Genomic DNA, 115,343 nt, shown 5'->3' with positions numbered 1-115,343 from the left:
CAGATTGAGCAAATGCCCTAGCTTCTCGGATTTAGTCCGTAAATAGGAGATATTCTCCCGATTGGGGACGGGTTCTAGCGGTACACGCCCGACAATTTTTAACCGGTATCCGGCCAACTCGGTGAACTTAGCCGGGTTGTTGCTCATCAATCGTAGAGTCGTCACGCCCAGATCGGTTAGTATTTGGGCGCCGACATCATAGCTGCGGGAATCGATAGGCAAACCCAAGTCCAAATTGGCTTGTACGGTGTCCCGGCCCTGATCCTGCAATTCATAGGCGCGCAGCTTGTGCGCCAAACCGATGCCGCGGCCTTCATGCCCGCGCAAGTAAACCAAAACCCCGCTGCCCGCCTGTTCGATTTTTGCCAACGCCATTTTGAGTTGGTTGCCGCAATCGCAACGCAGAGAATCAAGCACATCACCTGTTAAACATTCGGAGTGCACCCGCACCAAAACATTTTGTTGTCCCGCCACTTGGCCTTTGACCAATGCCAAATGCTCTGAACCGTCTAGCACGGAACGGTAAACATGGGCGGTGAAAACCCCAATAGCTGTGGGTATCCGTGCTTCTGAGACGTGCTCAACCAATAATTCATTACGGCGGCGGTAAGCAATAAGATCGGCAATACTGATAAACGGTAAGTTATGTTTTCTGGCAAATGCCTGCAATGCCCCGCCACGGGTCATGCTGCCATCGTCATTCACGATTTCGCACAGCACGCCGGCCGGATACAGTCCGGCCAAGCTCGCCAAATCGCTGGCCGCTTCAGTGTGGCCCGGCCGCGCCAACACCCCGTGCTGTCTGGCGCGTAAGGGGAACACATGGCCTGGGCGGGCAAAATTGTCGGCGGTGCAGGCAGGGTTCGCCAGGGCACGGAGGGTGGCGCTGCGGTCTGCTGCAGAAATGCCGGTGCTGGTGCCTTTGTTCAAGTCCACCGAAACCGTAAATGCCGTGCCATGGGCATCGGTGTTGTTCGCGACCATCGGCTCCAGATGCAACGCATCGACGCGCTCGCCCGGCAGGGCGACGCAAACGACGCCGCTGCTGTGCCGTACCAGAAAGGCCATGCGTTCGGGCGTGATTTTTTCGGCCGCGATGATTAAATCGCCTTCGTTTTCCCGGCCGGCATCGTCGGCCACCACCACGAAGCCGCCATTGCGGATGGCTTCCAGCGCCGTTTCTATTGTGTCGTAATTCATCATAGAGTCCTTAGGAGTAAAAACTCGGCGCGGGTAATTTGGCATTCAACACCCATTCGCCAAGATCAAGCAGCTTATAATCCACCGGATCATGCAGCGAATGGGTTCTCAGATTGCGCCAATAGCGGTCAAAACCTCCTTTGGCGCTGGTGGCCCGTGCGCCGGTGACTTCAAACAAGCGTTGTGTCACGTCTAACCCGGCCCGGGTGGCCAAGACTTTGGCCGTCGCGCTCGCAACAGCGACACTGCCGCGCTCCGCCTCGGTGAGTGCATTTTCCTGACGCCAAGCGGCGTCCAGTAAACTGGCGGCATGATCGGTCGACAGTGCGGCCGCATTAAGGTCAACCCAAAATTCACCGTACTTTTTGAGCACATAAGGGTCGCGGGTCGCACTTTCCACGCCGGACAAAAACCAAGCCCGCGACTGGCTGCGGGTATAACCTATCGCTTCCGCCAAAGCGCCTTCGCCTATGCCTAAGTAAATATTGGTTAGGATCAGCTGTGCAAGCAGCGGACGCAAGGTGGCAAACACACTACCTAGAGGGCCAGGCTCACGTAAAATTTCATGGTCATAAATCCGCACCCCATGAAAATCCACAGTACCGCTGTCGGTCTGGCGTTGCCCCATATTGTCCCAATCCGAATGGATCTGGATGCCTGTGCGATTACTTGGAATGGCTGCTATGACTAATTTGCCGTCAGTCTCCGACAAGGCCGATACGATCAAGTGATCGGAATCCGTGGCGCCGGAACAAAAGCTTTTGGTGCCATGCACCAACCAGTCTTTGCCGTCAGCACTGATTCTGGCGCGAGTATCGAGAGGATTGAGGGTGTTTCCCCAAAACCAGTTATTTTTAACCGTTTCACGGTAATAATGCGGCCATTGGCCCCCGAACAGCCGGATAGTCGCCAACAACAAATGCTGGAAACCAAACAAATGTCCTACCGAACTATCGGTCCTGGAAATAATACGCACAATCTGTAGCGTATCGTGCCAATCTAGGCCGTGCCCACCATATTCAACCGGAATGATGAGGTTTAATAGGCCGCTTTTACGCAGGCTGTCGCGTTCATTTTTGGCCGTGCCGCCACGTTTATCCCGTTCCACTGCGGTGGCCGCAAACTCCGCCGCTAATTGTTCGGCCTTGCCGAACAACGATTGGGCCTTTAATTGGGCCTGTTTGATAGGATTAACCACGCCCATTATGCAGCCACTTTGTCAGTTTGCCGTGATTCCAGTTCGCGTACTAAGGGCAAAACATGCTTCCCGAAATATTCGACTTCTTCCTGGAAATGTAAAAAGCCCGTCAGGACCAAGTCCACACCCACCGCTTTTAACGCCACAATACGCTCGGCAATTTGTCTGGGTGTCCCGATCAGATTGGTTTTAAAGCCGTCGTTATATTGCACCAAATCTTCGAATGTTGACTTGGCCCAATTACCGTCACCTTCCGGGGATGCTTTTCCTGCTTGCTTGGCCTCATGTCCAAAAGCGTTGACCGCTTTCGTGTCTGCTTTGTCAATAATTTCATTCAACACCGCTTGGGCTTCAGCTTCGGTATTTCGGGCTATAACGAAAGCATTGATGCCAATCTTGACCGAATGGCCGCCTTTGGCAGCCTTAGCGCGGATATCGTCAACTTGCGCTTTAATGCCTTCCAGCGTATTGCCGTTAGTGAAGTACCAATCCGAGACCCGGGCCGCCATATCGCGCGCCGCCCGGGAGCTACCGCCCTGAAATATTTCCGGATGCGGTTGTTGTAAAGGCTTAGGCTTTAATGTGAAATTGTGGAAACGGTAGAAATCGCCGGAAAAGCTGAAATCGTCCTGCGTCCAAATGCCTTTCAGTGCGCGGATGAATTCTTCTGAACGACGATAACGTTCGTCATGCTCCAGCCACGGCTCGCCGATCGCGGTAAATTCAGTTTTAAACCAACCACTGACGATGTTGACGGCGATGCGGCCTCCCGTCAGGTGGTCAATGGTAGCAATTTGCTTGGCGACGACAGCCGGGTGCCAAGGCCCCGGCAAAATAGCCGCAATAACCCGTAGTTTCTGGGTCGCCGCCAACAAGGCATGGGAGAAAGACACCGATTCGTGCTGGTATTCCGCCCCGTAACCCGCGGTGAAACGGATCTGGCTGAGGGCGTAGTCAAAGCCGCTTTGCTCGGCTATTTGCGCAAGCTTGCGGTTATAGTCAATATCCCAACTGGTGCGTTGCTCGATTTTACTGATAAGCAGGCCGCCACTGACGTTGGGCACCCAATAGGCAAACTTGATTGGGTTGTTGCTTTGATGTGATTGGCTCATTTGATTTTTCCTTATGCGGCATGGCGTGCGGGGAAGTTAAGCGGTGTTCCATTGAGCGTGACCGTACCGGCCACCTCGACTGGCCGGGTCAAGGTATCGAGCACGGGGCAGTGCGCTTCCACGGCCGCAACCAGTTGGCTGATCGTTTCCGGCGCCGCAGGGCTCTTCAATGTGGTTTCAAAACTGATTTTCTGGAAACCGGAGTGCACCTCTTTCAAGCCGAACAGGCCATGCAGATCCAGATAGCCCTTGGCGCTCACCTCGACCGCCTCCAAAGGGATGCCCAGCACGGCGGCGTACGCTGCGTAGACGATTTCCTGGCAGGTGCCGAGCGCGGCCAGGATCAGCTCGACGGGGTTTGCACCCGCGTCACCCCCACCCAATTCCGGGGGTTCGTCAATGATCAGCGGCGGAAAATCCCGCACTTGGGCGGCGCAACGCACGCCATCGAGCCAGCGGGTCTTTGCCTTAAAAACCAGACGGGCGCTCGCCGGATTTTCTTGCAAGGCGGCAATGGTGTTTTCTAATGCGGCTTTCAAATCTTTCTGTGACATGTGGATTTCCATAGCATTGATGTTGAAGCTACCCAATCTAAATAAGGATGGCTTTGCGATCGGTTCGTCAAATTGAATTGTTCCAAATATTTACAAAACGGGACGGCCTTTTCGGAGCCTATTCTCCGCCGGCCTCGAACAGCTCCAGCGGCAATCCCACCAGTGCCTTACCAATCCATTCGCGGGCGATATTGTTCGATGGCCCCATACCGATGCCGGCACGGGCATCACGGAAGATGCGTTCGATCGGGCCTTTCTTGTAACCGTAACCGCCGCTGACATCCAGGGCGTTGCGCGCCGAGATATTGGCGACTTCCGCCGCATGCACCTTGAATTCGGTCAATGGCAGCAGGATTTGCCCTTGCGGCTGGCTGGCGGCCTGCAATTGGTCCAATTGCCGCGCCAGCTCGTGCTGCCAGGGGCGCAGGCTTTCGACCAACACCTTGGACTCGCCCAATTGCTGGCGCAGCACTTGGTAGTCGGACAGTTTGCGGTTGAAATCGCGGTGGATGGTGCCAGTCAGGTGGTCGGCGGCTTTTTCCAGTGCCGCCCTGGCCACACCGTGCCAAACAGAGCCCAGACCAACCAGATACACGGGGGACACACCGTGGTAAACAATGTCTTTACCCTGGCCTTCGTCGCCCAGGCGGTCGATGCTTTTCACATTCACCTCTTTGTAGGTGATCGGCCCGCTGTGGTTGCCGCGCACCCCGAGCGCTTCCCAGGTGCCATGCGTGATGCCCTCCAGTTTGGAATCGACGATGAAAAAGCTAATATCGGTAGGGCCTTTGGCGCCCGGCGAACGGGTTTGAAAAATGTAGTAATCCGCTTGCCCGGCGCTGGTGGTAAAGGATTTTTCCGCATTGAGCAGATAGTTATTGTCGCTGCCACGGGAAGCTTCGCTGAAGTTGAACCACCAGTGCCCGCCCGAGGCTTTTTCGCTGGTCGAATAGGTGCCGATCAAACCGTCGCGGGCAGGCTTCAGCCAACGTTCTTTTTGGTCGTGGTTGCCGAATAAGTTGATGGTCTGCGCCGCACCGGTGTGCATCACATAAACCAGGCCGGTGGAGGCGCAGGCGCGGCCGATTTCTTCGGCCACGATCGAAAAGGCGACATGGTCCAGACCCAGGCCGCCGTATTCCTTCGGAATCAGCACGCCATTCCAGCCCGCCCGGCCCAAGGCTTCAAGGTTCTCCCGCGGGAAAACGCCCTGGTCGGTTTGTTCGGCATTAGGCCGGATGACCTCGTCAACCAGGGCGCGAATTTCGGAACGGATTTTTTCGTAATCGTGTACAGACATGATGCTCTCCTTAAGCTACTTCAGATAATTGGGTTTGATCCGCCCGGATAAGCGCCGCCGCAACGGCTTGGCGCGCTGCCGCATGGATACGTTCATTGACGATGGCATCGCTAAAGCGTGAGCCGTCATAGTTCTGTTCGGTGGCGTAGATGCCGGAAGGGACGGTTTGCGCACCGAAGAAGCCAAACAGCGGCCGCAGTTGATGTTCGATAATCAGGGCATGCTTTTCCCCGCCGCCAGTGGCGCCAAGAATCACCGGCAGTTCGTTCAGCGCCTTCACATCCAGAAAATCAAACACATGCTTGAATAGGCCGGTGTAGGAACCCTTGTAAACTGGTGTGACCGCTACCAGGATGTCGGCCGAGCCGATAGAATCCAGCACGGCTTTGCCAATATCGCCCAGCTCCCCAGGATGACGGGCAAGTCCGAAAACCGGGCTCAGATCAGCCAAGCTGTGGGTTATTACTTCAATACAAGCTTGTTGGTAAGCTTGCTGCTTGATTGCATCGACGATTTGCCCGGCCAATACGAGCGTCTTAGACGGTAGCCCTAGATTGCCTGAAACAACCACGACTTTTAATGTACTCATGTTGATTGCCTTTGTACGGTTGAAAAATCCCAATGCCTGCAAAGCATGGGTACTGTGCTTAAGCTTTAGCACCGACCATGCCAACTTTCAACTCATTGTTTTTAAAATGATTAATGATGGCCTTATCGGTTTGGATGCCGTTGTTGCAGCAGCGGATTACAACGATTGCCGCTGTAGCGGCAATCGTGGTTGGACAAGCATCTGGCAACCCCAGGATTCAGGCCGCTCCTGGCCATTTGGCACAATATCTGCTGCTTCTGTGGCTAGCACACCAGCCGAAGCGAAGATCGCTTCAATACATTAGCCAAAGCCGAGAATTGACAAGATGTCCAGACCGATAATCGATATGCGCAGCCGACCTGCGTTTCTACATGATTTTTATGGCGCAACGCCGGCAACCCCCGGATATGAAACCGCCAAATGGCTTAACCGCCGCTTGGGCTCCAAACAGGACGATCACTTTGTCCGTTCGCATACCCTGGATGGGTTTATCGAGGAAATCCGCGAGGTGGGTATCCGCCATGCGGTCGTCGTGGGCCGCGATACGCCCGACATCACAATCCCTAACGAAACCTCCGGGACATTACCGCGCCGCACCCGGAGCTGATCGGCATCGCCTCGGTCAACCCGCAAGCGCTGGATAGCCGTGGCATCGCCAAAGAAATTGAAAAGGCCGTGAACACGCTGGGATTGAGGGGAATTAACATAGAACCCGGATTCGGCGCGCCGCCCATTCAGGCCGATGATCCGTCGCTCTACCCGATTTATGACGCCTGCAAACAACTGGATGTGCCGGTGTTTTTAATGTCAGGGCCGACCACGCCGAATTTGGAATATGCCAATCCGGTCGCCGTCGGCAAGGTGGCCAGGGCTTTTTCAGGTTTGCCTATCGTCTGCTACCACGGTTTTTATCCGTATGTGAACGAAATGATCGGCGTCGCGTTTCGCTATGAAAACGTTTACGTCGTCCCGGACATGTATATTTTTCTGCCGGGCGGAAGCTTGTATGTGGAAGCGGCCAACGGTTTTATGAAGGGGCAACTGCTGTTTGGCAGCTCGTACCCGTTCCGGGCGATGGGGCAAACGCTAGAGGACTTTCTACGGCTCGGTTTGCACGAGGAGGTGTTGGATCGGGTGTTATATCAAAATGCGAAACACTTATTGCGGGTTTAACTGGTAGACCGGATTTGCCGAATAATCCTAGCGCGGATTATTCGGCATCCCTCCGTTAAAATTTGAAATTCGCGCCCGCACCCAAGGCCCATTCGCTACTGGTGACATGATAATCTCCCAAAGCCAGTGTGCTGCGGCTTGCTGTGCCTTCAAAAGCATAGGCGGCAAACGCATCCAGCCTAAACTGGGGTGTAAAGGCATATCCTAGACCTGCCGTGGCGGTATGCTCCCAGACGACCGGGCCTAAAGTCGTTTGTACGACCTTAATCAAATCATTGCTGTTAAGAACCCCGGGGACATTGGTATCAAGCGGCAGCGTCCCCAGTCCTGAAAAGCCGCCAACAGTGCCGTTCGGATTATTGCGAAGTATCTCCGAGGCATAACTGTAACCCGAGCGGAGCTGCCATTTTCCAAGGCTATATTGGCCACCCAGCATAGCCAGGAACTGGTCATCATAGACGTCCTTATACAGTGAAGATTGCGACCAGTTTTTCCAGGCGACATCCGCCTCCAATAGCAAGTTAGGCGTTGCATTGGCTGCTATGCCCCAGGTGACCTCCAAGGGTTGATCGAGCTTTACGCTTTGGTATTCCTGACCGCCGCCTACTGTAGTCGACAATACGTTATGGTAGTGGTATTGCAAAGGGGACTTGACCGAAACACCTAGCTTCACATCATCGGTGAGCTGGTAAGTTGCACCCAATGAACCACGGAGCGAAATATTATGTACGCTGGACGTAGTCCCCCCAAAATCACCCGACAACCCGCCGAGCCCGCTCGTATTCCCGGTAGTTCCGAATTGGCCCAAACCAAACCCTACCGTCAAAGCCGCCCCTAATGACAAATCTGGCGTCACTTCATAAGCCGCCCCCACGTTGGCACTAAATGACAGCAATTCCACAACCAAAGGTAATGTCGCCGCGCCACCGGCACCGGCGCCACCCAGTCCAAGCCCGGCCCCGCCATTGATGGGATGGGTGCGGTAATCCGCGCCTAAGCCCGAATCAAGCGCGACACCGCCGCCCACCACAAAGCCGGGCAAGACTTCTCCGCTGAGTGCGACATCCGGCGCAATGTAATTCTGCGCCAAGCTGGGGGAATGGTTAGTAAATCCGTTGTTGCTTTGATAATTGTCGACTACAGGTTCAAGAAGCGCCGCGCCCAAGCCAAAATTAAAGCCTTTAAACTGGGTCAAGGTGGCCGGGTTGCCAAACAATGCGGCGGAAACTTCTTGCGGTCGGGTATAAGCCGCGCCGGCCATACCGCCGGCAATAGGTTTTAAAGACAGGTTCAGATCCGTTCCGGTATTCAGGGCCAATACACCAGGCGACACCGTACTCGCTAGCGCCAATAACGACACCTTCTGCAATCGCCATAAATTTATACGCCGGTAATTTTTGGGAGGAAACAATTCTCTATACATTTGAAGCTCCAATTAAAATATTTTCAGATATCGGCGACGTCCGTTGGGTTTGCCCTAAGGGGATTCTAGGAAAGACAAACGCGTTGCGCCTGAACCCTTTCAGAGCAAAGCTTATGCCATTTATAACTAATTGTTTATTAATGACAATTTATCTGTTTTTATTATTGATGCCGCACTAGCGGCAATGCGGAGGAAAAATCGCCGCTTTTGAAGCAATGAACCAAAAGAATTGCTGCGCTTGGAGCAATGCGATGTGGATTTGCAAAACTGATGGGGAAGATAAAGGCCCAATACGTGTTTTGAGGCCTTTTGGTAAAACGGGCGGATGGAAACCTCAGTCACCATCAAACAGTTAGTCAGTGCAGCCCGCTGTTATGCCACCCATCCGGCAGTTGCGTTGGGCTGACGGTGCGCCTGCCCGCATTTATATCCCAGATGGTATTGCGACGGCGGCGGCACGATCCGGTACGGTTTTGGCAGTCCGCAACGCACGCTGCCAGCGTTACCAGTGCGATGCGTGGCAATAGGTTTCGCGAATTTAGACAGAGGGCCCTCATGCTGATGGAGGCTTGGGCTAACGTTCCGCCCAGTTTTGCAGATTCCGTTACGATGCTGGAATGCAAAATAGTCAAAGTAGCCTTTGGACATTAGCAAACGTGGTATAGCCGAAGGTTTCAGAGCGGCTCAAACCAGACACTGAGACGGTGCCCTTGTATCTCTCCAAGCAATGATATATTGCTTAGCTAGCACTATATCAAAGCGCATGATCAGAGTTTGTATGCGGGCTGAGACGAAAAGTCTGAGGAGTAGATAAAACCCATGCGCCCCTTTTCTTAAAACTGAATGGTATCCAAGTCCTTCCCCGATGGGAAAGAGGCTGTATGAACAAGCTGAACGCCTGACCGGAAAGGGCAAAAGCAAGATGTCAGCTCTGGGAGCCGCCATGCGGAAGCTGGCACAGATTTGTTATGGTGTCATCAAACACCAGCAACCCTATCAACCACAAGTGGCTGTGTACCCTCTTGTGATTGGTGTGGAGAGATGGTATCTACAGCACTTATGGCTTTAAACTTTCTGTCCGGGCTCCGGCAAGGCATGCCTTGCCGGTCATAATAGGTGTTGGAGGAGTTTTTTTAGAAAAGGCAGGGTGAGCTTGCGTTGTGCCGCTAAAGATGCGCGGTCTAAGGTGTCCAGCAAATTCCACAACGAAGCCAAGTCCCGGTTGTAATGGGTCAATAAAAAGCGTCCGGCTTGTGGGGAGATTTCAAACCCCATGTGTTTAGCCTTGAACATGAGGGCCTTGATGCTGTCGTTTTCGGTCAAAGGTTTCAGTTTGAGCGTCAAGCCCCAGTTCAGGCGGGTTTTCAAATCCGGCAAATCAATGGCGATGGTTTGCGGCGGGCAACTGGCGGATAAAATCAGTTTATGCTCGTGGCTGCGGTGCAGGTTGAAGAAGTTGAAAAATGCCTGTTCCCAAACCGGATCGCCGCCAATATGTTCGATATTGTCCACGCAAACCACATCAAATTTGTCCAGTCCGGCCAGGATCGCCGGGTCGGGCAATCCCGCCGCCGATGACAAGGAAAAATAAAAGGCATCGAGTTTGTGCAAGTGGGCATGATGGCAGCAGGCTTGCAGCAAATGGCTCTTGCCTAGGCCGCTTTCGCCCCAGATAAAAATTTGTTGTTCGCCAGTGCCTTCCAGGGTGTTTTTTAGGTGACCGATGATTTCTTGGTTGCCGCCAGGAAAAAAATCGTTGAACGTCTGATTGGCCCTAAATTCAAAATTAACCGGTAGTTGTTCAGCCATAATCAGTCAGGTTTTGGTGCGAAGCGCAAATAAAGGGTGGTGCCGAGGAACAACATCAGGCTGAAGACGGTTTCCAAGGAGGCGTAAACCCGTTCGTCGGCATTGCTGTATGCTTCGGTGGAGCCGTGGATGAAATAGAACAGGCTGATGTAGGCCATCCAGGTGCAGCTTTTGCGATGGCGGCTTAGCAACCCGCGCATCGGTAGCAGCAGAGGGGTGACAGTTGCCAGCAACACCAGGGCGACGGGAAACTGGTTGGCAGGCACTAGCACGGTATGCCAAAGCATCAATAAGGCGAACAGCCCAAAAAAGCCGATGAGGGCGGCGGCATAATAAGTGTCGGCGTTGGGTTTCATGTATCGGTTTGTAAACGGTTAGGAGATTTTTAAAACCTGCGCGGTTTTTGCCAGACGAGCGCCTAGGGCTTTGCACAAGGTTTTTTCGTGCTCAGTCAAAACCGCGTCTTCCGATGCCAGATGGCTGGGGCCGTAAGGAGTCCCGCCTGATGCGGTTTCGCGTAACGCCGCTTCGGTGTAGGGCAAGCCCATCAGCACCATGCCATGATGCAGCAAGGGCAGCATCATGCTTAACAAGGTGCTTTCCTGGCCGCCGTGCATGCTGCTGGTGGAGGTGAACACGCCAGCCGGTTTGCCGACCAAGGCGCCGGAAAACCATAAGGCTGTCGTGCCATCCAGGAAATATTTCAAGGGCGCCGCCATGTTGCCGAAATGCGTGGGGCTGCCCATGGCCAGGCCGTCACAGTTGCGCAAATCGTCCAGTGTTGCATAAACCGCACCGTGAGCAGGGATGCTGTCCGCGGTTTTTTCGCAAACTGCGGACACGTCAGGAACAGTCCTTAAAATGGCTTCCGTACCGCTGACCGATTCCACGCCGCGTGCGATATGGTTAGCCATCGCCGCAGTCGTGCCGTGGCGGGAAAAATAGAGGATCAGGATTTTGCTCGTCATAGTGGCGGCCTGTTTGCGGTGATTAAGGGTTTGGGTGCATCAGCGGGAGTTATTGCCGCTGATGCTTGGTAATAGGTTGGTAGGCGCGCGCTCATCAAAACAAGGGCTATAATAGCATTTTACTCACATTCATACGCTGAAAAACGATCGGCAGGTTACCGCAATGATTATCGAAAGGCTCAGACAATACGCATTACTGGCACGCTTGGACCGCCCCATCGGCATCCTGATTTTATTATGGCCTACCTTGTGGGCGTTATGGCTTGCCAGCCATGGCAAACCGGATATGCAGGTGTTTGCGGTGTTCGTATTGGGTGTGGTGCTGATGCGTTCGGCGGGTTGTGTCATTAATGATTATGCTGACCGCGATTTTGACCCGCATGTGGAGCGCACCAAACAGCGGCCCATTGCGGCGGGCAAGGTTTCGCCCAAAGAGGCCTTGGCCGTGTTTGCGGTGTTATGCCTGGCCGCGTTTGCCTTAGTCTTGCTGATGAATGCCTACACCATTTGGCTGTCGTTTGCGGGCGCGTTCCTGGCCGCCAGTTATCCGTTCATGAAGCGTTATACGCAGTTGCCGCAAGCGTATTTGGGTATGGCCTTTGGTTGGGCGGTGCCGATGGCGTTTGCCGCCCAAACCGACACGATCCCGGTGGTCGCTTGGGTGTTGTATCTGGCGGTGATGTTATGGGCGTTGGTGTATGACACCATGTACGCGATGGTTGATAAGGACGATGACCTCAAGATCGGGGTCAAATCCACAGCGATTTTGTTTGGTGATTATGACCGCCATATCATTGCTGCACTACAAGCTGTCATAATTGCCTTATTGCTTGCCGTTGGCCAACTGGAGCATTTGCAGTGGCCGTATTACCTAGGCTTGGTGGTTGCCGCCGGGCTGTCGGTGTATCAGCAAAAGCTGATTTTTTATCGGGAAAAAGCCTTGTGTTTTCAGGCATTTTTGAATAACAACTGGTTTGGTATGGCGGTTTTTGTAGGTTTGGTAGGGGCTTATCTGGTTTGATGGCAAACATAATGGGCGTGTTGAAATGAGTGCATTAGAAAAACTGGCGAGAATAAGCGAGCAAGATTATCTGGCGTTTGAACTGACGGCGGAGTGCCGCCATGAGTATGTTGACGGCTATATTTATGCGATGGCTGGTGCAAATGAACGCCATAACCGTATTAGCCTGAACATTGGCTTTCATTTACGGGCGGCGGCACGAGGAAGCCGTTGCGGTGTATTTTTAAATGATATGAAGCTGAGCATAGACAAAGGTAGAACCTATTACTATCCTGATGTCATGCTGGCCTGTGATCCCAATGATAAGGAACCCTTATTTAAAGAACAGCCCTGCTTGCTCGCCGAAGTGCTGTCATCCGGTACCGCCGCGATTGATAGGCGCGAAAAATTAATGGCTTATCAAAAGATCCCCAGTTTGCGTTATTACTTGATCGTCGCCAGTGACTGTGAGCGGGTTGATTATTTTGTCCGTGACAGCAACGGTGATTGGCAAACGGCGGCCTTGGATGCCGGAGAAAAATTGACGGTAAGCTATGATGCTTATCAAGCCGTATTCCAGCTTGCCGACATTTATGAAGATGTGGTGTTTGATTAAAGTAAAGTGCTTATGCCGAAAAGTTCAAAAGCAAATTGAAACAACGGGTTATTGCCGTTATAATTATCGGATTTTGTGACGGCATTCTCAAAAAGTAGAACCGCCCGTTTTGCGTTCCTGCAAAATCTATACAGGGATTACCACATTGAAGATATTGATTCTGGGTGCTGGCGTTACCGGTTCCTCGGTTGCCGAAGCACTGGCAAGTGAAGAAAACGATATTGTTGTCGTTGATTTTAAGCCGGAACTGCTGGAGGCCTTAAAAGAGCGGGTCGACATAGCCACCGTGACCGGCAATGCGGCGCATCCTAGCGTGCTCGAACAGGCGGGCATCCATAACACCGATATAGTCATCGCCGTCACCGACCGGGACGAAACCAATATGCTGGCGTGCCTGATCATCAACACCCTGTATAACCGCCCCAAAACCATTGCCCGGGTCAGGGCCATTGATTATCTGACCCATCCGCATCTGTTCAGCGCCAAAGGCATCCCGGTGGATTTTGTCATCAGCCCCGAACAGATCGTCATGGAAGCCATACGCAATTTGATTGAATTTCCGGGTGTGTTGCATATTTCCGACTTTGCCGGTGGTTTGGTGCGGCTATTTTCGGTGAAGGTGGTGGCGGGCGGTTTTTTGACAGGCCAAAAAGTCAAGGCGTTAAAAGACCGTTTCGTCAATGGCAAAATCCGTGTCGCCGCTATTTTCAGGAACGGCACGCCTGTTGTTGTTAATGGCCAGGCGGTCATAGAAACCGATGACGAAGTGTTTTTTGTGGCGCCACGTAAAGATGTCCTGAGGGTCTTAAAAGAACTCAACAAGCTTGAACAGCCATTAAAGCGCATCATTATTGCGGGCGGCGGCCATATCGGCAAACGTCTGGCGTTGGCCCTGGAAAATGACCACCAAGTCAAGATCATTGAAAAGGACAGCCGCCGCGCCAAAAAAATTGCCAATGACCTAAGCAAGACCACTGTGTTGTTGGGTGATTGCGCGGACGAGGCATTGTTGCTTGATGAGTCCGTTGAATCGACTGACTTGTTTTGTGCCATCACCAATAATGACGGCGTCAATATCATTTCCGCTTCATTGGCAAAAAGTTTGGGTGCCCGTAAAGCCATCTGTTTGCTAAACCATATCTCTTACAGCAAATTGCTCCCGGGGACTGGCATTGATGTCGCGGTGTTGCCTAACCAAGAGACATTGGGCAGTATCCTCAAACATGTGCGCCGGGGTGACGTGGCGCAAGTCAGCTCACTTTGTGGCGGCACCGCCGAGGCTATCGAAGCGATCGCCCATCATGGCAACGGTGAAAATTCGGTGGTTGGCCGTAAAGTCAACAGCATCAACTTGCCCGAAGGGATAGTCATGGGCGCCTTAATCCGTAGCCAGCAAGTCATTTCTATCCATCATGATACGGTGTTCGAAGAAAACGACCACGTCGTGATGTTTGCGATTGATAAGAAACTGGTCTGTAAGATCGAAAAAGTCTTCCAACCGATTTGACCCAAACGTGACCAAAGGCAGGGTAATGAAGCAAAACCAATCTCCAGACATCGTCCGCATTTCTTTGTGAAAACACCGCCATGAATGTCCTTTTTACCATTATCCATATCTTCGGCTTAGTGACCATGGGCTTTAGCGGAGTGATGCTGACTTGCCTGATCACCTCGGCGATTGCGGGGGACGGGGCTTTGGATGCTTTTCTGATGGCTGTCCCGATCACCTTGGCGGCAGGTATGCTGCTGTTCTTCCCGACCATGAAGACCCCCAAAAAAGTCTCGCGGCAGGCAGGGTTTTTGCTGGTGTCGATGACCTGGTCATTGATCCCGGTGTTCTGCACCTTGCCTTTGCTGTTTTTTATGCCGCAGCTAAGCTTTATCGATGCCTATTTTGAAGTGGTGTCAGACTTGACCACCACGGGGGCGACCCTCTTGAGCGGGATTGACAAGCTGCCCATGTCCATCAATCTTTGGCGGCACGAGCTGAACTGGATTGCGGGCATGGGCATCATTATTTTTGCGGTCGCCATTTTGCCGATTTTGGGCATAGGCGGGATGCAGCTGTATATCGCCGAGACCCCGGGTTCGGTGAAAGAATCGGATTTGCCGCCGCGTATCGCCCAGACCGCAAAGGCCTTGTGGATGGTTTACGCCGGGATCACCGTAGTGTGCATCATTGCCTTGAAGCTGGCGGGTATGGGCTGGTTTGACGCCATTTGCCATGCTTTTTCAGCGATGAGTTTGGGGGGGGGCTTCCACACATGACGACAGTGTCGGTTATTTTAAATCCCTGCCGATTGAAATTGTCTTGACCGTGTTCCAATTGGTCGCCGCCATCAATTTTGCTTCCCACTTTATCGCCCTTAAGAAAAGGTCATTGCGGCCCTATTGGTATGACATGGAAGCCAAGGCGTTTTTGTTGTTGGTCTTAAGCAGTTGCGTGCTGGCCGCATCCGTGCTTTTCCATTCAGGCACTTATCCTGATTTTTGGACAGCCCTGCGCCATGCTTCGTTTAACTTGGTCACCATCGCCACCGATTGTGGTTTTTCGACCCAAAATTTTGACCAATGGCCTATTTTTGTGCCCATGTGGATGTTGTTTTTAAGCTGTTTGTCGGCGTCTTCCGGTTCCACGGGCGGTGGTATCCGTATGATACGGACGATTATCCTGATGAAGCAGGCGCGGATGGAGTTGTTCAAATTCATCCATCCGGCGGCGATCAGGTCCATGCGTATCGGTGACAACGCCATCAGCCATAATATCGTCACTTCCGTGATGGGTTTTATCTTTTTATATTTCATCAGCGTTGTCATTTTGGTGTTTGCCTTGCTGTTTAGCGGCCTGGATTTTATCAGTGCGTTAAGCGCAATCATTGCTTGTTTTAACAATGCCGGCCCTGGCCTCAATCAAGTCGGCCCGGCCACCAATTACGCTGGCCTAAGCGATTTCCAAACGGGTGTGTGCACGTTCGCTATGCTGTTGGGTCGTGTGCAAATTTTCTCCATCGTCATTTTGTTTGTGCCGGAATTTTGGCGGAAGTAAGGGCTTTGCAGTGCCAAGCCTGTTACGCAAGGCATCCGTGCCAACTTGGCAACCCAGCCCGCCCATTCCCGGCGAAATGCCCAAGAATATAAGGGCATGCTATGCGAGCCATTTTACATGTTGATTAATAAGCCTATTTTTAAAAGGGTGCCCGCAGCCTAGCCTAGGCATTGGTGCGATTGCTTGTAAAACCCCGAAAGCCCATGACGAAACGCTTATTGTCGATTAAAATGGGCGGCATATCCCTATACGTCATCCGTCCCCATCTGAAGTCCATATAATCTACATGACCAAATACATATTCATCACCGGCGGTGTTGTGTCATCGCTAGGCAAAGGCATTGCCGCCTCCTCGCTCGCGGCCATCCTTGAGGCGCGTGGCCTGAAAGTCACCATGACCAAACTCGACCCTTACATCAATGTCGATCCTGGCACGATGAGCCCGTTCCAGCATGGCGAGGTGTTCGTCACCGAAGACGGTGCGGAAACTGATTTGGACTTGGGGCATTACGAGCGTTTTTTGAAAACGACGATGACCAAGAAGAACAATTTCACCACTGGCCAGGTTTACGACAGCGTGCTGCGCCGTGAGCGTAAAGGCGAGTATCTGGGCGCGACGGTGCAGGTGATCCCGCACATCACCGACGAGATCAAGCACCGTATCTATCAAAGTGCCGAAGGTAAGGACATCGCCCTGATTGAAGTTGGCGGGACCGTTGGCGACATCGAGTCTTTGCCGTTTTTGGAGGCCATCCGGCAAATGCGTTTTGATTTGGGTGCGGACCGGTCTTTGTTTATCCATTTGACGCTAGTCCCGTACATCCGCTCGGCGGGCGAAATCAAAACCAAGCCCACCCAACATTCAGTTAAGGAATTGCGCAGCATCGGTATCCAGCCGGATATCTTGATTTGCCGTTCCGAGCAACCGATACCTGTCAGTGAGCGGCGCAAAATCGCCCTGTTCACCAACGTCGAAGAAAAAGCCGTGATTGGCGCGGTTGATGCCGATTCGATTTACCGTATCCCGCTTTTGCTGCATGACCAGGGTTTGGATGACATTGTTGTCAATAAATTACGTTTGGACGTGCCGCCTGCGGATTTGACGGAATGGAAAAACGTCTTGGAAGGCTTGGCGAATTCTGTTAATACCGTCGATATTGCGATTGTCGGCAAATATGTCGACCATTCCGATGCCTATAAATCCTTGAATGAGGCTCTGATCCATGCGGGCATCCGCACCCGCACCAAGGTCAACATCGTTTATATTGACTCCGAAGTCATTGAAGACGAAGGCGTTGCCAGGCTGAAAGAAGTCGATGCGATTTTGGTTCCGGGCGGTTTTGGTGAGCGCGGTGTGGAAGGCAAAATCGCCACCGTCCGCTATGCCCGTGAGAACAATATCCCTTATTTGGGCATTTGCCTGGGGATGCAGGCGGCGGTTATCGAATTTGCCCGTGACGTGGCGGGTCTGGAAGGGGCGCACAGTTCCGAGTTTTTGCCCACGTCGCCACATCCTGTGATTGGCCTGATCACTGAATGGATGGAAGATGGGCAGCTGGTCAAACGCGACGAAAATTCCGATTTGGGGGGGTCGATGCGCTTAGGGGGGCAACAATGCCGTTTGCAGCATGACACTTTGGCGTTTGAACTGTACCAAAAAGACGTCATTACCGAGCGTCACCGCCATCGTTATGAATTTAACAACCATTATTTTGAAAAACTGGAAAAAGCCGGAATGCGTTTTTCGGGCAAGTCTATAGACGGGCGCTTGGTTGAAGTCATAGAGATACCGACCCATCCCTGGTTTTTGGCTTGCCAGTTCCATCCTGAATTTACGTCCACACCACGGAAAGGGCATCCGTTGTTTTCGGGGTTTGTGGCGGCGGCGGTTAAGCATAAGCAAGCGTAAGGATTTAAGAAATTGGCTTTTGTTCGTTCCTAGGCTGATTGGGCAAGTTGATTTTCTAAAGCAAAAAAGGTGCGACCATGAACTGGCAAGAAGTCTGCGAACATCCTAGCTTACAAGATTTGCCTTTTAAAATTGAGCTGGATGAAAACGGTAAAATTATTATGAGTCCGGTAAAGCTTTATCACGCTCTACTGCAGGGCGAAATTGAATTTCTTCTGCGTTGTTTGTTAAAAGATGGTAAAGCATTGCCCGAATGTGCCATTAAAACCAGCAAAGGCACAAAGGTAGCGGATGTGGCTTGGGCTTCTTCTGAACTGTTACAGATCATCAAAGCCCAAACCGAAGCCTCCATCGCACCGGAAATTTGCGTAGAAATCATTTCTGACAGCAACACCCAAAAAGAAATGGCGGAAAAACGCCAACTGTATTTTGCCGTAGGGGCGAAAGAAGTTTGGATGTGCAATGAACAAGGGGATATGGTTTTTTTTAATGTCCAGCATCAATTGATCCATTCTGAATTGGTGCCTGGGTTTCCGGTCAAAGTGGATGCGTAATCCATTGTCAGAAAAGCTACCCAATATGCCTGTCATCACCGAATTGTCGCAATTGGATTTGAACCAAACTTACAGCTACGCCGATTATCTGACTTGGCGGCTTAAAGAAGCGGTCGAGTTGGTTAAAGGCAAAGTCATGTTGATGTCGCCTGCGCCGAATGTCAGCCATCAGCGGATTTCTGCTGATATTAATGGCATGTTGTACAACTACTTTAAGCATAAGCCTTGCCAATTTTTTGCCGCACCTTTCGATGTGCGTTTATATGACCGCAAAAAGTCCATCCTAAAAAGCCAAGAGATTTACACGGTAGTCCAGCCCGATTTATGCGTGATTTGTAACCCTGAGTTGCTGGACAAACAAGGTTGCAACGGTGCGCCGGATTGGATTATTGAAATCTTGTCGAAAGGCAACTCCAAACGCGAGATGCAGATCAAATACCAGCTTTATCAAGAAAGCGGCGTGCAGGAATATTGGCTAGTTTATCCGGAAGCCGAAGCCGTCCACCAATTTGTGCTGGATGATGGCGGACTCTATCAACTGAAAAACATGTACGCCGAAGACGATAAGGCCATTCCGGCCTTGTTTTCTGATTTGGCGATTGATCTGGCAGAACTTTTTGCAGACTGCGTGGATGACTGACATCCGCAAAAACTTTTTTTATATTAGATAACAGGAATACCCATGCAATTATGTGGCTTTGAAGTCGGCCTGAACCAACCCTTATTTCTGATCGCCGGCCCTTGCGTCATCGAAAGCGAGCAACTGGCTTTGGATACGGCGGGCTATTTGAAAGAACTCACCAGCGAACTGGGCATCCCGTTCATTTACAAATCCTCATTCGATAAAGCCAACCGTTCCTCGCACGAAAGTTTCCGTGGTTTGGGCGTGGAAAAAGGCCTGGAAATCCTGGCGAAAGTGAAAGCCCAAATCGGCGTGCCCGTGTTGACCGATGTCCACGAAGACACACCGTTGGCGGAAGTCGCCGGCGTCGTTGATGTCATGCAAACGCCCGCGTTTTTATGCCGCCAAACCAATTTTATCCAAGCCGTTGCCGCGCAAGGCATTCCGGTCAACATCAAAAAAGGCCAATTCCTCGCGCCTTGGGATATGGCGAATGTCGCCAAAAAAGCCAAGGCCACAGGCAACGACAAGATTATGGTCTGTGAACGCGGCGTCTCGTTTGGCTACAATAACTTGGTGTCTGACATGCGCTCGCTTGCCGTGATGCGCGACACCGATTGCCCGGTGGTGTTTGATGCCACCCATTCCGTGCAATTGCCGGGTGGTCAAGGCAACTGCTCCGGCGGCCAGCGCGAGCATGTGCCGGTGTTGGCACGGGCGGCGGTCGCGGTCGGTATTGCCGGATTGTTTATGGAAACCCACCCGAACCCTGCCGAAGCCAAAAGCGACGGCCCTAACTCCTGGCCGTTGCACCGCATGAAAGAATTGTTGGAAACTTTGTTGATTTTAGACAGGGCCGTTAAAGCCCAGCCGTTTATTGAAAACACCTTGTAAATCGTCAGAGGTATCGCCATGCCCGCCATCACTGATATTAGCCAGCTTGATCCTAACGGCAACTATAGTTATGCCGATTATTTGACCTGGCAGTTCGAAGAAAGGCTGGAATTGTTTAAGGGCAAGATTTCGTTGATGTGTCCGGGGCCGAATGTGAAGCATCAACGCTTATCAATGCAACTTAGTGGACGGTTGTTTAATTATTTTCTAAGCAAACCTTGCCAAGTTTTCGCTGCCCCATTCGATGTGCGTTTATATAACCGTAAAAAGTCGTTACTAGCCAATAGAGACATTACCACCGTTGTCCAACCCGATATTTGCGTGATTTGCGACCCGGAAAAACTCGATGAACAAGGCTGCAATGGCGCACCCGATTGGATTATCGAAATATTATCCAAAGGCAACTCCAAGAAAGAAGTCAAAACTAAGCAGGCCTTATATGCCGAAAGCGGTGTAAAAGAATATTGGCTAGTATTTCCTTACGAGGAAGTCATCAACCAATTTGTCTTGAATGATGAAACAGGCGAATATCAGTTGACCAACAACTATGCGGGCGATGATCTCGCCATACCGTTTTTGTTTCCGGATTTGGCGATTGATTTGGCGGGGTTGTTTAAAGAAGGGTGACTTGCCTCCACCCGTTAACCTATTTTTTACCTATTCAAAAGAATTACACAAATGGGCAAAGCTAGCCGCAAAAAACATCAGCAACGCTTACAACAAGCTACTGTACAAAAATATGACAAGGTCAAATTATCCGAGGCCATCTTGCATTTATGCGAACCGTTTGATACCGACGCGCTAGACTTTGATAGCCAGCATAATCTGATAACCATGGCGGTCACCGCTTGGAATATTGCCTTGTCGACTGATCTTGAAGGGCGCCAGTCAAAGTTACTGTCGGCTTTGGATGCATTACCTGGCTTTAACCAGCGGTTCGAACACGATATTGCGGCTTTTTCCAATGCGCCAACTTTGCATCAAGACCCGCCCGATTCGATAGTCATGCTGCGTGTTCTGGCGGAGCTGATGAGGCGCAAAGACGAGTTGTACCCTAATGATGAACGACATATAGTGGACTTTAGTTTTAAGCCAACCCCTAAAGGCCATCATTTACAAATCAAATCCTTAATCCCGAAACGTTCGGACGATTAAACCCGCAAACAGCATTGAAAAATTTTTAAACCCCGAATGCGGTTAAGCCGCATCCGATCACCAACCTTGGAGCCATTCAAAACATGAGCAAAATCGTAGACATAAAAGCCAGAGAAATTTTAGATTCCCGTGGCAACCCCACTTTAGAAGCCGATGTCATTTTAGAATCCGGCATTATCGGCAGCGCGATGGTGCCATCCGGCGCGTCCACTGGCGAGCGTGAAGCGATTGAATTGCGTGATGGCGACAAAAGCCGTTTCTTGGGCAAAGGCGTATTGAACGCGGTCAACAATGTCCGCACTGAAATCCGTGACGCGATTGTCGGCATGGATGTTGCTGACCAAGCCGGCATCGACAACAAAATGATCGCCCTGGACGGCACTGAAACCAAAGCCCGTTTGGGTGCCAACGCCATGTTGGCGGTTTCTATGGCTGCCGCCCACGCCGCTGCCAAAGAAGCGGGTGTGCCTTTGTACCGCCACTTGAACAAAACCGGTAAATTCATCTTGCCAGTACCGATGATGAACATCATCAACGGCGGTTCACACGCTGACAACAGCGTGGATTTGCAAGAATTCATGATCTTGCCCGTCGGTGCGCCATCGTTCCGTGAAGCCATCCGTTACGGCGCGGAAGTGTTCCATAACTTGGCGAAAGTCTTGAAATCAAAAGGCTTGGCAACGACGGTTGGTGACGAAGGCGGTTTCGCGCCAAACTTGTCTTCTAATGAAGAAGCCATCAGCGTTATCCTGCAAGCGATTGAACAAGCCGGTTACAAACCCGGTGTCGATATTTTCTTAGGTTTGGATGCCGCCGCGTCCGAATACTACACCGACAACATCTACGACTTGGCCTCAGAAAGCAAAACCTATACCTCTGAGCAAATGGCTGACTTCTTCGTCGATTGGGTCAGCAAATACCCGATCATCAGCATCGAAGACGGTTTCGACGAAAACGATTGGGACGGCTGGAAATTGCTGACCGAAAAATTGGGTGGCAAAATCCAATTGGTCGGTGACGATTTGTTTGTGACCAACCCAAAAATTTTGAAACAAGGTATCGATAAGAACATCGCCAACTCCATCTTAATCAAAGTCAACCAAATCGGTACCTTGACTGAAACTTTGGCGGCTATCGACATGGCACATGCTGCGGGCTACACCGCTGTGATGTCACACCGTTCCGGCGAAACAGAAGACACCACCATCGCCGACTTGGCGGTCGCCACTGGCACAGGCCAAATCAAAACCGGTTCTTTGAGCCGTTCTGACCGTGTCGCCAAATACAACCGTCTGATGAAAATCGAAGAGGAATTAGGCGAGTTGGCCGTTTATGCAGGCCGTAGCGCGTTCAAAATGCTGTAATTAGCTAATTCGGGGCAATTGGCATAGCCCGGTTGCCCCGGATTTTTATTTTAAGGCACGCCATGAAAATCCTGCTCGTCATCATTGTGTTATTGATTGCGCATTTTCAATACCGTTTATGGGATCCTGAAAATGGCAGCATTGCCGAGCTTAAAGGCCGTGAACAGCAATTGGCCGAATTAAAGCAACTGGTTGAAGAAAAAAAACAGCGCAATGAAGCGCTTTACGCCGAAGTGGAAGATTTACGCAAAGGCCAAGAAGCTTTAGAAGAACGGGCCAGAGACGAACTGGGCATGATCCGGGCGGACGAAACGTTCTTTCAAGTGCTCGAATAGGCAAGGTTCCGGGCTTTTGGCAACCCATTTTGGGATTATTAATCCAAGTGGCCACTTTGCGGCAAACCCAATTTAATGAGCTATCCCTTAACGTTGCCATGGGCAAACTGGCTTAAACAGGCGGCAACATTGGTCGGCTTAGGCCTATCGGCAAGTTTGCTTTGCACCCTGTTTATCATCACGTTGCCATGGGCAAACTGGCTTAAACAGGCGGTAACATTGGTCGGCTTAGGCCTATCGGCAAGTTTGCTTTGCACCCTGTTTATCATCGCCGATGGTTTGCAAGACCGGTTAGGTTATGCCGATGCCGGTTTGGTCTTGGGCAATACCGTCAACCAGGACGGCACGCTTTCCCCGCGTTTGCAAGCGCGCTTGGATAAGGCCTTGGCCTTATACCGCTCCGGTTATTTCCGCACCATCATCACCAGCGGTGCAGTGGGTAAAGAAGGCCATGATGAAGCGGCGGTGATGAAAGCTTACCTCGTGGCGCAGGGTGTGTCCGCCACGGACATCCTGGTTGATAGCCATGGCAATACTACCTTTGCCAGTGCGCGGAACACCTCGGTGCTTGCCAGGCGGCACCATTTCAACAGTGTCTTGGTGGTTTCCCAGTATTACCACTTGCCCCGTTCCCGTTTCATTCTCCAACGTTGCCATCTCCCTAATGTGTATTCGGCGCACGCCGATTTTTTTGAACTCCGGGATGTCTATTCGTCATTGCGCGAGACTGCCGCCTTTATTCATTATCTTGTGCGCTATGGCTCGTGTGGGGCTTAAGCGATGGCCATCATGGATAAAAGGGTATGGACAAGCCTCGTTGGGTAATCCTAGGGCTTGGCCTTTAAAAAGGTATGGATAATGGCTTCCATTAATGATGATTTCTACGAAAACCTTGCCGGATTCACCGACTTCCATGCCTTTTCGCAGATCGGCCGCTACACGCCGCTGCCATCGGATTGGCTGGTGGTCATTACTGATGTGGTGGATTCGACCCGCGCCATCCAAGATGGCCGTTACAAAGACATTAATGCGCTAGGGGTAGCCTCTATCGTCGCCGTGCTGAACGCCGCAAAACCCCTGAATATCCCCTACATATTTGGTGGTGACGGTGCGACGTTTTGCATTCCGCCGTCCCAACAAGAGCCTGTCGCATCCGCGCTAAAGGCCGCTCGGGATATGGCGGCGGGGCAATTTGGCCTGGCTTTGCGGGTTGGTATGGTGCCGATGCAGGTCATTGAGGCAAGCGGGCATACGGTGCGGGTAAGCAAATACCGGCCTTACGCCACTTACCAGCAAGCTATGTTTGCCGGCAGTGGCATTGCTTATGCGGAAGCTTTGGTCAAAGGCCAAAGCCCCAACAACCCCTTCTTAGTGCCGGAATCAGAATTGCACACGGAAGGCGATTTTAGCGGCTTTGAATGCCGCTGGAATGAAATTGCCAGTCCCCATGAAGAGATCATCACCCTGCTGGTGCAATGCCTGGAAACCGAGGAAGCCTCGGAACAGGCGGTTTATCAGGCGATTTCAGGACATATCACCCAAATCTATGGCAATGAGGGGTGCCACCACCCGCTTAGGGAAAACCGGCTTGCGCTTAGCCTTTCCCCGAAAAACTTGTCTGCTGAGATCAAAATCAGGACGGCGGGGCAATCGGGCTGGCAACGCTGGTTATACGCGTTCAAACTGCCGTTCCGGGTGCTGTTGGGGAGGCTGTTCATGGGCTTGCGGCTAAAAACAAGGGCCGGAAATTGGGGCCGGTACAAACAAATGCTGGTCGCCAACACCGACTACCGGAAATTTGATGATGTGTTGCGTATGGTCATTTCTGGGACGGCGGCCCAACGCCAGCAATTACGGGAAGTGTTGGGACAATTGCATCAGGATGGCAAAATTGCGTTTGGCCTCCACGCGGCGCCGACCGCATTGATAACCTGCATCATCTCCGATTACGGCAACCACCATGTGCATTTTTTGGATGGCGCAAATGGCGGCTATGCGCTGGCGGCGCAAGAGATGAAAAACCAGAAGCGGCACCTGGCCGGCAAGCAAACCGTAGCATAGGCCGGGAGCCTTTGCTTATCCCTAGCCGCAAATTAATGTCAGCCGCCAGAAACTCGCGCCACCTCTTCCTTAAACGCCCGGATCCCCGCCGCCGTACCTAACACCACCAGCACATCCCCTTCAGCCAGCCAATGTTCTTGCTCGCCAACGGCAAGGTGCAGCCCATTCCCCAGTTCCTTATCCACCACGCCCAACAAAATCAAGTTATGATTGGCATTCAATTTCAAGCCGCTGACGGCTTGGTTTTGCAAAAAAGAACCCGGCGGAATTTCGATTTGCGCCATGTTCAGGTCATGCTGGCCGAACACCGTGTTGTCGAGTATCGTGGAGATGTCCGCACGGGCCAGCATTTCATGGGCTTTGCGGCCGCAAATCTCATGCGGGTCGATGATTTTATCCGCTCCTGCGGCGAGCAATTTGTCGGCAGATTCGGGATCGTCCACTACGGCGATGATGGTCAAACTGGCATCCAAGGCACGGGCGGAAATCGTCAGGAACACGTTATCGGAATCGGCGGGGAAGAAGCAGAAAATGACGTCAATGTCCCTACCTATGCCAATGGCTTTCAATTCGTCGTCGTTTCGGAAATCAATAGCTTGCGAGGTGAAACCTTGGTCCGCCATCAGCATCGCTTCCTGTTCGTCTTGGCCCACGAACAGCAGTTGGTATTTATCGTCGCGTAGCCGCGTCATCACCGCCACTGACATAATGCTGTAGCCAAATATCGCTATACGTTTCATGGCCGATGTTTTTTACCCGGAAATTGGCTGCGGAAATGCCCGATGCTGACGTTGCGGCCTAACAGCACCAACAAATCGCCGGCTTGCAATACAAAATGCGGGGCAGGATTAAAATAAAAATGCTGTTGGTTCACACGGTAGCGGTTTTTATGGCGCTGATGGGCTAAATGGGAACTGATGACACCGATGAGTATCAGTTTGCGTTGGGCAAAATCCAGCTCGCCAGTGCTTTTGTCAACCAATGCCGAACCCGGGAGCACGGCAACCGCTTCCATACCCGACTGGTTTTCTTGCCGCAGTATGCCTTGGATCGCTTCAAAAGCCACGGGCTGGCCGATGTATTCCGCCGCCACCATCGCCGCAATCGCAAACGGCTGGATGACATCATTGGCGCCTGCCTGATAGAGTTTGTTGACGTTGTGTTCCTGATTGGCACGGGAGATGATGCGGATGTCCGGGTTCAGGTAGCGGCTGCTCAAGGTGATGTAGACATTCACCACATCATTGCCCGTAGTGCAGAAAACCGCCGTCGCGCCATTGTTGATCCCCGCATTGCGCAGCACATCATTTTTGCTGGCGTCCGCTTGGATCGCCAGATAACCGCGTTGCTTGGCCTCCTGGACGTTTTTCTCATCGGTATCAATGATCACAAAATGTAGCCGGTCTTTTGCCAATTGCGTGGCGATATGCTCTCCGACCCGCCCAAAACCGCAGATGATCACATAATGGGCATGGCGTTTAAGTTCGGAGTAGGTGCGGTTTTCGCGCATGACGTGCATTTTTTCATTAAAGCCCGACACCAGGATCGAAGTCAGGAACGAGAACACGCCCAAGCCGCTTAAAATCAGGCTCATCGCCACCAGCCGCCCGCCCGTGGAATGCGGGGTAATATCGCCATAGCCGACCGTGGACACGGTGACTATCGTAAAATAGGCGGCATCAAACAGTTCCTTCACTTGCGGATTGCCTGAGGGCTTTTCAAACAGGTAAATGGCGGTGCTGCCGATCATGACGACAAAGCTTAAAAAGATCAACAGGGTGAATAATTCAAAACGCTTGCTGGCCAGCACTTCGGTGAACAATTTGATGCTATCGAAATAGCGCAGCAGCTTGAACAGGCGAAAGATAAGGAAGACACGTAGTATCCGCAACGGGCGGTAACTCGGCAGGATCGCCAGTAAGTCGATGATGGCTAAAGGCGTGAACAGGTAGTCGATTTTTTTGCTTACGACCATGCCCAGGGCTTTAGTGGAGCGGAACGGGATTTTCAGGTATTGGGTGTGTTCGTGATACCCGATGATGACCTTATGGCAGTCATTGTAAAGCCAGGCCCTAAGGAGATATTCCAAGATGAAAATAGCCACGATAGCTTGTTCAAACAGCATATCCATGCGCGTCAGCGGCGTGTCCACCTCATAAATCAGCAAAAACACGCTAGCCATCACCAAGCAAATCATAAACACATCAAAATAGGCTTTCATACGGCTGTTGGGGTTTTCCAACAAGTCGTAAAAAAACTGTTTGGTGTGTTGGTAATGCGTGGATGATGCTAGAAAATAGGCGAGATAAACGAGCAGTCGTGCTGGCATAGTCTGTTGACGTGCAGGTTATTGGAAAAGTTAAGGTAAACTGGTATGGAGCGACTTCATGTAGGGTACGCTGTGCGTACCTTTCAGCTGTTTTATAACAGATTGTTCTTTATAACGTATTCAAAGGCTTAATAGCAATTACTTAACACACAAATGTCCAAACTCAACCCCCAACAACAAGCCGCTGTCAAAACCATAGACCATCCTTTATTAGTGTTGGCAGGTGCGGGTAGCGGCAAGACGCGCGTCATCACCGAAAAAATCGCTTACCTCGTCAAACAAGGTACGCCCGCCCGCCATATCGCCGCCGTGACGTTCACCAACAAAGCCGCGCGGGAGATGCAAAGCCGTGTCTCGAAATTGTTGGACAGCCAAGCCAGCCGTGGCTTGCGCGTGTCCACCTTCCATTCCTTAGGTTTGGACATCCTGCGCCGGGAACATCTTACGCTAGGTTACAAAGCCGCTATCACGCTGTTCGACGAGCAAGACAAACAAACGTTGTTGAAGACGCTGGTCAACCACAGCAACAATCACGACATTGACCACATCGACCGCTATTCCCTGCACATCGGGCAATGGAAAAACGCCTTCGTCACGCCGGAACAGGCCGTGGCGATTGCCAACGCCGAACAACTGCCGTCCGCGATGCTCTACGCCGACTACATCCGTAGCCTGAAAGCCTACAACGCCGTGGATTTTGACGACCTGATCCTGATGCCCGTGTTGCTGTTCCAAGCCCATCCCGCCGTGTTGGAAAAATGGCAAAACCTTATCCGCTATTTATTGGTGGACGAATACCAAGACACCAACGTCACCCAATACCAATTAGTGAAATTGCTGGCGGGCAGGTTAGGGCGGTTTACTGTCGTGGGCGATGATGACCAATCCATCTACGCCTGGCGCGGCGCACAACCGGAAAACCTCGCGCAACTGCAAAAAGACTTTGCCCGCCTGCAAGTCATTAAGTTGGAACAAAATTACCGATCGACCGGACGCATATTAAAAGTCGCCAACCACCTGATCGCCAACAACCCGCACGCCTTCGAGAAAAAGCTTTGGAGTGAGTTAGGCTACGGCGACCCCTTGCGCGTCCTCAGCCACAAAGACGAAGCCACCGAAGCCCAACAAATTGTTTCGGAAATCATCCACCACAAATTCCGCACGGGTAGCCGTTACCAAGACTACGCCATCTTGTACCGGGGCAACCACCAATCGCGGCTGTTTGAAAAAGCCTTTCGCGAAAACAACATTCCCTATTTCATCAGCGGCAGCACCTCGTTTTTTGCTTACGCTGAAATCAAAGACGTGTTGAGCTATCTGCGCCTGTTCGTCAACCCCGACGACGACGCGGCATTTTTGCGCATCATCAACACCCCGCGCCGCGAAATCGGCCCGACCACTTTGGAAAAACTCGGTGCCTACGCCAACGAACGCCACATCAGCCTGTTCGCCGCCAGCAGCGAATTTGGCCTGATGCAATCGCTATCGGAAAAATCGCGGTTAAGACTGGGTAAATTTAAAGATTGGGTGCTGGAAACCGCCGGGGACATCGAGCGTGGTGACACGTTTGTTGTGATTGAAAAAATGATAGCCCAACTCGGCTATGAACAATGGCTGCGCGAAAACAGCAAAACCAAAGAATCCGCCGAACGCAAAATGAAAAACGTTTCTGAATTGGTGGACTGGCTAAAACGCATCGAAGCCAAAGACAACAAAGACAGCGGAGCAAAACCGTTAGCGGAAATCGTCTCCAAAATCATGCTGATGGACATTATGGAACGCAACCAAGAGGAAGAAGCCAGCGACCAAGTCAGCCTCATGACCTTACATGCCGCCAAAGGCTTGGAGTTCCCGCATGTGTTTTTGATCGGCATGGAAGAAAACATCCTACCCCACCAAAACAGCGTCGAAAGCGGCGCGATAGAAGAAGAGCGCCGCCTGGCCTACGTCGGCATCACCCGCGCCCAACGCACGCTCACCTTCAGCTACTGCACCCACCGTAAGCGTTACGGCGAAATCAGCGAATGCGAACCCAGCCGTTTTTTGAATGAGTTACCGGAAGCGGATTTGGAATGGGTCAACAAAAAACAACTGTCGCCAGAAGTGATAAAAGAACGCGGCAAGGCGAGTTTGGCGAGTTTAAAGACAATGTTGTCGTAATTTTGGCGCGTAGCGGGTATAATGCCCGGCTACGCGCCCGTAGCTCAGCTGGATAGAGTACAGCCCTCCGAAGGCTGTGGTCGGTGGTTCGAATCCACTCGGGCGCGCCATTTCCCTTCTAATAAAAAATTAGATCAGTTTCTCCCCGCCTTTTGTCCAACGGGCTTTAACGTAATCCTTAAACTCTTCTTCATCCGCATGTTCCATCACAGCTCATATGATTAGCGAAAAGGCCATATCATCGCTGATTTTGGGAGTTGTGGGTAATCGTGTGGGTTAAGCCCCACTATAATGAGCCAGCAAAACGCCACAGCCGAGTTGGTTGATCGCCATCCATTAACGCAGGAAGCGTTTAAGGCGATAAGTGCAATGACATCCCCTTCGGTCTCGCTAAAATCAAAGTGCTGATCTTTTCGCCCTTTATGAACACTATTTAAGGAAAACTTGAGTCATTTCAATCAGATCAATTGAATCACTTTAGTTTCTTATGCTTTATCTTTTCGCGTTCGGCTTTGATTTTTGCCAGCAAGGCTGCCGCGCTGTTTTCGCCGCTGATGAGATCGGGATTATGTTCGCGCCAGTCGGCGGTGAGTTCGCCGCGAAAAGCTTTGGCTAGGATGGCTTGGGTCAGTTGGTTGACGCGGGCTTGGGCATCTTTGACCCGTTGCTCGATTTGGTCGGCGTAGGTGAAAAGTTGTTCCACTCGGTTGACTATTTCGGTTTGTTCTTCGATTGCTGGTAGCGAAAACTCCAAATTTTCGAGCAATGTAGTTTCCACACTTGATACTGTTGTTCCCATCTTTGAACATTCATGCAAAACTCTTGTAGTAAGCCCCCGCATCAATATCGAAGCAAACATAGGGAGTATTTTTTTTGTGTCTGGAATAAACGCTTTTATATCTTGATTGATAGTTACTTCAACTTTTGTAATCGCAACAGGGAACGAATGAGCAAGAATTCCGCTTCGTGTCACCATTAAAATACTGTTTTTTGGAATAACGTTCATTCCACCTTTTGACAGTGCAAGCTCAGTAATCGTATCTTCGGAAGAGTCAATCTCTAAGACTTTCATATCTTTTGGTGAAACCCACGGAATACTTCCGTTTGTCCAAAACATAGGGTTCGATTTGCTGGGCGTTTTCCCACCAGTAATTTTTCCTAACTTTTTTAAGCATGAAGTTGCTTTAATGGCATCGTTATCGTCATACCTATTTTCTAATAACCTTCCGCTCACCGCAGCGGCAAGGACAGATTGACGGTAGCGTTTGAGGATTTTGGGGAGGGTGTCAAGGCGGGTTTTGAGGGTGTCCACCTGCGCCAGCAGTTCGTCCAGTTTGGCGGCGATTTGTTGTTGTTCGGCGAGTGGAGCTAAGACAAATGGCGCGGCAATACCGTCTTTCGTGCCAAGTCTCGGCATGTTTACACCATAACCAACCTCACTGACGTAAGCTAAAAATTCTGGATGCTTTAGCCAGTAAAATAAATAGAGGTTGTTTAGGTTTTCGTCACCGGATAACGGGATGATTTCGGTTGTACATACGCCGTCTAAATCAGCGACAACCACTTTGTTTAAGTAAGGCCGGAGTTTTCCATATAAAACATCGCCTTTTTTGAATTTGTTCTTTGTGCTTTTTGATTGACGATCACGGAAATATAACCGTTGTAATATTTTTGAGCTGTCTCTTTCAATATCTTCTAGCTCCAGTACCCAAGTATCGTCAGTGATGCTATTGGGTTCAGCTTTCCCTACTTTTCCATAATCAACGACACTTCCAAGATTAGTATGCAACCAGCCTTGTGGAAGTTCCGTAGGTCGGGTTAGCGGAGCGTAACCCGACATTACCCCAACAACACGATATTCCGCACCCTGGTCTTGGATTTGTTGGGTTACGCTATCGCTAACCCAACCTACATTATTCTCAGCTTGGCTCATTGCCCACTCTCCATTTTCGCCAATTCATAGAACTCATCCAATTTGGCTTGCAACAAGGCTTTATCCGGCAAACGGGTTTGGTATTGGGCGATGACGGTGGGCGACAAGCTGCGCGATAGGGCGTATTCCACCACGTCATGATCGCGGTTTTTGCACAGCAACACGCCTATGCTGGCGGCTTCATGGGCTTTGCGGTGGTCACGGTCTAGGGCTTCCAAATAGAATTCCAGTTGACAGAGGTAGGCGGGTTTAAAGTCGTCGATTTTTAGTTCAAACGCCACCAAAGCTTGTAATTCACGATGGAAAAACAGCAAGTCTATCGAGAAATCTTTTTGTCCGACTTGTACGGTGAATTCCTGACCGATAAAACAAAAGTCACGGCCTAATTCCAATAGAAATGCTTTTAAATGCCTGACCAAGCCTTGCTGTAAATCCCGCTCAAGATGGGGTTCCGGTAAGTGCAGGAAATCGAAGAGGTAGCTGTCTTTAAAGACTTGGTGGGCGGCGGGGTGTATTTCTCTCAACACTGCTGAGACTTTTAATGGCGAGGCCAGGGTGCGTTCAAACAAGGCGTTGTTGATTTGTTGTTCCAGTTCGCGCTTTGACCAGCGCTGTTCAAGCGTTAGTTTGAGGTAAAAACCTCGCTCCTCTTCGGTTTTGCATTTGGACAGTATCAATAAATTATGTGTCCATGACAAAACTCTCACCAGTGGTGAGAGTTTTTCATTACCTTGATAGGTCTCAAAAAACTGCTTCATGCGCCATAAGTTTTGGGCGGAAAAACCGCGCAGATTGGGTTCGCGTTCCGCTAACCAGTTTGCCAGTTCTGTTATGGTACTTTTGCCCCAACCTTGTTCGCTGACTTGGTTGCTCAAATACTCACCAATCTGCCAATACAGCTCCAGCAATTGTTGGTTGACGGTGCTTAATGCCCGTGATTTGGCGTGTTGGATTAATTGTAAGACGGGCGGAAAGTGGGCGTTATCTGGGTTGCTTGGCAGGTTCATTGTTCTTCCTGCAAGGCCAAGGCTTCGCTTAACAAATCCCGTTGTACTTTGGCCTGATCGCCCGCGCCTAAGGCTTGCATCAGGCCGTTGAGTTCGCGCAGGGCTTCGGTCAGTTCGCTCATGGCTTCGGCGGCTAGCACATCCGGTTCGGGCAGGCTGGCGGCATCGACGCTGTCTTGGTCTTTCAGCCAGGCAATATCTAAGGAATCGGTTTTTTGGGTTTTGATCCAGTCGCGGGAGAAGCAACGCCAGCGGGTTTCGGTTTCATCGTCAAGGGCGATTTGCCCGTGTTTTTGTTCGCGGGGTGTGGCGTGGTAGCAATTTTCAAATGGTTGCAAATGCTGGTCGGTAAACGGGGTGCGTTTGCCGAAACTGGGCATGTTGGTGCGCAAATCATATACCCAGACGTTTTGGGTGCAGTTTTCGTCCTGATGGGGGTTTTCTGTCGTGCCTTTGGTGAAAAACAGCACGTTGGTTTTTACGCCTTGGGCGTAGAAAATGCCTGTGGGTAAGCGTAGCAGGGTGTGTAGGTTGCATTTGTGCATTAAATCGCGGCGGATGTCAGTGCCGACTCCGGCCTCGAACAGCACGTTATCGGGCAGCACCACGGCGGCGCGGCCTCCGGATTTCAAACTGCCGTAAATGTGTTGCAAGAAGGCCAGTTGTTTGTTGCTGGTGGAATGGGTGAAATCGCGGGTCGGACGACCGCCGCCTTTGGCTGTGCCGAACGGCGGATTGGTCAGTATCACATCGGCTCTGGGCAATTGCGTGCCGGGCAGACCGAGCGTATTACCCAAATGCACTACGCCTTCGTCGTCGCCTTCCATGCCGTGCAACAGGCAATTCATCAAGGCCAAACGGCGAGTGCCTGGTACGAGTTCCATGCCGACAAAGGCTTTGGTGTGTTGGAAGCTGCGGTCTTTATCGGGCAGCGTGTAGTAATCGTCGGTATTGCCTTTGATGTAGGCATCGGCGGCGATTAAAAATCCTGCTGTTCCGGCGGCGGGGTCTTGGATCACTTCGCCTGCTTGCGGCTTAATGCAGCGGATGATGCTGTCGATCAAGGGGCGTGGGGTGAAATATTGGCCTGCGCCGGATTTGGTTTCGCTGGCGTTTTTTTCCAGCAAGCCTTCGTATAAATCGCCGAGGCCGTCGCGTTGGGCGCTGAACCAGTCGATGGTGTCCAGGCTTTTTATCAGTTGTTCTAAATGCCGCGGCTCACGCAGGCGGGTTTGGGCATCGGCGTAAATCGCCAAAATCAGCGGGTCGGTGATGACGGTTTTTTCGATGGTTTTGCTGTCATCATTAGGGTCTTTGGCTATCTCTTTACCCGTGGAGAGGATGAAGAGGATGCGTTTGTATTCGTTCAACAGATTCAGGCCGCTTTTGGCGTTTAGGTCAGGCCAGCGGCAACCTTCGGGCAGTTTGTGCTTGTCCAGCAATCCGGCTTCGGTGTTTTCGTATTCCATTTTAATGAACAGCAATAACACCAGTTCGGTGACGTAATCGCTGTAGTTAATGCCATCGTCACGCAGTACGTCGCAGAGATTCCAGAGTTTTTGAACGATGTCGTTGTTGGTCATAATCCATTATTGATAAAGGTAGGGGTTAATTAGACTGACTTGGGTGGGTTCAAAATGGCGAGTATTGCGGGTGGCAACGGTCAGGTTATGTTCCAGTGCCGTGGCGGCAATCATTAAATCGGCGCTGTTATGCCCCAGTTCTCCGCTCAACTGTCCCCAACGGCGGGCAATACTAACGGATAACGGCAATAGGCGCTGTTCGTACCGTTGTAAAATGGTGTCTAGCCAGCGTTGCAAATCCTCAGCGAATTCTGGATTAATGCGCCGTTGCTGGATGATACCGCGTTCCACTTCGCCTATCGTAACCACGCTCAGATAAAAATCTGCCGGATTAATGCTACGCAGCCATTTTTCCAGATTCTGATCACGTTGTTTACGACGAATGGCTGACAGAATATCGGTATCCAGTAGATAAGGCATTATTCAAAATCCCTGAGTTGGACATCTATGCGCTCAAACTCGCCGTCATCGCTAGGCATAGTGAGCAGATGGTCGATAAAAGAAGGCGCTTCGGCGGCTTCAAATCGTTGGAATTTTTCAAATTCTTCAATGGATAGCACGACCGCCGAAGGCACGCCACGGCGGGTAATAACCTGAGCCTTACCTTGCCGTGCGGCATCGACTACTGCACTGAATTTATTTTTTGCGTCTTGCAACGACCATTGCTTGGTTTGCATACATACCTCTTGAGCGGGCTAGTTGATCTGGCTAGATTATAACAGGGTTTGGTTTAAGCGGTGGCTTGCCAAAGGTTTTCACTGAGCGTGTCCAAAACCTTATCCAAATCACCATCAAGCAAGGAATTTAGGCGTTTAGCCCCGCCATCCAGGGCAAAGGCACGGTTGACGAAGTGTTGGTCGATAACCACTTCATGGCTGAGTTGTTTGGCGAGGCGCTCCAGCCATTTGCGTTGTACGGGTGTCCAATCGTGCAACATGTAGATTCTCTGCATCGCTAGATTCACACGTTGCTCAAACGGCAATAAGGCTTCACCCAAGGCGGCTTGGCGGATGTAACCGACAATGCTGGCGGCGACTTCCTGATGGGTTTGGTTGCGCCAGGCACTTTGCAGTTTGGCTTCGCTGTAGCCGTGTTCGTCCAATAGCAGGCGCACTTCGCGCAGTTGTTCGCGGGTCAGGTCTTTGGGTTGGTTGACGATGACGCCCAAGGCGACGGATTGGTTGAGCTGGTTGCGGATAAAGTGGTTAAAGCTGTCCAAATAATCGGCGGGTTTTTCGTTGACACCGTAAGTTTGGCTACGGCTTTTAAATTCGTCCGTGCCTTCGTAAATGATCGGCAAACGATCCGAACCCAGCAAGGTGTTGACTTCACCCAATTGCTTGAGCAGGCCGCTGTGGTTCAGCACAAAGTCCGCCGCTTGCTCTGGGCTGAGTTGGTGAAGGTGCTTGTGCAGTTTGCTGGGTTCCACGCCCCACAGCGTTTCCAGTTCCGCGAGCTTTTGTTTGAGTGGCGGTTTCTTTTCGGCGGATTTGACGGCTTTGCGCAATATCCGCATGACTTTTTGGCTGATGGCATCGCGCACGTCGTGGGCGTGGCTGGTGTCGGCCTTGCTGCCGGGTGCGGTCAAGCTGTTGGGGTCGTTCAGCTCTTGCAGCAATTGCTCCAGGGTGACGTTGGGGTCTTTGACCAAGGGTTTCATGGTGCTGACCTCTTGCAATGCCGCGTAAATATCAACGGGGTCGTAGATTTTGAAGACGGTTTTGCCGATGTCATCGCAACGGCGGGTGGCGCGTCCGAGCATTTGTTCGAAGAGGATACGGGAGCGGATGCGGCGCAAAAATACCAGATTGCCAATTTTGGGTACGTCAATGCCTGTGGTCAGCAAATCGACGGTGATGGCGATATTGGGATAGCGTTCGTTTTTGTATTGGCGGATCAGTTGTTTGACTTTATCGCTTTGTCCGGTGATTTTACGCACGGCCTTTTCGTTGTAAGCGTCTTCATATATAGCTTGAAAGGCTTTATCCAATAACCGTTTGACCATGTCGGCGTGTAAGTCGGTGGCGCAGAAAATGAGGGTTTTTTCTTCGCCGAAGGGGTCGAGTTCTTTTGCCAGTTGGGTGCAGATGACTTGGTTGAAACTTTCGGTAATGACTTGGCGGTTAAAGGCTTCAACAGCAAAATTCAGTTCGTCTTCCAGTTCCGCCAGTTCGACTTCACCCGTTTGGGTGTTGATAAAACTGGCGGCTGTTCCTTTTGCAAATTTGATGCCGTTTTGGGTCAGTAAGGTTTCGTAGCGGATGGGCGTATCATGGTCGATCAGCCAATCATCCGCCACGGCTTCACGGTAGCTGTAGGTGAACACGGGTTTGCCGAATATTTCCGTGGTGTGTTTGGCGGGTGTTGCGGTCAGGCCAATTTTGACGGCATCAAAATACTCCAGTACCCGGCGATAGCTGGACAAATATTGCGCGGCATCGCGGATTGCCAATTCGCCGTCGGTCATTTCTTGGTCTAGCGTGTAACCGCGATGGGCTTCGTCAATGATGATGCAATCGTAGGCGTCAATGGTCGGGGGATTATCGGATTGGAAAATCCGTTTGACCATCGCCTGCACGGTGGCGACTTGGATACGGGTTTCGGCTTCGGCTGCCATATCACCGAGTTCGGCAATATTATAGATTTTAGATAAGGGCTGGTTTTGCTCTAAAGCGGCATCGTTGAAAAAATCGATGGCTTGTTCGCCTAAGGCGGTGCGATCCACCAGAAACAAAATGCGTTTGAAATGTTCGGCTTTTAAAAACCGATACATCAGGCCGATGATGGTGCGGGTTTTGCCCGTCCCTGTCGCCATTGCCAGCAGGCAGTTGCTTTGCTCGTTTGCCAAAGCGGTTTCTACGGCTTGAATCGCGTTTTGTTGATAATCGCGCAGTTTCAGATAAGCGAAACTTTCGTTTTTAAGCCTTTGTTGCGCGGTGGTTTTGCTACGCTTTAACCTGTCCAACAAACCTTCGGGGCTATGAAACTCGGATAAAGGCCGCGCTAAATGCGATTGCTCACGCACATCGCGGAACCAAGTGCCAGATTGCTCGGCGAGTTGTTTGATAAAGGGACGACCATTGCAGGAATAAACAAACGGAATTTGGTAGTGACCGTCTTCGTTGTCCGCCCAAGCGATTGTGCGCCCTTCCAATTGCCATGCGGTTTGCATGGTTGCGTTAGGCTTAAAGCCACGGGAATAGCGTTCAGCCTGATGGATTTTACCCGCAACATTAGTGTTTTCCCGCTTGGCTTCGACAACGGCAAGCGGGGTCAGTCCGGCAAATAACACATAATCCGCCGCTTGATTGCCTTGGGTAGGCCATTCGGCAATGGCTTTGTTTTTGCCCCGTTCTGGACGTGTGCCTTTTTGGTAGGTCAGTTGCTCAGTATCGGTTTCCCAGCCTGCCGCAATCAATTGCTGGTCTATTAGAATGCGGGTCAACTCTTCGTTCAGCGAGAGCTGTGCGGAGGCTTTTTGGAGTTTGCCGCTCAGTTGCTGGGTTTGTTGCGGTTTATTTTCAATTTCCGTTTGTAGCTTTTTGAGGCGGGCTTCAAACGCTTGGCGTTCTTCTTTGAGGTGTTGTTCTGTCTCTAAGGCTAATTGCTCATAAGCCTTGGCTTCCCTGTCCATGTGTTCCGCCAACGCCGCGTATTCATTTTTCTCACGGGCGACTAAGGCGACCAATTGCTGGTTGTTTTCGACTTGCCCGTTGGCATCTTGCAGTTGGGCTTTCAATTGTTCAATTTGCGTGGACAGGTCGCGCAGTTGTAGGCTGGGATCGGTGGGCGTGACAAAAGCCCCTGCTTTAAATACCGCACCTTGCTTGCCAAAAGCCTGATGAAACCAAATCGCCAATGTCCGTGCTAATTGCAAGCCCGCCAAAGCTTCTTTGTGTTGTGTCCGAAATTGATGTGTCGCCCGATTGCCTTCGGTGCGTAAGGTGTGGAACAGGCTAAGGATGTTGGCGTCGAGGCGGATTTCACGGTTCAGTTTGAACAGCAAATCGGCTTGGGAGGTTTTGTCGTCAAATTCGATACCGCAACGGGCAGCCATATCCTGCGCAAAGGCTTCGCCCAATTGCCGCAGTTTGATTAAGGTGGTGTTGGGGTCGGCGGAAAAGGCTTGCTCAGCCGCGCAGGCCAATTGGATAAATACGGGATCGTGTTCTTTCAGGAAATCGAAGTTGCTGGATTTTGCCATAGATCATAGTCCGGTATGGAAACGGCTGTCCTGACCGAATAGTTTGATTAGGCTCAGATACATCACTTAGACTTAATCATATAACAGGGTTTAGTTTTCGTCATTATTGTCTGTACATTTGCGCGTGTCCCTCCCACTTTGCTTGTTTAGGCAAAGGCTGGACTAGCACACTCGGTTGAATGCAACCATCCACCGTACTTTTGGCGGATTGTCGAAACCAACACGCGAATTACCAAAAAGCTAAAGACTGGTTAAAACAGCATAGTGAATTGTTGGAGTTGGAGTTTTCGGGGGGCATGAAATATCACAAAATCAATGCAGAAGGTGCACATTTATGTTCCAGGTACAGCCCTATTCCACAGGGGATTGCCAAATCCAGAAAATCTGTCCATACAAAGTATAATGACGCCCAACCCTATCTTGTCTTAAAACACCTTATTGATTTATGCCAGCCATAACCACCCAACTCTACCAAATCCTGCAAACTGTCGATTGCCCCGGTGATTTTTATGCCACGGGCAAACTTGAAGCCTTCCCGCCATTGCTCGAAGTCGAAGGGGTAGGGCGGATTGCTTTGCCCTTGTTGCCGCTGCAAATCGAACCTTTAATTGCCGCTGCCGAACGCGCACCGTATGGGCGCGGTCAGGAAACGTTGGTTGACACCGATGTGCGCCGTACCTGGCAAATTGATGCCGGCCGGATCAGTTTGGGCGGCAAACATTGGCAAAGGACGCTGGACTGTATCGTCAGCCGCGCCGCGTTGGGTTTGGGGGTCAATGATCAGATTGACGCGGAACTGTATAAAATGCTGGTCTACGATACGGGCAGTTTTTTCGTCAGCCACCGTGACACCGAAAAAGCTCCCGGCATGTTCGCCACCTTGGTGATTGTCCTGCCGTCCGAATACAGTGGCGGCGAGCTGGTGGTGCGCCACCAGCAACAGGAAGCGAATCTGGATTTACGTTGCATCGACCCTAGCGAAATAGCCTACGCCGCGTTTTACGCCGATTGCCTGCATGAAATTTTGCCCATCACTGCGGGTTGCCGCTTGACCTTGATTTACAACCTCGTGCGCAGCAACAAAAAATTGCCGCTACCCACCCCGCCGGATTACCGTCAGGAGCAACAAACCGTTGCGGCCTTGTTGCGTGATTGGTCGGCACAACTCGATAAAGAAAACGCCGCAGCGGAAATCCCCGAAAAATTGCTTTATCTGCTAGACCACGCCTACACCCAAGCCGAGCTCAGTTTTGCCGCGCTAAAAAACACCGACGCCGCCATCGCCGACGTGCTGGTCGCCGCCGCCGGGTTAGCCGATTGCGACATCCATCTGGCTTTGGTATCAATAGAAGAAAGCGGCAATGCCGAGTACACAGGCAGTGGCAACTATTGGGATGACAGTGATTTGGAAGTGGGCGAAGTGTTTGACCGCACGGAAACCGTCGCCGACTGGCGGCGGCCTGATGGCAGTGCAGCGGATTTGCCCAGGCTGCCTTTTGCCGAAATTGAATGCTGCCCGCCTGAGGCCTTAGAAAATATGGAATTTGACGATGTGCAATTCCAAGAAGCCACAGGCAATGCGGGAGCGTCGTTTGAACGCGCTTACCACGGTGCGGCTTTGGTGGTTTGGCCCCGCAACCGCTATTTGGCGATTATCAACCAAGCGGGTTTCAATGCCGCTTTGCCCGTGTTGCTGGGGTTTTGCGAAGGTTACGAAACCACTGGCGATAACACGCAAAGTTCCAGCGATTGGCAAAATGCCCATCGCTTAGCAGGTTATATGCTGCGTGACGGCTTGCCGCACGTCATGAACAATACTGCCAGTGATAGCCGTCTGCGTGACTATTTGGCTGGCTTATATCGCCTGCAAGACAGCCAGCTCGTCGCCCAATTTTGGTCGGTGTTGGCAGAAAAAGGCATTCACAACAAAAACGATTGCGCCATGATCGTCCAAATTGCCGGATTGTTGCCGTGGCCGTTAGTGGTGAAAGGCTTGGAGAACGCCGTCAGCATCAGTGTTGCCAATAAAGCCCAAACCGCTTGCGCCGCCTTGCTGGCAAATTTTAACTTGGCCTATCCCGATACCGCCCAAGACCTAGCCGCTGCCGCCCGCCTGTTGTTCGGGGCTTTGCCCGGCGATGCGGCGCGTTTCGCCCATCTCAAACCTTGGGAACATGCCCGCATGAGCATCGATGACGGCTTGGTGGCGGATGTGTTGGCAGGGTTCAGCGGCATAGATGCCAGCTTGGCGGACACCGCCTTAGATTATTTCTTGGCGTGGCCTGGCACTTATAAAATGGATGCCATCTTAACGCCTGCCGCCTTAAGCCTGACCGAGGCCGAAGTTAGCGGCAACCTGCCCGTAGCCATCCGTTTACGCCAAGCCGTGGTTGCGCATATCCAACAACGCGTCGCCGAAGACTTGTCCCCGCCCGCCGACAGCCGCAGGGACAGCCAGCTCAACTGCCGTTGCCAAGACTGCACCGAACTGCGCCTGTTTCTCGATAACCCCACGCAAGCGCGTTGGCAGTTTAAAGCGGCTGAAAACAGGCGCGGGCATGTCGAACAGACCATCAAAAGCAACCAGTGCGATGTGGATTGCCGGACGGAAAAGCTCAACCGACCTTATAGCTTGGTCTGCACCAAAAACCAAGCCAGTTACCAACGGCGGGTGGTGCAACGGGAGAAGGATTTAGCTGTTTTGGCGCGGTTGGGGATTTGGGCTGGTGGCTGATATTTTCGCGTTGGATAGCTACCCGAGCCTTTTCCTGGCCCGCAAGACGGCGATACTGAAAAGGGTTGGCTAAAGCAACTGACGGGCCCTAATCCCTTTGATGAAACTTAATATATCTTAAGCGCCATCCAGAACCATATCTTGCCAAACCCTATGCGTGTTTACCTCTCATCCACCTATTATGATTTAGGCGCAATATGGGGTTATGGGCTTTTTCGGCCATCAATATACTTTGGGCAGTCAAGTTTTCGGTTTTTTGATCCAAGAGAGCTACACGCTGACAAGGGCGGTGCTTAACCTACAAAACCGAAGGCTTGACCGTTTAGGGCATGCGTTTTAGTGGGCGTTGTAAGCCCAAAACCCACCCGCAAGCCTCAACCCACTTCCACTAGGCTCGTGGCATAATCTTCCGGTGGCTCAAAGCCCAGCAGCGTGATGCACGTCGCCGCCAGATTGGCAATGCCAGCCCCCGGCACATCAGCCAAACGGGCTTTGGCCGCCCCTGACGGATCGTACACAATCCCGGGCACCGGATTCAATGAATGCGCTGTCTTTGGCTTATATTTGCCGTCCGCATCCAGCACTAGCGCACCGGTTTTTTTATCCAGCTCGCACATGTCGTCCGCGTTGCCATGATCGGCCGAGCAAACCAGGATTCCGCCAGCCTTCTCCAGCGCGCCCATAATCCTGCCCACGCCTTCATCCACGGCTTCAACGGCCAATTTTACCGCGTTCACATCACCCGTATGGCCGACCATGTCGCCATTCGGGAAATTCAGGCGGATAAATTTATACTCCCCGCCTTCAATCGCCTGCACCACCGCATCGGTGATTTCGTCCGCTTTCATCCGCGGCGCATCCTCAAACGGGCAGACATCCGATGGGATTTCTTTCCAGGTTTCGGTCGGAAACTTGCCCGAATTATTGCCGTTGAAAAAATAGGTCATATGGCCAAATTTCTGCGTTTCCGAAATGGCAAATTGTTTTACGCCTGCATTCGAGAGATATTCGCTCATGGTGCGGTCAATCGCCGGTGGCGTCACCAAATACCGCGCAGGAACACCCAGGTCGCCGTCATATTGCATCATGCCCGCATATAGCACGTCAGGTTTCGGGCCGCGGTCAAATTCCTTTAACTCGTCCGCTTCAAAGGCTTTGGTAATTTCCAAGGAGCGGTCGCCGCGGAAGTTAAAGAAAATCACGCTGTCGCCATCCACAATCGGGCCCACGGGCGCCCCGTCGCGTTCAATGACAAACGCGGGCAGGTCCTGATCCAAAACGCCAGGGTTTTCACTGCGGAAGGTTTCCACCGCTTCTTTCATCGAAGCAAACATCCGGCCTTCCGCTTTCACATGCGTCGCCCAACCGCGTTTCACCATATCCCAATTGGCGTCATAGCGGTCCATGGTGATGTTCATGCGCCCGCCACCTGAGGCCACGCAATAATCGACCGTGCCATCCGCATTGATTTCTTCCAAGAAGGCGTCGAAGCGCCCGACATATTCCAGTGCCGATGTCGGGGGGACGTCGCGGCCGTCAATCAGCGCATGGATACGCGCCTTTTTCACGCCTTGTCCTTTCGCTGTCCGTAACATGGATTCCAGATGGTTCAGGTTGGAGTGCACGTTTCCATCCGAGAACAGCCCGATAAAGTGCAGCGTCGAGGATTTGCCATTCACATTAGAGATAAGCTCTTGCCAAACCGAACCGGGCGCATACATGGCGCCCGAAGCTATCGCCTTGCCAACTAACGCCGCTCCCTGTTCAAAAATACGCCCACACCCGATGGCATTATGCCCTACCTCTGAGTTGCCCATATCCCCGTCATCCGGCAACCCAACCGCGACGCCGTGCGCCCGTAACTCCGTATACAAAGCGTTCTCACGCAACCAGTTCAGGTTTGGCGTATTGGCCTGCTTCACATAGTCGCTCTCCGGATTTTTACCAATCCCGACCCCATCCATAATCACCAACACCACTGGGCCTTCCGGACCGGTAAAAGTAACGCTTTTTTTCAGTTCAATCATTTCAATCTCCATCTTAATGTGTATTCTTGTCGAATGTGGCCGCCTATAATCATACAATGCCGTTAAGGAAAATTGTATGCAAGACGCCGCTGCAATTATAAAGGGTAAGGGGGCTGTAAGCCGCTTATCGGCGTTCAATGCTTATGTTGGCGTAGCAAGGGATCCTGCCGATAATAAAGTTGTAGCTGTTGATAAACTTCAGGGAAGTCAGTGTGTAGCGTTTCCGGCGCACAGAAAAAATATTCGCTGGTGACGGCGAAAAATTCGGCGGGGCTGCTTGCGGCATAAGGGTCAATACCGGTGTGGTGGTGATGTTCAATGCGTGTGACCAAGTGTTGGTAGGCGTTGTTTAATGCCTCCGTCCACTTGGGGATGGACATGCCGGCATGTAATGGCGGATAGCCGTTCATGCGCCCATTTAAAAAGTCCAATTTGTGGGCGATTTCATGGATCACTACATTGTGCCCGGGATGGTGGGCTGAGGCATCTTGCCCGACTTCCGCCCATGACACGATCAAAGGGCCACGCGACCAGGACTCACCGACCAATACTTGCTCCTCATGATGGACAACCCCCGCCGCATCCGTTAAGTCCCGGTTAACGCGAAACGCCGAGGGGTAAACGATCACATCAGTCCATCCTGACAAATACTGGAACCCAAGCCCCAGCACGGGCAGGCAGGCTTGCGCTGCGATGGCCACACGCATGGCCGGGCTAAGTTCAAGCCCTTGTGCGCCTACGAAGTGCTTGCCATGCAAAAACAGGGTGCTGAGTTCCCGCAAACGGGTTTTTTCAACGGCGGTCAGGCCTTGTAAAAAAGCCAAGTTTTTGGCCGTCTCCAACCACAGGCCATGGGGGATGGCATGGCGATGGAGGACGTACCGGATCCATGCCCGTTTAAAAATATTCATCGTTGGGTGTCAAGCGATGTTGGTGTTTTTCCTGGTGAAAGGGGCATCCATAAGCCGGGGTTTTTAAGCACGAAGTATTTGGAACAGTTCGTCTTTAAGCGCCAGGCGTTGTTTTTTCAGCGTTTCCAGGTAGTCGTCCGCATGCACTTCCACTTCAATTTCAGAACGGTAAATGGTTTGGCTCAGTTCGTCGTGCTCGTTTAACAATTTGGCAAAATGCGCGTCGTGCATTTTAAGGTCGTGGATGCGGTCATGGAATTCAGGGAACTCGTGGGTCAAATCGTGCTTTTCAGTCAACATATAGGCTCTGGTTAGTGGTAAATGTATAGATATTGGGACGTTTGGTATTTTAACAATATGGACGCTTAATTGCCGTGAAAAATAGGGCTTAGGTTAGGCAAGCGTTTGCAATATGTGCTGGTTTTTTAATCACCCGGCAGCGCTTGGGGTGAATTTACACCGCCTAGCAACTTTAGTTTTGGCATGCTCTGCCCGCCGCCTTTTTATTGTTAAAATAAGCCTGTGGCCCACTGCCTTGCTTATATCCATTGATGGGGCAATTTTGTCAGCGGGCAAGCGGTAAAAAGGCAATAATGCCCGCCTATCATTATCAATGTTAATCAATCCCCCAACGGGGAGGCTACAAACCCAACGGATCGTGATGAAAATATCAAGCTGTGCCGCTTTCCTGCTCGCCGTGCTATTGGCAGCTTGCCAACCTTCACAACTGAACAACCCGTATAGCGATGCCGATACCCAGCAAAGCATCTTATACCAATCTTTTTCCGAACGCCCGAAACATCTCGACCCGGCGGTCGCTTACAGCTCCAATGAATATGCGTTTATCGCGCAGATTTATGAACCGCCGCTGCAATACCATTATTTAAAAAGGCCGTATGAACTTACGCCGCTGACCGCCAGCAAAATGCCGCAAGTGCAATACCTAAACGCCAAGGGCGAAGCCTTGCCCGCCACCGCCGCCGAGCAGGACATCGCCTTCACCGATTATCTGCTTGATTTGCAAGACGGTGTCCGTTACCAGCCCCATCCTGCCTTAGCAAAAAACGCCCACGGCGATTATCTCTACCATCATTTGACCGCCGCCGACATCGCGCCCTTAAATACCTTGAACGACTTGCCTGAAACGGGTTCGCGCGCTCTGTTGGCTGAGGATTATGTTTATCAGATCAAACGTTTGGCGCACCCCAAAAACCAGTCGCCGATCGCCGAAATCATGAAAAACTATATTGTCGGTTTTGCCGAATTTGCCCGGCAAGTCGCCGACAAACCGAAAACCGCGGTCAAAGATCTGTCTATGAGCGGCGTGACCGCCCTTAGCCCCACGCAATACCGTATCCGTATCAAAGGCAAGTACCCGCAATTCAGTTATTGGCTGGCGATGCTGTTCTTCGCCCCCATGCCTTGGGAAGCCGATGTGTTTTATGGGCAAGCGGGCTTGCAGGACAAGAACATCACCCTGGATTGGTTCCCTATCGGTACGGGCGCGTATTATTTGGCGGAAAACAACCCTAACCGGCGGATGATTTTGCAAAAGAACCCGCATTTCCACCCGGAGGCCTACCCAAGTGAAGGCGAGCCTTCTGATCAAGCGAAAGGCTTGTTAATGGATGCCGGAAAGCCATTGCCCTTTATCGGCCAGGCCGTGTTCATGCTGGAAAAAGAAACGATCCCTTACTGGAGCAAATTCCTGCAAGGCTATTTTGATGCGTCCGGCATCGCTTCCGATAATTTCGACCAAGCCGTGCAATTTACGGGCGGCGGCGAGGCTAGGTTGACCGATGCCATGCGCGAAAAAGGGATGCAGTTGGAAACCAGCGTGGAAACGTCCAGTTTTTACATGGGCTTTAACATGCTCGATGCCACGGTTGGCGGCAACACCGACAAAGCCCGCAAACTGCGGCAAGCACTTGCCATCGCCGTGGATTTTGAAGAATTCATCTCGATTTTCCGCAACGGGCGCGGCGTGCCCGCACAAGGCGTGGTGCCGCCAGGGATTTATGGCTTTGCCGACGGGCCAACCGGCATCAACACCGAAGTTTATGAATGGCAAGATAAAAAACCACACCGGAAAAGCCTCGAAGCCGCCAAACAATTGATGTCGGAAGCGGGTTACGCCAACGGCATCGACCCCAAAACCGGACAAGCCCTGATCCTGTATTTTGACACGATGGCGGCAGGTGCCGATGACCGCCCGATGCTGAACTGGTACCGCAAGCAATTCGCCAAACTGGGCATAGAGCTGGTCATCCGCGCCACCGACTACAACCGTTTCCAAGAAAAAATGCGCAACGGCAACGCGCAAATTTTCACTTGGGGCTGGAACGCCGATTATCCAGACCCTGAAAATTTCCTGTTTTTGCTGTACGGGCCGAACTCCAAAGTCAAATTCGGCGGCGAAAATGCCAGCAATTACCAAAACCCCGAATTTGACCGCCTGTTTGAAAAAATGCGCAATATGGACAACAGCGAGGAACGTTACCGGCTGATCCAGCAGCTGCAAGCGCAAGTGCGCCATGATGCGCCGTGGCTGTTTGGTTTCCATCCCAAAAGTTTCGCGCTCTACCATAGCTGGTATAAAAACCTGAAGCCCAACTTGATGGCGAACAACCAGTTGAAATACACGCGGATCAATGCCCAAGAGCGGGCACAAAAACGGGAAGCCTGGAACCGGCCTGTGTTTTGGCCGCTGGGCTTGGCGATGGCGGGGCTGGTGGTGTTGGCGTTGCCTGCCGTTAGGGCTTATCGGCGAAAGTTACAGGGTTAAATTAAAGGCCCAAAAAACTGTTTTTTGGGGTCTTGTGATCCGTTATATAAAAGCTTAAAAATCAATCGCCTAACCAGAAATTATTGAACTGAACACCGCCATGACCCAATACATTATCCGCCGTATCCTTTACGCTTTCCCTATTTTGCTGGGTGTGAACATCCTCACCTTCGTGCTGTTCTTCGTCGTCAACAGTCCTGACGATATGGCGCGCTTACAACTTGGGCAAAAGCATGTCACCCAACAGGCCATAGATAACTGGAAACACCAGCATGGTTACGATTTGCCGCTGTTGTGGGACGGCCACGCTAGCGCCGAAGAAAAGCTGACCCACACGATATTCTTCCAAAAATCCGCCGGACTGTTTGTGTTCAATTTTGGCGTGTCGGACAGCGGCAGGAATATCGGCGCGGACATCCAAGAACGCGCTTTGCCTAGTTTGGCCTTGGCCTTGCCGACCTTGGCCATTGGTTTGGTGGTCAATATCTGTTTGGCATTGATGATGGTGCTGTTCCGTAGCAGTTATTTGGAACAGGCGGGCATGGTGTTGTGCGTGCTGCTGATGTCGGTGTCGTCGTTGTTTTATATTATCGGCGGGCAGTTTTTTGCCGGGAAATTATTGAAACTGGTGCCGATTTCCGGTTATGACGATGGCTTTGCCGCCTTTAAGTTTTTGGTTTTGCCGATAGCCATCGGCGTTTTTTCCGGCATCGGTTCGGGTGTGCGTTGGTACCGCACCCTGTTTTTGGAAGAAGTCGGTAAAGATTACGTCCGCACCGCCCGTGCGAAAGGCTTGACCGAAACGGCGGCGCTGTTCCGGCATGTGCTCCCCAATGCGATGATCCCGATTTTGACGGGGGTTGTGGTGGTGTTGCCCTCGTTGTTTATGGGCAGCCTGATTATGGAATCGTTCTTCAGCATCCCGGGCCTGGGCAGCTACACGATTGATGCGATCAATAGCCAAGATTTTGCGATTGTCCGCGCGATGGTGTTTCTGGGGTCGGTGTTGTATGTGCTGGGGCTGTTGTTGACGGATATTTCTTATACGCTGGTTGACCCTAGGGTCCGCTTGTCGTGAGGTAAGGCAATCACTCGGCTGGGTAGGGTCAGGGCTCTGTCCTTAATGTTTTGGCATGCTAGTGATCACATTAAACTTTGGGATATGTCGCCCAGTGCCTATTGGTTTGGGCAAACTGTTCCGGCCGCCTGAGCTTGCGTCACTCCGGCCTTTCAATGTTGGCCGGCTGTTGGTGAAGTGGAACCGTTTTATAAAGAGAGGCCTATGATGGCGCAACGTATTCTAGTAATCGAGGACGAACCTGCCATCGCAGAAACAACGCTCTATGCGCTTGGCACGGAAGGTTTTGAAGCCGTTTGGGCGGCGACCGGGCAGGCCGCGTTGGCTATGCTGCAAAGCCAGCGTTTTGATTTGGCGGTGTTGGATGTGGGCTTGCCGGACGTCAATGGTTTTGATCTGTTCCGGCAAATTGGGCCGCAGTTGCCGGTGATTTTTCTTACCGCCCGTTCGGGCGAGATAGACCGTATTGTGGGCTTGGAGTTAGGCGCGGACGATTATGTCGCCAAGCCGTTCAGCCCGCGCGAATTGTGCGCTAGGGTACGCACGGTCCTGCGCCGCGTGAACAAGCCGCAAGCCGTTTCGCTGACGCCAACGGCCAGCCCGCTTTCCCGTGTTTTTCAAGTGGACGAGGAACGTAAACGTATTTGCTTCCTGGGTGTCGCCCTTGAATTGTCACGGACTGAATACCGCTTGCTCAAAGTGCTGGTGGGCAAGCCTGGCCGGGTGTTTACCCGTGAAGAGTTGATGGATAAGGCATGGGAACATCCTGAGGTAAGCTTGGAGCGCACCGTGGATGCCCATATCAAAATGCTCCGGGCCAAACTGCGTGCGGTACAGGCGGAGCCAGACCCTATTATCACGCATCGCGGCCTTGGCTACTCGCTACGCGAATGAGTAAGCGCAACCGGATTTTTTTGGGCATCCTGCTGCTCTTCACGTCGGGGGTGGGCGTTTTGCTTTATACGGTGGCGGAAGGGTTGGACACCCGTTACCGCGAATCCGCAGAAGAAACCTTGGTTGATACGGCTTACCTGCTGTCCGCATGGTTGGAAACCGACAGTTCCGGGGCATTTATTGATGCAAGCCGGATGGATTTGGCGTTCGGGAAGGTTTACAAACGGACGTTTACAGCCCAGATTTATGCCATCACCAAGCATCGTGTCGATCTGCGGGTTTATGTCACCGATGCTAACGGCATTGTGGTGTTTGACTCCCTCCATCAAGACACAGGGCGGGACTTCCGTTCTTGGCGCGATGTCAGTAAGGCGTTGGCGGGCCAATATGGCGCCAGGACGACCCCCGCTGATCCGGAAAACCCACAAAGCGCCGTCATGTATGTCTCCGTCCCTGTCACCATCAACAATAAGATTGCCGGTGTAGTCAGTGTCGGCAAGGCCGTCGCCTCGCAGCAGGAACTGGTGGCGACGGCCAGGCAGAAGCTGGTTTTAGTCGGAGTGATAACGGTCATCGCCTTTTTGTTCATGCTGGTCATTGTTTCTATTTGGTTGACTAGCCCCACCCGGCTTATGCGCGACCTGATCCAGGTATTTAAGCAGGAGAGGCTTTCCCGGCCCGGACGGATGCTGCGCCGTTTCCGGGCTGTGTTAAAAGGCGCTTTTTTTGACATGCGTGACGCAATGGCCGGGCGCAGTTACACTGAAGAATATATCCAAGCGTTGACGCATGAACTGAAAAGCCCGTTGACCGCCATACGCGGGGCCGCCGAATTGCTGCGCGAGCCCATGCCGGACGCACAGCGGGCGCGGTTTGCCGAAACTATTGGTACGCAGGTGCAGCGCCTGCAGGATCTTGCTGACCGTTTGTTGGAGCTTGCCAGCCTTGAAAAACGCCATAGCCTTGATGACCCGCAGGCCGTCCGTCTCAATGGGCTTGCCAAAGAGGTGTTGCAGGGGCTGGAGTTGCGGGCAAGACCCAAAAAAATCACTTTTGCCCTTGACACGGAGAGTGAAGTGTCCGTGCTTGGGGACAGTTTCCTGCTGCAACGCGCCCTTACCAATCTCATTGAAAATGCCATTGATTTTTCACCAACCGGGGGGGAAATTAGGCTGGCCTTGATGTGTGCGGGTAAGTTGTGCCAACTCCAAGTGCTGGATAGGGGGCCGGGTATCCCTGAGTATGCGCTGGACCGGATTTTTGAGAAGTTTTATTCCTTGCGGCGTCCTGATTCTGGCCAAAAAAGCACGGGGCTAGGTTTGCCGTTTGTGCGTGAGATAGCCCATCTGCACGGCGGCGAGGTTGTGCTGGCAAACCATGCGGAGGGGGGAGCCATCGCAACCTTGACCCTTCCTTTCACCCGCTGTGCACACCTGCCGTAATGGCTTAAGCAGAAACTTCACACCAATTTCACATAAATTTCTTCTCCGCTTCCCAAGAAACCCCCATCACATCTGTATCCTCCTTTCCGTGCAAACCCTGCACCCATTGACAAAGGAGCGGAACATGAACACCCTTAAAATTCGCCGGCTATTGCTGGCATCAACTGTCATCTTGAATTTTCTTTTGGCGCCATTAACGGCTGGTGCGGAAGTGGATGTTGAAGACGGCAAAACCCTATCCCCTTATTTTTTTGTGCAAAGCGATGACCCGGATACGGATCGCTTGCCGCTTAAATCCACCGACGTAAACGTGAAAATCACTGGCGTGATTGCCGATGTGACAGTGGCGCAACATTACCGCAATGAAGGGAAGCGGCCTTTGGAAGCCCGCTATGTGTTTCCGGCATCCAGTCATGCGGCGGTTTATGCGATGCAGATGCATGTTGGCAAGCGCGTGCTCGAAGCTAAAATCCGCGGGAAGCAACAGGCGCGTGCCGAGTACGAAGCGGCAAAATCCGCAGGCAAAAGCGCGTCTTTGCTGGAGCAGGAACGCCCTAATGTATTCCAAATGAATGTGGCGAATGTGTTGCCAGGTGATGATATTGCCGTCGTGTTGCATTACACAGAAACCATTGTGCCCACTGAGGGGACATACCAGTTTGTCTATCCGGCGGTGGTGGGGCCGCGTTACAACGGCCCGGCGGGCAGCGGCAGCGGCGTCAAAGGGCAATGGGTGCAAACGCCTTATTTGCCAAGCGCTGTTGCGCCAACCTCCACCTTCGCCATCAAAGTTGATTTGGTGTCACCGATTCCGCTGCAAACCATTGCCAGCAGCACGCACGATGTTGACATTAAAAAACCGGGCCGCAGGCATGCGGTATTAGATTTGCCGGCCAGCACCCGTAACGGCAACCGTGATTTTATGCTCGATTACCGCCTGGCTGGCAAAACCATCCAAACTGGCACCTTGCTGTATCGGGGCGAAGACGAAAGTTTTTTCATGACCATGATAGAACCGCCAGCACGCGTGACGGCTGACGCGGTTGTTCCGCGTGAATATGTTTTTATCGTTGACGTGTCCGGTTCTATGAACGGTTTTCCGTTGGCAACCGCCAAGACTTTGTTACGTAATTTAGTGGGCAATTTGCGCCCAATCGACACGTTTAACGTGATGCTGTTTTCCGGCAATAACAGAGTGCTTGCTCCGCAATCATTACCCGCCAACCAAGCCAACATCGACCAAGCCATGGCCGTTATCAACCAACAGTCCGGTGGTGGCGGTACCGAGCTGTTGCCTGCGTTGCGGACAGCTTTGGCAATGGATAAGGCCGATCAGCGTTCGCGTAATTTTGTGGTGATCACCGATGGTTATGTCACGGTGGAGAAGGAAGCCTTCGACCTGATCCGCAACAACCTAAACAAGGCCAATGTGTTTGCGTTTGGCATAGGCTCGTCAGTCAACCGCTTTTTGATGGAGGGCCTTGCCCATGCCGGGCAAGGCGAGGCGTTTATTGTCACCAATGGGGAAGAAGCCAAAACGGCGGCGGCGACGTTTAAAAGCTATATCGAAAGCCCGGTTTGGACGCATTTGGGCTTGGATATCCAAGGCTTGGATGCTTACGATGTGTTGCCCGCCAGATTGCCGGATTTGTTTGCCGGGCGCCCGCTGGTGATTATCGGCAAATGGCGTGGCAGCGAAGAGGGCGAAATTAGCGTATCGGGCATTACTAGCATGGGCAAAATCCGCCAGACCGTAACGGTAGGCGACGGCATCATTTCCGAAAATGCCGTGGCTTTACGCTACTTATGGGCACGCGGCCGGATTGCCGAGTTAGGGGATTACAGCAAGCTGATGGGTGGCGTGGATGATGATGCAATCCGCCAAATCACCAGTTTGGGCTTGAAATATAACTTGCTGACCGATTACACCTCGTTTATTGCCATAGACACTACCGTCAGGACTCGTAGGGAGGGCGGCACCGTCGACCAGCCTAGCCCCTTGCCGCAAGGTGTCAGCGAATTGGCGGTTGGCGCAGAAGTGCCCAGTACCCCGGAACCTGAGTTCTACGCCATGATGGCAATGGCGGTAGGTGTGGGCGCTTGGTTGCGGCACAGGGGAAAAGCCCATGGTTGCTAAACGCTATTGGATGGTTGCCCTGCTGTTGGCTATCAGTCTGTCGGCCTCATGGACGCATTGGCTGTGGATGGTGCGCCGTGCCAATGATGGTTCTGATGACCCTTGGGGGATAGTGGCTTTAATGACGATAGTTGCGCTGGTTTGGATGGACAGGCGGACGTTACGTTTGCCAAGCCAACGGACGTTACTGGCCACCGCGATGTTGACGGGGGGTGCAAACGTCAGTTGGGGGATGTCGCCTCCCATCCTTTCGGCCGCGTTGGCTTTGCTAGGGGTCGCCGGGCTGGTCAGTGGCCTATTGCCGGGGCGGCGGCCAGTGCTGCCGTTGCTGATGTTGTCAATGTTGGCATTGCCTGTGGTTGCCTCGCTTAATTTTTATCTGGGCTACCCGCTACGTTGGTTCTGCGCCCAAGCCGCCACCCAAGCGTTATCCCTGCTTGGGTTGGACGTGACACCGCAAGGAGCCAGTTTGCTGTGGAACGGCCAGCCGATATTGATAGACGCCCCCTGTGCAGGTATCGCCATGCTTTGGATAGGCTTTTATTTGGCCGCCCTGTTTTCGTACATCAATTCAGCCAGCGCTGCCAGGAGTGGGGCAACGCTGGCCATGGCGACCGTGATCGTGGTCATGGCTAATGTGTTGCGTAACACGCTGTTGTTTTATAAGGAAGCCGGGATCGTGCAATTGCCGCATTGGACGCATGAAGCCATAGGCTTGTTGATATTCGGGCTGATCGTGCCGGTGATTTATAAATCTGCCGCCCTGGGTAAATCAGGTGGATCCCATGAAAACCGTTAACCTGGCGCCGTGGTTGTTTTGTGTATTTATGCTGGGTTGTGCGGTGCGCCTTTGGTTATTCCCCTATCCAGATACCTTGACCCAGTACGGGGTTGCCGTTGAACAGGACTGGGCCTTTGAACGCTGGAGCGGGGGCAAAAAAACGGTGTACCCATTGCCGCTAACAACGGTCGAGCAACGCTTTGCCAACGGGTTTCCTGGTGAAATCGGGCGCTTTAGCGACGGTGAAACCGTTTGGGTGGTGCGCCATATTGCCCGTCCGACCCGGCTATTGCATCCGGCGGCAGATTGTTATCGTGGTTTGGGTTACCAAATCAGTGCCCCACGGGTGGTGAGGCAGGCAAGTAACATCCGCTGGCAGTGCTTTATCGCCGAACGCGGACGTAAGCTTAAGCTGCAAGTGTGCGAACGGATTTTTGATGATAAACACTCCCAATGGACGGATGTTTCCGCGTGGTATTGGGAAAGTTTGTTCCAGCCAGGGTCACGCCAGTGGTGGGCTGTCACCCAGGTGACACCAGCGGCCTAGTGCACATGGCCTGGCGGTCAGCCACGAGGGGCCGGGCTTTCCGCTTTATTGAGGCAAACCGGACGCTGGTAACGCAAGGTAATGAATTAAGGCGGCGGGTGTTTGCCATGCTAAAATTGCCCGGCAAGTGGCCGGTATGCAGGACATGATGCATTAGTTCAAGTTTCATACCGGAAATCCGAAATTTTCGCGCGCACAGACACGCGATTAAGCCTAAGGGGCTTCCTAATGAAAAATATCGCTGCCATACTTCTTTCCCTATTTGTTGGCTTAGGGGTGGTGCGCACTGATGCCGCGGTTATCCCGGCAGTGGAAACCGCAAACGGGACGGCAGTCGATTGGCGTAATTTCGTAGGCGCCAACCAAAGTGCGAGTGTCGGCTGGTCGTTCGTGGTCGGCCCGCAAAATCTGGAACTTGATGCCCTGGGTTTATATGATCAAGGCGGGATTGGCTTGCAAGATTCCCATGCTGTCGGCATCTGGGCCAGCTCGGGTTCGCTGCTCGCGCAGACCACTATCCCGTCAGGGTCGGCAGGCCCCTTGATAGGAAGCTACCGTTACGTATCAGTCGCCCCCCTCATGCTTCTGGCAGGCCATACCTATATTGTCGGAGCCTACTTTGGCCCGGTTGCAGATATTTGCGGTGGCGCTTGTGGTGATTCCCTCTTGGTTTTCGGCGAAGAAACCTACGCGCCTGGCATCACGTTCAGCCAATCGCTCCTGAGAGAATCCATAGTGGGGGGAGGAGTTCTTGCCTTTCCGAACTTGAACGCCGGCATCCCCGAAGGCGTGTTCGGGCCGAACTTCCTGCTGGCGGCTGGCCAGACAGCCCTGCCGGAACCTTCCTCCCTAGGGTTGATGGGTATAGGCATCGGTGTTTTGCTTACCGGTGGTTTACGCCGAAGCCGTCCCTGCTTTTAGCAAGTGGTAAGACGGGCTTAATCAAGGATAGGAGGAAAACGCTGGGCGACGGAAATCAGTGGAGGATAAGGCGCTTGCTGTTAAAAATTTCCAAGGCCACTTCATACAAACGCAAGTCTAGGCTATTCCTTTCTTTTGCCAACAGGAGTTCGGCATCGGAGAATTGGCTTTCGTCAAACTCGTATCTGAGCGGCTCAGTGCCAGTGAATAATGCCCGGTCGTAATCCATCGCCGCACACAGAAGGTCGTAAGATTCGGCAGGTTGTTCATTGATGCCAATATAGACAAAACGGCTTTTTAAGTTACTGATTGCGGTCAACAGCATCTGTTCGGTACATTTCCCAAACGGGGTGGCAAAGCTTCCCGACAGCATGCGGGTGAAATAATTATCCAACACCCTATGCCCGGCTTTAAAAACGTCCCTGATGGTGAGGGACTGCCCTTTGTGGGCGGCGGCCAGCCTCAATTCCGAGGCGTGGAAACAAACACGCGGTATTGGATGCCGCAACCAAATCAAATAGTCCGCCTGCATCCCCGCTTTTTTATCGCTACCAAACGGGAAGGTGCCATAAATTAGCTGCCTTTTGAGATAGCTTTCCGGGTAAGCCTTCAAGGCGACAATTTTGTCTTCACCGGGGCCGGCATGCAATATGTTGCCGTGTGCCGCCATTTTTAAATATATCCGCAAATCATAAGTGACGCTGTAGGACGGCTCGACAAATAGCCGTATCGACGGATGGGTGGCGTGGCCCAATAGGGATGCCAGGCGTTTTTTAATAAATTGGTAAAACAACTCCTTGTCAATTGAATAATTTAAAAAATCATGGCGGGTGGCGTCTTGGTCTTGTTGGTCGCTGATATGCTCTTTGGGGAACAGATAAACATGAGGGTTAGGATGTATGTGCATCCCATGGCGTAGGGCGACATTGGAAAATGATTGGCTCAAATGGCAAAAACCGGGTTTGCGTAAAAACCGGGAAATATGTTGCGAACCCGTAGAGAAATTGCTGATAAAAAAATCCGCGAGGTTACCGACCACCAGTTTGGTGTTGCTGGTTTCGCCAACCACTGAAACATGATGGATAGGGGTATCCAGCAAGTCCAGGATGTTGCGGACAACCTGGTGGTCTTTCGCCGCTTCTTTTAAGGATGCGGCCGAGGCGGTATGCGGCATCGTCCAACCGTCAAAGATCACCCCTAACTTAGGGTAGTGTTGCGCCAGCCCGTTGATGATATGGGCGTAGCCTTCGGTTTGCTCCAGCCAGCAACGTTTCTGGCCTTCCACGCCGATCCAGACGACAGGGTAACAATCCGCTATTTGCGAGGCTTTTGCCAACGCGGTGGGGGAGGGCGATTGCAGGGCTTTCTCGACCAAATAGTTATCGGCAACTTCATAAGCAAAGCTGTCGCTAAGATGCCGTTGCCTCCCGACAAGGGTAAACCATTTGTTGTCATTGACGGCGAGCTTGTCGATGGCATCGGGGTCAAGCACCTGGCCTTTGCGGTAACCGAACAATAGGCCGACATCGTTAAAATCATGGTTATTGCGCATGATAATCGTGGGGAGCTTATCAAGCAGCGATGGCTGGCTGGCGAGCTCATAAAGTGACGGCCAGACATCATAGTAAAAATGGTAAGGCCTGCTGTGGGACGCGATGGCACCGGCAAACGTATTGGCGGATGTTGCGTAAATCACCGTTTGCGCGAAGTGTTTGAGCAGCTTTTCTTGCAGGCGTTGGGCATGGGTTTCGTTGATATGGGAAAAATTTAATAGCAGGTTGTTGGCCGGAAAATATAAGGCGTCTGCCGAAGACAACAGTTGCACCAGGAAAAACGTGTGCCCGCCGTCGGTGAAACGTAAACAATTAAGGTCGGGTGGGGCTTCATAACTTTCCTGGCAAAACGCCCGGTTTCCAGAAAATGGGCTGGGCAAGCTAAGCAAGCCGCTTAATGCGTTTTCCACTAAATTGATGGCAAAATCCTTATGCCGGCACTCCGAAACCAACAACTGCAAATCACCGCTGATGTCAGGCCCCAATACCGTGGGCAAGGCTGAAATGTGCACGTTATGGGCTTTGTTTAAAAGGTTAAGCCCGTGTTCTTGCGCCAAGCCAAAAAGTGTTGCAGGCGCCTCCAAATGCTTTTCAGAAATCTTGCCATACTGGTTGGTAAAAAAATAAAACAAGGCTTCAACCGCCGTGTCCACGGCATCTTTTATACTGCCAAAAGTATTTTCAATGCCCGGGACGTCAAGGTCTAACCCGGCTAAAGAATCTAAACTGGAGTTCAGGAAAAAGGCGGCTTTGAACATGGGTAAGCGGGTTGCATAGGCGGGATTGTGGCTAATTTCCACGCCTGTCAGTAATTGTTCGTTGATTATTTGCCAATTGGGTTTCAATGCACACTCCCTATGAAACGGAATCTTTTGGGTATTGTCAGCAGCGCTGAAAATTAACGGTTAGCGAAAAAGCCGCTTCGGGCTATGGCAGGGAAACGGCTTCTTGCCGCGCGTCACCGGCCAAAATGACGGGCTTGGCGGGGTGGGCCACGTCAAGCCCGATGCCTGCCGCCGCAAACACATCCCTAATGAAATAGTTGTAAGAAAAATTGACAAACTCCGCAGAGGTTTGCCCTAAAGAAGCGGACATCAATAACAGGAAATAGCCTTTAAAATTAGGCAAGCGCCCGCTCAATTCAAACACCGAATGTAAAAAGCCATCATTGTCCAAAGGATAGTGGATGGCGTTCACATGGGAGCTTTGCAGGGTTTCCAGGGAATATTCGTCGCTTGGGTCGGGTAAGCTGACCGGCTGGTTTATTTGTTTATTCCTCAATTCAAAAACATAGTCACAAAGGTAATCGAAAAACACGATAGTGAACCGGGACGGGGGCAACTTGATTTTGTCCAAGGCATTAATGGCCAGCTGGTATTTCGCCGCATTGTCATGGCCTTCAACCCGTCTGAAACTGCTTAGGTATAGGACTTTTGCGCTTTCGTCTAATGACCGCTGTTTCTGCGTGGCAAACTCCTGGATTGTCAAGAGGTTCAGTTTGCTATGGTTGGGTAACGCGCCTTTGGATAAAGCCTCGTTAAACCGATGGTAGATAGGCGGGTCACAGACCAGGTAAGTGTTTTCAAAGGGCAATTGCTGGAATTTCTGGTCCAGCACCCGGAACTTGAATTCAATCTCTTCTCGTGTAAAACCTCTTTTGTTGCCATACTGTTGGATGGCATCGGTGATCATCAGGTACGCATACATGCTGAAATGGTTGGCGCTGTCGACCGTCAACCTGTCCATGCAGACCTCTTTAAGGAAGCCCACATCAATGATATGGTTTGGGTAACGGCTGGAAACATCGTCATAATTCCAGGTCGGGTGCCGGTATCGCCCGTCTGCCGTGTATTTATTGTCCCGCCTGTTGGCGAACTCCCTACCCAACAAATCCCAAAATAGAAAACTGATTTTGTCACCGAAAACCCCAATCAATTGGTTTATTGTCGCCAAGCTTTTTTCATACAATTTGGCATCATTGTCGACATTTATCAGATCCTTTTCGACACCATTGGCATTCTTCGCTTCGGTTTTTGCAAAGGTTTTATTGCCAAAACGAAAATCACCGACGATGACAAAAATATGATCGTAATTGACGGAGCTTAACTGCTTGAGGAAGAGCGGATGCCATACCGCCATGCCATCCCGCCCCCAAAAATCAACTTTTAACGACAGTTCAGGCAATATGTTGGCATTGACCGCATGCTCCAGCCGCTTGACGTGGCTGGGCCCGATCACCAGCATTTTTTTAGGCATGGGCGTACCTCAAAGGCTGTTCCAATGGCTTTTGGCGATCTTGCAGAAGCGCTTGCGCTTCTTTCACGGCAACTTGGCTCAAGCATTGGCCGATTATCGTTTCCAAGCGTTGTTCATCGTGTAACGTCAGGTTTTTGTTTTTCCTTTTTAGGTGTAGCCAATCCGTCAATAAAGCGAATTCTTTTTCAAAGTCATGCTGTTTGGAATCAAATGGCCGTTTCACCACTCCTGAGGCCATCAAGGTTTGTGAAATGGCCTCGAAATCCACTAGGGACACTCTGGCGTTACTCTTGATGACGCCATCGAAATAATGGCCATCAATGTCCAATACTTTATCGATCAGCGGGTATTGTGGATTGACCTCGGCTTTTCTACGGTTCAGATAAAACACTTTTTCCGGCACATCAGGGCATAACAGCAAGGTGTGCAAGCCGCTGCCGACAAAGCCGATGGCATTGCGTGCGCCGCAGAAGAGCTGGATTTGTTCCTTGACGCTGAGGGTTTCTGGGTAAACCACCGTCACGCCCTCCGCTTTAAGGTAATTTTCAAACTCCGCTTCGCCGCAGATGATGTTGCCTTCGTGGTTGGTGCTTAACCTGGAGCGGGAAAGGTAAATGCTCCCGTTTTGCTTAAGCGGATAATTTTCGCCAAGAGACTGTTTCACCTGCAATGCCATTTCCAGGTAATGGTCGACGCTTAGGTAATCAAACCAACGCATGCCGATTTTGGGGACTACCAGTTTTTTGAACGAGGTTGTTTCCTGGACCAAAATAATCCGTCCCAATGGGATGCCCAACAGTTCAAAAATCGACCGCATGTAAGCGGGCAGCCCGTCGGCTTTGGATATTTGCGGGTTGGGCAGTGTAAAGACAATAGGCAATGTGGGAAACCGCTGGAAAGCTTGGAAGCGTGCCAAGCTTTCGATAATAAAATGGCCGTAATGTTCGGTTAACATGCCGCCGTATAAACACTCCGTATCAATATGGCGGGTGGGTTTTGTGGTCAGGGTCGGGTCAGCCAGTTGGTACACGCCAAACGCGCTGCTGCTTAAGGCCGAGGCTTCCAGTTTGCCGTCCTGGTGATAAACGCCGCCAATCACCCGTGCCCGCATGACGGCTTTGAAGAAAGGGGGGAGCCGTTTGATGTTTTCGACAACGGCATTGTCCAGCACGGTTTCTGTCTGCGGAAAAATCGCCGGGTCACTTTCGGGGGGCAGTTTCTTGGCGATAAACAGGCTCCTGCCATCGGCGGGGATACGGTAATCATCGCCACGTTGATGCCTAGGCGCATTAAATTCGTTTTTCCTGGCGATGATTGCCGCCAGCGCCAATTTTGACAGCGATTCTTGGCTTAGTTTTAGGGGGCTGCCAGGCAATTCAAATTGGCCTTCCGGATCAAAACTCGCGCGTAATTCGCTGCCGACCCTCAGGTTCCTGAGCAAGGACAAGGGCAGCGCCCCTGAAGAGAACCCGTAAAAACCGCCGTCACCGCCGTCACCGAACTGGAAGTCCGCCCATAATTGGTTGGCGGTGGCCGAGGCGATCAGCTGTTTGCCGGAAAACAGATAAACCGGGACCTTATGGTCCAGGTCGTTAGGGTTGAGCGCCCAGCCGCAAAGCCTGCCGGACAGGCTGACACCGTCAAAATTGCCCTGTAATTGTCCCGTCCGGAGGGGCGCCAAGCCAGGGTTGGGGGAAGCGTCTTGTAGTGTGGCCAGGCTAGGGGTTTGGTTCAGGCAATAATTCGCCATTTCTTCATACCGGGAGAATGCCGTTGTTATTAAGTCGTCAGACAGGATCAAATGAAAAAGCACGGCGAAACCTTTGCCGCTAGGGGTGAATGAGCCGCCAAATTCGACCATGCCATTGGCTTTGTCGAAAACAATGGGGCTTAACGGTTTGACTTGGAAAGGCGCGAACGCTTGTTCTATTGATCCTGCATAACCTTCAGCCGATTTGGGCAGGAATTTATTCCTATATTCAGGGCGTTTGGAAATGGTCTCGCGGGCCCACTGGTCCCAAAAAATGACGTAGGCTTGATCGCCAAGATTTAGCTTTTGGATGGCGGCTTTTTCTTCGGCGATTTTGGCCTTGATGTGTTCCGGGCCTTCGTCCTCAAAATGCAGGCCGGAAAAATAGGCTATGCGGTCATAATCGCCTTTTGTCGCTTGGCTGGTTTTTAAATCAACAATTTCCCAACTTGGAGGCATCGAAAAATAACCTGTCCGCACCGCTTTCGCCAAAGCATCAAAAGCAATTGAATCGCCAGTGATTTTGACCCGGTACTGTCCGGCGTCCGGTGGGAATAACAAATGGCCCCAAGATTTAAAATCGGCACAAACCGACCCGTAGGCTTCCAATGCCGTTTGCCCGTTCAGCACATGGCTTAAAAATGCGTGGCCTTTGAAAGTCGGGTGGCCGCTGGCGTCCAAGAAAAAGCTGTGGATAGGGAGGGGCATCAACGGCAAGGTGTCTATGGCCACATCGCTAAAGGTTTCAACCAAATCCGCCAAATTCCAGACCGGATGCCGGTAGTTCCCACGGCCGCCATAACGCCCTTGTTCAAGGCTTTGAAATTCCCGGTACGTCAAAGACCAAAACAGGATGCGCAGTTTTGGGCCCAACCGGGTACGCAAATCCCCCAGGGATTTTATGATCAGCCCTAAGAGGATTTTGTCGTTTTCATCAGAAATCAATTCCTTGGCGATATTTAGAAACTTACCCGAAGTGTCACCGGTTTGTAGGAATTTTTCGTCCAGTAAAATGCGGTTGCCATGCCGGAAATCCCCCAACAGCAGAAAAATTTCATCGACCTGGTCTTCGGCTTCCGCGATGCCAGTGCGGATGAAATCGCCCCAAATTGGCATTGCGCCCAGGCCGATAAAGGTGATGTCATGGTAAGGTTTGGGTATTTGCCCCGTTTTAATGGCGTGTTCCCACCACGAAACGTGGGATGAACCGACGATGGCTATTTTTTTAGGCTGTTGCATAAGCGGTGTTCACCTGATGTTCGATGGGGTTAAGGCCGATGGCTTGATGATTGCCCGCCAGCTCGCGGCTAAGCAACGCTCCGTACAATTTTTCACCCAAGGCAAAGTCCTCTTCCCAATCAATATCGAAGCCTTGTAGGGAAGGCGTTTCAAAAAGTAGCGGCTGGTGGCCGACGCGGTCTTGCAATTGGGTCATCAAAGGTTTTTCAATGACAAACAAGGCGCTGTTGACGAGGAATATTTTTTCCAAATCCTGGGTGCGCGGCCACCGCTTGACCTTACTGTCATGGCTGATCCACGCCCTGGAACGCAAGGCGAAGGTTTGGGCGACGTCTACGGCCATTAAACTATCGGCGGTTTGGTTTTGCAGGGCTAGTGCGTATGCGCCTAGGGCCTCATCATAGAGCGCGGCGCCGAACAACGGGGAGGTGACGTGGGTCCATGCGATGATGTCCGTATCAACGGTGTTGCACAAATAGCCGATCAGCCCCTGTAGCGAATCATCCGAGGCATATTGGTCGGGGCGGCGGTCAAGGAGGACGGGTTTGCCGATGCTGCCCTGGATGGACTCCACAAACGCAACCACTACCGGATCGTTCGTGGTCACGAGAATTTCGTCGATCCTGGACGTGGCCGCCAGTTGTTGCAGTTTCAGCTCCAGTAAACCGTTGGCAAAATTGGCAAAAGGCCGGGTGTTTTTGTTGGTAACGCGTTGGCTACCCTTGCGGCAAGGGATAATTGCCGTTACTTTTTTGGTGCTCATTGCTTTCACCTCAGGAAATGTCAGTCATGAATTTGATAGGGTGGCAGTTTGCCGGCCAGCGCCGGGGCTGCTTTTTAGTGGCTTAGGGTAGGGCGCGCCGCCACATCAATAACCGGCCTGCTTGGCCTAACCAAGCCGTCCATTAACTCGCCTGCACCATGGCATACACAGACCGCACCGGAATCCGGTACAAGGTCGGGGCCAAGCTGACTAAATGCGGGACATTGGCGACCGACAGATATTCGATAATGGTGGTGGCGTTTTCGTCATTTTTGGCGTGGGATGATTCGCCGCCGCCGCTATAGCCATCGAAGCCTATCAACATGACTTCTTCAGCGCCGCATTCCACCGCCGCCGTCAGGCCCAGTTGGAGCGGGCTGGGTACGGATACGCCGGCAATTTCTGAAATCGAAAACAAGGACGCAGGGCTCACTTGGCAGACCGTGCCGACGCTAGGCACGCTGCCGGAAAAACGCGGCGGCGGCGGCACTATCCAGCAAGCGATGTCCACAGCCAACGATTCCAGCCGTGCGCCAGTGATTTTTTGGATTTCATGGCCGGACAAGGCGACGCAGTGCCCGGTCAGGTCAGAGAAATATTCCGTCGATTTGAGGCTGGTGTGGAAGATGACCGTGTCGTCAGGATCGAAATGTTCCATGACCGATGCCGCCCGTCGGGCGCTGTTGCCACCACCGATCAGGATAAAACGGCTGCGCCCTGACGTGGCGGTAAAATCGGAGAACTTGGCGAATGAGCCGTTATCGGAACTGTCATGCTCCACCAGCTTGTTTTGCAAGGCGCCCATAACCACGGCCGGATCGAAACGGTCTTTGATCAGCCAGTCCATGACCTTGCCTTGTTCCTGGCCGGACAGGCTGGAGTACATATATGGCAACGATGTCCCCCATTGGTACAGGCTATGGAGCTGCGCCATCCTGTCCATGAACTTGCTCAATTCAAAATAAGGGATCTCGGTTTCCGTGGCGATGCCGATATAAGTCAGCATCAATTCGGTTTTCAGGTTGCCTGCGCCACGCCCCATACCCATGAACGTGGCATCGACTGAAATGGCGCCCGCTTGTAACGCGCTTAAGGCATTGGCAAAGGCCAGCCCGGCGTTGTCATGGCCATGGAACCCCACATTACCGGAAAAAATGGCGCACGTACGGCTTACCGAAGCGGCGACCTCGTCGGGGAAGCAGCCGCCATAGCTGTCCACCAATGCTAAACAATCGAGATCCTTGACGTCGGCAAAAGGGCTGAGCACCTCGTCCAACCTATCGCTCCATTTGCTTAAGTGCATGATGTTCAAGCCACATGAAAAACCGTGGGCAATAACTTTTTGGTGCAGGCGTAAGGCCCGTAAAATTTCGTTCGGTGCCACGGCAAACCGGATAAGGTCAACAACGCCTGTAATGTCGGTGAGGAACAGGTCAATGGTGTCTTCACTCACGTCCTTAAGGTTAAACATCAAAGCGAGCCGTTGGTCGGGACGCAGCAGTTGTTTGGCTTCGAACAGTTCCTGTTTGGAAAGATAGAAGAAACGTCCGAAATAGCTGTCTTTTTCAGGGCTGCGGTAACCAATTTCAATGTCATGTATCGGGCTACGGGCGACCAGTTTCAGGTACTCGTTGACGAATTCCGCATCGAATTCCCATTGGGTGTAGTAACCGCCATCCCGCAGGGTGCAGTCGAGGAGCCGGGTTTGGTTCGATAATGTTTTCATGGCGGCATACCCATTTAGTGGTGGTCTTGGTGAGCCTGCATTTTTTGCAAAGCTTGCATAAAAAAAGGCGGTGTGGATTTTTTACAAAATTCAAACCGTTCAAATATTGTCTGAAAATTAATCTGAAGTTTCGATGACGCTTTCACCGGGGCAAAACGTGATTCCGGAGGTAATTTATTGCGGGTGCAGGCCAACGCGGCGTTGTACGAAGCTTCGATGATATGCAGGAATTTGCGGCAATCGCTCATTTGGCCTAAAACCCAGCTATTTTGCGGATGCAGCAAATCAATCATGCCGTAACGGCCGGCATTGACCGCGCCAATGAACAGGCTGGCGGCTTCGTCAAAATGCCCATACCATGCTTTGATGAGCCCGCCTTGGAATAACAGCAAGGTATAATTCTGATGCACCATAGGGTTAAAACTAGGGTGCACAATCGTTTTCAGTGCGGTGTCGACAACATTGCTGGCCTGGGTGATTGATCCTATGGACAGTAAAATGGTGGCCAAGACACTGGAGCTGGAGACAAACCAGCGGAAAGCCGCCGCGTTATGGATGCTGACTTTCTCCACATAGTAACGGTAGGTGACATTGACGATTTCGATGATATTGGCCCTCTCGTCGAGCTTATCGCCAATACGGTAGCAAAGTATGGTGATCAGCCCGCCGAAATTCTGGTTTTCAAGCGGCAACACATTCAAATAGGCATAAGCCACGACAAACAAGTCATCATGCGAATAATTGCGGGCGGCGGCGTTGAACAGGTTATTGGTCAAATAAACATTGTCCTTAAGTTTTTCCCTGTCGAGCTGGTAGCGCAGGAACAGGTCGCTTATGTCAAAAGTGTCCTCATCAAGCGCCAAGTGCACTTTGGTCAGCCAAGGGATACGCACGCTTTGTATGGGGAACGCCACCGCCAACCGGCCATTGGTGTCCGGTTGGGCGATGCATTCGATAACAAAATCGTTATGGTCATGGCAAGTGACCCGAAGCCCGCAGCTACTGGGGACTATCCCGTTAGGGGGATCAATCTCAAGGATGAATTCGCCTCCGCGTAACTTTATAGTCGGTTTAAGGGCAATACTGGAAATGTCGGTCATCTTCAAAGGCGCGGGGTAGGGGTTAGATTTCTGCCAAGGCAAACTGCGTTGTTTTTACCACCGCCACGGCTTCCTGACCGACCATTAATCCTAGTGATTTCAATGAACTTGTCGTGATGACGGAGGTGATGATCCCGGCGGCAGTATCCAGCTCAACTTCAGAAAGGACATCACGAGTATGGATATTCCGAATTTTGCCTCTGATTTGGTTGTTGCTGTTCGTTTCAGACGTATTCATAAGTTTTCCCTCAGGTGGTTAATATTTGAAGCTCCAAGTGATAGACAGCAATAATAGTGCCAGTGATTTTTTCAATATAAATCAGTTTGTTAATTGTTTTTGGGGTTTATGGGATTGCTGGTATATCAGCAGAGTGTGTTGAATTGGTGTTGAAAAAACAGCAGTTTGGCGGGGGGTTGAAAAATGCCCGTAGCTGGCCATGGCGGCCATAGGGGGGCTAAATTTGCTATATGAAGGGTGGAGTTGTTGGCGGATGCCGCGCCTTGAAAGCATGCTTAGGCAGGGTGGATAGGAAGGGCGGTGGCCGTCCCTAGGGCATAAAGGCGATGGCACCAACAGTAAGCGCATTAAGCACCCCGATATAATTCCATAACAAATTGATTTTATTTGTTATCTTAACGGCATTGGGTTTTGGGCCTGCGCCATGGCGGTTATATGGCCTATCCGTTGAGGTCTAGTGCGCCATCCCCAAGGGGCTTTGCCGGCCTGGTCATCAGTGGTCTTGACCCGCCAACATCAATTCTTCAATGAAATGCTGGCTGTATAAAGGCAGGTAGTTTTGCTTTATATAAGCGATCTTCGTGGTCGATAACGGGATCAGGTGCGACAAGTCGCGGGCCATTAAATCCTGGTCAATTTCGGGGTCATAAGCCATGCCCGCAATCAGGCCAATCCCCATGCCTAAGCGGACATAGGTTTTGATCACGTCGGTATCCGCGGCGGCGAGGATAATATCCAATTTGCAGCCCGCTTGTTTAAAGGCGGTTTCAATATTGGAACGTCCGGTAAAGCCAAAGCTGTAAGTCAATATCGGATAAGCCGCCAGCCGTTCACAGCTGAGCTCGCCGTCGCATAAAGGGTGGCCTTTGGGCATGACCACGCTATGGTGCCATTGGTAACATTGCATGGTGACCAAATCAAAATCGGCATCCACTTTTTCGGTGCAGATGGCGATGTCGGCTTTATGCACATGCAGTTGGTGGATCAGTTGTTCAGGCGAGGCCTGCACCATGTAAATCCGCACCCCGGGATATTTGAGGCGGAAGCGTTGGATGGGTTTGGGCAGGAAATACTTTGCTTGGGTGTGCGTGGTGGCGATGTGGATGGTGCCTTGGTTGCTGTCGAGGAAATCAGCGGCAAGGGTTTGGATGTTCAGCTTGGCCTGGCAGATCGACGCCACTTCCGTCATCACCCGTTTGCCCAGGGGCGTCAACGCCACCAGCTTTTTGCCGCTGCGCTCGAACAGCGGCGAGCCCAATTCTTCCTCGAACAGTTGCAATTGGCGGCTGACCGCCGATTGCACGACATGCATTTTCTCGGCGGCTTTGGACAGGTTCAGTTGGGTTTCCTGCAAAACCCGCAGCAGTTCAATTTGGCTTAGGTTCATAATGTGCTTGTGTATCTTATTTTTTGTGCAATGGCCAGGGCCGGGTATTTATATCAATTATTCAGATATTAAAATCTAATCATATCGTTTTGATTAAGATAACTATGCCTTTACTATGTTTCCCGACAACAAGACCTGCGCAATATGGCCATAAGCATTCCGTGTTGCCGGGTGGAATTAATTTAAAACAAAAAAATCAGGTTAAACATCATGCCATTACAACAGCTCGTAAACCATTTCAATGACCGGTTCGAAAACGAACATCATTCCAGCCTGCACCCGTTTATTTTGGAAAATAACCGCGTCAGCGGGCTTTTTGGCCCTATCCGTATCAGCAGCACCTTCACGCCAGTCCGTTCTGCTGAAAATCTTGACCTCCTTACCGGCCATATCGCGCAGTTATCGGTGGCGCCTTATGATGATTTTTTGCATGCGCCGAATGCGTCCCAACAATCGTTGGTGGACTTCCAATCCATCATTAATCTCGACCGCTTGTCCAGAACGGTACATATGTTGAATTACCTGCCCTTTTCGCATTTGGGCGGCGTGCTGTTCCTGGATGTTGACCCGCGCCATGTGGTAGGCGTGAGCAGCAACCACGGGGCCTATTTTGAGGAAGTGATCGGAAAATGCGGGCTGGCCACGAAAAATGTGGTGATCTCGGTGGCCTTGAACAATTTTTACGCCTTGCATCATGATGAGATCTTGGAAGGCTTACAAAATTATCGGCAACGCGGTTATCAGGTGGCGGTCAACATCGGCCATTTATACACGGCGAATGGATTGGTGGATTTGATCACCAAGTTGTCCCCCGATTTTCTGCGTGTCAACGCGCCTGGTTCGGGGCAGGGCGATCTGGATGTCCAAATCACCTGGCCGTCCGCACTAAGTTCATTGAAAGAATTGGCGGATTTGGTGGGCGCACAGACCGTCCTGCAACAAGTCGATGAAAAGGAACAGGCCTTCATCGTTTCATCCATGGGCTTTAGTTTAGTCCAAGGCCGCTATTACGATTTGCTTTCAGTTGACCATTTACGGTGCTTGTAACCGGCAACCCGAGTTATCCCTCTCTCCGTCCCTCCTCTTGGCCCTCCTGAAAAGAGGGCTTTTTTTTGCCGCCAACCACAGGATCCAAAGCCAGCTTTGAACCCCTGGTCTTATCCTTTAATGGAACCAATGCGCATTGCGGATGCGCAAGCTCACTTTGTCGCCCCGGTGCAAATGTAAGCGTTTGAATTGTTCGTTGGGCATTTCGGCATAGACGGTGGCGCTTTCGCCATGGGCGGCATTTTTGACCAATTCGATACGGATCAACGCCCCCAAGTGTTGCCAGTCTTTTAAAACCGCGTGTGCGGAGGCTTCGTCGCTGGCTTTTTCCACCTCTATATCATGCGGGCGGACATGGGCGATCTTGCCGTTTTGGTCGTTGACGGGCAAACCTGAGGTTTGCAGCCAGATGGCGTCGTGGTCGTCAGGGGCAAAAATATTGGTCTGCCCGATAAAACGCGAAACGAAGGCATTGGCGGGGTGGTCGTAAATGTCGCTGGGTGCGCCTTGTTGCTCGATGCGGCCATGGTTGAGCACAACGACTTGGCTGGCGACTTCCATCGCCTCTTCCTGGTCGTGGGTCACGAAAATGCTGGTCACGTTCAGTTCGTGGTGCAGGTTACGCAACCATTGGCGCAAATCTTTGCGGACACTGGCATCCAAGGCACCAAAAGGTTCGTCCAGCAACAGCACGTCCGGTTCCACCGCCAATGCCCGCGCCAACGCAATGCGTTGGCGTTGCCCGCCCGACAGCTGGTCGGGGAAGCGGTCATGCAGCCAATCCAATTGCACCAGCTCCAACAAGGCATGGACTTTTTTGGCGATGTCAGCCTCGCTAGGGCGATGCTTTTTAGGTTTGACACGCAGGCCGAAGGCGATGTTGTCGAATACGGTCATGTGCCGGAACAGCGCGTAATGCTGGAACACAAACCCAATGCCGCGATGGCTGACGTGCTGTTCGGTCTTGTCTTCGCCGTTCAGCACCACACGCCCTGAATCGGCTTGTTCAAGCCCGGCGATAATGCGCAGCAAAGTGGTTTTCCCGCAGCCTGAGGGGCCGAGCAGGGCGACCAGTTCGCCTTCGGGGATTTCCAGGTCGATGTTATTCAATGCGGCGAATTTGCCGAAATTTTTGGTGATGTTAGTCAGTACGATGCTCATGGTGTGTCCTCGCAATGTAAATCTTATCGGTTTTTCAAGACCTGGAAGGTTTTTTGGGTAGTTTAAAAATTAGGTGATCGTCCACGAAAGGCATGAAAAGTTTTGGCTTTTTCTGTGAGCGGAACAGGGTATCCAGACCCTTAATATTTCAACATCCCTATACGTGCCCAAAACGTTACGGAACGGGTTAAAAAACCGTTCCGGCCCAATCCCATAAATCATGCAACACCGCAACATAGGGCTATAAATTGGCTTTTTTCGTGGTTTTTGTGTTTTTCGTGGACAAGCCGTCAGTATCAGCCATCAATGCTTGCCTTGCCGCCATTCCAAAACCGATTTCAAAACCAGCGTGACAATCGCCAAGCCCGCCAAAATCGAGGCGCTGGCGAACGCGCCGACAAAATCGTATTCGTTGTAACTGACCTCAACATGCAAGGGCAGGGTGTTGGTCATACCACGGATGTGGCCGGACACCACCGACACCGCGCCAAATTCACCCATGGCCCGCGCATTACAAAGCAACACGCCATACAGCAAGGCCCATTTGATGTTCGGCAAGGTGATTTGGAAAAACATTTGCCAACCGTTCGCGCCTAAGGACAAGGCGGCTTCCTCTTCTTCGCTGCCCATCTCCTGCATGAGCGGGATCAGCTCGCGGGCGACAAACGGGAAGGTGATGAATAGGGTCGCTAGGACAATGCCGGGGACGGCGAAAATGATCTTTAGGTCATGGTCAGACAGCCAAGGGCCAAACCAACCTTGGGCGCCAAACAGCAGCACGAAAATCAAGCCGGAAATGACGGGCGACACCGAAAACGGCAAGTCAATCAAGGTCGTCAACAGGCTTTTGCCGGTAAATTCAAAACGCGTGATGGCCCACGCAGCACAAAGGCCCAACAAAGTGTTAAGCGGTACCGTGATCAGCGCGGTGAGCAAGGTGAGGCGTAGCGCGGCTTGCGCGTCCGGTTGCCCCAATGCTGACCAGTAAGCGCTCCAGCCTTTGGCAAAAGCTTCCGTGATGACTATCCATAACGGCAGGCATAAAAATAACAGGATGAAACCTAGGGCAATGGCGATGATAGTCCATTTAAGCCAAGCCGGGTCGTGTAAGGCGCGTTTCGTGATGGTTTGGGTGTGGGTGACGGCATTCATAGTCTTATTCCCTTAATTTAAGGTTGAAAATTGTCCACGAAAGACACGAAAAGCACGAAAATTTTGTTTGTAAAATAATTGGTTGCTTAGAAAATACAAAAAAATTAACTGTTGTTGGTAATGGTTAAACCGAAAATTGCTTTTCGTGCTTTTCGTGGACATCATTTTTTCAAAGTTGTCCGGAACGTTTGCGTACCCAAAGCTGCAATAAATTGATGACCAGCAGCATGAGGAAAGAAATCACCAGCATGGTCAGCGCAATCGCGGTGGCTCCAGGAATATCGTATTGCTCCAGTTTGGTGACGATCATCAACGGGACAATTTCAGAAACGTAAGGCAGGTTGCCGGCAATGAAAATGACCGAACCGTATTCGCCGATACCCCGTGCAAACGCCAGTGCGAAGCCCGTCAGCAGGGCGGGTAGGAGGTTCGGGAAAATGATTTTGATAAACACCTGCAAGCGTGTCGCCCCCAAACTGGCCGCCGCTTCTTCCATAGAGGAGTCAAATTCCTGCAACACCGGTTCCACGGTGCGCACGACAAACGGCAAACTGATAAAAATCAACGCCACGACGATACCTAAAGGCTTGTAGGCGACCTGCACGCCGAAGCCCTGCATCAGCCATTGCCCGATCAGGCCATTGGGTTGGTAAATCGTCGCCAACACGATACCGGCCACCGCCGTTGGCAAGGCGAACGGCAAATCTATCAGTGCATCAAACAGACGTTTGCCTGGGAAGGAGTAACGCACAAACGCCCAGGCAATGATAAAGCCAAAAAAACTGGCGACGCTCGCGGCGATCAGCGAGGTGGTGAAACTGACCCGGAAAGAGGCCACCACCCGCTTTTGGGTGATGATATTAAAAAAATCCTCGACACCGAGTTCCAGGCTTTTGAAAAATAGGGTGCTTAAGGGGATCAGCACAATTAGGCCTAAATACGCCAGCGTAAATCCTAATGTGGGCTTAAAGCCCGGCATGATGTAACTTTTTCTCATGGTTTAACCTTCGGTTTTGTGGTCAGGTTAGGGGAGGCTTGACGCTGTTTCAGGATGCCGGAACGGGGTTAAAAATCCACTAGCTCAAGATAAAAAATTCGTCCACGAAATGCACGAAATGCACGAAAAAAATGTAGGCTGAAATTTCGTGATTTTTCGTGCCGTTCGTGGACAAATTGCTTTTATTTAAGGCACATAAATCTGGTCAAAAATACCGTTGTCATCAAAATGCTCTTTTTGCACCGCATCCCAGCTGCCGAAGCGCTCTTTGATGGTGAACAGTTCCAGTTTTGGGAATAAGGCAATATCCGCCGCATCGGCGTATTTGGGTTCAATCGGGCGGTAGTAATGTTTGGCCGCCAATTTTTGGCCGGCCGGTGTGTACAGATAATTCAAATAGGCTTCCGCCAAATCTTTTGTGCCGCGTTTGTTGACGACAGTATCGACCACCGCCACAGGGGTTTCGGCAAGGATGCTGGCAGGCGGCGCGACAATTTCAACTTGGTCGCCGCCCATTTCTTTAATCGCCAATAACGCTTCGTTTTCCCAAGCCAGCAACACATCGCCGATGCCGCGTTGCAAGAAGGTCGTGGTTGCGCCCCGTGCGCCGGAGTCCAGCACGGGTACGTTTTGGTAGAGTTTTTTGATGAATTCCTTGGCCGCGTCTTTGCCGCCGTATTGTTTTTCCGCAAACGCCCACGCCGCCAGATAGTTGTACCGCGCCCCGCCGGAGGTTTTGGGGTTGGGGGTCACCACAGACACGCCTTCTTTCACCAGATCATCCCAGTTTTTGATGGCTTTGGGGTTGCCCTTGCGTACCAAAAACACGATGGTGGACGTGTAGGGGATGCTGTTGTTGGGCAAGCGGCTTTGCCAGTCTTTGGGCAATAACTTGGCTTTGTCGGCGATTTTGTCGATGTCGTAGGTGATCGCCAGGGTCAACACGTCAGCGTCCAAACCGTCTATCACCGCACGCGCCTGTTTGCCGGCACCGCCGTGGGATTGTTGGATGGCGACGGTTTCGCCCGTTTTTCCTTTCCAATATTGGGTGAATTCTTTGTTAAAGTCCTGGTACAGTTCGCGGGTGGGGTCGTAGGAGACGTTCAACAAGGTCCGGTCGGCCAGGGCGGCATTGCCGGCCAGCAGGCCGGCAGCCAATACGGCCAATTTGAGTTTGGATGTAAAGTTCATGTGTTTTCCTTAAAATCAATCAGAGGTAAGAATTAAATAGCCGTGAGGCTAGTGCTTAAAATACGAGCTGCAAACGGGTGGCGAAGGTCTTGTCATCAGGGCGGTTAGCGCCGGATGCGGCGCCGCCGCCAAAAGTGGTTTCTTCATAGTCCGCCATCAAGCGTGTGTTGTTGTTCAGGAACCAGTTAAAACCCACTGCCCAGGCACTGGCTTGGTGGATGAACCCGCTGGACTTCAACAATTGCCCGGTGCTCTTATCAATGGTCAATTCACTAAAACGGCCTGCCAGCTGTAACGCGCCCCAGCGGCCTTTAAACGGATCAAATGCCGTCCGTGGCTTGACGCTTTGGAAGGTGTTGTTTTCGCCCGTCAGCACATAAGAGGCTTGGATTTGCCAGGCCGAGTTGTCTTGCCGGATTTCTGGTGTTGCCGGGAGTTTGCTGGTGGCATCAAGCCCCACCAATTTTTGCGACGAAAAGACATATTCGCCCATCAGGCCATAAGGGCCGTAATACCAGTAGGCTTGCGGATAAATCCGGTAATGGTCGCCATTGGAAGCGACACTGCCCACGCCGGTATTCACCTTGGTGTAGTCGACGATATTGTTTTGGCCTAACGCGGTCCTGAGATTTTTAACTTGGTTAGTGTTGTTATCAGGCAAGTCATAGCTGGCGGCGATACCGACACCTAAGCCATCCAATTCGTCTATGCCGGAATTCTGGAAGGGATGCACCCATAAACGCCCCGCCACTTCTTTGTTGTCTTCGCCCACTTTGTCGGCATCGGCACCGCCGTTGTCCCCGCCGCCGTTAAACACCCCGACTTCATAAGTGGCGAAGTTCTTGAAATCAATTGGGCCGGCGTACTCGGCCTTTTGTCCGGGCGCACCGAAACTGCCATGCAATTTGACGCCGTTGTCGCGGTTGCTGGCAAGATAAGTGGGGTACGCACGTTCTAAAAACGTGCCATCGGAATCGCCTTGCAAACGTTCCAGGCTCAACGGTGTTTTTTGCCGGCCGACATTCAAGGCGGCATAGTTCCAATAATGCACGTCGACATAAGCGTCGGCTAATAGGGTGGTGCCGTTACCAAAATCAGGCATGATTTTAAAATCGTTGTATTTCCAAAAACGGCCTTCCACCCAGATACGCGCTTGCCTAAGGTCGAAACGGTTGTCCAGTTTTGGTGTGGAGGTGTCATCAATAAAAAAACGCGCATCCGATTGCACTGAACCGCGCAGGCGCACGGAATTGTCGCCATCCGCTGAAGTGAAGCTCACGCCTTTGCTGCTGACTTCCAGTTTGGGTGCGGTTTTTGCCGCTTCTAACGCGATTTCTTTGCTGACTTCGTTTTGGCGTTCGAGGATTTTTACTTTTTGGTCTAGCGCTTGGACAACCGGATCGGGTTTGCTAGGTTTGGAGGGGGCGGTAAGCCCGGGATTTACGCTTAGCCGCTCTTCAAGCAAACGCAGGCGTTTTTCCAGCATCTCAATTCTGCGGTCTTTTTCGTCAGCGGTTGCAGTGTTTATGGTGGTTACAGCCAGCAGGCCGTTAATGGCCGCCGCCAGCAGTAAACGGTTTTGATTTTTCATAATTTCACCTTGAGGTAATTTCCGGTTATCCGGTTAATTTATGGGCCCGGTTGTCCGGTTTGTTAAGCTGTTAACTTTCATGATTTTCATGATAATAATCCTCGGTTGTCCGCTAGATTTAAGCTGGGTGCTTTAGGTGGGGGATTGTCTACAATGCATCAGGACGCAATTTTTCTTTCCGTTCAATCTGCACGATTTTGCTGTCGTGGACGACAATTTCAACGGAGCCATACCGTATGTTTTCCAGCATGTGTATGATTTGACGGGCAATATCAGCATTGCGCTGCTTTTGGTGGTGATTGCTGTCAGTTCCAGTTGCCATGTCGCTAATCTTATGTGGTTTGATCAGATTGATTGTCTGTATAAAACGGACGGCCGTTTTGTTGGAAACTAGGATAAGCAAATCGTTAATCATAATGAAACGATAATATTAGATATTAATATCTTTTTATTAGATAAGCTGGTTAAGGATTAAACTGGGGCTGGCGGGCTTTGGGGTGGAGGCCACCATGACCACGCCCAATGGGCTTATGGGTCAGAAAAGGGTTGGCCATTTATTTAGAAAATCGCTGGTGATAAAAATGGATTTGCCTAAATTGCAGGCAAATGCCAATCACCAGAATTTTCTTGTATGGGTGCCGATGATGGCTTGTTAGGGATAAAGCTTATTGGACGGGCCGCATTAGGCTAAGCAATTGTAGGCCATTAGGCCAAAGGCTAGTGCCACACAGATAGATAAATGGGGGGTGTCGTTTTTACGGTACCCGCTTGGGAAGGGCACGCCTGGTTAAGTTGGCGCGACGGCCATGCCGTTGGGTGGTTTGCGCGGAGGCAATGACGTTGGGATTATTGTTTTAAGGTAATGGTGATGCCAAAGGCTGTGTAAAAATAAAAAGGCTTCCAACTCGTTTAACGGCTGGAAGCCTTTATTGTATTAAGCCCTGTCGGTAAAAAGGCTATTCGCATGACAGGTGCTCTGCAGGGCCTCGTTTATGGTTCAATTTAACATTACTGGCAACCGCAGCGGTTGCGAACAGCGTGGATGAGATGATAAATTCACCGGACACAAAGCCCAGCAAGCCAGTGACAAATACCACCCCGATTAAAACGTCTTTGTAAAATTCATTCATGAGTCTAACCTCGTATTGAGTTAATAAAATTATTCATACTGCAACTCAAATATAAGGTAGGTTTGTATTGTTTACAATGACACTATAATTATATGCATTGTTTCATGATTGATCTTTTTTAGTTCATATTAGATTCAGATTGGCTAACTGATCCCTTTACCTGCCTTTGCTTGGCAGGCCCCCATAGCTTTTTGCAAAATTCGCTTGTCAGGCTGATAACCGTTGTTGCCAACTGCCTATTTTTATTTTCAATTCTGCAATATCCAAGGTCGTCAATTGCCGTTGCTTTAGCAGGTGTTTGCCCGCGACCCAAACATTCGTCACTTGTTGGCGGCTGGCGGCGTAGACGATTTGTGAAACGGGGCAATACACAGGCTGGGTTTCCAGATGGTTTAAGTCAATGGCGATCACGTCAGCGGCTTTGCCGACCACCAACGAGCCAATTTCCTGATCCAAGCCCAAGGCCTTGGCGCCGTTGATCGTCGCCATTTGCAACGCCGCCATTGCCGGAACGGCGCTGGCATCATCGGCAACGGCTTTAGCCAACAAAGCCGCCGTGCGCATTTCACCGAGCATGTCCAAGTCATTGTTGCTTGCCGCCCCGTCCGTGCCTAGGGCGACATTGATCCCCGCCGCCAAGCATTGGCCCACCGGACAGAAGCCGCTGGCGAGTTTCAGGTTCGATTCGGGGCAATGCACGATATGTACGCCTGTTTCTGCCAGCAAAGCGATTTCGGCGTCGGTCAGTTGCGTCATGTGCACGGCGAGCAGGGCAGGGCCTAGCAAACCCAATTCCTGTAGGCGTTGCAAGGGGCGTTTGCCGCTGTCCGCTAGCGCTTGTTCGACTTCATGCCGGGTTTCGTGGACGTGGATATGGATAGGCGTCTGCAGTTTTTGTGATAGCTCCAGCACTTTTTGCAAAGGCGCGTCAGAAACCGTGTACGGCGCGTGGGGTGCGAAGGTTGTGGTGATTAAGGGTTGCCCGCGCAGTTCTTCATACAAAGCGAGGGCTTTATTGATATAAGCGTCGCTGTTCTCCGCCCAAATTGTCGGAAAATCAAACACAATCAGGCCGATACTGGCGCGTATGCCATGTGCGATGGCTTGTTGCGCCGTGATGTTGGGGAAAAAATACATGTCGTTGAAGCAGGTGGTGCCTCCTAAGAGCATTTCGGCAATCGCCAGATCCGTGCCGTCTTTGACGAATTCTTCGCCCATCCATTGTTGTTCCAAAGGCCAAATGTGGTTTTGCAGCCAATCCATCAGCGGCAAATCGTCGGCTATGCCCCGTAACAAACTCATCGCGGCGTGGGTATGGCTATTGATGAACCCCGGCAATAGCGCATGGTCGGGCAAGTGTTCGGTTTTAGTGGCTTGATACTGGGCCTGTGCTTGCCCGCTAGGCAACAAGTCGATGATCCGGCCTTGATAGATGACCAGCGCGTGGTGTTCCAGGGTTACCGAGGCGGGCTCCACAGGTATGATCCAGCGGGCGTGAATGACGGTGTCGGCTTGCATGAGGGGGTTCCTGAATGGTTAAACGTAAGGTGGGAGGATTATAACCGCTTTAATTGGCCGTCCGGCTTAGCGGAATGTCCGCGGCCAATGTGGGGGCGTTGTTTCGGGCTAGCGGGTAAGCGCACAAATCTTGATCCAGCTCAATTTTTTTACGGGGTTTTTTGTTTAAATATTGCCACGTCGACGGAAATCAAAAAAACTTTTAATCTTGATGAGGAGAACACATGATGAATGAAGTAAAAGAAAAAGATAATTTTTGGTTTATTGTGGGTGGCATTGTTGCGGCTGCGATTGCCGTCATGGTCACCATAAAAGGTAGTGAACACGGCAAATATGAATCAACTGCCAAAGCCATCGCTGAAGATAGCGCCAACGCATCCGCCTATAACAAATAGGCTGTTTTGCTTCATTGCCCACTGCCGGGTATAGCAATTATGCTTTGGACAGTGGGTGCCGGACAGCGTACCAATCCGTTGTCTGGCACACGGTAAGAACCTTTAGAAAGATATTGCTGTAACGGACTTTCGTTGTAACTGTTGTTATTTAAATCTTCCACCTTCAAGCTGTTTAGCCCTAGTCTTTATAGAAGCTAAACAGCTTTTTTTTGTTTGTTATTTTTAACTGCTTGGCTTTAATCTCAATGATTTCAAGCGACTGGAAATGATGGACGATCCGGCTGACCGTTTCATGGGCGATGCCCAGATGATTGCCAATCTCTTCCCTCGACATGCTCAAGCGGAATTCCAGTTCCGAGTAACCGCGTATTTTCAGGCGTTCGGAGATATGCAGGATAAAAGCGGCCACGCGCTCCTCCGCCGAACGGCGGCTTAGCAGCAGTTTTTCCACCTGGATATCGAATTGGTTGCAAGAACGTTGCAGCAATATTTGGTAAAAACCGGGTGTGCTAAGCGTCAGGGTTTCAATTTGCCGGCTCGTCAGATGGCAGAAATTGACGGTTTCCAGTGCGATGGCCGTGCAATTGTGTATTTGTGCCGATACCCCGTCAAACCCCAACAATTCCCCGGGCAAAATGAAGTCCACGATGATTTCATTACCGTTCCGGTCAAAACTCAACAATTTTGCGGTGCCTGAGCGCAATGCGATAATCCCCCTGAACGGGCTGCCGGAGTGGTATATCGCCTCGCCTTTTTGGCGTATATTGTTGCGGTTGACCAATAGCTTGAGTTCACCGACTTCCGACCGTTTCATGCCCTTGGGGATGCATAATTTATCAAGATTACAGTTTTCGCAAGTGATCGCAGTTTTGGTTGCCAGTGCATTCGACATGGTTGGGTCTGTCCTTAGGGATAAGAAGAGCAAAGCACATGATATAGGGCCAATCTACCAAAAACTAAACTTGCCCACAAGCGCAAGCCATACTGTATCGGGCCGACTTTATGGGGTGGGGTTGCTTCCATGCGTTAAGGCGGCTTTCACAGCCATAGGGTTTTTGTTGCATAATTTAAGGCTATGGCGTTAATAGGCGAAGCGCTTAAATAGTGCGGTTCCGGGAAAATGCCAGAGATGCTGTCGTACAAAAGGACGTGCCTGAAATGATTGGCAGCCAGAATTCGATTACCCCTTTATTCTTTTAAGTTCTTTTTAATCAATGACTAAATTAACCGTACAAGCCCTGCAATGGACAGGCAATGCTTTAAAAGTGCTGGACCAACGGCAATTGCCTGAGACAGTCGCTTATGATATGTATGACGATGCCGCTGGCGTGACCGAGGCGATTGCCACCATGCGGGTGCGCGGTGCGCCGGCGATTGGGATTGCGGCGGCTTATGGGGTGGTGTTGTCGGCGTATCGGCATTATCACGCCAGCCCGGATGATTGGCGCGACAAGGTGGTGGTGGATATGGCGATGCTGGCACAGTCGCGGCCTACGGCGGTGAATCTGTTCACGGCCTTGGCGACGATGGGGCAAGCCCTGAATGCAAGCACCGGAAATCCATTGGCGGATTTGTTGGCGTGCGCCGAGCGGATCCACGCCGATGACGTGTCGGCAAACCACCGCATGGGCGAGTTGGGTGCGGACGTGATCGGGCAGGTAAAAGGAATTTTGACGCATTGCAACACGGGGGCGTTGGCGACAGGTGGTTATGGCACGGCTTTAGGCGTGATCCGCAGCGTCGCGGGGCGGCAAACAGTGGCGGTTTATGCAGGTGAGACACGCCCATGGTTACAGGGTGCGCGGCTGACGGTGTGGGAGTTGGCGCAAGAGGGCATTCCGGTAACTTTGATCGCCGATTCGGCGGCGGCATGGCTGATGAAGTCCGGCGCGGTAGATTGGGTGGTCGTCGGTGCTGACCGCATTGCCGCCAATGGTGACACCGCAAATAAAATAGGCACTTACGCGCTGGCGGTGTTGGCCCGGCAACATGGGGTAAAATTTATGGTGGTGGCGCCGACGACAACGATAGATTGGGGGATCCAATCCGGCGCAGAAATTGAAATTGAACAGCGTGACGCGCGGGAATTATTGCCCGCTTGTTACCACGCGCCGGAATCCTTGATCAGTGCGTGGAACCCGGTGTTTGATGTGACTCCGGCGGCCTTGGTCACGGCGATTGTGACGGAACGCGGCGTGGTGTTGGAACCTTCTGAAACAACTATGGGAAATTTACGATGATAGTGTCTAAAAAAGCAAACAATCCATTGATAGCGGTAGGCTATTTTTTCAAAGGGCTGGGTTTGTTGGCCCACCCTACCTTGCGCCCATTTGTGCTGATGCCCTTGCTGATCAACTTTTTAATTTACGCGGTGGCTTTGGTATTAGGCTACTACACCATCAACGGATTGATACACCAGTTTATCCCAGACTGGCTGAATTGGTTGGGTTGGGTGTTATGGCCTTTGTTTTTTATTTGTTTTTTTATCGCCGGGTTTTTCACCTTTACGGTATTGGCCAATATAATCGCCGCGCCTTTCTATGGCAAACTGGCGGCGAAGGCACTGGCATTGGCCAATGGGGCCGATGCGGTGGTGGTGGAAGAACTGCCCCTAGCCAAAATTATGTCGGCGGAATTCACGCGTGCGCTGTATTTGGTCATCCGCTCCGTACCCTTGCTGATATTGTTCTTGATCCCGGGGCTAAATATTGTCGCGCCATTTTTATGGGCGCTATTTGGCGCTTGGGGGATGGCGTTGGAATATTTGGCGTATCCGTTGGAAAATGCGGGAATATTGTTTCCTGAACAGAAACAACTGGCAAAAAATATCCGCTTGGGGGCATTAAGCTTTGGCGGTGTGACCATGCTGGGTTTGACCTTGCCGATACTGAATGTTGTGGTTGCGCCGGCGGCCGTGATAGGTGCGACGCTTTATATCAAAGCTATCCGGGAAAATCAGGACGCGGGTTGAATAGAACGTTATTTGAGGTATATTGCTAAATATTGCCCATTTTGGGGCGTAATGGTTTTGTAGCCCTTTTCCGGCTGGCTTAACAAGTTTAACTCCAAAACAATAATGCTTATTTTTCATCTAAGGCCTTCAGGCCGTTTGAAAGCAGTGCTGGTGTTTGCCCATTTGCTGGCATTGTGTGCAAGTTTCGCAAATGCCTTACCACTATTGGTGCAAGGTTTGGTGGCGCTTGCGCTGGCGGCCCATTACCGGTTAGCCGTGGCGGGCGGTAAATTTAAGTGGCAAACACTTAGGCATAGTGAAGCGTTGGGATGGGAAATGGCAAATTCGGATAGGTTTGTTGCGGTGCGGATATTGCCGGACACGGTCATTACAATCTTTGCATTATTTTTGCATATTGAAATTCAAGATAACGATACCCATATCAACCGTTCAAATGTGTTTAACGGTATTAAGCTAAAGGACAGGCATACCTTGTTGATATTGCCTGATAGCTTGGGTCGGGACGGCTATCGCGGCCTTGTCGTTAAACTGAGAACCACCTATAAAATTAAAAGCAAGTCAGCGGATCTATTGGTAAAATCTGTTTAAGCAACAAAGAAGCACGCTTTTTTTGCCAGATTATGATTTGTATTGACTGATATTTGCAGTTATCTTAACCAGCATTTCTATAAAAATAAGGAGAAATCGGATGTCAAAAGGCCAAAATTTGCAGGACAATTTTTTAAACACACTCAGAAAAGAACATACTCCTGTATCCATTTTTCTTGTCAATGGCATCAAGTTGCAAGGTAAAGTCGATTCCTTTGACCAGTACGTCATTATGCTGAAAAATACCGTCAGCCAGATGGTTTATAAACATGCCATCTCCACGATAGTGCCCAGTAAGGCCGTCAAGATGATACGCGAAGGTGAGGAAACCAGTAGTGAAGAATAACGCCCCATTTTTTACCCGTCCATTTTGTCTGACCAATGAGGCACTAATTGTTTGACCGTCCCGATTCAGGTGAACGGGCTGTTCTTGTTCATCTGACCTTTCATTCCGGGCAGGAAGATTTATCAGAACTTAAAGAACTGGCTAAGTCAGCCGGAACTGATCCTGTCTATGTTGTCACTGGCAGCCGTAAACGCCCCGATGCCAAATATTTTATGGGTACGGGTAAGCTGGAAGAGCTAAAAGCCGCTGTCCAGAGCTATTCAGCCGATGTCGTCTTAGTCAACCATCCCTTGTCGCCCAGTCAGGAACGCAATCTGGAGAAATATCTGGAAGTGCGTGTCGTTGACAGGAACGGCCTTATCCTGGATATTTTTGCCCAACGGGCGCAATCTTTCGAAGGCAAGTTGCAAGTCGAATTGGCTCAGCTCAAGCATTTGTCCACCCGGCTGGTAAGGGGCTGGACGCATTTGGAGCGGCAAAAAGGCGGTATTGGTTTGCGTGGGCCGGGCGAAACCCAGCTCGAAACCGACCGCCGTTTGTTGGCGGTGCGGATCAAGCAAATCCAGCAACGGCTTGATAAAGTCGAAAAGCAACGCCATCAAGGGCGAAGCCAACGGAAGAAGGCCGAAATACCTACCGTCTCGTTAGTGGGTTATACCAATGCCGGAAAGTCCACGTTATTTAACCAACTCACGGGGGCGGACATCTACGCGGCCGACCAATTGTTTGCAACGTTGGACCCGACCCTGCGCAGTGTGCGCTTGGCTAACAATAGCGAGATTGTCCTTGCCGATACCGTCGGTTTTATCCGCCATTTGCCGCATGAATTGGTCGCGGCGTTCAAATCGACTTTGCAGGAAGCCAGTGAAGCCGATTTGTTGCTCCATGTCATTGATGCCCATAGTGATGACCGTGACACGATAATCAATCAGGTCAACCTGGTTTTAACCGACATTAAAGCGGATAACGTCAGGCAAATTGAAGTGTTCAATAAAATTGACTTGCTGGAAGGCATGCTTCCGCATATTGATCGGGACGATGCCGGCAACCCCATCAGGGTTTGGTTGTCGGCAGAAACGGGGGCAGGGCTGGATTTGTTGGTGCAAGTCTTAGTTGAGTTGTTTGCCAGCACTAAAGTGACCCGCCGTTGCTTTTTAACCCCCCGGCAAGGCGATATCCGTGCCAAATTATTTACTTGCGCAAAAATAATTGACGAGCATATTGATGACCTGGGTGCCAGCCAATTGGTCATTCAAATGGACGTCAAGCACTTGGGGTTGTTGAAAGACGTAAGAAATGAAGAGCTTTAATGCCAATGCCCCAGTGACATAGGGCAAATAAGCGCTTACCCCGTGTTTTTCGTCTTTTCAGTTATTTACGTTAGAATACCAGGACACTATTGCTAGGCATGAAAAATGGCTCGCATCAAACTTCCTACGGCTAAATGGGTTGGATTGGGTTAACGGGCTTTATGTTAGGTTAACCCGCCCCCTTATTCCGGATGGGCAAAGTCGGAAATGGATTGAAGCCTGTTAAAAGTCGACCGCATTCTGCGGAATTTATCAAAGTAAAATAATCCGATATGGAGCAAAATATGTCGTGGAATGAACCTGGCGGCGATAAAAAAGACCCCTGGAGCGGGCGAGGGGACCAGAATGGCCCCCCTGATCTTGATGAAGCAATACGCTCATTACAAGAAAAATTAGGCAAAATATTCGGCGGTGGTGGCAGTGGTGGCGGGGATCGCTCCCCGGCAGATTCCGGCAAGCCGATGAAGAACATTGGTTTCATTGCCGCCGGAGCGGCTGTTGTTTTGTGGGTTATCAGCGGTTTTTACATTGTCGATGAAGGGAATCATGGCGTTGAAACCCGTTTTGGCAAATATATCGGTATTACCCAATCAGGTTTGCATTGGCATATTCCCGCCCCTATTGAGCAGGTCAATATTGTCAACGTCAAACAGCAACGTTTCATTGAAGTGGGTTACCGCAGCGCGGGCAGTGAACAGGCAAGTGGTTCGGTGCCTAAAGAAGCCTTAATGCTGACCAAAGACGAAAACTACGTCGATGTCCGTCTTGCCGTGCAGTACCAAGTGAAAGATGCCAAAGACTTTATCTTTAATATCGTCAATCCTGCCGCGACCTTGAAGCAAGTCACCGAAAGCGCGCAACGTGGCGTCATCGGCGGTAGCACAATGGATTTTGTCCTGACTGAAGGCCGCAGCGAAATCGTCACGCAAATCAAGAAAGAAATCCAAGATGTCATGGATAGCTATAAATCCGGCATCCAGATCACCAGCGTCAACTTGCAGGATGCCCAGCCTCCGGAACAAGTCCAAAACGCGTTCGCCGATGCCATCAAAGCGCGTGAGGACGAACAACGCCTGATTAATGAAGCTGAAGCGTACTCAAATGATGTCGTGCCCAAAGCCCGGGGTGCGGCGGCCAGAAAGCTGCAGGAAGCCGAAGGTTATAAGGAACAGGTGATCGCCCAGGCGGAAGGTGAGGCCAGCCGTTTTACCAAGCTCTATACCGAATACAGCAAAGCCCCGGATATTACCCGTAAACGGCTGTACATTGAAGCAATGGAATCCGTGTTTTCTGAAACCAACACGGTGATGATTGATGTCAAAGGCGGCAACAATATGGTGTATTTGCCATTGGATAAACTGATGCAGCATAAACCTTCCGGCCAACCACAGAATAATCCGATCCAAAGTAGTGGTGAGTCTGTGCCGGCACCGGCACCGTCACAAGCGGTTGCTACAGAGGAACATAGTATTGACCGTGCCACTAGCCGTGGCCGTGATGCAAGGGGCCGTCAATGATACAGAATAAAATAGCCGCAGGCATTGCAGGGGCTTTGCTGATTGCCGCCATGATGAGCATGTTTACCGTCAAGGAAACCGAAAAGGCCATCAAATTCCGGTTTGGTGAAATCATTGAAAGCAATTATGCCCCGGGCCTGCATTTTCGGATGCCCATCATCAACACCGTCAAATTGTTTGATGCGCGTATCCAAACCATGGATTCCAGGCCGGAACGGTTTCTCACCGCCGAAAAGAAAAATGTTATCGTTGACTCATTTGTGAAATGGCGCATCGGCGATGTCACCAAGTTTTACACTGTAGTGGCGGGCGATATTGACCAAGCCAATTTGCGTCTCGATCAAATCATTAAGGATGCGTTCCGGGGAGAATTTAGCAAACGCAACATCAAACAATTGGTTTCGACTGACCGTAGCGCAATCCGCGAGATTTTAATCAATAATTCCAAGGTCATAGCTGCTAGTTTGGGAATGGAGATCATTGACGTGCAGGTGATGCGCATCGACTTGCCGGATGAAGTCAGCGCTTCGGTGTTTAGCCGGATGGAAGCCGAACGCGAGCGGGTGGCACGGGAATTCCGTTCGCAAGGTGCGGAAGCGGCGGAACGGATCCGGGCGGATGCTGACCGGCAACGTGTGGTCACTTTGGCGAATGCCTATCGGGAAGCCGAAAAACTGCGCGGCGAAGGGGATGCCCGCTCGGCGGAAATCTATGCCCAAGCTTACGGCCAGGATGCGGAGTTCTTCACGTTCTACCGAAGTTTGAGTGCCTATAAAAAAACGTTCTCCAATTCGGGCATGATGGTGCTTGATCCTGACTCTGATTTCTTTCAATATTTTAAGAAACAGACAAAATGAAGTAAGCTATCCGCCTTATAGAATTATCAAAACACCAAAACGCTCCGTCTATGCGGGGCGTTTTGTTTGAGTGGGACTTAAAAAAACATGCAACAAAAAGACTCGTGGCTGTTGCCCGAAGGTATTGAAGAAACCTTACCGGCAGAAGCCAAGCATTTGGAAGCCCTGCGCAACAAGCTGCTTGATAGCTTTGCCTGTTGGGGTTACGACCTGGTCATCCCCCCGTTTATCGACTTCCTGGACTCCTTATTGATAGGTGCAGGCCATGACCTTGACTTGCAAACCTTTAAATTGACCGACCAAATTAGCGGGGAAATGCTCGGCATCCGCGCCGATATGACCCCGCAGGTCGCCCGCATTGATGCGCACAACCTCAAACATGAATGGCCGACGCGGCTGTGTTACGCCGGTACGGTGCTGCACACGCGTGGCGATCCCCTGGAAAAAACCCGCAGCCCCCTGCAAATTGGCGCGGAACTCTACGGCCACGGGGGCAAGGAAAGCGATTTGGAAGTGATTTGCCTCATGCTGGAAATGCTGGCGGTTACGGGTTTGCAAAACGTGCATCTGGATTTGGGGCATGTTGGCATTTACCGCGCTTTGGCGGAACAGGCGGCTCTATCGGATGCGCAAGAAAGTGAATTGTTCGCCATCTTGCAACGCAAGGCCAAACCGGAATTGCTTGAGTTAATGGACGGTTACGCACTTAGCGATGGGCTTAAACACATGTTTTTGGCCTTGCCGGAGTTGAACGGCGGCCAAACGGTGCTTGATAAAGCCAGCGCGGTGTTGGCGCAAGCCAGTGCCGCGGTCAAACAAGCCTTGGCGGATTTGACCGCCGTTGCCGGGCAACTTGCCGTGCGTTTCCCTAACTTGGCGATCAGCTTTGATTTGGCGGAACTGCGTGGTTACCATTACCACACCGGCATTGTTTTCGCGGCGTTTGTGCCAACGGTAGGTCGGGAAATCGCTCGGGGCGGGCGTTACGACAATATTGGCAAAGTCTTTGGCAGGGCGCGTCCGGCGACGGGTTTCAGCGCGGACTTAAAGCTATTGTCAGCCTTGAGCAAGCAAAGTTTCCAAATGCCGCCGCGGGAATTGATTTTCGCCCCCTATCTCGATGATGCCGGGCTTACCGAAAGCATCAGGGATTTGCGTGCCCAGCGACGGGCGGTGATCCAAGAATTGCCTGGACAAACAGGCGGGGCTGGCGAATACGGCTGCACCGCGATTTTAGTACAAGAACAGCAACGCTGGGTTGTCAAAGCCCTTTAAATTAATTGGAAATATCATGGGAAAAAATGTCATTGTCATCGGCACTCAATGGGGTGACGAAGGGAAAGGAAAGCTGGTCGATTTACTGACCGAACAGGCACAGGCTGTGGTGCGTTTCCAAGGCGGGCATAATGCCGGGCATACCTTGGTCATAAAAGGTGAAAAGACCATATTGCACCTGATCCCTTCCGGGATACTGCATGGCAATGTGCAATGCCTGATCGGCAACGGCGTGGTTTTGTCGCCCAATGCCCTGATGGAAGAAATTGAAATCTTGGAAAAAGCGGGGGTCAATGTCCGTGACCGTTTGTTGATCAGCGAAGCCTGTACCTTGATTTTGCCTGTGCATGTCGCCATCGACCAGGCCCGTGAAAAGGCGCGGGGCAGCAAAGCCATCGGCACCACCGGACGCGGCATCGGCCCGGCTTATGAAGACAAAGCCGGGCGCCGGGGCTTGCGGGCGGGTGATTTTAAAAATCCACAAGGTTTTGCCGAGAAGCTTAAGGACTTGCTGGAATACCACAATTTCATGCTGGCCAACTATTTCCACGCCGATGCCATCGACTACCAACAAACCTTGGATGAAGCCTTGGCGCTTGGCGAGCTGATTAAGCCCATGCTGTGCGATGTCAGCGAAAAACTCTATGCCTACCAAGCCGCTGGCAGCAATGTCTTGTTTGAAGGGGCGCAAGGCGCGTTACTGGATGTCGACCATGGCACCTTCCCGTATGTGACCTCGTCCAGCACCACCTCCGGCGGTGCGGCGACCGGCAGCGGCGTAGGCTTGTTGGATTTTGATTATGTGTTGGGTATCACCAAGGCCTATTCCACCCGTGTCGGCAACGGCCCGTTCCCTAGTGAGCTGCACGATGCCAACGGCGAACACTTAAGCGTCAAAGGCTTTGAGGTGGGTGCGACCACCGGACGTAAACGCCGCACGGGCTGGTTTGATGCCGTGGCGATGCGCAAATCGGCAAAACTGAATAGCTTGAGCGGCATTTGCCTGACCAAACTGGACGTGCTGGATGGCTTGGAAAAAGTCGGCATTTGCACGGGGTATCGTTTGAATGGTGAAGTCACTGACATTGCCCCGTTGGGGGCCGATGCCTATCAGGAATGCCACGCGATTATCGAAGAAATGCCAGGCTGGGACGGCGTTACCGCAGGCGCCACGGATTATGACGCACTGCCCGCCAATGCCAAAGCTTATATCAAGCGTATCGAGGAGCTGGTCGGGATTAAGGTCACGATCCTGTCGACCGGCCCTGACCGTGATGAAACGATAGTCCTTGAACATCCGTTTTCTTGACTTATGCCACGCCCGCCCGTTTTGGAAAATGGGTCGGGCGTTTATTGGCAAGGGCGATCAGTTAACTAACCAAATCCCGTTTACGGCCAAGCCAGTTGTGTTAAGGTTGCTGGCGATCATGTCAATTAAGGCCACAGCCGTATCATTCGTACCATTGTCCTGAAAGACATAGCTGTTGCCCGCTGCGGTAAAGGCGGCGGTTTCTCCGGCGGTGAGGTTCGCTTGCAGATATTTGAACGCTGATGCTACATTTTGGGCGGACAATACCAGCGCCTGGCCAAAATTATCCACATCATCAAAGCTGATGATGCCGTTGGCAATATGGTGGCTGTGAAGGGTATCCACATCAACACCATTGCTTGACCCAATATCCGCCGCAATCAATGTCTTGGACAAGCCCAGTTGGTCCTTATCGCTTGTCGTTAGCCCGTCCCCCGACTTAAATCCGGTGACCGTGTCATATGCGTTAAGCAAACTGTCGCCGGCCACGACCACCACTTGGTCTTTCGCGGCGACCGTTTCAGTAAGGATAAGCTTATCCTTGCCTAACCCGCCCATCAGTTTGTCCGCCCCATTGCCACCCGTTATCGTGTCGGCGCCCGCATCGCCGGACAGCATATTGGCAGAATCATTGCCTTTGATGGCGTTGTTTAATGTGTTGCCGAAACCGTTAATTGCCCTGCTGGTGATCAGGTTCAAATTTTCGACGTTATTCCCTAGGGTGTAAGTGATGCTGCTGTTAACCGTATCCATTTCAGATGCCAGGTTTGACGTCTCGGTAATGGTGTCGCCAATATTGTCAACAACATATAAGTCATTGCCCGCCCCCCCGTCCATGGTGTCCGCCCCTTCAAGCCCGGCAAGCGCATTGTTGGCCGCTGTCCCCGTCAGGGTGTCGTTTCCGGTGGTGCCAACGATAAAGCCTGTTAAGGTTGTGCCGCCCGCAAATTTGAATTCGTCGATTTGATAGGTTTTTGAGTAAAATTGGTTAAATATGCCAAGGATGTCGCCGTTACCATAGTGGATAGCAAGGCCATGAATTAAAAAATGGTCAATTTTAGTGAGGTCGCTTAAGGCCACATCGGTAAATTTAACGGTATTTGAGGCGCCATTTTGTTCAAAGCTAAGCAGGCTGTCTTTGCCATCGCCTTTCGCAAAAAGGAAGGTGTCCGCACCCGCAAAATCGGATAACCGGTCATTGCCTGCGCCACCGATCAATATGTCGTCGCCATCAAAGCCGGTCAACCTATCATTGCCCAACCCGCCATTCAGCGTATCACTGAGGTTGCCACCATTTATATTGTCATTCCCGGCCAACCCAAACAATTTATTGTGCTCATTGTCAAAGCCTTGGAGGAAATCATTGCCATCCGTACCTTGCAGCACTTCACGCTTGATTTCTTTCCATCCCCAAATGACACCGTCACTGAACTGAAATTGTTTGTTGTGGTAGTTTAAAGTGGAGAAAAACGACCTAAAGGTCAGTTGGTCGGTGCCACCATAGCTCAGCAGCAACCTATAATCATAACTTCGTGCGGCTTTCACATCGGTTGATGCGGCATCCGTAAACTTAATGAGATCGGCGCTATTGTCACCGTCAATTAACTTATCTTTGCCATCGCCCTTAGCGAAGAGATAAGTGTCGGTACCCGTGCCGCCCAATAAGAGGTCATTGCCCGCTCCCCCCATTAGGGTATCGTCGCCATTGCCACCATAGATAATGTCATTTCCGCTGTTCCCGTTGAGGATGTCGTTCCCCCCATAGCCATATAGGATGTCGTCTTGAAGTGTGCCGTTAAAGATATTGGTGCCGTTGTTGCCTTTATAGACCGCCATATTTGATCCTGGAGAGAGGTGGTTGCTGGAAAATTGGACTAGGTTTTGCCATTGTCCCAAGATGGAAGGTATTTTTTCATAGTTTGGTTTTTTTTTGATATTTTTTCCGGCAGCTGCCGCATCCAAAGTGTCTTTGGGGGCGCCTGCATTTTGTGGGTGTGCTTCACAAAAACAGGGTGGCTAACGGGCCAGCAATAACTTTGGGTTTGGCCGTGGTGGCCAATGATGGCAATGCGGCTACCCTTTACTGCGGGCAAAGTGTGGGGAGGGGATGCCAGCTAATGGATATAACCTCCCAAAGCATTTTTTTGACCAAGATTATTTAACGCCAAGTAATAATTTCGGCTATTCTTAACGCCTTATCAATTTTTAAAATACAAACCGTCCGATATGTCATTTCCCAGCTTTAATGCAGGCTTACTTTCCCGTTGGGGGAGGTGGAGCATTGCACATCCTTTGATCGTTTTGTTCGTTGTCAGTGTGTTTCTAGTGGTGGCGTTTTCATATACCGTCAATAACCTGAGCATTAATACCGATACTACTGAATTGGTTGCACCTGACGCGCCGTTCCAGCAAAACAGCCGAAAGTTTGAAAAGGCCTTCCCTCAGGATATGCGCACCTTGTTGCTGGTGGTGGAATCCGATACGCCGGAGTTGACAAAATCGGCCACCCAACGCCTAAGCCGCTTGCTAAGTGCTGATAAGGGCAATTTTGATTCGGTCTATACGCCGAACGAGAACGCTTTTTTCCGCCGCAATGGCCTGCTATATCTTGATAAGGCGGATTTGCAAGATTTATCGGCGACTATGTCCGAAGCCCAGCCTTTTATCGGCAGGATTTCCCAGGAAACACATTTGTCAGGCTTTTTCTCAATCATTGACGATGCCCTAACTTCTTCGGATGAAAATGGCTCGTTACCCTTGGATCTGCCCGTTTTACTTAATAAGGTTTCCAAAGCCTTGCATGAAACCATGAATGGCGGCAACGTTTTATTGTCGTGGGAAGAGCTGATCACCACCAGTGAAAAACTCACCGCCAAAAACAATTTTATTATCGTCAGGCCCAAATTTGATTATGCCAAGATCCGTCCGGCAGAAAGTGCAATTGACGCGGTGCGTAAAGCGGTGCTTGAAATCCAGGAAGCGGGTCTGCCTGAAGTCAAGGTGCGGATCACCGGGGAGGTTGGCCTGGAAGATGACGAATTGGCGGGGATGAGCACCGGGACGTTCAATGCCAGCCTTTTTTCGGTCGTGGTGGTGTTAGGCATATTGTTAATTGCCTACCGGTCAGTATTTTTAACGCTTGCCACCCTAATCACCCTAGCCCTGGGCATGGTCTTCTGTGGTGCGTTTGCGGCGGTTGCGGTTAAGGAGCTTAATCTAATTTCAATCGCTTTTGCGGTCTCTAATATCGGCCTAGGGGTCGAATACGCCATACATTTTTGTCTGCGTTACCGTGACAATCTCGGCCATCATATCCATAAGGATAGGGCCATCATCGGTACTTTGGTTTCCACAAGCCCCTCGTTGTTATTATGTGCGGGGACGACGGCAATCGGCCTGTATGCTTTTATCCCGACCGATTACCAGGGGGTGTCTGAACTGGGTTTGCTGGCCGGCACCAGCTTGTTTATCTGCCTGTTGGTGACGTTAATCGTTTTGCCTGTCATGCTCAAAATCATTCCAACGCAAATTAAACATTTGCCCAATACTGGCAAATATTCAAGCATTGAGCACTTGCCGGAAAAATTGGCTTTATTGACGCTCCATCATGCCAAGCCGATTGCTATCGGCGTGGGGATATTGGCTGTCATTGCTTCTATTTTGGTGCCCCAAGTCGAAACGGATTTTAACCCCTTAAACCTACGTGACCCGAACACCGAGTCGGTGGTGGCGTTCAGGAAATTGACGCAAGACAAAGACACGACGCCGATGACCTTGACCGTTTTGGTCAAGGATGCCGAGAAAACAAAGGCCCTACAACAAAAATTGGGCAAGCTGGCGAGCGTGGACAAAACAGTTAGCCTCTTTGATTTCCAGCCTACCGAGCAGGAAGAAAAATTGGCCTTGATTGAAGAAATGGATTTGACGATGGGGATACAAACCCGCGAATTCCCGGCCTTGAAAATGGACGATAATCCCCTTCCGGCCATTTCCCATTTGTTGAAAACGATTGATGCCGTCCTGCCTAAAAAAACCGATGGTCAGGAAATTGCCGCCTTGACCGCCTTTAAAGCGGAGTTGCAAGGCCTGCTCCTCGAATACGGCACACGTTTGCAGCCATACAACCGTGTGTTTATGGATAAAGTACAAACCGTCTTGTTGGGCACCTTGCCGCAGGTGATGGATGAACTGTTAGGGGGGTTTGATGCAGGCGAGGTCACGCTTGCCGACATTCCTTCCGACATCACGGAGCGTTGGTTAAGTAAAGACGGCTGGTACCGCATCCAGATTTACCCGAAAAAGGACTTGAATGATTTGGGGGATCTGGAAAACTTCATTACCGACGTGCAATCGCTGGAACCTGAGGCCACCGACCTGCCCATTTTATATTGGGAATCGATGAAAGCGGTGATCGGTGCCTTTAAGCAGGCAATTACGATTGCGTTAATTACGATTGCCCTGGTATTGTTCAGCATCAGACGTAACTTGACCGACACCTTGTTGATTATGACCCCGTTGGTGTTGGCCGGATTGTTTACGATGGCGAGTACGGTGCTGACCCATACCCCGATTAATTTTGCTAACATTATCGCTTTGCCGCTATTGTTGGGTTTCGGTGTGGATAATGGCATACACATGGTTGAAAAATTGCGGCACTCCGTCTCTGAAGAGCAAAATATCTACCAGTCCAGCACCGCCAGGGCGATGTTCTACGGTGCCTTGACAACCAGTTCCAGTTTTGCCGGTTTGGCGTTTTCGTCGCATCAAGGCATTGCGAGCATGGGCCTAGTGATCACCATGGGGATTTTCTGGATTATGGTGAGCACTTTTGTCATTTTGCCCGTATTCAGCAAATTGCTTTTAAAAGACATAAGTCCGGGCTTATAGTCGGGCAAATGGCCACGCTGCCAAGGTTGGGGACGGCATTGGGAATTTGCCTTAAATTAAAATCTCATGCAAATGGGGGTGTCGGGTGATAACTCTTCTCACGGTAAACTATGCTTATGAAATATAAGGTAGCTTTATGCTTAATTGTGCTCTGCGTGGTGATTGTTTGCTATTTGTTGCTGGCAAATTTTATCCCCGATGGGTTCTTGCCGTATGAAAACAGGCTGATAGAGGGTTTGTTGGCATTAAATGGCTTGTTTATCGGGTTTTTATTGTACGGCCATTTCCGGCAACAGCTTAGGCCTGTTGACGATAACGATGGGCTACCGGATGCTGGGGGGGCTGACGAACCTCCTGACCTTTCCCCGCAAGATATTGATTATTTAAGGGTCATTGAAAACATCCCCGATTTCCTTTGCCTTAAAGATAAGGACGGGCGCTGGTTGCGCGCCAGCCGCGCCTATTTGTTCAGTTTTAATTTACAGGATGCCAGTTACTTCAATAAGACGGATGACGAGTTGATAAACTATCCGGAGAGCAATTCGCGTGCTTTGCGGCTCAGTGTCATCCAGGACAAAAGTGCCTGGCATTTGAGGCATAAGGTTAAGGAAACCCGGATCATCACCCGCCAGGACAATAAAAACGAAGTCTTGGAAATCAGCAGGATACCGGTTTTTGATGCCATGCAAAACCGTTCGCATCTGATCATTACCGGACATTTTGTTGACCAAACCGAAAAAAACCGGCTTGGGCAGGTGGAACAGGCGTTTCAAGTCTCCCATCTGTGCTTTTTGTTTTTGGATGCGCAATTCAGGATTAGCCGGATTAACCCTGCCTTCACAAAATTGACCGGCTATGGTTTTGATGAAATAGACCATTGGCCTTTATCCATCATTATTGATGACCAGCTGGCGCTGATCCGGGCGGATTTTTTTAACAATGACCAGGAAGTGCTGTGGTCTGGCGAATTGCACTGCCGGCATAAAGACGGCAAGACCTTCCCGGTCAGGTTAGACATTATCGCCATCGCCCAGGAAGGCCAGGATGTGAGCTACTTTGCCTCAATGTTTGATATAACGGTACAGAAACAATCGGAGCAACGTGTATTACAGATTGCCCAATATGATGATTTGACGGGCTTGGTCAACCGTGGCGTGTTTTTTAGCCGCCTAAACCAATTCTTGGCGTCTGCCAAAATAAACCATCAGTATGCGGTCATTTTCTTTATTGACCTGGACCGCTTTAAGACGGTCAACGATTCGCTAGGGCACGATTCCGGCAATATCTTGTTGCAAGAGACGGCGGCACGCTTGCTGTCGATCATGCATGATGAAGATGTGGTGGCGCGCCTAAGCGGCGACGAGTTTGCCTTGTTAAGGCTTAACCAAACCGCCCACGAGCAGGCGATTTATTCGGCATCCATGATCGCCGGCGAGATTATCCAAAAACTGTCGGAAGTGTTTTATATCCAAACCCGGGAAGTTTTCATTAGTGCCAGTGTCGGCATTTCCATCTACCCCGAAGATGGTTTGACGACGGAAATACTGCTGAAACATGCCGATATAGCCATGTATGAAGCCAAAAAACAGGGGCGCAACAACTATCAGTTCTATAAAAAAGATTATTCGACCGCCACCCAAGACCGTTTGCTCATGGAGTTGAACTTACGTAAGGCCATTGAAAAAAATGAATTGCAACTGTATTACCAGCCCCAGTATTTTGCCTCCAGCCGAAAAATTTTTGGTGCGGAAGTCTTAATCCGTTGGTTCCAAGGAAGCGCGGGGCGCACCAAAATCATACCCCCCGATAAATTTATCTCGATTGCCGAAGAAACTGGCCTGATTATCGAGATTGGGGGATGGATCATGCAGGCCGCCTGCCAACAAATGAAACAATGGCTATTGGCCGGATACCCCTTGCAACAGGTTTCCGTCAATGTTTCCGCACGGCAGTTTAACGATAATAACTTCATCAAGTCGGTGGAGGACGCGTTGACAAAGGCGCATCTGGATGCCAAGCATTTGGAATTGGAAATCACCGAATCCATGCTCGTTGGGGACATTAGGCAAATTGAATTACAGTTGACCAGGCTGAAAAAAATGGGCATCAAAATCGCGCTAGATGATTTTGGGACGGGCTATTCTTCCTTGTCGTACCTGAAAAGTTTCCCCATTGACGTGCTGAAAATAGACCAGTCCTTTATCAGGGAAATGACCGTTGAGTCCAAAGACGCCCGCCTGACTTCGGCGATTATCGAAATGGGGCATTCTTTAGGGCAAAAAATTATTGCCGAAGGGGTGGAAACCGAGCAGCAGCTCGAATACCTGACTCATCGGGGTTGTGACCTTATCCAAGGCTATTTTTTCAGCAAGCCCTTGTCAGTCTCTGACATGTCCGTTTTGCTGGCTAGGGAAGCACAATTCCTGGTGAATAGCAGCCAACGTAAACCCTTGCCGACATCCCCTTTTGACAAGGATCTTTTTGATAGGGACATTTTTTGATTCAGGCAATTTTCTTCCCGGGCGGCCAATTTTACTAAAACGGGTGCATTGCCAGCCATCATTTGTATATACTATGCAGCACTGGCGTATTTTTCTTAACTGGTTTTACTGCTTAAAAGCTGTTTCCCCGTCTATTTCAAGTAATTACTTTTATAGAGCAATTTGCAAACATTTCTCCGCTTGCCCAATTCAGGCAATAACCAAAAACCAGAATATCAGCAAGGCCAGACAGTATTTGATGGTTTTGACCCCTTAACTTCCCCCCAATGTATGCCATCGTTTTTAACCGCAGTTAAGCCATACCACTTCGCTACACGATCAACCCCACAGGATCAAACCCAACAGGATTAACCCATGAAGAGTACTCTAATTTCAGAAATTACCGGCCAGAATGATATTGATCCGGCAGAAACGCGGGAGTGGATTGAAGCATTGCAAGCCGTGCTGGAACAGGATGGCAGTGAACGTGCGCACTTTCTGATTGAGCAATTGGTCGCAGTCACCCGGCATTCAGGATTTGACATCCCTTTTAGTGCGAACACCGCTTATCTCAACACTATCCCCGTTGAGAGGCAGGCACAGTTCCCAGGGGACGCCACCATAGAGCAACGGATCCGTTCTTATGTGCGCTGGAATGCCATGATGATGGTGTTGCGTGCGAACAAGCACACCAATGTCGGCGGGCATATCGCCAGTTTTGCTTCAGCCGCAACGCTTTATGATGTGGGTTACAACCATTTTTGGCACGCCGCTTCCGAACAGCATGGCGGTGATTTGATTTATACCCAAGGCCATTTGACCCCAGGCGATTATGCGCGGGCATTCTTGATGGGGCGCTTTTCCCAAGAACAAATGGACAATTTCCGCCAGGAAGTCAACGGCAACGGCCTGTCTTCATATCCCCATCCGTGGCTGATGCAGGATTTTTGGCAATTCCCGACCGTGTCCATGGGTCTGGGGCCGATTATGGCGATTTACCAAGCGCGGTTCATGCGTTATTTGCAAGACCGTGGTTTTGCCGATACGGCCAACCGTAAGGTCTGGAGCTTCTTGGGTGACGGCGAGACGGATGAGCCGGAATCCTTGGGTGCGATAGGCATGGCAGGCCGTGAAAAATTGGACAACTTGATTTTCGTGGTCAATTGCAATTTGCAGCGCCTGGACGGCCCGGTGCGCGGCAACGGCAAAATCATCCAAGAATTGGAAAGCGAGTTCCGTGGCGCGGGCTGGAATGTCATTAAAGTGGTTTGGGGCGGGCGTTGGGATATCCTGCTGGCGCGTGACCAACAAGGCTTGCTGATCAAGCGCATGATGGAATGCGTGGACGGCGATTTCCAAACCTTTAAGGCGAAGGACGGCGGTTATGTCCGCGAATACTTCTTCAATAGCCCTGAGCTGAGGGCCATGGTTGCCGACTGGTCTGACCGCGATATCTGGGAACTGAACCGGGGCGGCCATGATCCCGCCAAGGTCTATGCCGCATTCCACGCCGCCGTCAACCATAAAGGCCAACCGACCGTGATCTTGGCGAAAACCATTAAAGGTTACGGGATGGGCGAGTCAGGCCAGGCGCAAAATATCACCCACCAACAGAAAAAAATGAGCCCCAGCTCGCTCACGCATTTCCGTGACCGTTACGAATTGCCCGTGACTGATGACGAATTGCATGAGCTGCCTTATTTGACCTTCCCGGAAGGTTCCAAAGAACTTGAATACATGCGTAAACGCCGCGCCGAGCTTGGCGGCCATCTGCCTTCGCGCCGCAGCAAATCCTATAGTTTAGATGTGCCGGTATTGAGCGATTTCAAGCCATTGTTGGAAGCCAGTGGCGAAGGCCGGGAAATTTCCACCACAATGGCGTTTGTGCGCCTGATCAATATCCTCACGAAAGATAAGAATATCGGCAAACGCATTGTGCCTATCGTGCCTGATGAATCGCGGACGTTTGGCATGGAAGGCATGTTCCGGCAATTGGGGATTTGGTCGCAAGTCGGGCAGTTATATACCCCGCAAGACGCCAAAGAGCTGATGTTTTATAAAGAAGACAAACATGGGCAAATCCTGCAGGAAGGCATTAACGAAGCGGGCGGCTTGTGTGACTGGATTGCGGCGGGCACGTCTTATTCCACCAACAATGTGCCGATGATCCCGTTCTTCATTTATTACTCGATGTTCGGCTTCCAACGTGTCGGCGATTTGATTTGGGCGGCGGCCGACCAACGTACCCGGGGGTTCCTGATGGGCGGCACGGCAGGCCGCACGACGCTGAACGGGGAAGGCTTGCAGCATGAAGACGGCCATAGCCATTTGATAGCGGCGACCGTGCCGAATTGCGTGTCTTACGACCCGACCTATTCCTATGAATTGGCAATCATCATCCAAGACGGCTTACGCCGCATGTATGTCGAACAGGAAGACGTGTTCTATTACATCACGGTGATGAATGAAAACTACGAACATCCTGCGTTGCCAAAAGGGGAGGAGCAAAACATCCTTAAAGGCATGTACAGCTTCCGCCAAGGCGCCCAAAGCCAAGCCCCGCGTGTGCAATTGTTGGGTTCCGGCAGCATTTTCCGTGAAGTCGAATTTGCCGCCGGGCTGTTACGGGATGATTGGGGTGTGGAAGCGGATTTGTGGAGCTGCCCAAGTTTCACCGAATTGGCGCGTGACGGGAACTTTTGTGAACGTTGGAACCGTTTGCATCCCACCGAACCGCCCAAACAATCACATGTCGCACATTGCCTGGCGAATGCCGTCGGCCCCGTCATCGCCGCCACCGATTATACCCGTGCGTTTGCCGAACAAATCCGCAGCTTGGTTAAGGCGCCTTACACCGTTTTGGGTACGGATGGTTTTGGCCGTTCCGACACCCGCGAGAACCTGCGCCGCTTTTTCGAAGTGGACCGTTACCATGTGGCCGTCGCCGCGTTGAAGGGTTTGGCGGACATGGGCCAGTTCGACCTGGCCAAGGTCGAAGTGGCGATTGCCAAATATGGCCTGTCGGCGGATGTCAAAGCACCATGGCTAATCTAATCCAAGGATAAGAAGATGACCGATAATAATAAATCTGGGTTGTGTGAAATTAAGGTTCCCGACGTCGGTAACGTGCCGTCCATTGATGTCGTTGAAGTGCTGATTAAAGTCGGCGATGTCATTGAAATCGAACAAACGGTCGCCACGTTGGAAACGGATAAGGCGTCCATGGAACTGCCGTCCAGCGCCGCAGGCACGGTAAAAGAAGTGTTTATCAAAGCGGGGGATAAAGTCTCCGAAGGCGCATTGATCGCCACCGTGATTGTGGCCGATGCAGGGCAGGGGGACGCGGACAAACCCGCAGCGCCGGCACTGGTTGCCGCGCCACCTGTTGACACTGCGCCTAAGGCTCCTGTGGTTGAGGCTCCAGCAGCATCTGCCGCCAAAGCCGTAACGGCCGCCGCCGAGCCAGTGGCGGCGAGTACGGGTGTGAAAGCCCACGCCTCACCTTCGGTGCGCCTATTCGCCCGTGAATTGGGCGTGGACATCAGTAAAGTATCAGCGGGTAGCGGACGCAAAGGCCGGATACTGAAAGATGATGTGAAAAATTTCGTCAAAAAAGTCATGGCGGAAGGCGCGCCCGCCACAGTTGCCGGTATCCCTTCGATACCCGCCGTGGATTTTTCCGTGTTCGGCGAAACCGAAGTCCAGAAGCTGAGCAAAATCAAACGCCTGACTGGCCAAAACCTGACCCGGGTCTGGTTGAATTTGCCCATGGTCACCTATCATGACGAAGCCGACATTACTGACATGGAAGCCTTCCGTAATGCGCTGAACGCCGAAAAAGGCAAGGACGAGGTCAAGGTCACCGGGCTGATGTTCATCATCAAAGCCTTGGTTGCGGGAATGCGCCAATTCCCTAGCTTTAACGCTTCGTTGTCCAGTGATGGCGAAAGCTTGATCCTGAAAAAATACTTCAATATCGGCATCGCCGTCGATACCCCGAATGGCCTGGTCGTCCCGGTTTTGCGTGATGTCGACACCAAAAGCATCAGCCAATTGGCGGCTGAACTGGCGGAAAAAAGTGCGAAAGCGAGGCTAGGTAAGTTGATGCCTGCCGACATGCAAGGCGGTTGCATCACCATTTCCAGCTTAGGCGGCATTGGCGGGACGGCGTTCACACCGATAGTCAACGCGCCGGAAGTCGCTATTTTAGGCGTGACCCGCGCCAAAATGCAGCCCGTCTGGAACGGCAAGGAATTTGTGCCACGGCTGATGTTGCCGCTAGACCTGACTTATGACCACCGTGTGATAGATGGTGCCGAAGGCGCGCGGTTTATGGCGGCCATCAGGCAAAACCTCAGCGATATCCGCCGTTTGTTACTTTAATTTAAGAGAATTAGACATGAGTGAAACAGTTCTGAACGCAGAAGTTTTAGTATTGGGCGGCGGCCCCGGTGGTTACAGTGCCGCGTTCCGTGCGGCGGACTTAGGCAAACAAGTGGTGCTGGTCGAGCGCGAGCCTGTGTTGGGCGGCGTTTGTCTGAATGTCGGCTGTATCCCGTCCAAGGCCTTGCTGCATACCGCCTTGGTTATCCACGAAGCCGAGGAAATGGCGGAACATGGCATTAGCTTCAACAAGCCGGAGCTGGATTTGGACAAAATCCGCGCTTGGAAAGAAAGCGTGACCAAAACGTTAAATGGCGGCCTGTCAGCCCTTGCCAAACAACGCAAAGTCACCGTAGTCCATGGCATAGGGCAATTCACGTCAGCCAACTCTTTGTCGGTGCAAGGCGAAGCGGGAGCCACTGTGGTCAACTTCCAAAATGCGATTATCGCCGCCGGATCCCAACCGACCAAAATTCCTGCTTTCCCGCATGATGACCCGCGTTTATGGGATTCCACCGATGCGTTGGCTTTGAGCCAAATCCCCAAAAAATTGCTAATTGTCGGTGGCGGTATCATCGGCCTGGAAATGGCGACGGTTTACCATGCCTTTGGCTCGGAAATCAGTGTGGTTGAGTTGATGGACCAAATCATTCCGGGTTGCGATAAAGATTTGATCACGCCGCTGTTCCGCCGCATCAAAAAACAATACCAAGACATCTGGCTGGAAACCCGCGTCACGGCGATTGAAGCGCAAGACGATGGCTTGAAAGTGTCTTTCGAAGGCAAAGGCGCACCGGAATCGGGACTGTTTGATGCCGTGCTGGTGGCCGTAGGCCGCCGCCCGAACGGCAAGCTGGTCGCCGCCGAACAGGCGGGTGTCAACGTCAACGAACAAGGCTTTATCCCCGTGGATAAACAACAACGCACCAATGTCCCGCATATTTTCGCCATTGGCGATATTGTCGGTAACCCGATGCTGGCGCATAAGGCCGTGCATGAAGGCAAAATCGCCGCCGAAGTCATCGCCGGGCACAAAGCCGGGTTCGATGCGCTGACCATCCCGTCCGTCGCTTACACCGACCCTGAAATTGCTTGGATGGGCTTGACCGAAAGCCAGGCCAAACAACAAGGTATAGCCTACGACAAAGCCGCCTTCCCATGGGCCGCCAGTGGCCGCTCTTTGAGCATGGGCCGTAAAGAAGGCATCACCAAGATCCTATGCGATAAGGAAACCGGCAGGATTCTGGGCGCGGGCATGGTCGGCCCGAATGCGGGCGAGTTGATTGCCGAAGCGGTGTTGGCTCTGGAAATGGGGGCCGACGCGGAAGACATCAGCCTAACCATCCATCCGCATCCGACTTTATCTGAAACGTTTGCGTTTGCGGCGGAAATGGTCACCGGCACGATCACTGACCTCTATATAAAGAAATGATATGTCTGTTTATGGGTTGCGGTTTTTACCAGCAATGCCCTTAATAAACTTGGAATATTTTGCTTAAAAAAGCAGCAGCTGGCGGCTTGAATGCCGGCGACGTACAATATGGACCCATCCCAATGCACGAAAACAACTGGCAAGCCGCCCGTTATACTTTGATTTTAACAACAGCCCCCCAAGCCGTCTTATCGCATCAAGCGGGGGCATCCGCCTGATGCAGCGTTTTTCAATTTCACCGAAAGCGATGGTGGGCGGCTTTTGGCGCAACCGGGGCTTAATCAAGGCGCTTGTCGTCCGGGAAGTGACCGGACGCTATAAAGGCACATTCCTAGGCATGCTCTGGTCTTTCTTCACCCCTTTCTTCATGTTGTTGGTGTACACCTTCTTCCTTAGCGTGGTCTTAAAGGCGCGATGGCCGGGCGGTTCGAGTTCGAAGGCGGAGTTTGCCCTAGTGCTTTTTGTCGGTCTGATGACGTTTAATTTATTTGCAGAATGCATTAACCGTGCGCCCAGCCTAGTGCTTGGTAATATCAATTACGTAAAAAAAGTCGTGTTCCCGTTGGAAATATTGCCGATGGTCGCATTAGGTTCCGCCACATTTCACATGCTAGTCAGCTTTACGGTGTGGTTACTTTTCCATCTTGTCTTATTTGGCATACCGCCCGCCACTATCGTGCTGTTCCCGCTGGCTTTGCTGCCGCTAGTCTTGCTGACTTTAGGGTTCAGTTGGTTCCTGGTGTCGCTTGGGGTGTATATGCGCGACATTACCCAAGTTATTGGCGTAATGACCTCCGCGCTCATGTTTTTGTCCCCCATTTTTTATCCTATCGAATCGCTTCCGGCATCCTATCGGCCATTAATGCAATTCAGCCCGCTGACGCTAGTGGTTGAGTGGGCCCGCGACGTGATGATCTGGGGTAAGGGTATGGATTGGCTGGCTTGGTCTGTTTATATGCTGGTCTCGCTCTTGGTCGCTTGGTTAGGGTTCGCGTGGTTCCAGAAAACTCGTAAAGGCTTTGCAGATGTCCTCTAACGAAATAGCCGTCCGTGTTGAAAACTTGGGCAAAAGGTACGAAGTTTATGACAGTCCGAGGAATAGGCTAAAGCAGTTTATCATTCCGCCTATCCGCAATGTTTTGGGTTCTACGGGCAAGGACTACTTCAAGGAATATTGGGCGTTGCGGGACATTTCATTCGAAATCAAGCGCGGCGAGTCGTTTGGCGTGGTCGGGCGCAACGGCAGCGGCAAAAGCACCTTGTTGCAACTGGTGACGGGCACTTTAGCCCCCACAACCGGGACCATTTTTACCCAAGGGCGGATTGCCGCCTTATTGGAACTGGGTTCAGGGTTTAACCCTGATTATACCGGCCGCGAAAACGTGTTCCTCAACGGCATGTTGCTGGGTATGTCCCAAGCGGAAATAGAGCAACGCTTTGACGCCATTGCCGCTTTTGCCGATATTGGCGAATATCTGGAACAGCCGGTGAAAACCTATTCGAGCGGCATGTTGGTGAGGCTGGCTTTCGCAGTCCAAGTCCAGGTCGAGCCGGATATCCTTATCGTCGATGAGGCGCTTGCCGTAGGGGACGCCTTATTCCAGAAACGCTGTTATGAACGGATCGAGCGCCTGTTGGCCGATGGCGTGACATTGATGTTCGTCTCGCATGACCAGGAATCTGTCCGGACCCTGACCCACCGCTCGATTTTATTGCATCGCGGGAAACCAGTTTTTTGTGGCCCGTCGTCAGAGGCGATCCTTGCCTACCGTAAGTTATTGCACGAAGAGGAATCCGCTTATTTCAGCGCGATCGCGGGCAATATTGAGGAAAAGAAAAAACAAGGCGCGGCCGCGGTTATTGGCAAAAACAATAGCGCCGACAATGTCGGTGAAGTGCTTGGGCGTTCAGATTCGATGTCCTTTGGTGACGGCGGGATGGAGATTACCAGCGTCGGTACTTTCGACCAGGAAGGCAACCCGTGCGCGGTATTCTATCCCGGTGACACGGTCCGCATTTGCGTGGAAAGCCTTTCCGGGATTGACACCGACAAGATCAATGTCGCCATCCGTATCCGCAGCCGCGAAGGGATCAAGGTTTACTCGTGGGGGACCTTGAATCAGGACATGCAAGTGCTTGCAGGTTTGCAACAAGGGCCGCTTTATTGGGGGAGGCACATCCGGGCGGGCGAAAAATTTAGCGTGTGGTTCGAGTTTGCCTCCATCTTGGGGGTCAACCTGTATGAAATTCAGGCCTCCCTATCCTATGAAGGCAAGCCCGATTACACGGAGCAACGGATGCTCCATTGGGTGGATGAGGCCGCTTTTTTCCAGGTGCTCATGCGCCAGAAAGAATATTTTTTTGGTGGCAGCACGGACTTGCAGATGACAGCCAAGTGGGCGGGGCAATGAAAAGGCAGCCAGTGAATCATCCGGTCACATACCATGGGCGTTGAAACACAGTCTGGCCAGACCGGCGGCTCCGGTGATATAGCCGCCGTGGCAAGACTAGTCGCCCAAACTTGCGGGATAGGCGCCACGCTCGTTATTGGCAGCGGTGAAGGCCACTTGGTTGGGGGGCTGCTTAGATATGGTGTTGACGCTTCCGGGGTTGATGGCTCGGAAGCCTTGGTGGCCCGTAGCAACCTCAAATGGCCTGGGCGTTTCCGGTCAGGTACGGTGCTTGCGTTGCCTTATGCTGACGGGCAATTTCAAACGTTGGTGGCCGCCGGTTGTCTGGAGCGCCTTGGGCCTATGGATGTCAATTCCGCCCTTAGCGAGATGTACCGTGTCAGCTCACAGTTCGTTTTCCTGCAAATCGCGACCACATCAGAACCGGACGGGCAGGGCCGCCTGATTGTTGAAGGCCGGGCTTGGTGGGAAGATCGCTGTTTTGCGGCAAGGTTCCGGAAGCATCCCGCCTATTACCAGGCAAACCCTTACGAATCCCTAAATGGCGAACCGCCGCAACTGTCCATCCTGCTGGAAAAAATACCTGAGGCCAGTTTTTTGGATCCGGCATTGGAAAGCGAGCATCTTTTGCATAGGGATATGTTGCGCGAAACCGGTCGCCGGAGTGATGCGCACTGTATCCGGTATGTCATGGCGGCCGAGTATATCCGGCCTGGCGATACCGTCCTTGATGTCGCCTGCGGGCTAGGCTACGGTAGCCATCTCCTCCATCACAACTCGCAGGCGCGTTCCGTGTTGGGCGTTGACCTGAGTGCCGGTGCCATAGCGTATGCGGAATCCAATTATGCCATTCCAGGCCATATAGGGTTCCGGGCCGGCGACGCGGAGAACCTGGCGTTTATCGCTGATAACAGCGTCGATTTTATCGCCGCATTTGAAACGATAGAACATGTCCCGAATCCCCTGGATTATCTGAGTGAGTTAAAACGTATCCTCAAGCCTTCAGGCCGGGTAATGGTGTGCGCCCCTAATTATTGGGCGGACGAAACCGGCAAAGACCCGAACCCCCACCACCTGCACGTCTATACGTGGGACCGCTTAAGGGAGGAGTGCAGCGGGAAATTCCTGGTTGAAAAAAGCTTCCTCCAAATAGCCGGGGGCGCGATGAAGTGCCACCACTCGCCAAGACGCTGGCAAGAAGTCGACCCCTACACCAATCCACCGGATGAAGCCGAGTGGGCCTTATTCCTGTGCATGCAGGATCCGCTTGAAGGCGCCGATGTCCCCTATGACGAGACGGTATGGCAATTGCCCGGATCCGAGGATTTCCATGTCTCGGCTTTTGCCCGTGACTATGCCAACCCATGGCTGGTGAAGGGCATGGTGGCCATCGGTTTCCGCAACCAATCCGCCCGGGTGCTTGAAAAACTCCAGCACTCCGTCCTCGCTACGCAGGGCAATGAAAGCGCCGATTTTGGCGCCGCATTATGCGGCCTAGTCTATGGGAAATTGGCCCAACCTTATATCGGGCAGGAAGACTATGAAGCCCTGATAGGACGGTTACAGGACTATGCCCGTATAGCTAACCCGACGCCACACCAGCTACGTTGGCAAGTTTCCCTGTTGTTTGCGGGGGGCGAACTGGCGCGTTTGCACGGGAATTTTTCCGAGGCGAGGTCTTTATATGAAGCCTGTGCCGGCAAAGACGTGATGGCCTACAGCCCCCTGCTGGGTAACCGTGTCCTGGATGCCCTGCATTGGTCGGCCATGTTGGCGATTGGCGCTGGCGACCTTGAACAGGCCAGGTCGTCCCTCTTGCGTGCGGTTAGCGAGTGCCAACGCCTGAGTTCCGGATCTTGGTTAAACATTAGCGGCGACGCCAAGCATCCGCTTCCGTTCGGTTACGCGGAGATGGCGCAATTGATGGATAAAGGCAGCAGGGCGGCTTATATGCTTGAAGGGCTAGATCATTACAACTGCCGCCCTAAGGCCTTCCTTGCCCAAGCTTCAGGTTTTTTTGAACGGCAACTGACGGGGCTGGCCCAAGAACAGGCAAGCAAGGAGGCTGCGGTTATTGCCCTCAACGGACGGATAGCGGGTTTGGACTATGCCAACCAGCAGCTGGCGCGTGATGTGGCCCATCAATACAGCAATGCCCAAGAGCTTGCCCGTGAAGTCACCCGTCTGGATGCCCATGCCCAGGCCTTGGCTCGGGAAGTGGGGGAGAAAGACAGGCAGGCGCAAGTGCTTGCCCAAGAGGTGAGGCACTTAAGGGAAGAAATAAAGGTGGCCCGTATTGAATTGGAAACACTAAAAACTAAAAACGGTACAGGGCACGGCCGATTGCCGGGGCAACATAAACCGTTATGGCGACGAATATTAGAACAGGTTAAGAGAAAATGAATCAGCAAATAGGCATTGTCATTGTGTCGCACAATGCATCAACGGCAGTCCGGATAACGCTTGCGTCCCTTCGCGAGGCAAAAAATGAGACGCCGTCCAAGGTCTTGCTCATAGACAATGCGTCGGACGATCTGGAGCGTGAAGAAATCCGTGCCGCGTTCGAAAGGCATCTCAGGGAAGCCGCTTTGCCTTGGGAATATCTGGAACAGGACAAGAACCTCGGTTTTTCTGGCGGCAATAACGTCGGTATCCGGCATTTCCTGGATGACCCTGAAATTACCGGCATCTGCCTGCTCAACAGCGATGTGGTGGTCACTGACCATTGGCTGGATTACCTGGTGCAACACCGGTGCGACATCATCAGCGCCGTCACCAACAAGGCCGAAAGCGAACAATGCGTCCCCATTGATTACGCCTTTGAATTCGACCAGTGCCTGGATGGGCAAACTGAAAGCATCCCGCCAAAACTGTTAGCTAATGTCCAACATTTCGCCAAGGATTGGCATGAGGCATGGGCGGGCAATCTGGTCGAGGCTGACGCCACATTCTTTTGTGTGCTGTTGGTCAAACAGGTGATCGAAAAAGTTGGCTTGCTCGATGAAACTTTTTTCCCCGGGGGCTATGAAGACGATGATTACTGTTTGCGGGCACGCCAGCTGGGTTTCCGTATCCATTTGGCCCGCGATGTGTTTATCCATCACTGGGGATCGGCTTCTTTCGGTAAGCTGCAATATGGTTACTTCAACAGCAGCGCCCAACGTAACCGGGATTACCTTGAGAAAAAACATGGGATTATTTGGCAGCCAAGGCATGAGAAGCCTTTTATCTCTTACCTGATGGATCTGGCGTTTACGGGCGCCCAAAGCCGTGGCAGCGCCGGGCGGCAACGGTTCAACGCCCTTTACGTCGCCCAATTGGGTGCCGTGCTTGGGCATTTTGAGTACGAATTTAGGAACTTGAGCCAGATGTTGGCTGATTCAGATTTGCCGGTGGATTCGGAGTTACGCGACAAAATCGATCTGGCCAGCAGTTTCGGCGATTTGATGGCTATCTGGCAGCATATCGTTGCGGGTACGGAGGCCGTTTTTAGCCATGCCCCCGGCCACCAATCCCTTGCCGATGATTTATGCGCCCAGCTTGGGCAGATTGCTAAAGGTGTCCGGGCACGGGTCGAATGTAATTTCGCGATGCATGCCTTGCTGTTCCAAACTGAGGACGGGCCCGAGGATTTTTCCCTGGAATCGGCATTGCCGCCCACCGCCGGGCATAGCCGGCTGAGCAAGCTATGGTGGCTATTGAAAAAGGGCTTGCCTTTTTTGCTTAAGCTGCGCGGCATTGTCTTTTTTGGTGGCTACCCTTATCCGGAACGGCAAAGCGATGGTTATTTCCAACGCATCCAAATTGTCGATGGCTTGTTCCCGGAATATTGGCGGGTATATGTGGAAAGCGGCGAGTTGCCTGGCCATCGTAGCCGTTGGTTTGATCTGCCGCAACCCAAGGTGTTGGTGTTGACGACGTGGGGAGGGCCGCGCCGCCGGATGTTAGGGGCCGCTTTGGTGCTGCTTGCCGTGCTCAAGTGCCGGAAAATCTATTTCCATAGCGTCCTTAGGATGCCCCACAACGGGTTTGGCCTCCTGATGCATGTGCCTGGCCTGACTAAGATAATCGACATCCATGGCGTGGTTCCCGAAGAATTCCGTTTCCATAATGATTTTTATAGCGCGTTGCTTTATGAACGCCAAGAACGTTTGGCGGTGCGCAAAAGCAATTTGGTGGTGGTGGTCACCGAGGCGATGAAAAACTATTTGCGGCAGAAATATCGGGATGAATTGAAAGGCCAAACCACCCTTTTCCCCATGTTCCCGAATATTCACCCGACGCTTGCGGCACGCCCGTATGCCGATGGCAAACCCGTGGTGGTTTATGCGGGCGGCCTGCAAAAATGGCAACAAGTCCCCAAAATGGTCGACGCCATCAGCCGCACCGCGTCAATCTGCACACACCTTTTTTATTGTCCGGAACCTGAAGTTTTTCGCGCGATGTTGCCCGAAGCGGTCCGTTCCCAGGTGGTGGTTGATTGTAAAGCCCATGACGAATTGGTCAGCCTTTATGCCGAGTGCCATTACGGCTTTATCTTGCGTGAAGACATTATCGTCAACCATGTCGCTTGTCCGACCAAGTTGGTCGAGTATCTGGCAATGGGCATCGTCCCCGTGGTTGATTGTGAGGACGTTGGCGATTTCAAAGCGATGGGCATGCAGTTTTTGGCTTTGGAGGAACTGTTACGGGGGAATCTGCCGAGCGAAGAACAGCGCACGGCGATGGCGAAACAAAATTTTACGATCTATGAACGGATGCGCGAGGTGCGCAGGCAAGGCGCCAAGGATATATGCGCCGTCCTGGCTGGGGGGTGTTGGCAGCCCACTTTGTTGGCCCGGATCAAAAAGCTCTTGCCGCCCAATACGCGCCAAGGTTGGCTGGCCCGTTCGATCTGGCGGGGCATGAAGGCATCCGCCCGGAGAGCCGTTGGCAGCGTTTCGCCGCGGGCAACGACGGAGGCGGAAGTCTTGGCGCAGGTCATCGCGTTAGTTTCACCTGAGTGTGACGTGCTGGTCCAGGTCGACAACTTCGAAGCGGGAGGCCTTGAAAATGTGGTCATCGACCTGAATGGCACGCTGATCGCGGCAGGCCACAAGGTCGTGCTATTGGTGCTTGGCATAGCGGGCGCCAGCGTGCAACGGGCGCGGGCACAGGGCATTCCGGTGATTGTCAGTTCCGAGGAACCGAAGCTGTATCGGGAGCTCATCAAAAGCCTCAAACCGCGTTTAGTGCTTGCGCATTATTCCTTGCACGGTGCCGAATTGTGCCACGAATTGAACATCCCCTTTGTGCAAGTCATACACAACACTTATATGTGGTTCGATGACGCACAGCGGGCGGCATTCGCCAACGCGGCCCGCTACACCAGCATTTTTGTCGCAGTCTCGGAATATGCCAAGCGTTACAGCATCCGCCGGCTAGGCATTGATGGGAATAGTTGCCTGGTCATTCCAAATGGCATTGACAACCGCGCTTTCGATGCTATCGACAAAGCCGGGGCGCGGCAGGAAATCCGCACCCGGCATGGTTTAAGTGATAATGACTTCGTGTTTGTGGGCGTCGGCGCCATCAACCATCAGAAAAACCATATCGCCGCCGTCCGTGCCTTCTCGGCTATAGCCGGGGAAATGCCTGAGGCCAAGCTGGTGATCCTTGGGCCGCCCTATGAAACAGGTTTGCTGGAAGAGATCAGGCAGTGGATTGCGGCGCAACATTTGGACGGGCGGATATTGTATGTCGGTGCCGTGCCGGGGGCGCAAAAGTACTATGCCATGGCGGACGCTTTTGTCAGCACGGCCTTCTTTGAGGGCGGGCCATTGAACCAATTGGAGGCGTTGAGGGCAAATTTGCCTTGCGTCATGACGGATGTTGGTTTTGCCGGATATTTCAAAGACCGGCCCGGTTGTGAAATCGTCCCGCCTCCGCTGGACATTGCAGAATTTAAGGGCGCCATCTGGCAACTGGCTTCCACACCGGAGTTTGAAAGCCGGGTGGCGACGGCCATGCTTAAGCTATACGGAAGCCGCCGCTGCCCCGATTTGCCGGCTGAGGTGCTGGATGCGTTTGATAAAGCCAACGCCTACCGTTGCTATGTCAGATTGGTCGGGGATTTGCTGCAAGGCAAGGAGGTGCAGGGCAAGGATTTCCCTGATGCCTGGACCAATCAGTTTGCATCGCTAGCCACAGGGCGTAGCCGTGCCACGGGTTAATCCCTATGAGTTGGCTAAAGCGGCTTTTTGGGCGCTTCCGGGGCCGCTTAGGGAACGCCTTCATGGTGTCCGGCACCAGTTAGTGAGGTTATGGCGTACCCGGCTTGCCTCGCTTTCACCAGCTACCAGTGCGGACATGGCTTGGGCCGATTTTTGTGCGGAAGTGTTGGATTGCCGTGACCCGTCGGTAATCGTCCTGGTGTTTGAACCGACCATTGATTGGGGGGTGACGCTGTTCCAGCGTCCGCAGCACATGGCGATGGCTTTAGGCCGTAAGGGTTGTATCGTGCTGTATCGGACAACTGGCGATGGTGTTGGCGGGGTGCGGGCTATCGCGCCGAACGTTTGGCTGGTGGGGACGCCGGAGATAACCGCGTTAGAAGGGGCGGTCTGGTGTGTTTACAGCACCGCCAGCCTCTCCTCGCCTGCACAAATGGCCGGACACCGTCAACACGGCCGGGTTGTGTACGAATACATCGACCACATTGACGCCGCGATTTCCGGCAGCCAGGCGGAAGTCCAGCGCTTGCTGGCGCTGAAAACCGCCGCCTGCTCCGGCCAGGCTGATTATCTGGTCGCGAGCGCCCGGGTGTTGTATGAGGAACTCAGCGCCTTGGCACCGGATAAAGCTGTCGCCTACATTGCCAATGGTGTTGACGTTGGCCATTTCCGTGATGGCCGGGACAGGGCGGCGGCGTTGCCGGAACGTTTTGTCGGGTTCCGTGGGCGCTATCGGACGTTGGTCGGCTATTTCGGCGCGGTCGCCCCGTGGTTGTGGTTCGACATGATGTCGCAATTGGCCGGACAGATGCCGGAATTTGGTTTTGTTTATATCGGCCCGGACTACGGTGGCTGTGCCGGCAAACTGCCCCGTAGCCCCAATGTCCTGTACATGGGGGCTGTTGATTATAACGTCCTGCCCGCTTACGCCGACCAGTTCGACGTTTGTTTTATCCCTTTCTCGCCCGGTACAATTGCCCGGTCAACCTCGCCGCTTAAGCTGTATGAATACTTTGCCTTGGAGAAGCCGGTGGTCGTGACGGCCGAAATGCAAGAATGCACGGCGTTTGCCGAAGTTTTTTCAGGTGCGGATTTACCGACGCTCATATCGGCGATTAGGGCGGCAGCCCACGCTGGTGAAACGCCAAGCTACCGGGAAGCCGTCCTTAAATTGGCAAACCTGAACACCTGGGACTTGCGGGCCGAGGCCTATCTTGAGGTGTTGCGGCAGTAGCTTTATAAAAATGGAACATAAAATGAAAAAACGTATTTTGAGTGTTGTCGGCACCCGGCCTGAAGCCATCAAAATGGCTCCAGTGATTTTAGGGTTAAAAAATGAGCCTTGGGCGGAAGTCCGGGTTTTGGCCACGGCGCAGCACCGCCAGATGTTGGATCAAGTGTTGGGGTTTTTCGGTATCCGGCCGGATATTGATTTGGACATCATGCGCCCGAACCAATCGCTGACAACATTGACCGCACGTCTGCTGTTGGAGTTGGATACGGTGCTGGCGACGGAAAAACCAGATGTCGTGCTAGTCCAAGGCGACACCACGACAGTGATGACCGTGGCTTTGGCCTGTTTTTACCAGCGTATCCCCATCGGCCATGTCGAGGCGGGCTTGCGGACGTGGGACATGCAAAACCCTTTTCCGGAAGAAGCCAACCGGGTGATAGCGGGAAAATTGGCGCGTTGGCATTTCGCCCCTACTGAAGGGTCGCGGCAGAATTTGCTCCGCGAAGGCATCGCCGATGGTGACATTAGCGTGACCGGCAATACCGTGATTGATGCCTTGCTGATGACCGCCGCCAAAGAACTGGACGTTGGCATTGGTCTTGACCCTACGCGGCGCCTGGTGTTAATCACTTGCCATCGCCGTGAGAATTTCGGCGAACCGTTCGAGAATATTTGCTTGGCCTTGCAAACGCTGGCGAAACAAAACCCGGACGTGCAGTTTTTATATCCGGTGCACCCTAACCCGAACGTGAAGGATGTCGCCCATCGGATGCTGGCAAGCCAGCAAAATATGTTGCTTTGCGAACCTTTGGATTACGCGCCTTTTGTTGCCGCTATGAAGCTTGCATACCTCATCATCAGCGATTCTGGCGGCGTGCAGGAAGAAGCCCCGGCTTTAGGCAAGCCAGTATTGGTGCTGCGCGAAGAGACCGAAAGGCCGGAAGCCGTGGAAATGGGCGTGGTGAAACTGGTTGGGACTGATTGCTTGCGCATTGTGCAGGAAGCGCAAAAGTTGTTGGATGATAAGGAAGCATACCAAGCGATGGCGCGGGGGATTTCTCCTTACGGTGATGGCCAGGCCGCCGGACGGGTTATAGGCGTGCTGCGGAAACATTTTGCCTGATGCGCTTGGTGTATTTCTCCCCGGTGCCTTGGCATAGCTTCACCCAACGCCCGCACCAATTTGTCAATTGGTTCCATGCGCGTACCGGTGCCGAGGTGCTTTGGCTGGAACCTTACCCGACGCGCTTGCCGATGCTGGCGGATTTGCAAAGGAAAAGGCCGGGGAATCAGGCCGGAAGCCAGCCTGTAATGGCAAAAGCCACCCCTGAGTGGCTATCCATCCTAAGCCCGCGTCCCTTGCCCATCGAGCCTTTGCCGGGTTCCGGGTTGCTTAACCGTTGGCTTTGGAACGGTATCTTACAGGCGGTCAAAGCCTTTGTTGATCAGGGGGAATGCTGGCTGGGCATAGGCAAACCCTCCGAATTGGCCTTGCAGGTGTTGGCGCGGCATCCCGGCATCCCCTCGGTTTACGATGCCATGGATGATTTTCCGGCGTTTTACCAAGGCTGGTCGCGGGCGGCAATGGCGGAGCGGGAGCGAAAAATTGTTGCCTTGGTCTCTCGGTTGTTGGTTTCATCTACCCTGTTAGCGTCCCGGTTTGCCGGTCACCACGCCAAACGGGCCCTTACCCTTAACGCCTGCGAAACCAGCGGGCTTCCGCCAGCCACCTTGCCCAACAGGCCGGACAAGCCTGTCCTGGGGTATGTCGGCACTATCGGGCATTGGTTTGATTGGCCTCTGGTGGTGGCTTTGGCACAGGCCAACCCAGCCTTCTGTATCCGCCTGATCGGCCCAGTCTACTCAACGCCGCCTACGCCACTGCCAGGTAATGTAGAATTGTTGGCGGCTTGTGACCATGCCGCGGCGATCAGGGCTATGCAGGAGTTTTCGGTAGGCCTGATACCTTTCAAATGCACCGATCTCACCGCTTCGGTCGACCCCATTAAGTTTTACGAATATCGGGCCCTGGGCTTGCCCGTACTTTCCACGCGCTTTGGGGAAATGGCCAGGCGCAGCGAAGAGGCGGGGGTGTTTTTTTTGGACGGGGCTGCCGATCTTGTTAGCCAGGTGAAGGACGCGCTTTCATACGGGAGTGGCTTAAGTGACATTGCGGCATTCAGGGCGGCAAATTCCTGGGCCACACGTTTTGATGCCAGCGGAATACTTGTATGACGCTTGGGTTGCGGATGTGTCAATGCGCCTGACGGGGCCGTTTCCGTTTTATTTAACGGGCAGATGGCATTGCGGGCCCTATGGCGGTTGTTTGGTTTGTTTAATATCGTGAAAAAAATTTCAATATCCATCGTCACTTATAATAGTGAACATATTATCGGCGCCTGCTTGGCGTCGCTAGCAGCCCATTTTGAGCATCGCGGTTATGAAAAAACAATACAATTAATTGATAACCAATCACAGGACGAGACTGTCGCCATCTTAAGGCACTTCGCAGAGCAAAACCCCCAATTCCAGGTCATCCAAAACGCTTGCAATGCTGGATTTGGCCGTGGTCATAATGTGGCCATAGGGCAAGCGGACAGTGATTACCATATTATTTGCAACCCTGATATTGTCATTAATGGCCAAACTATAACCGCCCTCGCGGATTATATGGGCCAACATCCCGATATAGCCATCCTCTGCCCCAGGCTGACTAATGCCGATGGTAGCCTCCAGCCCAATAACCATAAGCTCCCCACGCTGTTGGATTTGGTGTTGCGGCGGATAGCCCCGGCATGGCTGCAAAGGCGCTTACAACAAAGAATGGATGCCTACATCATGTTAGATGTCGGATACGAGAATATCTGTGACGTGCCATTTGTTTCCGGTGCCTTTATGTTTTGCCGGACAGCCGTTTTAAAGCAGGTCGGCGGTTTTGACGGACGCTATTTCCTATATTTTGAAGATGCCGATTTGTGCCGGAAAATCCATGGGGCGGGTTATAGGACGGTTTATTATCCCGATGCGAGCGTCGTCCATCTGTGGGAGAGGGCGGCGCATAAAAGCTGGCGTATGGCTTGGGTGATGTCCGTCAGTGCGCTGAAGTATTTTAATAAATGGGGCTATCGCCTGTATTGAAGGGTGGCCTAAATGACGGTTTTTCTGGATAAGTTTTTATTTCAATGGATACAGTGCTGGTAACGGGGGCAACGGGCTTTGTCGGCAAAGCCTTATGTTCCGAACTGATGGCAAAAGGTTTTAGTGTCAATGGCATTGCCCGTAAGCCTGTGGCCAGCGGTTGGCCTGGCGCTATGGGCCAGCTTGTTATCGGGGACATTAATGGCCAGACCGTTTGGCGCCAGGTGTTGGGCCATACTGGCAGTGTCGTGCATCTTGCGGCGCGTACCCATGTCCTGCATGATACGGCGGCCGACGCCTTGGCCGAATACCGCAACATTAATGTGGCGGGGACATTGAACCTTGCCCGGCAAGCGGCGGCCATGGGTGTGAAACGCTTTGTTTTTGTCAGTTCAGTTAAGGTCAATGGGGAAAATACCCCTTCGGGCCAGCCTTTTACGGAAGATGCCGCCCCGGCACCGCTTGATGCCTATGGGATGTCCAAATGTGAAGCCGAAGCTGGGTTACGTCAATTAGCCCTTGAAACAGGCATGGAAGTGGTCATCATCCGCCCGCCGTTGGTGTATGGCCCTGGTGTTAAGGCTAATTTCCGGACGCTGATGCGGTATGTGGATAAAAGGGTGCCGCTGCCGTTTGCCTTGATAGACAATAAACGTAGCCTGGTCGCCCTGGACAACCTGGTCGATATGGTCACCCTCTGCCTGTCCCATCCTGCCGCGGCTAACCAGACTTTTTTGGTCAGCGACGGCCACGATGTCTCCACGGCTGATTTGCTCCGCCGCCTTGCCATGGCCTTAAATAAACCCGCGCTGCTGTTTCCCGTCCCGGTTGGGTTATTGGCGGGTGGTTTGCGGTTGTCAGGCAAAGGTGCCGTGGCGCAGCGTTTGTGCGGCAATTTGCAAGTTGATATTGCCAAGGCCCGGGAGTTGCTGGCGTGGGCCCCACGGGTGGGTCTTGATGAGGCATTAGGGGAAACCGCCCGGCATTATCAGGGGTCCCGTTAATGGTTATGATGGCCGTTTTCCTGGTGTTGGCGTTCCTTGCTTCGCTTATTTTGACCGGGTGGTTTCGCCACTACGCCATTGCCACCCGTCTTCTTGATATTCCCAATGCCCGCAGCTCCCATCATCAGCCCACACCCCGTGGCGGCGGGTTGGCGGTCGTGTGCGTTTTCCTCTTCAGTGTGCCGGTGTTTTTTTTAATGGGCTTGATGACCAGTGGGGAGTTGTGCGCATTTTTAGGATCTGGCGCATTAGTTGCCGTGGTAGGTTTTATGGATGACCGTCGTCATATTCCGGCACCTCTGCGCTTAGCCGCGCATTTTCTTGCCGCCGCTTGGGGCTTGTTTTGGTTGGGCGGAATGCCTGCGCTACCGATGATCAACCTGGTGCAGGTGCCCGGTATGGGAAGCGTTTTGGGGCTCTTTTATCTGGTTTGGCTATTGAACTTATATAATTTCATGGATGGTATTGATGGGCTGGCAGGGATTGAAGCCATTAGTGTTTGCGCCGGTGGTGGATTATTATATTGGCTGGCAGGAAACAACGCCCACTATTGGCCTCTGGCGATACTGGCGATGGCCGTGGCAGGTTTTTTATGTTGGAATTTTCCGCCCGCGAAAATATTTATGGGTGATGCCGGTAGTGGTTTTTTGGGTTTGGTGTTAGGGCTGTTTTCTATTCAGGCGGCGTGGTCCGCGCCGCAATTTTTTTGGAGTTGGCTGATTTTGTTAGGCGTGTTTATTGTCGATGCGACGTGGACTTTGTTGCACAGGTTGCTAGGCGGGGAAAAATTTTACGAAGCCCATCGTAGCCATGCTTACCAGAGGGCTGCCCGCCGGTTTGGCGCACATAAGCCAGTATCATTGGCGGTCGTTATGATCAACTTGTTTTGGTTGTTACCGGTGGCATTATGGGTAGGTAAGGGTGGTTTGAATGGCCTGCTAGGGCTGTTGTTGGCGTATTGCCCGCTTTTCATATTGGCTTTAATTTTCAAGGCGGGTTCAAAGGAAGTTTCAGAGTGAAAGTTAGGCTGGCGCAGTGGATGACAGGATTATCCAGACCTAAAAAAGTATGTATCCTTATGGCGACCGACGCAGTGTTTGCCGTGCTGGCTTTTTGGCTGGCATTCTCATTACGCTGGGGGGTTTGGTATGTGCCCCATGGCCAGGAATGGTATTTATTTGCCGTGGCGCCGTTTCTTGCGGTGCCCATCTTTATCAAGATGGGCTTGTACCGTGCTATCGTCCGTTATATCGAGATGCGCGCCTTATTGACAATTGTCCAGGCCGCCACGCTGTACGCGTTGATTTTTGCATTTGTGATCTATCAATCCAGCATCCCCATTATTCCCCGGACGGTAGCCCCGTTGAACGGCCTGTTAATGATGTTGCTGGTGGGCAGCAGCCGTTTTTTTGCGCGGTGGTGGTTGGCGGATACGTA

At 51.8% G+C, this 115,343-nt stretch carries 96 protein-coding genes and 1 tRNA gene (2 of these 97 only partly in view); 58 read left to right on the top strand and 39 right to left on the bottom strand.

The window, feature by feature from the left end:
• The 6 genes from METMI_RS0122535 to METMI_RS0122510 all read right to left on the bottom strand — a co-directional run.
• Nucleotides 1-1,203: the 5' portion of a bifunctional 3,4-dihydroxy-2-butanone-4-phosphate synthase/GTP cyclohydrolase II gene (locus tag METMI_RS0122535; RefSeq protein ID WP_232215276.1), read on the bottom strand. It extends 36 nt beyond the left edge of the window; 1,203 of the gene's 1,239 nt are visible here — the first part of the coding sequence; its start codon is at nt 1,201-1,203; the stop codon falls past the left edge of the window.
• 7 nt (nt 1,204-1,210) lie between these two features.
• Nucleotides 1,211-2,404 carry an acyl-CoA dehydrogenase family protein gene (locus tag METMI_RS0122530; protein ID WP_019868563.1) on the bottom strand — a complete coding sequence of 398 codons (1,194 nt, stop codon included), beginning with the start codon at nt 2,402-2,404 and terminating at the stop codon, nt 1,211-1,213.
• Nucleotides 2,404-3,510, bottom strand: a complete 1,107-nt coding sequence (gene sfnG / locus METMI_RS0122525) for a dimethylsulfone monooxygenase SfnG (RefSeq protein WP_019868562.1) — start codon at nt 3,508-3,510, stop codon at nt 2,404-2,406. The genes METMI_RS0122530 and sfnG overlap by 1 nt, the downstream gene beginning before the upstream one ends.
• A gap of 11 nt (nt 3,511-3,521) precedes the next feature.
• Nucleotides 3,522-4,064: an OsmC family protein gene (locus METMI_RS25080; protein WP_019868561.1), complete on the bottom strand. Its 543-nt coding sequence runs from the start codon at nt 4,062-4,064 to the stop codon at nt 3,522-3,524.
• A gap of 118 nt (nt 4,065-4,182) precedes the next feature.
• Nucleotides 4,183-5,364: an acyl-CoA dehydrogenase family protein gene (locus METMI_RS0122515; RefSeq protein WP_019868560.1), complete on the bottom strand. Its 1,182-nt coding sequence runs from the start codon at nt 5,362-5,364 to the stop codon at nt 4,183-4,185.
• 10 nt (nt 5,365-5,374) lie between these two features.
• Nucleotides 5,375-5,953 carry an NAD(P)H-dependent oxidoreductase gene (locus METMI_RS0122510; protein WP_019868559.1) on the bottom strand — a complete coding sequence of 193 codons (579 nt, stop codon included), beginning with the start codon at nt 5,951-5,953 and terminating at the stop codon, nt 5,375-5,377.
• Here METMI_RS0122510 and METMI_RS0122505 point away from each other — a divergent pair.
• Genes METMI_RS0122505 through METMI_RS25075 form a run of 3 tightly spaced genes read left to right on the top strand, consistent with a single transcriptional unit; the run spans nt 5,952 to nt 7,126 of the window.
• On the top strand, nt 5,952-6,257 hold the full coding sequence (locus tag METMI_RS0122505; RefSeq protein ID WP_019868558.1) for a hypothetical protein: 306 nt from the start codon (nt 5,952-5,954) through the stop codon (nt 6,255-6,257). The two genes, METMI_RS0122510 and METMI_RS0122505, sit on opposite strands and share 2 nt — an antisense overlap.
• Before the next feature lie 21 nt (nt 6,258-6,278).
• Nucleotides 6,279-6,560, top strand: coding sequence for a hypothetical protein (locus METMI_RS27610; RefSeq protein ID WP_198007961.1), 282 nt, complete (start codon nt 6,279-6,281; stop codon nt 6,558-6,560).
• Complete coding sequence (locus METMI_RS25075; RefSeq protein ID WP_198008001.1) at nt 6,536-7,126, top strand: amidohydrolase family protein; 591 nt, start codon at nt 6,536-6,538, stop codon at nt 7,124-7,126. The genes METMI_RS27610 and METMI_RS25075 overlap by 25 nt, the downstream gene beginning before the upstream one ends.
• A gap of 55 nt (nt 7,127-7,181) precedes the next feature.
• On the opposite strand, the gene METMI_RS0122495 is transcribed toward METMI_RS25075, so the two are convergent.
• Entirely contained in the window at nt 7,182-8,549 is a 1,368-nt protein-coding gene (locus METMI_RS0122495) for an OmpP1/FadL family transporter (RefSeq protein ID WP_019868557.1), read from the bottom strand.
• 374 nt (nt 8,550-8,923) lie between these two features.
• Here METMI_RS0122495 and METMI_RS27305 point away from each other — a divergent pair, with 374 nt between their 5' ends.
• Complete coding sequence (locus METMI_RS27305; protein ID WP_019868556.1) at nt 8,924-9,076, top strand: hypothetical protein; 153 nt, start codon at nt 8,924-8,926, stop codon at nt 9,074-9,076.
• A 580-nt stretch (nt 9,077-9,656) separates the two neighbouring features.
• Here METMI_RS27305 and hda read toward each other — a convergent pair.
• The 3 genes from hda to wrbA are packed head-to-tail and all read right to left on the bottom strand — an operon-like array spanning nt 9,657 to nt 11,326.
• Nucleotides 9,657-10,358: a DnaA regulatory inactivator Hda gene (hda, locus tag METMI_RS0122480; RefSeq protein WP_019868554.1), complete on the bottom strand. Its 702-nt coding sequence runs from the start codon at nt 10,356-10,358 to the stop codon at nt 9,657-9,659.
• Between the two features lie 2 nt (nt 10,359-10,360).
• Complete coding sequence (locus METMI_RS0122475) at nt 10,361-10,714, bottom strand: DUF2069 domain-containing protein (RefSeq protein ID WP_019868553.1); 354 nt, start codon at nt 10,712-10,714, stop codon at nt 10,361-10,363.
• A gap of 18 nt (nt 10,715-10,732) precedes the next feature.
• Entirely contained in the window at nt 10,733-11,326 is a 594-nt protein-coding gene (gene wrbA, locus METMI_RS0122470) for an NAD(P)H:quinone oxidoreductase (RefSeq protein ID WP_019868552.1), read from the bottom strand.
• A 163-nt stretch (nt 11,327-11,489) separates the two neighbouring features.
• Between wrbA and ubiA the strand changes: the two genes are divergently transcribed.
• From ubiA to METMI_RS25065, 15 genes are all read left to right on the top strand, one after another.
• Nucleotides 11,490-12,347 carry a 4-hydroxybenzoate octaprenyltransferase gene (gene ubiA, locus METMI_RS0122465; RefSeq protein WP_019868551.1) on the top strand — a complete coding sequence of 286 codons (858 nt, stop codon included), beginning with the start codon at nt 11,490-11,492 and terminating at the stop codon, nt 12,345-12,347.
• Between the two features lie 25 nt (nt 12,348-12,372).
• Nucleotides 12,373-12,942, top strand: coding sequence for a Uma2 family endonuclease (locus METMI_RS0122460; RefSeq protein WP_019868550.1), 570 nt, complete (start codon nt 12,373-12,375; stop codon nt 12,940-12,942).
• Nucleotides 12,943-13,087: 145 nt separating this feature from the next.
• Nucleotides 13,088-14,449, top strand: coding sequence for a Trk system potassium transporter TrkA (gene trkA, locus METMI_RS0122455; protein ID WP_019868549.1), 1,362 nt, complete (start codon nt 13,088-13,090; stop codon nt 14,447-14,449).
• An 80-nt stretch (nt 14,450-14,529) separates the two neighbouring features.
• Nucleotides 14,530-15,210, top strand: coding sequence for a potassium transporter TrkG (locus tag METMI_RS28075; RefSeq protein ID WP_232215275.1), 681 nt, complete (start codon nt 14,530-14,532; stop codon nt 15,208-15,210).
• Nucleotides 15,211-15,253: 43 nt separating this feature from the next.
• Nucleotides 15,254-15,988: a potassium transporter TrkG gene (locus METMI_RS28070; RefSeq protein WP_408630387.1), complete on the top strand. Its 735-nt coding sequence runs from the start codon at nt 15,254-15,256 to the stop codon at nt 15,986-15,988.
• A gap of 286 nt (nt 15,989-16,274) precedes the next feature.
• Nucleotides 16,275-17,897 carry a CTP synthase gene (locus tag METMI_RS0122445; RefSeq protein WP_019868548.1) on the top strand — a complete coding sequence of 541 codons (1,623 nt, stop codon included), beginning with the start codon at nt 16,275-16,277 and terminating at the stop codon, nt 17,895-17,897.
• A gap of 77 nt (nt 17,898-17,974) precedes the next feature.
• Nucleotides 17,975-18,451, top strand: a complete 477-nt coding sequence (locus METMI_RS0122440) for a Uma2 family endonuclease (RefSeq protein WP_019868547.1) — start codon at nt 17,975-17,977, stop codon at nt 18,449-18,451.
• A gap of 25 nt (nt 18,452-18,476) precedes the next feature.
• A complete protein-coding gene (locus METMI_RS0122435; protein WP_040572819.1) occupies nt 18,477-19,091 on the top strand; it encodes a Uma2 family endonuclease in 615 nt (204 codons plus the stop codon).
• A 42-nt stretch (nt 19,092-19,133) separates the two neighbouring features.
• The gene (gene kdsA / locus METMI_RS0122430) at nt 19,134-19,967 is read left to right on the top strand and encodes a 3-deoxy-8-phosphooctulonate synthase (protein WP_019868545.1); all 834 of its coding nucleotides are present in this window, start codon (nt 19,134-19,136) and stop codon (nt 19,965-19,967) included.
• Nucleotides 19,968-19,985: 18 nt separating this feature from the next.
• Nucleotides 19,986-20,594 carry a Uma2 family endonuclease gene (locus METMI_RS0122425; protein WP_019868544.1) on the top strand — a complete coding sequence of 203 codons (609 nt, stop codon included), beginning with the start codon at nt 19,986-19,988 and terminating at the stop codon, nt 20,592-20,594.
• A 51-nt stretch (nt 20,595-20,645) separates the two neighbouring features.
• On the top strand, nt 20,646-21,122 hold the full coding sequence (locus METMI_RS0122420; RefSeq protein ID WP_019868543.1) for a hypothetical protein: 477 nt from the start codon (nt 20,646-20,648) through the stop codon (nt 21,120-21,122).
• A gap of 83 nt (nt 21,123-21,205) precedes the next feature.
• Complete coding sequence (gene eno, locus METMI_RS0122415) at nt 21,206-22,486, top strand: phosphopyruvate hydratase (RefSeq protein ID WP_019868542.1); 1,281 nt, start codon at nt 21,206-21,208, stop codon at nt 22,484-22,486.
• A gap of 62 nt (nt 22,487-22,548) precedes the next feature.
• Nucleotides 22,549-22,821, top strand: a complete 273-nt coding sequence (locus METMI_RS0122410; protein ID WP_019868541.1) for a septum formation initiator family protein — start codon at nt 22,549-22,551, stop codon at nt 22,819-22,821.
• Nucleotides 22,822-22,896: 75 nt separating this feature from the next.
• Nucleotides 22,897-23,598: a YdcF family protein gene (locus METMI_RS0122405; protein ID WP_019868540.1), complete on the top strand. Its 702-nt coding sequence runs from the start codon at nt 22,897-22,899 to the stop codon at nt 23,596-23,598.
• 81 nt (nt 23,599-23,679) lie between these two features.
• A complete protein-coding gene (locus tag METMI_RS25065; RefSeq protein WP_019868539.1) occupies nt 23,680-24,882 on the top strand; it encodes a DUF3095 domain-containing protein in 1,203 nt (400 codons plus the stop codon).
• Nucleotides 24,883-24,920: 38 nt separating this feature from the next.
• On the opposite strand, the gene METMI_RS0122395 is transcribed toward METMI_RS25065, so the two are convergent.
• The gene (locus tag METMI_RS0122395; protein ID WP_019868538.1) at nt 24,921-25,622 is read right to left on the bottom strand and encodes a potassium channel family protein; all 702 of its coding nucleotides are present in this window, start codon (nt 25,620-25,622) and stop codon (nt 24,921-24,923) included.
• Nucleotides 25,619-27,211 carry an NAD-binding protein gene (locus tag METMI_RS0122390; protein ID WP_019868537.1) on the bottom strand — a complete coding sequence of 531 codons (1,593 nt, stop codon included), beginning with the start codon at nt 27,209-27,211 and terminating at the stop codon, nt 25,619-25,621. The genes METMI_RS0122395 and METMI_RS0122390 overlap by 4 nt, the downstream gene beginning before the upstream one ends.
• Nucleotides 27,212-27,364: 153 nt before the next feature.
• Here METMI_RS0122390 and rep point away from each other — a divergent pair, with 153 nt between their 5' ends.
• Together rep and METMI_RS0122380 are read left to right on the top strand one after the other, a co-directional pair.
• Complete coding sequence (gene rep, locus METMI_RS0122385) at nt 27,365-29,371, top strand: DNA helicase Rep (RefSeq protein ID WP_019868536.1); 2,007 nt, start codon at nt 27,365-27,367, stop codon at nt 29,369-29,371.
• A gap of 33 nt (nt 29,372-29,404) precedes the next feature.
• Nucleotides 29,405-29,481, top strand: a tRNA-Arg gene (locus METMI_RS0122380).
• Nucleotides 29,482-29,843: 362 nt separating this feature from the next.
• Here the strand turns inward: METMI_RS0122380 and METMI_RS27605 are convergent.
• Genes METMI_RS27605 through hsdR form a run of 6 tightly spaced genes read right to left on the bottom strand, consistent with a single transcriptional unit; the run spans nt 29,844 to nt 38,098 of the window.
• Entirely contained in the window at nt 29,844-31,304 is a 1,461-nt protein-coding gene (locus tag METMI_RS27605) for a restriction endonuclease subunit S (protein WP_019868535.1), read from the bottom strand.
• Nucleotides 31,301-32,311, bottom strand: a complete 1,011-nt coding sequence (locus tag METMI_RS0122370; protein ID WP_019868534.1) for a PDDEXK nuclease domain-containing protein — start codon at nt 32,309-32,311, stop codon at nt 31,301-31,303. Before METMI_RS0122370 ends, METMI_RS27605 begins: the two co-directional genes overlap by 4 nt.
• Entirely contained in the window at nt 32,308-33,894 is a 1,587-nt protein-coding gene (locus METMI_RS0122365; protein ID WP_019868533.1) for a class I SAM-dependent DNA methyltransferase, read from the bottom strand. The genes METMI_RS0122370 and METMI_RS0122365 overlap by 4 nt, the downstream gene beginning before the upstream one ends.
• A 6-nt stretch (nt 33,895-33,900) precedes the next feature.
• Entirely contained in the window at nt 33,901-34,314 is a 414-nt protein-coding gene (locus METMI_RS0122360; protein WP_019868532.1) for a type II toxin-antitoxin system VapC family toxin, read from the bottom strand.
• Nucleotides 34,314-34,571 (bottom strand): type II toxin-antitoxin system Phd/YefM family antitoxin, encoded by a 258-nt coding sequence (locus METMI_RS0122355; protein ID WP_019868531.1) that lies wholly within the window; start codon nt 34,569-34,571, stop codon nt 34,314-34,316. The genes METMI_RS0122360 and METMI_RS0122355 overlap by 1 nt, the downstream gene beginning before the upstream one ends.
• A gap of 53 nt (nt 34,572-34,624) precedes the next feature.
• Nucleotides 34,625-38,098 carry a type I restriction-modification system endonuclease gene (hsdR, locus tag METMI_RS0122350; protein WP_019868530.1) on the bottom strand — a complete coding sequence of 1,158 codons (3,474 nt, stop codon included), beginning with the start codon at nt 38,096-38,098 and terminating at the stop codon, nt 34,625-34,627.
• A gap of 445 nt (nt 38,099-38,543) precedes the next feature.
• Here hsdR and METMI_RS0122340 point away from each other — a divergent pair, with 445 nt between their 5' ends.
• A complete protein-coding gene (locus METMI_RS0122340; protein WP_019868528.1) occupies nt 38,544-40,832 on the top strand; it encodes a 2OG-Fe(II) oxygenase in 2,289 nt (762 codons plus the stop codon).
• A 374-nt stretch (nt 40,833-41,206) separates the two neighbouring features.
• Here the strand turns inward: METMI_RS0122340 and gpmI are convergent, their stop codons facing one another.
• The 3 genes from gpmI to METMI_RS0122320 all read right to left on the bottom strand — a co-directional run bounded on the left by gpmI (nt 41,207) and on the right by METMI_RS0122320 (nt 44,070).
• Nucleotides 41,207-42,859, bottom strand: a complete 1,653-nt coding sequence (gene gpmI / locus METMI_RS0122330; protein WP_019868526.1) for a 2,3-bisphosphoglycerate-independent phosphoglycerate mutase — start codon at nt 42,857-42,859, stop codon at nt 41,207-41,209.
• A gap of 134 nt (nt 42,860-42,993) precedes the next feature.
• Complete coding sequence (locus tag METMI_RS0122325; RefSeq protein ID WP_019868525.1) at nt 42,994-43,770, bottom strand: M90 family metallopeptidase; 777 nt, start codon at nt 43,768-43,770, stop codon at nt 42,994-42,996.
• 63 nt (nt 43,771-43,833) lie between these two features.
• A complete protein-coding gene (locus METMI_RS0122320; RefSeq protein WP_019868524.1) occupies nt 43,834-44,070 on the bottom strand; it encodes a YdcH family protein in 237 nt (78 codons plus the stop codon).
• A gap of 361 nt (nt 44,071-44,431) precedes the next feature.
• On the opposite strand from METMI_RS0122320, the gene METMI_RS0122315 reads away from it, so the two are divergent.
• The 8 genes from METMI_RS0122315 to METMI_RS0122280 all read left to right on the top strand — a co-directional run bounded on the left by METMI_RS0122315 (nt 44,432) and on the right by METMI_RS0122280 (nt 54,355).
• A complete protein-coding gene (locus METMI_RS0122315) occupies nt 44,432-46,555 on the top strand; it encodes an ABC transporter substrate-binding protein (protein WP_040573330.1) in 2,124 nt (707 codons plus the stop codon).
• A 100-nt stretch (nt 46,556-46,655) separates the two neighbouring features.
• Nucleotides 46,656-47,633 carry an ABC transporter permease gene (locus METMI_RS0122310; RefSeq protein ID WP_019868522.1) on the top strand — a complete coding sequence of 326 codons (978 nt, stop codon included), beginning with the start codon at nt 46,656-46,658 and terminating at the stop codon, nt 47,631-47,633.
• A gap of 204 nt (nt 47,634-47,837) precedes the next feature.
• Nucleotides 47,838-48,527, top strand: a complete 690-nt coding sequence (gene creB, locus METMI_RS0122305; protein ID WP_198007960.1) for a two-component system response regulator CreB — start codon at nt 47,838-47,840, stop codon at nt 48,525-48,527.
• A complete protein-coding gene (creC, locus tag METMI_RS0122300; protein ID WP_019868520.1) occupies nt 48,524-49,969 on the top strand; it encodes a two-component system sensor histidine kinase CreC in 1,446 nt (481 codons plus the stop codon). Before creB ends, creC begins: the two co-directional genes overlap by 4 nt.
• Before the next feature lie 124 nt (nt 49,970-50,093).
• Nucleotides 50,094-52,106: a VIT and vWA domain-containing protein gene (locus METMI_RS25060; protein WP_019868519.1), complete on the top strand. Its 2,013-nt coding sequence runs from the start codon at nt 50,094-50,096 to the stop codon at nt 52,104-52,106.
• Nucleotides 52,096-52,905 carry an archaeosortase/exosortase family protein gene (locus tag METMI_RS0122290; RefSeq protein ID WP_019868518.1) on the top strand — a complete coding sequence of 270 codons (810 nt, stop codon included), beginning with the start codon at nt 52,096-52,098 and terminating at the stop codon, nt 52,903-52,905. The genes METMI_RS25060 and METMI_RS0122290 overlap by 11 nt, the downstream gene beginning before the upstream one ends.
• A complete protein-coding gene (locus METMI_RS0122285; RefSeq protein WP_019868517.1) occupies nt 52,892-53,434 on the top strand; it encodes a hypothetical protein in 543 nt (180 codons plus the stop codon). The genes METMI_RS0122290 and METMI_RS0122285 overlap by 14 nt, the downstream gene beginning before the upstream one ends.
• 228 nt (nt 53,435-53,662) lie before the next feature.
• On the top strand, nt 53,663-54,355 hold the full coding sequence (locus METMI_RS0122280; protein WP_019868516.1) for a PEP-CTERM sorting domain-containing protein: 693 nt from the start codon (nt 53,663-53,665) through the stop codon (nt 54,353-54,355).
• 55 nt (nt 54,356-54,410) lie between these two features.
• Here METMI_RS0122280 and METMI_RS0122275 read toward each other — a convergent pair whose 3' ends face one another.
• The 8 genes from METMI_RS0122275 to METMI_RS0122235 all read right to left on the bottom strand — a co-directional run bounded on the left by METMI_RS0122275 (nt 54,411) and on the right by METMI_RS0122235 (nt 66,367).
• On the bottom strand, nt 54,411-56,753 hold the full coding sequence (locus tag METMI_RS0122275; RefSeq protein WP_019868515.1) for a hypothetical protein: 2,343 nt from the start codon (nt 56,751-56,753) through the stop codon (nt 54,411-54,413).
• 82 nt (nt 56,754-56,835) lie between these two features.
• Nucleotides 56,836-58,164: a hypothetical protein gene (locus METMI_RS0122270; protein ID WP_019868514.1), complete on the bottom strand. Its 1,329-nt coding sequence runs from the start codon at nt 58,162-58,164 to the stop codon at nt 56,836-56,838.
• Nucleotides 58,157-61,153, bottom strand: a complete 2,997-nt coding sequence (locus tag METMI_RS0122265) for a glycosyltransferase family 61 protein (protein WP_019868513.1) — start codon at nt 61,151-61,153, stop codon at nt 58,157-58,159. Before METMI_RS0122265 ends, METMI_RS0122270 begins: the two co-directional genes overlap by 8 nt.
• Nucleotides 61,140-61,916: an acylneuraminate cytidylyltransferase family protein gene (locus METMI_RS0122260; protein WP_019868512.1), complete on the bottom strand. Its 777-nt coding sequence runs from the start codon at nt 61,914-61,916 to the stop codon at nt 61,140-61,142. The genes METMI_RS0122265 and METMI_RS0122260 overlap by 14 nt, the downstream gene beginning before the upstream one ends.
• A 142-nt stretch (nt 61,917-62,058) precedes the next feature.
• Nucleotides 62,059-63,642 (bottom strand): beta/alpha barrel domain-containing protein, encoded by a 1,584-nt coding sequence (locus tag METMI_RS0122255; protein WP_019868511.1) that lies wholly within the window; start codon nt 63,640-63,642, stop codon nt 62,059-62,061.
• Nucleotides 63,643-63,656: 14 nt separating this feature from the next.
• Nucleotides 63,657-64,742 carry a hypothetical protein gene (locus tag METMI_RS0122250; protein ID WP_019868510.1) on the bottom strand — a complete coding sequence of 362 codons (1,086 nt, stop codon included), beginning with the start codon at nt 64,740-64,742 and terminating at the stop codon, nt 63,657-63,659.
• Nucleotides 64,743-64,764: 22 nt separating this feature from the next.
• Nucleotides 64,765-64,980, bottom strand: coding sequence for a TOBE domain-containing protein (locus METMI_RS0122245; RefSeq protein ID WP_019868509.1), 216 nt, complete (start codon nt 64,978-64,980; stop codon nt 64,765-64,767).
• 493 nt (nt 64,981-65,473) lie between these two features.
• Entirely contained in the window at nt 65,474-66,367 is an 894-nt protein-coding gene (locus METMI_RS0122235) for a LysR substrate-binding domain-containing protein (RefSeq protein WP_019868507.1), read from the bottom strand.
• Nucleotides 66,368-66,577: 210 nt separating this feature from the next.
• Between METMI_RS0122235 and METMI_RS0122230 the strand changes: the two genes are divergently transcribed.
• Nucleotides 66,578-67,414, top strand: a complete 837-nt coding sequence (locus tag METMI_RS0122230) for an EAL domain-containing protein (protein ID WP_019868506.1) — start codon at nt 66,578-66,580, stop codon at nt 67,412-67,414.
• 117 nt (nt 67,415-67,531) lie between these two features.
• Here the strand turns inward: METMI_RS0122230 and METMI_RS0122225 are convergent, their stop codons facing one another.
• The 6 genes from METMI_RS0122225 to METMI_RS25055 all read right to left on the bottom strand — a co-directional run bounded on the left by METMI_RS0122225 (nt 67,532) and on the right by METMI_RS25055 (nt 73,828).
• Entirely contained in the window at nt 67,532-68,575 is a 1,044-nt protein-coding gene (locus METMI_RS0122225) for a sulfate/molybdate ABC transporter ATP-binding protein (RefSeq protein WP_019868505.1), read from the bottom strand.
• A gap of 303 nt (nt 68,576-68,878) precedes the next feature.
• The gene (gene cysW / locus METMI_RS0122215; RefSeq protein ID WP_019868504.1) at nt 68,879-69,727 is read right to left on the bottom strand and encodes a sulfate ABC transporter permease subunit CysW; all 849 of its coding nucleotides are present in this window, start codon (nt 69,725-69,727) and stop codon (nt 68,879-68,881) included.
• A gap of 169 nt (nt 69,728-69,896) precedes the next feature.
• Nucleotides 69,897-70,724 carry a sulfate ABC transporter permease subunit CysT gene (gene cysT / locus METMI_RS0122205; protein ID WP_019868502.1) on the bottom strand — a complete coding sequence of 276 codons (828 nt, stop codon included), beginning with the start codon at nt 70,722-70,724 and terminating at the stop codon, nt 69,897-69,899.
• A 186-nt stretch (nt 70,725-70,910) separates the two neighbouring features.
• Nucleotides 70,911-71,915: a sulfate ABC transporter substrate-binding protein gene (locus METMI_RS0122200; protein WP_019868501.1), complete on the bottom strand. Its 1,005-nt coding sequence runs from the start codon at nt 71,913-71,915 to the stop codon at nt 70,911-70,913.
• Between the two features lie 55 nt (nt 71,916-71,970).
• Entirely contained in the window at nt 71,971-73,506 is a 1,536-nt protein-coding gene (locus tag METMI_RS0122195) for an OprO/OprP family phosphate-selective porin (protein WP_019868500.1), read from the bottom strand.
• Between the two features lie 148 nt (nt 73,507-73,654).
• Nucleotides 73,655-73,828, bottom strand: a complete 174-nt coding sequence (locus METMI_RS25055; RefSeq protein WP_083930521.1) for a YezD family protein — start codon at nt 73,826-73,828, stop codon at nt 73,655-73,657.
• A gap of 187 nt (nt 73,829-74,015) precedes the next feature.
• Between METMI_RS25055 and METMI_RS27300 the strand changes: the two genes are divergently transcribed.
• Complete coding sequence (locus METMI_RS27300) at nt 74,016-74,162, top strand: hypothetical protein (RefSeq protein ID WP_019868498.1); 147 nt, start codon at nt 74,016-74,018, stop codon at nt 74,160-74,162.
• Between the two features lie 300 nt (nt 74,163-74,462).
• Here the strand turns inward: METMI_RS27300 and METMI_RS27600 are convergent, their stop codons facing one another.
• Both METMI_RS27600 and METMI_RS0122175 read right to left on the bottom strand, forming a co-directional pair.
• Nucleotides 74,463-74,636, bottom strand: coding sequence for a hypothetical protein (locus METMI_RS27600; RefSeq protein ID WP_019868497.1), 174 nt, complete (start codon nt 74,634-74,636; stop codon nt 74,463-74,465).
• Between the two features lie 207 nt (nt 74,637-74,843).
• A complete protein-coding gene (locus METMI_RS0122175; protein WP_019868496.1) occupies nt 74,844-76,154 on the bottom strand; it encodes a TRZ/ATZ family hydrolase in 1,311 nt (436 codons plus the stop codon).
• 224 nt (nt 76,155-76,378) lie between these two features.
• Here METMI_RS0122175 and METMI_RS27295 point away from each other — a divergent pair, with 224 nt between their 5' ends.
• Nucleotides 76,379-76,549: a hypothetical protein gene (locus METMI_RS27295; RefSeq protein ID WP_019868495.1), complete on the top strand. Its 171-nt coding sequence runs from the start codon at nt 76,379-76,381 to the stop codon at nt 76,547-76,549.
• Between the two features lie 178 nt (nt 76,550-76,727).
• Here the strand turns inward: METMI_RS27295 and METMI_RS0122165 are convergent, their stop codons facing one another.
• Nucleotides 76,728-77,441 (bottom strand): helix-turn-helix domain-containing protein, encoded by a 714-nt coding sequence (locus tag METMI_RS0122165; RefSeq protein ID WP_019868494.1) that lies wholly within the window; start codon nt 77,439-77,441, stop codon nt 76,728-76,730.
• Nucleotides 77,442-77,763: 322 nt separating this feature from the next.
• On the opposite strand from METMI_RS0122165, the gene mtnA reads away from it, so the two are divergent.
• The 9 genes from mtnA (at nt 77,764) to METMI_RS0122120 (ending at nt 86,725) form a co-directional block, all read left to right on the top strand.
• Complete coding sequence (gene mtnA / locus METMI_RS0122160) at nt 77,764-78,789, top strand: S-methyl-5-thioribose-1-phosphate isomerase (RefSeq protein ID WP_019868493.1); 1,026 nt, start codon at nt 77,764-77,766, stop codon at nt 78,787-78,789.
• Nucleotides 78,786-79,520 carry a sulfate transporter CysZ gene (gene cysZ / locus METMI_RS0122155; protein ID WP_019868492.1) on the top strand — a complete coding sequence of 245 codons (735 nt, stop codon included), beginning with the start codon at nt 78,786-78,788 and terminating at the stop codon, nt 79,518-79,520. The genes mtnA and cysZ overlap by 4 nt, the downstream gene beginning before the upstream one ends.
• Before the next feature lie 105 nt (nt 79,521-79,625).
• Entirely contained in the window at nt 79,626-80,111 is a 486-nt protein-coding gene (locus METMI_RS0122150; protein WP_019868491.1) for a protein YgfX, read from the top strand.
• Between the two features lie 100 nt (nt 80,112-80,211).
• Entirely contained in the window at nt 80,212-80,457 is a 246-nt protein-coding gene (hfq, locus tag METMI_RS0122145; RefSeq protein WP_019868490.1) for an RNA chaperone Hfq, read from the top strand.
• 47 nt (nt 80,458-80,504) lie between these two features.
• Complete coding sequence (gene hflX / locus METMI_RS0122140; protein WP_019868489.1) at nt 80,505-81,767, top strand: ribosome rescue GTPase HflX; 1,263 nt, start codon at nt 80,505-80,507, stop codon at nt 81,765-81,767.
• A gap of 284 nt (nt 81,768-82,051) precedes the next feature.
• On the top strand, nt 82,052-83,284 hold the full coding sequence (hflK, locus tag METMI_RS0122135) for an FtsH protease activity modulator HflK (protein ID WP_019868488.1): 1,233 nt from the start codon (nt 82,052-82,054) through the stop codon (nt 83,282-83,284).
• On the top strand, nt 83,281-84,141 hold the full coding sequence (hflC, locus tag METMI_RS0122130) for a protease modulator HflC (RefSeq protein ID WP_019868487.1): 861 nt from the start codon (nt 83,281-83,283) through the stop codon (nt 84,139-84,141). Before hflK ends, hflC begins: the two co-directional genes overlap by 4 nt.
• 87 nt (nt 84,142-84,228) lie before the next feature.
• A complete protein-coding gene (locus METMI_RS0122125) occupies nt 84,229-85,416 on the top strand; it encodes an ATP phosphoribosyltransferase regulatory subunit (RefSeq protein ID WP_019868486.1) in 1,188 nt (395 codons plus the stop codon).
• A 16-nt stretch (nt 85,417-85,432) separates the two neighbouring features.
• Nucleotides 85,433-86,725, top strand: a complete 1,293-nt coding sequence (locus METMI_RS0122120) for an adenylosuccinate synthase (protein WP_019868485.1) — start codon at nt 85,433-85,435, stop codon at nt 86,723-86,725.
• A gap of 57 nt (nt 86,726-86,782) precedes the next feature.
• Here the strand turns inward: METMI_RS0122120 and METMI_RS0122115 are convergent, their stop codons facing one another.
• Nucleotides 86,783-88,561 carry a calcium-binding protein gene (locus tag METMI_RS0122115; protein WP_019868484.1) on the bottom strand — a complete coding sequence of 593 codons (1,779 nt, stop codon included), beginning with the start codon at nt 88,559-88,561 and terminating at the stop codon, nt 86,783-86,785.
• Nucleotides 88,562-88,951: 390 nt separating this feature from the next.
• Here METMI_RS0122115 and METMI_RS0122105 point away from each other — a divergent pair, with 390 nt between their 5' ends.
• From METMI_RS0122105 to METMI_RS0122025, 16 genes are all read left to right on the top strand, one after another.
• Complete coding sequence (locus METMI_RS0122105) at nt 88,952-91,612, top strand: MMPL family transporter (RefSeq protein WP_040572818.1); 2,661 nt, start codon at nt 88,952-88,954, stop codon at nt 91,610-91,612.
• A 116-nt stretch (nt 91,613-91,728) separates the two neighbouring features.
• On the top strand, nt 91,729-94,113 hold the full coding sequence (locus METMI_RS25050; protein ID WP_019868481.1) for a sensor domain-containing protein: 2,385 nt from the start codon (nt 91,729-91,731) through the stop codon (nt 94,111-94,113).
• Between the two features lie 354 nt (nt 94,114-94,467).
• Nucleotides 94,468-97,146, top strand: coding sequence for a pyruvate dehydrogenase (acetyl-transferring), homodimeric type (aceE, locus tag METMI_RS0122095; RefSeq protein WP_019868480.1), 2,679 nt, complete (start codon nt 94,468-94,470; stop codon nt 97,144-97,146).
• 15 nt (nt 97,147-97,161) lie between these two features.
• Complete coding sequence (gene aceF, locus METMI_RS0122090) at nt 97,162-98,475, top strand: dihydrolipoyllysine-residue acetyltransferase (protein ID WP_019868479.1); 1,314 nt, start codon at nt 97,162-97,164, stop codon at nt 98,473-98,475.
• A 16-nt stretch (nt 98,476-98,491) separates the two neighbouring features.
• A complete protein-coding gene (gene lpdA / locus METMI_RS0122085) occupies nt 98,492-99,907 on the top strand; it encodes a dihydrolipoyl dehydrogenase (protein ID WP_019868478.1) in 1,416 nt (471 codons plus the stop codon).
• A 217-nt stretch (nt 99,908-100,124) separates the two neighbouring features.
• Nucleotides 100,125-100,943, top strand: a complete 819-nt coding sequence (locus METMI_RS0122075) for an ABC transporter permease (protein ID WP_019868476.1) — start codon at nt 100,125-100,127, stop codon at nt 100,941-100,943.
• A complete protein-coding gene (locus METMI_RS0122070) occupies nt 100,933-102,318 on the top strand; it encodes an ABC transporter ATP-binding protein (RefSeq protein ID WP_019868475.1) in 1,386 nt (461 codons plus the stop codon). Before METMI_RS0122075 ends, METMI_RS0122070 begins: the two co-directional genes overlap by 11 nt.
• Before the next feature lie 33 nt (nt 102,319-102,351).
• A complete protein-coding gene (locus METMI_RS0122065) occupies nt 102,352-104,721 on the top strand; it encodes a class I SAM-dependent methyltransferase (protein WP_019868474.1) in 2,370 nt (789 codons plus the stop codon).
• Entirely contained in the window at nt 104,718-108,530 is a 3,813-nt protein-coding gene (locus METMI_RS25045) for a glycosyltransferase (protein ID WP_019868473.1), read from the top strand. The genes METMI_RS0122065 and METMI_RS25045 overlap by 4 nt, the downstream gene beginning before the upstream one ends.
• Complete coding sequence (locus tag METMI_RS0122055; protein WP_040572817.1) at nt 108,517-109,764, top strand: glycosyltransferase family protein; 1,248 nt, start codon at nt 108,517-108,519, stop codon at nt 109,762-109,764. The genes METMI_RS25045 and METMI_RS0122055 overlap by 14 nt, the downstream gene beginning before the upstream one ends.
• Nucleotides 109,765-109,786: 22 nt before the next feature.
• Nucleotides 109,787-110,887, top strand: coding sequence for a non-hydrolyzing UDP-N-acetylglucosamine 2-epimerase (wecB, locus tag METMI_RS0122050; RefSeq protein ID WP_029151885.1), 1,101 nt, complete (start codon nt 109,787-109,789; stop codon nt 110,885-110,887).
• Nucleotides 110,887-111,999 carry a glycosyltransferase family protein gene (locus METMI_RS0122045; RefSeq protein WP_019868470.1) on the top strand — a complete coding sequence of 371 codons (1,113 nt, stop codon included), beginning with the start codon at nt 110,887-110,889 and terminating at the stop codon, nt 111,997-111,999. The genes wecB and METMI_RS0122045 overlap by 1 nt, the downstream gene beginning before the upstream one ends.
• 108 nt (nt 112,000-112,107) lie before the next feature.
• Entirely contained in the window at nt 112,108-112,902 is a 795-nt protein-coding gene (locus METMI_RS0122040) for a glycosyltransferase family 2 protein (RefSeq protein ID WP_198007959.1), read from the top strand.
• A gap of 44 nt (nt 112,903-112,946) precedes the next feature.
• The gene (locus tag METMI_RS0122035; RefSeq protein WP_019868468.1) at nt 112,947-113,906 is read left to right on the top strand and encodes a UDP-glucose 4-epimerase family protein; all 960 of its coding nucleotides are present in this window, start codon (nt 112,947-112,949) and stop codon (nt 113,904-113,906) included.
• Nucleotides 113,907-113,911: 5 nt separating this feature from the next.
• Complete coding sequence (locus tag METMI_RS0122030) at nt 113,912-114,925, top strand: MraY family glycosyltransferase (RefSeq protein WP_198007958.1); 1,014 nt, start codon at nt 113,912-113,914, stop codon at nt 114,923-114,925.
• 59 nt (nt 114,926-114,984) lie between these two features.
• Nucleotides 114,985-115,343: the beginning of a polysaccharide biosynthesis protein gene (locus METMI_RS0122025; RefSeq protein ID WP_019868466.1), read on the top strand. It continues 1,537 nt past the right edge of the window; the window shows 359 of its 1,896 coding nt (coding positions 1-359); its start codon is at nt 114,985-114,987; the stop codon falls past the right edge of the window.

Source organism: Methylovulum miyakonense HT12, assembly GCF_000384075.1.
In the GTDB taxonomy this organism is placed as follows: Bacteria; Pseudomonadota; Gammaproteobacteria; order Methylococcales; family Methylomonadaceae; genus Methylovulum; species Methylovulum miyakonense.
The sequence above is the reverse complement of the archived record's forward strand: the minus strand, read 5'-3'. Positions and strand labels throughout refer to the sequence as shown.

What these genes read in the sequence shown, in the direction of transcription:
- METMI_RS0122475 (WP_019868553.1), bottom strand. Translation starts at nt 10,714, where the DNA reads ATGAAACCCAACGCCGACACTTATTATGCCGCCGCCCTCATCGGCTTT.
- METMI_RS0122245 (WP_019868509.1), bottom strand. Translation starts at nt 64,980, where the DNA reads ATGAATACGTCTGAAACGAACAGCAACAACCAAATCAGAGGCAAAATT.
- METMI_RS25080 (WP_019868561.1), bottom strand. Translation starts at nt 4,064, where the DNA reads ATGTCACAGAAAGATTTGAAAGCCGCATTAGAAAACACCATTGCCGCC.
- hfq (WP_019868490.1), top strand. Translation starts at nt 80,212, where the DNA reads ATGTCAAAAGGCCAAAATTTGCAGGACAATTTTTTAAACACACTCAGA.
- METMI_RS0122125 (WP_019868486.1), top strand. Translation starts at nt 84,229, where the DNA reads ATGCAACAAAAAGACTCGTGGCTGTTGCCCGAAGGTATTGAAGAAACC.
- METMI_RS0122115 (WP_019868484.1), bottom strand. Translation starts at nt 88,561, where the DNA reads ATGGCGGTCTATAAAGGCAACAACGGCACCAATATCTTTAACGGCACA.
- METMI_RS0122045 (WP_019868470.1), top strand. Translation starts at nt 110,887, where the DNA reads ATGCGCTTGGTGTATTTCTCCCCGGTGCCTTGGCATAGCTTCACCCAA.
- METMI_RS0122435 (WP_040572819.1), top strand. Translation starts at nt 18,477, where the DNA reads ATGCCTGTCATCACCGAATTGTCGCAATTGGATTTGAACCAAACTTAC.
- METMI_RS27610 (WP_198007961.1), top strand. Translation starts at nt 6,279, where the DNA reads ATGTCCAGACCGATAATCGATATGCGCAGCCGACCTGCGTTTCTACAT.
- rep (WP_019868536.1), top strand. Translation starts at nt 27,365, where the DNA reads ATGTCCAAACTCAACCCCCAACAACAAGCCGCTGTCAAAACCATAGAC.
- METMI_RS0122290 (WP_019868518.1), top strand. Translation starts at nt 52,096, where the DNA reads ATGGTTGCTAAACGCTATTGGATGGTTGCCCTGCTGTTGGCTATCAGT.
- ubiA (WP_019868551.1), top strand. Translation starts at nt 11,490, where the DNA reads ATGATTATCGAAAGGCTCAGACAATACGCATTACTGGCACGCTTGGAC.
- METMI_RS0122420 (WP_019868543.1), top strand. Translation starts at nt 20,646, where the DNA reads ATGGGCAAAGCTAGCCGCAAAAAACATCAGCAACGCTTACAACAAGCT.
- METMI_RS0122510 (WP_019868559.1), bottom strand. Translation starts at nt 5,953, where the DNA reads ATGAGTACATTAAAAGTCGTGGTTGTTTCAGGCAATCTAGGGCTACCG.
- gpmI (WP_019868526.1), bottom strand. Translation starts at nt 42,859, where the DNA reads ATGATTGAACTGAAAAAAAGCGTTACTTTTACCGGTCCGGAAGGCCCA.
- METMI_RS0122460 (WP_019868550.1), top strand. Translation starts at nt 12,373, where the DNA reads ATGAGTGCATTAGAAAAACTGGCGAGAATAAGCGAGCAAGATTATCTG.
- METMI_RS0122070 (WP_019868475.1), top strand. Translation starts at nt 100,933, where the DNA reads ATGTCCTCTAACGAAATAGCCGTCCGTGTTGAAAACTTGGGCAAAAGG.
- METMI_RS27300 (WP_019868498.1), top strand. Translation starts at nt 74,016, where the DNA reads ATGACCACGCCCAATGGGCTTATGGGTCAGAAAAGGGTTGGCCATTTA.
- METMI_RS0122195 (WP_019868500.1), bottom strand. Translation starts at nt 73,506, where the DNA reads ATGAAAAATCAAAACCGTTTACTGCTGGCGGCGGCCATTAACGGCCTG.
- kdsA (WP_019868545.1), top strand. Translation starts at nt 19,134, where the DNA reads ATGCAATTATGTGGCTTTGAAGTCGGCCTGAACCAACCCTTATTTCTG.
- METMI_RS0122235 (WP_019868507.1), bottom strand. Translation starts at nt 66,367, where the DNA reads ATGAACCTAAGCCAAATTGAACTGCTGCGGGTTTTGCAGGAAACCCAA.
- METMI_RS0122530 (WP_019868563.1), bottom strand. Translation starts at nt 2,404, where the DNA reads ATGGGCGTGGTTAATCCTATCAAACAGGCCCAATTAAAGGCCCAATCG.
- METMI_RS0122390 (WP_019868537.1), bottom strand. Translation starts at nt 27,211, where the DNA reads ATGCCAGCACGACTGCTCGTTTATCTCGCCTATTTTCTAGCATCATCC.
- METMI_RS25060 (WP_019868519.1), top strand. Translation starts at nt 50,094, where the DNA reads ATGAACACCCTTAAAATTCGCCGGCTATTGCTGGCATCAACTGTCATC.
- METMI_RS0122175 (WP_019868496.1), bottom strand. Translation starts at nt 76,154, where the DNA reads ATGCAAGCCGACACCGTCATTCACGCCCGCTGGATCATACCTGTGGAG.
- METMI_RS25055 (WP_083930521.1), bottom strand. Translation starts at nt 73,828, where the DNA reads ATGGCAACTGGAACTGACAGCAATCACCACCAAAAGCAGCGCAATGCT.
- METMI_RS0122285 (WP_019868517.1), top strand. Translation starts at nt 52,892, where the DNA reads ATGAAAACCGTTAACCTGGCGCCGTGGTTGTTTTGTGTATTTATGCTG.
- METMI_RS0122355 (WP_019868531.1), bottom strand. Translation starts at nt 34,571, where the DNA reads ATGCAAACCAAGCAATGGTCGTTGCAAGACGCAAAAAATAAATTCAGT.
- METMI_RS27605 (WP_019868535.1), bottom strand. Translation starts at nt 31,304, where the DNA reads ATGAGCCAAGCTGAGAATAATGTAGGTTGGGTTAGCGATAGCGTAACC.
- METMI_RS27295 (WP_019868495.1), top strand. Translation starts at nt 76,379, where the DNA reads ATGATGAATGAAGTAAAAGAAAAAGATAATTTTTGGTTTATTGTGGGT.
- METMI_RS0122200 (WP_019868501.1), bottom strand. Translation starts at nt 71,915, where the DNA reads ATGAACTTTACATCCAAACTCAAATTGGCCGTATTGGCTGCCGGCCTG.
- METMI_RS0122325 (WP_019868525.1), bottom strand. Translation starts at nt 43,770, where the DNA reads ATGAATATTTTTAAACGGGCATGGATCCGGTACGTCCTCCATCGCCAT.
- sfnG (WP_019868562.1), bottom strand. Translation starts at nt 3,510, where the DNA reads ATGAGCCAATCACATCAAAGCAACAACCCAATCAAGTTTGCCTATTGG.
- METMI_RS25050 (WP_019868481.1), top strand. Translation starts at nt 91,729, where the DNA reads ATGAAATATAAGGTAGCTTTATGCTTAATTGTGCTCTGCGTGGTGATT.
- METMI_RS0122035 (WP_019868468.1), top strand. Translation starts at nt 112,947, where the DNA reads ATGGATACAGTGCTGGTAACGGGGGCAACGGGCTTTGTCGGCAAAGCC.
- METMI_RS0122360 (WP_019868532.1), bottom strand. Translation starts at nt 34,314, where the DNA reads ATGCCTTATCTACTGGATACCGATATTCTGTCAGCCATTCGTCGTAAA.
- METMI_RS25065 (WP_019868539.1), top strand. Translation starts at nt 23,680, where the DNA reads ATGGCTTCCATTAATGATGATTTCTACGAAAACCTTGCCGGATTCACC.
- METMI_RS0122405 (WP_019868540.1), top strand. Translation starts at nt 22,897, where the DNA reads ATGAGCTATCCCTTAACGTTGCCATGGGCAAACTGGCTTAAACAGGCG.
- METMI_RS0122395 (WP_019868538.1), bottom strand. Translation starts at nt 25,622, where the DNA reads ATGAAACGTATAGCGATATTTGGCTACAGCATTATGTCAGTGGCGGTG.
- METMI_RS27305 (WP_019868556.1), top strand. Translation starts at nt 8,924, where the DNA reads ATGCCACCCATCCGGCAGTTGCGTTGGGCTGACGGTGCGCCTGCCCGC.
- METMI_RS0122265 (WP_019868513.1), bottom strand. Translation starts at nt 61,153, where the DNA reads ATGCAACAGCCTAAAAAAATAGCCATCGTCGGTTCATCCCACGTTTCG.
- hsdR (WP_019868530.1), bottom strand. Translation starts at nt 38,098, where the DNA reads ATGGCAAAATCCAGCAACTTCGATTTCCTGAAAGAACACGATCCCGTA.
- METMI_RS0122260 (WP_019868512.1), bottom strand. Translation starts at nt 61,916, where the DNA reads ATGAGCACCAAAAAAGTAACGGCAATTATCCCTTGCCGCAAGGGTAGC.
- METMI_RS0122340 (WP_019868528.1), top strand. Translation starts at nt 38,544, where the DNA reads ATGCCAGCCATAACCACCCAACTCTACCAAATCCTGCAAACTGTCGAT.
- cysZ (WP_019868492.1), top strand. Translation starts at nt 78,786, where the DNA reads ATGATAGTGTCTAAAAAAGCAAACAATCCATTGATAGCGGTAGGCTAT.
- METMI_RS0122320 (WP_019868524.1), bottom strand. Translation starts at nt 44,070, where the DNA reads ATGTTGACTGAAAAGCACGATTTGACCCACGAGTTCCCTGAATTCCAT.
- METMI_RS0122505 (WP_019868558.1), top strand. Translation starts at nt 5,952, where the DNA reads ATGTTGATTGCCTTTGTACGGTTGAAAAATCCCAATGCCTGCAAAGCA.
- METMI_RS0122280 (WP_019868516.1), top strand. Translation starts at nt 53,663, where the DNA reads ATGAAAAATATCGCTGCCATACTTCTTTCCCTATTTGTTGGCTTAGGG.
- METMI_RS0122515 (WP_019868560.1), bottom strand. Translation starts at nt 5,364, where the DNA reads ATGTCTGTACACGATTACGAAAAAATCCGTTCCGAAATTCGCGCCCTG.
- METMI_RS0122250 (WP_019868510.1), bottom strand. Translation starts at nt 64,742, where the DNA reads ATGACCGACATTTCCAGTATTGCCCTTAAACCGACTATAAAGTTACGC.
- METMI_RS0122315 (WP_040573330.1), top strand. Translation starts at nt 44,432, where the DNA reads ATGAAAATATCAAGCTGTGCCGCTTTCCTGCTCGCCGTGCTATTGGCA.
- eno (WP_019868542.1), top strand. Translation starts at nt 21,206, where the DNA reads ATGAGCAAAATCGTAGACATAAAAGCCAGAGAAATTTTAGATTCCCGT.
- METMI_RS25045 (WP_019868473.1), top strand. Translation starts at nt 104,718, where the DNA reads ATGAATCAGCAAATAGGCATTGTCATTGTGTCGCACAATGCATCAACG.
- METMI_RS0122225 (WP_019868505.1), bottom strand. Translation starts at nt 68,575, where the DNA reads ATGAGCATCGTACTGACTAACATCACCAAAAATTTCGGCAAATTCGCC.
- creB (WP_198007960.1), top strand. Translation starts at nt 47,838, where the DNA reads ATGATGGCGCAACGTATTCTAGTAATCGAGGACGAACCTGCCATCGCA.
- mtnA (WP_019868493.1), top strand. Translation starts at nt 77,764, where the DNA reads ATGACTAAATTAACCGTACAAGCCCTGCAATGGACAGGCAATGCTTTA.
- hda (WP_019868554.1), bottom strand. Translation starts at nt 10,358, where the DNA reads ATGGCTGAACAACTACCGGTTAATTTTGAATTTAGGGCCAATCAGACG.
- aceE (WP_019868480.1), top strand. Translation starts at nt 94,468, where the DNA reads ATGAAGAGTACTCTAATTTCAGAAATTACCGGCCAGAATGATATTGAT.
- METMI_RS0122495 (WP_019868557.1), bottom strand. Translation starts at nt 8,549, where the DNA reads ATGTATAGAGAATTGTTTCCTCCCAAAAATTACCGGCGTATAAATTTA.
- METMI_RS0122365 (WP_019868533.1), bottom strand. Translation starts at nt 33,894, where the DNA reads ATGACCAACAACGACATCGTTCAAAAACTCTGGAATCTCTGCGACGTA.
- METMI_RS0122165 (WP_019868494.1), bottom strand. Translation starts at nt 77,441, where the DNA reads ATGTCGAATGCACTGGCAACCAAAACTGCGATCACTTGCGAAAACTGT.
- METMI_RS0122270 (WP_019868514.1), bottom strand. Translation starts at nt 58,164, where the DNA reads ATGCCTAAAAAAATGCTGGTGATCGGGCCCAGCCACGTCAAGCGGCTG.
- METMI_RS27600 (WP_019868497.1), bottom strand. Translation starts at nt 74,636, where the DNA reads ATGAATGAATTTTACAAAGACGTTTTAATCGGGGTGGTATTTGTCACT.
- lpdA (WP_019868478.1), top strand. Translation starts at nt 98,492, where the DNA reads ATGAGTGAAACAGTTCTGAACGCAGAAGTTTTAGTATTGGGCGGCGGC.
- wrbA (WP_019868552.1), bottom strand. Translation starts at nt 11,326, where the DNA reads ATGACGAGCAAAATCCTGATCCTCTATTTTTCCCGCCACGGCACGACT.
- METMI_RS0122065 (WP_019868474.1), top strand. Translation starts at nt 102,352, where the DNA reads ATGGGCGTTGAAACACAGTCTGGCCAGACCGGCGGCTCCGGTGATATA.
- METMI_RS0122030 (WP_198007958.1), top strand. Translation starts at nt 113,912, where the DNA reads ATGATGGCCGTTTTCCTGGTGTTGGCGTTCCTTGCTTCGCTTATTTTG.
- METMI_RS0122230 (WP_019868506.1), top strand. Translation starts at nt 66,578, where the DNA reads ATGCCATTACAACAGCTCGTAAACCATTTCAATGACCGGTTCGAAAAC.
- hflK (WP_019868488.1), top strand. Translation starts at nt 82,052, where the DNA reads ATGTCGTGGAATGAACCTGGCGGCGATAAAAAAGACCCCTGGAGCGGG.
- METMI_RS0122370 (WP_019868534.1), bottom strand. Translation starts at nt 32,311, where the DNA reads ATGAACCTGCCAAGCAACCCAGATAACGCCCACTTTCCGCCCGTCTTA.
- cysT (WP_019868502.1), bottom strand. Translation starts at nt 70,724, where the DNA reads ATGAGAAAAAGTTACATCATGCCGGGCTTTAAGCCCACATTAGGATTT.
- creC (WP_019868520.1), top strand. Translation starts at nt 48,524, where the DNA reads ATGAGTAAGCGCAACCGGATTTTTTTGGGCATCCTGCTGCTCTTCACG.
- METMI_RS0122120 (WP_019868485.1), top strand. Translation starts at nt 85,433, where the DNA reads ATGGGAAAAAATGTCATTGTCATCGGCACTCAATGGGGTGACGAAGGG.
- METMI_RS0122310 (WP_019868522.1), top strand. Translation starts at nt 46,656, where the DNA reads ATGACCCAATACATTATCCGCCGTATCCTTTACGCTTTCCCTATTTTG.
- wecB (WP_029151885.1), top strand. Translation starts at nt 109,787, where the DNA reads ATGAAAAAACGTATTTTGAGTGTTGTCGGCACCCGGCCTGAAGCCATC.
- hflC (WP_019868487.1), top strand. Translation starts at nt 83,281, where the DNA reads ATGATACAGAATAAAATAGCCGCAGGCATTGCAGGGGCTTTGCTGATT.
- METMI_RS0122445 (WP_019868548.1), top strand. Translation starts at nt 16,275, where the DNA reads ATGACCAAATACATATTCATCACCGGCGGTGTTGTGTCATCGCTAGGC.
- METMI_RS0122425 (WP_019868544.1), top strand. Translation starts at nt 19,986, where the DNA reads ATGCCCGCCATCACTGATATTAGCCAGCTTGATCCTAACGGCAACTAT.
- METMI_RS0122255 (WP_019868511.1), bottom strand. Translation starts at nt 63,642, where the DNA reads ATGAAAACATTATCGAACCAAACCCGGCTCCTCGACTGCACCCTGCGG.
- METMI_RS0122075 (WP_019868476.1), top strand. Translation starts at nt 100,125, where the DNA reads ATGCAGCGTTTTTCAATTTCACCGAAAGCGATGGTGGGCGGCTTTTGG.
- METMI_RS0122410 (WP_019868541.1), top strand. Translation starts at nt 22,549, where the DNA reads ATGAAAATCCTGCTCGTCATCATTGTGTTATTGATTGCGCATTTTCAA.
- METMI_RS0122150 (WP_019868491.1), top strand. Translation starts at nt 79,626, where the DNA reads ATGCTTATTTTTCATCTAAGGCCTTCAGGCCGTTTGAAAGCAGTGCTG.
- METMI_RS0122105 (WP_040572818.1), top strand. Translation starts at nt 88,952, where the DNA reads ATGTCATTTCCCAGCTTTAATGCAGGCTTACTTTCCCGTTGGGGGAGG.
- METMI_RS28075 (WP_232215275.1), top strand. Translation starts at nt 14,530, where the DNA reads ATGAATGTCCTTTTTACCATTATCCATATCTTCGGCTTAGTGACCATG.
- METMI_RS0122440 (WP_019868547.1), top strand. Translation starts at nt 17,975, where the DNA reads ATGAACTGGCAAGAAGTCTGCGAACATCCTAGCTTACAAGATTTGCCT.
- aceF (WP_019868479.1), top strand. Translation starts at nt 97,162, where the DNA reads ATGACCGATAATAATAAATCTGGGTTGTGTGAAATTAAGGTTCCCGAC.
- cysW (WP_019868504.1), bottom strand. Translation starts at nt 69,727, where the DNA reads ATGAATGCCGTCACCCACACCCAAACCATCACGAAACGCGCCTTACAC.